We start from the raw sequence: 115,343 nt of genomic DNA on the forward strand, positions 1-115,343 counted from the left end.
GTATTGGAACGTATCAATTTGTCGAAAGACGGACGATTAACAGTTATTCTTCAATAACTTAATCGTCCGCTCTTTCGAAACCAAGGCGCCCTCATCGGGCGCCTTTTTGTTTGGCGTCAGGCGACGCTCAAACGCACGTCGATATTGCCGCGCGTGGCATGCGAATAGGGGCAAACGATGTGAGCAGCCTGCACCAGCTCTTCCGCTTTTGCCTTTTCGACACCCGGAAGCGTCACTTCAAGCGCAACATCAAGGCCGAAACCAGTGCCATCTTCGCGCGGACCGATACCGACAGTGGCCGTGACCGTGCTGTCGGCTGCAATGGCAACCTTTTCCTTCGAAGCCACGAACTTCAACGCGCCAAGGAAGCATGCTGCATAACCAGATGCGAAAAGCTGCTCAGGATTGGTGCCCTCGCCGCCCTGACCGCCGAGCTCCTTCGGCGTATCGAGCACGACACTGAGGCGTCCATCTACGGTCTTGGCGCTGCCGGTGCGTCCGCCGGTTGCTGTCGACTGGGTGGTGTACAGAATAGGCATTCGGTTTCTCCTTCAGTTGAATTCATCTTCAAGCACAAGCTATCGAAAATTGAATTGCGCGCAATCTAATTTTGCGAAACCATTTCTCACAATTATGTGATGCACAATGCAATTGCGCATGACTTATGATAAGAAAGCTAAGCGCGAAAACGGCGTTTGAAGGAATTGGCGTATGACACAGGACTCATTTCTCAAACTCTCAAACATGGTCTGCTTTGCGATCTATTCGACCGCGAACGCCCTGACGCGCGCCTACCAGCCGATCCTGAGCAAACTGGACCTGACCTATCCGCAGTTTCTGGTGATGCTGGTGCTTTGGGAAAAGGACGATCAGACCGTTTCGGAAATTGGCGCGAAGCTCAATCTCGATTCCGGCACCCTGACGCCGCTTCTGAAAAGGCTGGAAACGGCAGGCCGCATCACGCGCCGCCGCGACCCACGGGATGAACGGCAAGTGCGCATCACACTCACCGAGGAAGGCCTCGCGTTGCACAAGGCGGCTGAGGCTGTGCCGGATCAGATCTTCTGTGCACTCGGTCAGCCGGTCGATGACCTGAAGGAGCTGCGCAGCCGCCTGCTCGACATTCGCAGCAATCTGGCCGACAGCGTGGAGCGCTAACACATCACCCTAAAAGAAAAGCGCCGGTATCCCGGCGCTTTCGCATTTCACAAGATAGCAGGGCTATCAGGCAGCAAGTGCCTTCGGCTTGATCAGGTCGCGAGCGACGAGCAGCTCTGCGATCTGGATCGTGTTGAGCGCTGCGCCCTTGCGCAGATTGTCCGAAACAATCCACATGGCCAGACCGTTTTCAACCGTGATGTCTTCACGGATACGGCTGATATAGGTCGCGTCTTCGCCAGCGGATTCATATGGCGTGATGTAGCCGCCGTCTTCGCGCTTATCGATAACCTGGCAACCCGGCGCTTCGCGCAGGATTTCACGGGCTTCTTCCGGCGAAAGCGGGTTTTCGAATTCGATGTTCACAGCTTCAGAATGACCAATGAAGACCGGAACGCGAACTGCGGTTGCCGTCAGCTTGATCTTCGGATCAAGCATCTTCTTGGTTTCGGCCACCATCTTCCATTCTTCCTTGGTGTAGCCGTCTTCCATGAAGACATCGATATGCGGGATCACGTTGAACGCGATACGCTTGGTGAACTTCTTCGCCGTGACAGGATCGGCCACGAAAACAGCGCGCGACTGTTCGAACAGTTCGTCCATGCCTTCCTTGCCCGCGCCAGAAACCGACTGGTAGGTCGAAACGACGACGCGCTTGATCTTGGCAGCGTCATGCAGCGGCTTCAGAGCAACGACGAGCTGCGCGGTCGAGCAGTTCGGGTTGGCAATGATGTTCTTCTTGGTGAAACCCGTGATGGCGTCCGGATTGACTTCCGGCACGATCAGCGGCACGTCCATGTCATAACGCCAGGCCGACGAATTATCGATGACGACGCAGCCCTGCTTGCCGATCTTTGGCGACCATTCCTGCGAAATCGTACCGCCAGCCGACATCAGGCAGATGTCCGTATCGGAGAAATCGTAAGTGTCGAGCGCGCGAACCTTCAGCGTCTTGTCGCCATAGGACACTTCCGTACCCTGACTGCGGCGCGATGCGAGCGCAACAACTTCATCAGCCGGGAAACCGCGTTCTTCGAGAATATTAAGCATTTCGCGCCCGACATTACCGGTGGCGCCGACAACTGCTACCTTGAAACCCATTTTTCGTCTCCTGTCCCTCTCCGCTTCCAGATCCGGAACCCCGCAGGCCACGCGGGTTATCCGTCCCCGGGCCAGACCCGGGGAGAGGGCGAGCAGGCCAAGGGAATCAGACCGTTTTCGTGGTCGTTTTAGTGATGGCCGTGAGTTTTTTGGTAATCGAAGGCATGCGCGCTGCCCCGGCAATGATGCCGGCAGTTCCAGACGAAACTGACGCTACGGTAACGCGATCCACGCGATTTCTCCTTCGTTCGGGATTGCTTTTACGCGCTTTATAAATGGAGTCAATTCTCCACCGCTCCCGCCCTGTATTTTTTTGCGCCGCAAGTAACCGTGACCGGCGTCAAGCTGTCGTTTTTGTCTCATACTAAAGACTACTGCCCGAATCTCCTTTTTAGGTTCATCATAATTTGGTGAGGAGAGCGCCCTCTTGTTGGGAGACAAGTTGGCGCATCAGACTGGTTCCATTTGCACGGCGAATGAAGCGCAGTCTTGCATTACCCATCATGGGCTCTGTTTGGGAGGACAGATTAATGGCAGTCTCGTCAAGTGCCGACGTCGGCACGCAGAAAATGACGGGCGAAGAACGCAAAGTCATCTTTGCATCGTCGCTTGGTACCGTTTTTGAATGGTACGACTTTTATCTTTACGGAACGCTCGCTTCCTTTATCGGCGCAGCCTTTTTCAACGAATATCCAGAAGCAACGCGCAATATCTTCGTTCTGCTGGCTTTTGCAGCGGGCTTTCTGGTGCGCCCGTTCGGTGCGCTTGTCTTCGGTCGCCTTGGCGATCTCGTCGGACGCAAATATACCTTCCTCGTGACCATCGTCATCATGGGCGCATCGACCTTTCTGGTCGGTCTTCTGCCCGGCTCGTCGACACTCGGCATTCTGGCCCCGATCATCCTGATCGCGCTGCGTATGCTTCAGGGTCTCGCGCTTGGCGGCGAATATGGCGGCGCGGCGACGTATGTCGCGGAACACGCGCCGAATAATCGTCGCGGCTTCTTCACCTCGTGGATTCAGACAACTGCAACGCTCGGTCTGTTCCTGTCGCTGCTGGTCATCCTCGGCATTCAGACGGTCATGAGCAAGGAAGCCTTCGCAGCCTGGGGCTGGCGTATTCCTTTCCTCGTCTCGATCCTTCTGCTCGGCATTTCCGTCTGGATCCGCATGCAGATGAGCGAGTCGCCTGCGTTCAAGCGCATGAAGGAAGAAGGCAAGACCTCGAAGGCGCCGCTTTCCGAAGCTTTCGGTCAGTGGAAGAATGCCAAGATCGCGCTTATCGCGCTGTTCGGCCTCACCGCCGGTCAGGCCGTGGTTTGGTATTGCGGCCAATTCTATGCGCTGTTCTTCCTTCAAAACGTATTGAAGGTGGAAAACCAGTCGGCCAATATCATGGTGGCCATCGCCCTTCTGCTCGGCACCGGCGGTTTCGTCTTCTTTGGCTGGCTGTCGGACAAGATCGGTCGCAAGCCGATCATCATGGCCGGTCTGCTTCTGGCTGCCGTGACCTACTTCCCGCTGTTCAAGGCTCTGACCAATGCCGCCAATCCGGCTCTGGCACAGGCTGAACAGACCATCAAGGCAACTGTCACTGCGGCACCTGGCGATTGTAACTTCCAGTTCAACGCCACGGGCACGTCCAAGTTCACCAGCTCCTGCGATGTCGCGACCAGCTTCCTCGCAAAAAGCTCGGTGCCTTATGAGGTCGTGCAGACCGCTGCGGCTGGCACGCCTGCAACCGTCACCATCGGCGATGCAACGATCACGTCCTTCGATGCTAACCAGGCTGGTGCTGGTGCAGCCGCCAAGCAGTCTGAACTGGCCCATGGCGTAAACCTCGCTCTCCAGAAGGCAGGCTTCCCACTGGTGCGCGATCCTGCAAAGGTGCCAGACAGCAAGCTTGACGCCTTCCTGACAGCCAATCCGGAACTCCAGCTCAATGCTGATGCCGTCCGCGCTGGCGACAAGGCAATGGTTCCTGCTGCCGATCTGGTGAAGCAGAAGCTCCTGACCCAGACTGAAGCCGAAGGCCTCGGCGTCAGCGCCGATCAGGCCGTCTACACCATCCCGAATGCAGGCGCATTCAAGATGGTGGCAGACCCCGCCAAGGTGAACTGGATCATGACAATTGCGATCCTGACCATCCTCGTCATCTATGTGACGATGGTCTACGGTCCGATTGCTGCAATCCTGGTGGAAATGTTCCCGACCCGCATCCGCTACACCGGCATGTCGCTGCCTTATCATATCGGCAACGGTTGGTTCGGCGGCCTGCTTCCGGCTGGCGTGTTCGCACTCAGCGCGGCCAAGGGCGACATTTACTATGGCCTCTGGTACCCGATCGTCATCGCTTCCATCACCTTCGTGATTGGCATGATCTTCGTCAAGGAAACCAAGGGCGTCGACCTGCACAAGCTCGACTAGTCCTGCGACAACAGCAATGCGAAACGCCGCCCCGAAAGGGCGGCGTTTTTGCGTCTGCATATAGAATTTCAGCGATATTGCGCTTCGATTTCAATCAGTTTCTGTTTGCGCCAGAGACCACCGCCATAACCGGTCAAAGAGCCATCGGCACCGATCACCCGATGACACGGGATGATAATGGCAATCTGGTTCGCCCCGTTGGCACGCGCAACCGCCCTGACGGCGAGCGGTTTGTCGATAGCCTGTGCAAGCTCGCTATAGCTGCGCGTTTCCCCTGCCCCAATCATCTGAAGTTCGCGCCACACGGCCTGTGTGAAAGCGCTGCCATGTAACACCATCGGCAAATCGAACGTCGGTGACTTGCCTTCAAAGAACGCGTTCAGCTGTCGCTCGACCAGATCATGCGTGCCGAAGCGGCCGATGCCGATATCGCCGCGGCAGGTGGCATAAAGTTTTTTCAACTCGGCGGAGAGCGCCTTACGGTCTGCAAATTCCAGCAGATGCAGATTTTTCGCATCGCAAATGGCGATCATCGTACCGAGCGGCGACTTGATCCAATCGGCGCGCAACAGGCCGTCACCGCGCAATTTTGCCGGTGGAAGACCGAGAATGCGGGCAAAGGCGCTACGAAACGCTTCCGGCGATTCAAAACCAGCATCGATCTGTGCGTCGATGACCCGGCCTCCGTCAGCCAAGGCCTGAAAGCCATGGCGCAGGCGTTCCTGCCGCGCCATTTCCAGAAATGTCATACCAAAGTGCCGTCGGAAGCTGCGCCGCACTGTGGAGAGGTCAAGCCCCATCCGCGCGACATCGTCCTCGCTCCAGCGGCGTTCGGGATCGTCCTCCAAAGCGTCGAGCAGCCTCTTGATGGAAGGCTCCGCTTCAGCTGCGGGTTGCAACGGATGACACCTTTTGCAGGCGCGAAAGCCATCCGCCATGCATTCAGCAACGGAAGCGAAAAAGCGGCAGTTTTCCCGGCGCGGTTTCCGCGCAGGGCAAGTCAGGCGGCAAAAAATGCCGGTCGAGACGACACCAACATAGGCCCTGCCCTCATAAGAGGCATCGCGGGCCAACAACGCATCGTAAAGTTTGTCTTGGTTTGGGAGCGTGAACAACATGACACGCATTCTTATCCGTCTATCCGGAAATTACAGCCTCAAATCGGGCATCTATTTCCGAAAAGAAAAGCCCGCCGGTATTGTCCAGCGGGCTTTCCAATTAGCATCTTATCGGCTGGTGATTAAGCCGAAAGCGCCTTGAACTTGGCGAGGATCGCATCACCCATTTCGGTGGTGCCAACCTTGGTCGTGCCTTCCGACCAGATGTCCGCCGTACGGATGCCATCGTCGAGAACACCGGCAATCGCAGCTTCCAGACGATCAGCTTCGGCCACCAGATTGAACGAATAACGCAGGCACATCGCAAGCGAAGCGATCATGGCGATCGGATTTGCAATGCCCTTGCCAGCGATATCCGGAGCCGAACCGTGGACCGGCTCGTAAAGCGCCTTGCGCTTGCCGGTCTTGGCATCAACTGCGCCGAGCGAAGCCGATGGCAGCATGCCGAGCGAACCGGTCAGCATGGCAGCAACGTCCGAGAGCATGTCGCCGAACAGGTTGTCGGTCACGATGACGTCGAACTGCTTCGGCCAGCGAACGAGCTGCATGCCGCCAGCATCGGCCAGCATATGCTCCAGTTCCACGTCGGAATGCTTTTCCTTGTGACGCGCGGTGACGACCTGATTCCAGAGCACGCCCGACTTCATCACATTGCGCTTTTCCATCGAGGTAACCTTGTTCCGGCGCGTGCGCGCCAGCTCGAAAGCCACATCGGTGATGCGTTCGATTTCGTAGGTATCATAAACCTGCGTGTCGATGCCGCGCTTCTGACCATTGCCAAGATCGATGATTTCCTTCGGCTCGCCAAAGTAAACACCACCGGTTAGTTCGCGCAGAATCAGAATGTCGAGGCCTTCGATCACTTCCGGCTTCAGCGAAGAGGAATGCGCGAGCGCCGGGTAGCAGATAGCCGGACGCAAGTTTGCGTAAAGCTGCATGTCCTTACGCAGGCGCAGAAGACCAGCTTCCGGGCGCACTTCATAAGGCACGCTATCCCACTTCGGGCCGCCAACAGCGCCAAACAGCGTGGCATCAGCAGCCAGCGCCTTCTCCATATCGGCATCCGAAATCGCCTGACCATGCGCGTCAAAAGCGCAGCCGCCAACCAGACCTTCCTCGGTTTCAAAGCCGAGCTTGAGGTCCGAATTGAGGTAAGCGATGATCTTGCGGACTTCCGCCATGGCCTCGGGACCGATGCCATCGCCGGGCAGGAGAAGAAGTTTTCTGGTTGCCATAATGCCAAGCCTCTGTTTTTCAATGCACAATCACGAAAAACCGGGCGTCTTCCGAAATTGTTTTTCAAAGTTCCGGGAGGGTTATAGAGCCCTGTTGCGTGGCAGGCAACAATCAGCAGGCATGAAACTTATGAAAAAGATCAGGGCCTGTGCAGAAATTAAATAACCAACGGGACGGTCAGTCCACCAGTGTCCGTGCTTCCGATGGCAGCATGATCGGAATGCCGCCACGCACCGGATAGGCAAGCTTTGCCTTGCGTGAAATCAGCTCGCTATGCTCTGCGTCATATTCCAGCGGCCCCTTGGTCAGCGGACAGACAAGCAGCTCAAGAAGGCGCACATCAATGCTGCCGGTATCGGTTGTTTCATTCACCATTTCATATCCTCCGGATCATTGCAGGCGCGATCCGTAATCGTCGTCTTTTACTCTCGCCAGCACCATTTCCGTAATGGCGATAAGCGTCGCAGCGCGTGTCTTGAGATCGGGCGCCTCCAGCAGCGCCTGTTTTTCCGCAGGGCCAAAGGGCGACATGATCGACAGCGCATTGACGAGTGTCTCGTTTCCGGCGCGGGCGATACTCTCCCAGTCGGCTTCCAGATTATGCGCTTCGAGATAATCCCGGAAGGCGCGCAGCAACGCTTCGCGATCAATATCCGCCGTATCGCGCACCTCTTCCAGATCGGTCAAAAACGGCATGATGCGGCACTGGCGATAAGGCTGGCGGCAATTGACCTCTTCCTTCACACGGAAACGACAGATGCCCTGCAATGTGATCAGCAATCTTCCATCGCCAGTCTCCGCATAGGTCGTTATGCGACCGAGGCAGCCAATACTGCTCAGAGGCGGGCGCAGGCTTTCATCCAGTTCGTTGACGGTCTCGTCGTCGTCTTCATCATCGATTTGCGGCTGGATCATACCGATGATCCGCTTGCCGGCGAGTGCGCTTTCAATCATCGCCAGATAACGCGGCTCGAATATGTTCAACGGAAGCTGGCCGCCGGGCAAAAGCAGTGCACCTTTCAGCGGAAATACCGGAACCAGATCCGGTATGTCGGAACCCGTTCTGTAACGGGCATTACCCACTTGCATTGCAACCTCCTTTGGAATGCTCCGCGCGATTGTTGCGCGCAGCATGCCGACAGTCCTGTTTCCCGCGGCTCGGCTCGCTTACGAAAACAGCAGCGAAGACAGTTTCCGGCGTGCCGAAAGCGTCGCCGGATCCGTATTGCCCCATGCTTCGAAGAACTGGAGCAGCTGCATGCGCGCACCGTCTTCGTTCCAGCTGCGATCAGCCTTCATGATGGTCAGCAATTCGTTGGCAGCATCTTCGCGACGGCCCTGCGCGTTGCGCACCTGCGCCAGATCAAAACGCGCCTGATAATCCTGAGGATCGGCCTGAAGGCGTTTTTCCAGTGCAACCGGATCACCAATCAGCTTGACCTGATCGGCAAGCGCCAGCTTGGCTTCAAGCGCGCGCACCGATGCCACATTCTGCTTGTCGGCGGGAATGGTTGCGAGAATTTCGCGTGCCTGCTCCGCATCGCCCGATTCCAGAACACAGGATGCCAGACCGACAATCGCATCAACATTGTCGGGTGCAGCCTGAAGGATCGAATTGAAAATGTCGCCGGCCTGCACGTAATCGCCAGATTCAAGCAGTTCCTGCGCGGCAGTAATCGCCTCGGCAATCGCGTTTTCCTGATCGCTCGGGCCGCCGATCTTGGCGATGAATTCCTTCACCTTCGATTCCGGCAATGCCCCCATGAAGCCATCGACCGGCTGGCCGTTGACGAAGGCGATGACCGCCGGAATGGACTGAATGCCGAGCTGGCCCGGAATGGACGGATGATCGTCAATGTTCATCTTGACCAGCTTGACCGCGCCGCCTGCTTCCTTGACGGCTTTTTCGATGACCGGCGTGAGCTGCTTGCAGGGTCCGCACCAAGGGGCCCAGAAATCGACCAGAACCGGCTGCTGGCGCGATTCGGCCAGAACGTCGGTCTGAAATGCGGCTGTCGTCGTATCCTTGATCAGGTCCGATCCGCCTGCTGGCGCGGACGCCGAACCGAAAGAAACATTTGCCGTCATCTGGCCGCCCGCATTGGCGTAAGGATTGTTCTGGCTGGTCATGGAATATTCCTCATATCTTCCGGCTCGTTCATGCACCCCGCATCACAGCCGGTGTCGATCTTTCAGTTCGTGCCAATCAATTTGTATCTGTTCCGGCGGATTTCAAGACGCGTAGTCTATACCGTTGCGTCTGCCTTCGCACCTTCTGATACTGCAAGGATACGCGGTTCGTGGCCGGTCGATTTCAGAAAAGTGATCAGGTCTTCACGGCGGATTGAGGTGGTCGCCTCATTGGTCAGCGGGTGTCCGTTGATGACATCATATTTCATCAGATCTGCATCGATAATAACCTGAACATTGTGATCGCGGTCATTGATTGCGCCAAAGACGGTCACCGATCCCGGAATGACGCCCAGATATTCCAGCAGCTTCTCCGGTTTACCGAACGAAACGCGGCTTGCAGCACCGATTACCTGATGGATCGATTTCAGATCGACCACGGCATCCTCTTCCACGGTCACGAGAAAGAAATTGTCCTTCTTGTCTTTCAGGAACAGGTTTTTCGTGTGTCCGCCGGGAATTTCGCCGCGCAACCCTTGGGAATCTGCAACCGTAAACAAAGGCGGGTGCTCAACGGTCGTCACCTCGATGCCGAGATTTTGCAGATGATCGAGAAGCTCCTTCGGCGACAAGGCCATGATTCCACCCATTTCTATTCAATATTCAAATTGTTCCGTACAGGCTTATAGACCAAGCGCCCGATAGCTGTAACCACCCGAACGGAACTTTGGACAATCTCCGAAAATAGACATTTTATTGTAATTTCCCTGTTGCATTCCGAAAAGCCTTAGTCCATATACCGCCTGCCTGACGGAAACGACTTTCTTCGGAAACGTTTTCAGGTCGAAACTGGCGCGAGCGGGTGTAGCTCAGGGGTAGAGCACAACCTTGCCAAGGTTGGGGTCGAGGGTTCGAATCCCTTCGCCCGCTCCAGTTTCCAGCAGGCATTTTCAAAATCCCGGCATCGTCCGGGATTTTTGCTTTTATGGACCTCTTTTTCAAACCGAGTTCAACAATTCGCCAGCGAAACTGAGCTTGCGCTCAGTTGCCGACAAATTCGAACTTGTCCACGTCGACCAGACCGCGATCCGTGATCTTCAGATGCGGAATCACCGGCAGCGCGACAAAAGCCAGTTGCAGGAACGGTTCTTCGAGAACAGAGCCCAGCTCTTCCGCCGCATGGCGCAGCTTCCGCAGTTCCTCGCGTACCACTTCGTAAGGCTGGTCGCTCATAAGCCCGGCAATCGGCAAAGGCAGCTCGGCCAGCACCTTGCCATCCCGCACGACAACGAAGCCGCCTTCGATTTCGCCAAGACGGTTAGCCGCGACGGCGATATCTTCGTCCGATGTGCCGACGACACAGATATTGTGGCTATCATGGCTGACAGTCGACGCAATGGCCCCTGCTTTCAGCCCGAAACCATGCACGAAACCGGTGGCGATATTGCCGTTCTTGCCGTGACGCTCGACCACCGCGATTTTCACGACATCCTGTTCCAGATCCTGCTCAACGCCCTTCGGCCCGACTTTCAGCTCGAATTCGAGGCTCTCGGTGATGATCTTGCCCGGAATAATACCGATGGCGCGCGTCTTGCCGCTATTTGAATGCGAACGGAAATTGGCGGCACCAACACGCTGCGCCTTCACGCTGTTGCGCCCCACTTCGGAGATTGTCTTGCGCTGGGCAAACAGGTCTTCCGAAACCACGCGTCCAGCCGACAAAACGATCTCGGCATGGCAACCTTCCAGACTGTCCACAACAACGAGATCGGCGCGCTGTCCCGGGGCCACCAGCCCGCGGTCGAACAGGCCAAAAGCACGGGCCGCGGAAACACTGGCCACACGATAGATGGCCAAAGGCGACACGCCATCAGCAATCGCCGTGCGGATCAGATAATCCAGATGACCCTGATCCGCGATATCCAGCGGATTACGGTCGTCGGTGCAAAGTGCCAAAAACTGCGCATGGCGCTCCGTGATAATCGGCATCAGCGCCTTGAGATCTTTGGAGACCGAGCCTTCGCGGACCAGAACATGCATGCCCTTGCGCATTTTCTCCAGCGCTTCTTCCGCGCTTGTAGCCTCGTGCTCGGTTCGAATTCCAACAGAAATGTAGCCGTTCAGATCCTTGCCGCGCAGCAGCGGTGCGTGACCGTCGATGTGTCGTCCCTGAAAAGCCTGCAGCTTGGCCATACATTCCGGGTCCTTGGCCAGAACGCCTGGAAAATTCATGAACTCGGCCAGACCGATCACCTTCGGATGATCCGCGAAGGGCAGAAGATCGCCGATCAGCAGTTCCGCGCCTGCCGTTTCCATATGGGTGGCGGGCACACAGCTCGACAGCTGAACGCGAATGTCCATCACGGTTTCCAGCGCGCTGTCGAGAAAGTATTTGATACCTTCCGCGCCCAGAACATTGGCGATTTCATGCGGGTCGCAGATCACCGTCGTCACGCCTTGCGGCAACACGCAGCGATCGAATTCATGCGGCGTGATATGCGAGGATTCGATATGCAGATGCGTATCGATAAAACCCGGAACAACAATGCGTCCCGTAATGTCGATTTCCTGCTCGCCGGAATAGGTGCCGAACGTGCCGACGATGCGATCGTCACAGATCGCAATATCGCTTTCCACGAGTTCGCCAGTGACCAGATCGAAGAAGCGACCACCTTTCAGCACGGTATCGGCAGGCTCGCGGCCCACGCCCTGATCGATCATCCGTTCCAGCATCGCTAACTCCGTTCACACCTGAATCAATTCAAGTAAGTTATCATAATGCAAGATGCGGCGGTAAGGTCGCCCTTCCGCCGCATCTGCGCCAATCATTGCCTGTGTTAGCGGCGATATTCCATCATACGGCTGCGGCTCAAAACCAGTTCCAGACGATTATCGTCGAGTTGGTGCAGACATATGCGCCGCGTCCACGGGCCATCCTGCAACGTAAAAAGCGCCCGACCATTGCCAATGTCTTCCAGCGGCATCGCGCGACGCGTAGGGCCGATACCCCAAATCACATGCCCGTCCTTGATGTCGAAACTGGCGCCATAGGCTGATGCCTGCCAGTGGCCATCCAGTTCTCTTCCGGCAGGCGTCACCGATGCCGGTTTCAGGCGGCATGGAGCATAGCCGATTTCGCCTTCCAGCGCCTCGCCCGTCCAGCGCAACTTGACCGGCGACGACGCCGAGAGCGACGAGAACCAGCCATCGTCGACATTGTACAACGTGTCTTCCGCATCAAGACAGTTTGCGACGCCATTGCGCATTTCGAGCCATAATGGGCCAGTTTCCGCGACGTAAAGCCCATCGGGAATAGCGCAGCTGGTATCGGGTAGCTGCAAGCCGTACAGAGCAGCCATGCAGTCCCGCGCGATTTTATACGTGTTGGCGTCTTCCCGGTTGGAGACGACAACCATGCCGCTTTTCTCCTGCGGATCGAGCAGAAAATAGCTTTTGTAGCCGGGATGCGAACCGCCATGCCCGACAAATGCCTTGCCGTCCACCCCGTTCCAGCGCAGGCCAAGACCATAGCCTGTCGGACGTCCGCTCGACAGGTTCCGCTCGGCAGATAGACTGGCGAGCAATCCCTTATAGGCGCCCTCACCCTCCAGCAGCGCTTGCGCCCATATGGTCAATGCCATGCCGCTGCCAACCAGAGAGCCAGAAGCGGAGAGGTGTAGACCAGCAGCGCTCAATTGCCATTTATCACCCGACTTCCAGTACCCCGGCGCCAATCCCTTGACGGGATCGTTCCAGAGGTCAGGCGTAGCGATCGACAGGCCGAGCGGCACCGAAACTTCAGACTGTATGAAATCGCGGAAGCGGAAACCCTTGCGCTCCAATGCGGCTTCGACCAGACGATAGCCGGTATTGGAATAGGAAATTTCGCTGCCTGCTTCGAAATTGAGCCGGGTCAGCGATGCGAGAAAATCCAGAAGCTGGTTCGCCTCGGTCTGCGTATAGACGGAAAGGCCAAGCAGCGTCAGGCATTCGCGCGCATCGGGCAGACCGCTGGTCATGTCCAGCGCCCGGCCGACAGTCACATCGGCCAGCGGGCTTTGCAGCTCGGGCAGATGGTCGCCAAGGCGATCATCAACGCTGATGACATCGCTATGGCGCAAAACCATGGCGCAGAATAAATGCTTGGTGATTGAGGCATAGCGCACGACCGTATTGGCCGTAAACGGAACACCCGTTGCGAGGCTTTCCAGCCCGCCCGCATAGGCAAATTTGACCCCGTCCAGATCAAAACCGATAATCACGCCGCCGGGCTCGTCTTTCGCCCAGCTTCTCGAATAGACCTTCGCGGCCTGCGAGGCAGCGTTCCAGTCTGCATGCATTGACATAAGATCTCCGTCAGACAGCTCTTGCATTTCAACGCTCTCTGCGTGCGCATTCCCCCGCCGCCGAGCTGTTCCACGATCCAGGATGCCGGATGTATGCTTTTTCAAGAAACATCGGGGGCGGCATTCCAAGCGATTGTGGCCGGATTGCAGATAAAGCGGATTCTCTTGTCCATGCAAGACCGCCAGACAGCGTCACATGCGACACATGTTGCAGAAAACTCGTTTGCAATTTGCTGTCTGCGGGTCCACTACCCCCATGAACTGAACGATCAGCGTGAAGGAAATCTCCCAAGATGGCGACAGAACAACTGATTCCGGTATTCGATGGGCACAATGACGTTCTGCTGCGTTTATGGTCTTCCAACAAGCCCACCCCCGAAAAGCGGTTCCTTGAAGGTGAGGACGTCGGACATATTGACCTTCCCCGTGCCCGTAAAGGTGGGTTGGGCGGCGGACTATGCGCAGTCTATGTTCCGTCCCCTGCACGTGAGCTGGATGCCGATGGTAATCTGCCGACACCAAGCCAGCCGGACGCCATGAAGGCGACACTGGGCATGGCGGCAATCCTGCAAAATATCGAACGCAAATCGATGGGACAGGTGCGCATCTGCCGGACTGCCGCAGACATTCGCGATGCATTCGCCAAGGGCATCTTCGCTTCCGTCTTTCATATTGAAGGCGTGGAAGCTTTCGATGAAAGCCTCGACGCGCTTTATGTGCTGCATGCGGCGGGCCTGAGAACACTCGGTCCGGTATGGAGCCGCCCCAATATTTTCGCCCATGGCATTCCCTTCCGCTTTCCGTCATCGCCGGATATCGGACCGGGCCTGACCGATCACGGCAAGGCGCTCATCCGCGCCTGCAATGAATTAAAGGTTATGGTCGATCTGTCCCATATGAATGAAAAAGGGTTCTGGGATATCGCAGCGCTGTCCGATGCACCGCTGGTTGCATCGCATTCCAATGCCCATGCGCTTTGCCAGCAGAGCCGCAATCTGACCGACCGGCAGCTCGACGCCATTCGCGATACCGGCGGTCTTGTCGGCCTGAATTTCGGCGTCGGCTTCCTGCGCGAGGATGGCAGGCGCGACCCGAATACCGATCTGAATGAACTGGTGCGTCATGCGGATTATATCGTCAATCGCATCGGCATCGATCACCTTGCGCTGGGTTCGGATTTTGACGGCACAACGATCTCAAATAGCCTGCATAGCGCCGCCGATCTTCAGCGCGTGATCGCGACTTTCCGTGCGCATGGCTACGACGATGCTTCCATCGTCAAGCTCGCCCATGGAAACTGGATTGACGTGCTTGAACGCACCTGGGGCGAATAAGCAGCTGAACCAATCTACACATCTCAATAGGATATCGAGGAGGCCCTCCAAGGCCTCCTTTTTTTCGTTCAAGACAGCGGCTGCAGTCTTCGCTACTGTGCCCTGACTGTCTCGTCTTCGGTGTCGAGCCCCTGAAATAATCCACAGCCGTTCACAATTTTTCGCGGGGCTTTCGATTTTTTTCTTTTTTAGTACTACTATTTTCGAGTTTACTCTGGCATTGGGAAAATCGAAGGTTGATCCTTCACAAAAAATTGCATTCATATAAGCGCTACATAAAAACAGGGTTGCGCAAAGCAGACACGCCGGGATCGGCTAAGCCTGAATGCAGCCACTCAGCATGAGGAGGAAACATGCTTACCCGTCTGATCACGACTTCCGCGCTCACAGGCGTTCTTGCTCTTTCCATCGGTTCGCAGGCATTTGCCCAGACCGAATTGTCCTGGTGGCACGGCATGACCGGCGCCAATAACGAAATGATCAATGAACTCACCAAAGAGTTCAATGAAAGCCAGAGCGATTACAAGATCGTCCCGGTTTACAAGGGCAGCTACCCTGAAACGTTGAACGCAGGCATCGCCGCGTTCCGTTCCAAGCAGCCGCCGGCAATTCTTCAGGTCTTCGACGCTGGCAGCGGCGTGATGATGGGCGCTGAAGGCGCTGTGGTTCCGGCAGCCGAAGTGCTGGAAAAGGGCGGCTTCAAGTTCGACAAGTCGCAATATCTGCCGGGTATCGTCGCTTATTATTCCAAGCCGGACGGCACGATGCTGTCCTTCCCGTATAATTCCTCGTCGCCGATCCTCTATTACAACAAGGATGCCTTCAAGAAGGCTGGTCTGGACGAAAACAACCCGCCAAAGACCTGGCCGGAAGTGTTTGAAGCCGCAAAGAAGATCAAGACGAGCGGTGCCGCCCCTTGCGGCTTCACCTCGACCTGGCTGACCTGGATCCAGACCGAAAACTTCGCAGCCTGGAACAACGTTCCTTACGGCACCAACGAAAACGGCCTTGGCGGCACCGATGTGAAGCTGGAAATCAACTCCCCGCTTTACATCCAGCACTTCCAGTCGATTGCCGATCTCGCCAAGGATGGCGCATTCCGTTACGGCGGACGCACCTCGGAAGCAAAGCAGCTCTTCACGTCCGGTGAATGCGCGATGCTGACGGAATCGTCCGGCGGTCTCGGCGATGTGGTCAAATCCGGCATTAATTACGGTATTGGCCAGTTGCCTTATTATGAAGGTCATGGCCCGCAGAACACCATCCCCGGCGGTGCCGCGCTTTGGGTTTTCGCTGGTCTCAGCGACGATCAGTACAAGGGCATTGCACAGTTCTTCAACTTCCTGTCGCAGACCAAGATTCAGGTCAAGCTGCACGAGAAGTCCGGTTATCTGCCGGTAACGCTGGCCGCTTACGAAGAAACCAAAAAGTCGGATTTCTATGAAAAAAATCCGGGCCGCGAAACGCCGATCCTTCAGATGATGGGCAAGGAGCCGACCGAAAACTCCAAGGGCGTGCGCCTCGTCAACCTGCCGCAGGTGCGTGATATTTTGAACGAAGAGTTCGAAGCCATGCTCGGTGGCAAGCAGGACGCGAAGACCGCGCTCGAAAACGCCGTCAAACGCGGAAACGAAGCGATCGCAGCCGCGCAATAAATTTTAAATCGAGCAATGCCGCCTGCTCATGATCGAGCGGGCGGCTTTGTTTCCTGCAAGGAAATCGCCCGTGCAGAAAGTCACGTTTCCCAACAAGATCTTACCCTATTTCCTGCTGGCGCCGCAGATCGCGTTGACGCTGGTGTTCTTCTTCTGGCCAGCCAGTCAGGCCATTTATCAGTCCTTCATGCGTGAAGACGCATTCGGCCTGAAATCCACTTTCGTGGGACTGGCAAATTTCAGCACGGTTCTTTCGGACCCGAACTATCTGCATTCCTTCAGGGTCACGATTGTCTTCAACGTCCTGACCGCGCTTCTCGCCATGGGCGCAGCCCTGTTGCTGGCGACTGCGGCTGACCGCGTTATACGCGGCAAGACCCTCTATCGCACATTGTTGATCTGGCCCTATGCGGTGGCGCCTGCCGTCGCCGGTATGCTCTGGCTATTCATGTTTAACCCGGCCATGGGCACGCTTGCCTATATCCTGCGTCGCAATGGCGTTGCCTGGGATCCGCTTCTCGACGGCAATCAGGCCATGGGTCTCGTTGTTTTCGCAGCCGCGTGGAAACAGATTTCCTACAATTTTCTGTTTTTTGTCGCAGGCTTGCAGGCAATTCCTAAGTCGTTAATCGAAGCGGCAGCCATTGACGGCGCGCGCGGTGCGCGGCGCTTCTGGACCATCGTGTTTCCGCTGCTGGCCCCCACCTCGTTCTTTCTGCTGGTGGTCAACACGACCTATGCCTTCTTCGACACGTTCGGCATCATCCACGCTGTCACCGGGGGCGGGCCTGCTAAGGCCACGGAAACGCTGGTCTACAAGGTTTACAATGACGGCTTCGTCAATCTAAACCTCGGCTCGTCGTCTGCCCAGTCGGTCATTCTGATGGCCATCGTCATCGCCCTGACTGCCTTCCAGTTCCGCTTCGTTGAGAAGCGCGTGCATTATTCGTGAGCGAGGCGGCCATGATCGAAAAACGCCCCATCTCCAATCTGATCGGTCATCTGATCCTGATCCTCGGGATCATCATCGTCGCCTTTCCGATTTATTACACCTTCGTCGCCTCGACGATGAGTTCTTCGGAAATCATCCGTCCGCCAATATCGCTCCTGCCCGGCAATCACCTTGTCGAGAACTATAACGAAGCCATATTCGGCGGCGTGGAGCGCGTTGTCGGCGTCAGCCTTGAAAGGCTGCTGTGGAACTCGTTCGTCGTGGCGATGGCGATTGCCATCGGCAAGATCATCATCTCGTTCATGTCGGCTTTTGCGATTGTCTTCTTCCGCTTTCCGCTGCGCATGTTCTTTTTCTGGATGATCTTTGTGACGCTGATGCTGCCGGTCGAAGTGCGCATCCTGCCGACCTACAAGGTTATCGTCTATCTTGGTCTGATCGATACCTATGCGGGGCTGACACTGCCGCTGATGGCATCGGCGACCGCGACATTCCTGTTCCGGCAATTCTTCCTCACCATTCCGGGAGAACTGGTCGAAGCCGCACGCATCGATAATGCAGGACCGTTCCGCTTCATGCGCGACATTCTCCTGCCCCTGTCGAAGACGAATATCGCGGCGCTCTTCGTCATTCTCTTCATTTACGGATGGACCCAGTATCTCTGGCCTCTGCTCGTTACCAATGATGCGAAAATGAACACCATCATCATCGGCCTGCGCCGCATGGTCGATTGGGCCGACGCTTCCACCCCGTGGAACTATGTCATGGTAACGGCAATTCTGGCCATCATCCCGCCGATCCTCGTTGTCGTGCTGATGCAGCGCTGGTTCGTCAAAGGTCTCGTGGAAACGGAAAAATAATGAGCAAGATCGTTCTTGATAATGTCCGCAAGAGCTATGGCGGCGGTATTGAAGTCATCAAAGGCGTTTCACTGGATATTCAGGATGGCGAATTCGTCGTTCTCGTCGGCCCATCGGGCTGCGGCAAGTCCACGCTTCTGCGCATGATCGCCGGTCTGGAAGGCATCACCGGCGGCACGATTGCCATTGGCGACCGGGTTGTCAACGATGTCGAGCCAGCCGAGCGCGACATCGCCATGGTGTTCCAGAACTATGCGCTCTATCCGCACATGACAGTTCGCGACAACCTCGCTTATGGTTTGAAAAACCGCAAAACACCGAAAGACGAGATCGAACGCCGTATTGGCAAGGCCGCCAAGGCGCTGGAGATCGAACAGTTCCTCGATCGCAAGCCGCGCCAGCTTTCGGGCGGACAGCGCCAGCGCGTCGCCATGGGTCGCGCTATTGTGCGTGAACCGGCGGCATTCCTCTTCGATGAACCGCTTTCCAATCTCGATGCCAAGCTGCGCGTGCAGATGCGCGTCGAGATCAAGCGTTTGCAGCGTTCGCTCGGCACAACCAGTGTCTATGTGACCCACGACCAGATGGAAGCCATGACCATGGCTGATCGTCTCGTTGTGCTGAATGCCGGGAATATCGAGCAGGTCGGCACGCCTATCGAGCTTTACGAGAAGCCTGCCTCGACCTTCGTTGCGACCTTCATTGGCTCTCCGTCGATGAACCTGCTGGAAGGCGGCGCAAGCACAGTCTGGCAGCCGGGGAGCGCCATCACCGCCCCGTCGGGCAAGTTTACGCTGGGTGTGCGTCCGGAAGACATGCGCATTCATGAAGCCGGGGAACCGGCAGCAGACGGTTTCAATGCCGATGTGCGCATCGACGCGATTGAGCTGGTCGGCGCGGAAAGCTTCATCCATGGCTCTCTGTCCGATGGCAAGCCGCTGGTCTTCCGCGTGGCCGGTCGTTCCAGCCACACGATTGATGAAGTTGTGAAGGTTGGCGCTTCAGCGCAGAACGTGCATCTTTTCGACGCGGATGGCCGCCGTATCGGCGACTGATTGAAACAGCCTTGCGCTCTACAACCGGAGCGCAAGGCACTCTCGCTTTTGCAGCGCGCATCATTCACGGCGCCCGAATAATCAATTTCCGTTTGAAATTTTATGCGTTACACAGAAAAGGAATAATTTTCTCATTTCTGGGAACGCGTACTGAATGACTCATCAACAAATACTATCCTTCGCTGTGATCGTACTTATGATGGGGGCATTTATCTGGGGCAAGTTTCGATACGACATTGTGGCGCTTTGCGCACTTTTGCTCGGCATCGCGGTTGGTGTTGTTCCCTTCGATAAAGCGTTTACTGGCTTTAGCGACGACATTGTCATCATCGTTGGCAGCGCACTGGTGGTCAGTGCGGGCGTTGCGCGCTCCGGCTTGATGCAGTTGGCCGTGCAGCGGTTTCTGCCGGAAATGAACAGCGTTCGATTGCAGCTCGCCGTCCTGGTCGCCATCGTGACGGTCCTTTCCGCCTTCGTGAAAAATGTCGGGGCGCTGGCGATCATGATCCCGGTCGCCTTTCAGTTTGCCCGCCGCTCCAATGTTTCGCCCTCCACATTTCTGATGCCAATGGCCTTCGGCGCGCTGCTCGGCGGATTGATGACGCAGGTTGGCACCTCGCCCAATATCGTTGTATCGCGCATTCGTGGAGAAATGGTCGGCGAACCATTCACCATGTTCGACTTCACACCCGTTGGCGCAGTTCTTGCCGCCGTCGGTCTTGTCTATCTCGTGTGCTTCTACTGGCTGGTACCACAGCGCACCCGTGAAAATGTTTCTCTCGACGAAGCCATCAAGATCAAGAACTACGCTTCGGAAGCGCGCGTTTCAAAATCCTCTCCGCTGGTTGGCAAACAAATATCCGAACTTATCCGCCCTGCCGAAGGCGAGGCCATGGTCACGGCCATTATCCGCAAGGAAGGGCGCATCACGCCCCTGCCCGACACGGTGCTTGCCGAAGATGATATCGTCATGCTGGAAGGCGACCCGAAAGCGCTCGATACAGTTGTCAGCGCCGGAAAGCTGACCCTGTCCGAAAATCGCGACCCGAAAGACACGAGCGGCTCAACCGATATCGAAGTGGTAGAGGCGGTTATCGGCAAGAACTCACATCTTGTCGATCTGTCGGCGCAGCGGCTGGAGCTTTATGCGCGCTATGACGTCAATCTTCTCGCCGTCAGCCGTCCGGGCGAGCGCATTACCGAGCGTTTGAGCGAAGTGCGCCTGCGGTTCGGCGATGTGCTGGTGCTTCAGGGCAGACAAGCCAGCCTATCCACCTTCCTGCCTGAATTCGAGCTTCTGCCTTTGGCACGGCGCAAACTGATGCTCGGCAATGTCCGCAAGAGCCTCATCCCGCTGGCAATTCTGATTGTTGCCATTGGCGCAACTGCCTTGAGCATCGTACCGGTTGCCGTTGCGTTTTTCGCAGCCGCAGTTGCGATGCTGCTTTTCAAGGTCATACCGCTCAACGAAGTTTATGACGAGATTGACGGGCCTATTCTGGTGATGCTGGCGGCACTGATACCGGTCTCGGACGCACTCAGAACCACGGGCGGCACCAATCTGATCGCCGAAGCGCTCGCCACTATAGGCCACCAGCTGCCACCCGCCGGTGCCCTGGCGCTAATCCTCGTGGCTGCAATGATGGTCACGCCGTTTCTCAATAATGCCGCCACAGTTCTGGTCATGGCGCCCATTGCGACCAGCTTTGCCTCCGGCCTTGGTTTCAAGCCGGAAGCTTTTTTGATGGCCGTGGCCATCGGCGCAGGGTGTGATTTCCTCACCCCTATCGGCCACCAGTGCAACACGCTGGTTATGGGACCCGGCGGTTACAAATTCAGTGACTATCCGCGCCTTGGGCTGCCACTTTCCATCATCATCGCCATCGTGACCGTGCCGACACTAATGTTCTTCTGGCCGCTTAACTAGAGTTTCTGAGCGCGGATCCAGCCGAGGCTTTCCGCCACAATCTTCTCAACCGGGTCGGCTACGTCGGCCCGGAAAACAAGCGGCTCACCCACCGGGCTTTCCAGCGTTGCAATCTGGCTTTCAAGCATGGCGACCGGCATGAAATGGCCTGTACGGTGGCCCATATGCTCATGGAGAACTTCGAAAGTACCGTCGAGAAAAATGATCATAACCGGCGCTCCGGCAGCGGCGCGCAAACGGTCACGATAGACTGCTTTCAGCGCCGAACAGGAAACGACGATGCCATCATTTGCTGCGGCAAGGTGCTCGCCAATCTTGTCCAGCCAAGGCCAGCGATCATCGTCCTGAAGCGGGATACCCGCAGACATCTTATCGACATTGGCCTTTGGGTGTAGCGAATCCCCTTCCAGAAAGGGCAACTGCAATTCGGCAGCAATCTTCTCGCCGACAGTGGACTTTCCGGACCCCGAAACGCCCATAACAATCATACGCAGCATCAATATCCTCACAGGCTCGCCGATGCGCTGGCATCGGCATGCGAAGTCAAACAATCTTCGCAAAAACAAAACGGATCACGCAACACGAGCGATGTGCGGCGTAACCCGTCGACCTGTCAAGCTTCCGTGGAAAATAATCCGCCTTGGCGCAAAGGCTCTTAGTTCAGTGGGATCGCGTTCCCATCTTTCTGGGACTGATAGGCACCGGACATCGCATCATATTTGGCGCGAACGGCATCAAGGCGCTTTTCAAGCCGCGACCGATCCGGCTCCGGCAAGGCTGCAACCAACTTGGGCAAAGAATGGCTATGCCAGAAGGCATTGTCGCGATTATAGCCGCCCGGCTCCAGCGTGAAGACTTCTTTCAGAATTTTCAGATCGTGCGGGATGGAAAACGCATCGCGCGAATCTTCGTGGCTGAACAGATAATAGAAATTGTCGAAGCCGCTCCAGGTGATGGCCGAGAGGCACATTGAGCATGGCTCATGGGTTGAAAAGAACACCATATCCCTGGTGTTCGGTCTGCCCTTTTCCGGCATTTCATAAAAGCGCTTCAGCGTGTGTACTTCACCATGCCAAAGCGGGTTTTCCGTCTCATTGTTGGTTTCCGCCAGAACGAGCGAAAGATCGGACTTTTGCAGCAGGGCTGCACCGAAAATCTTGTTGCCAGCGGCAACGCCTTTTTCCGTCAGCGGGATGATATTGTTCTCAAGGACTTCAATCAGTCGTTCCAGAAGCTTCAGATCATTCGACTGCAAAGGCTCTCTCCTCATCTACCAGCGAGAAATGCGCCGGGCGCGAACGCCCGGCGTTACAAGACTATTCTGCGAAGAACGCGAAGCGGATCACAAACAGGGCAGCGACCAGCCAGGTTGCAAGATGAACCTCGCGTGCCTTGCCGGTGAAGGCCTTGAGCACGACGTAGCTGATGAAGCCGAAGGCAAGACCGTTAGCAATCGAATAGGTCAGCGGAATAGCCAGTGCGGTCAGCGCAGCAGGCGTTGCTTCCGTAATGTCCTGCCAATCGATTTCGGTCAGTTCGCGCATCATGAGGCAAGCCACATAGATCAGCGCAGGTGCGGTTGCGTAAGCAGGGACCGAACCGGCGAGCGGCGAAATGAACAGGGCAGCCAGGAACAGCAGCGCTACGACCAGAGCCGTAAGACCGGTGCGACCGCCTGCCTGAACGCCAGAAGCGCTTTCGACATAAGCCGTCGTGGACGAGGTGCCCAGCAGCGAGCCGCCGAGAATGGCCGTGCTGTCGGCAAAGAGCGCGCGACCGAGACGGTTCGGCTTGCCCGGTTCAATCAGGCCACCACGCTTGGCAACGCCGATCAGCGTCCCCGTGGCGTCGAACACTTCCACCAGCACGAAGACCAGGATCACGTGCAGAATGCCGGTATGGAGCGCGCCCATAACATCAAGCTGCAGGAAGGTTGGCGCAAGGCTTGGCGGTGCGGAGAACACGCCATTGAACTGGCTGATGCCGAGCGCAATCGACGCAATCGTAATCACCAGAATGCCGATCAGGATCGAACCGCGAACCTTGAGCGCATCCAGAACAGCGATGATGAAGAAACCGGCGATAGCAAGCAGCGTACCGGCTTTGGTCAGATCGCCAAGACCAACAAGCGTTGCTTCATTGCCGACCACGACGCCTGCGGTTTTCAAGCCGATGAGCGCCAGGAACATACCGATACCGGCTGCAATCGCACTTCGAAGCGAATGCGGAATGCCTTCCACCAGCCAGCGGCGGATACCCGTTACCGTCAGAAGGAGGAAGATGACGCCGGAAATGAAAACCGCACCGAGCGCCTGCTGCCAGCTGAAGCCCATGGCTCCAACGACCGTGAACGCGAAGAACGCGTTGAGGCCCATGCCGGGCGCCATGCCGATCGGCCAGTTGGCGACAAGCGCCATGATGATCGAACCGAGCGCGGCGGCGAGACAGGTCGCCACGAAGACCGCGCTTTTATCCATGCCCGTGGTGGACAGGATATCCGGGTTGACGAAGATGATGTAGGACATCGTCAGGAAGGTCGTCACGCCGGCGATGATTTCCGTCCGCGCGTTGGTGCCGTGTTCCTGTAACTTGAACAGCTTTTCGAGCATCGTTCCTCCGAGGCAAGTAGGCCCGTTTCTCGGGTGCCCACGCCAACTCCGCCACGGACAGATTTGCTGCGCCGCCACGGAATACAGAATGGAGCAAACCCTGTGGGATTGCCAAAATGTTAGACGCCGCCGCATTTTGCACGGACGGACTGGTTCCCCTTACACCTCATTGCAGACAAAGCACAGTTCCCTACCGCGATCCGTACACAATTCTGCCTTGAGAATGCCTATTTATTGACTTGATGGAGTGTGGACTGACTTGCGCGCCGACGCCAGTTCCCCATTTGCCGGGAAATATTTGAAAGTGCTTCAAAAAAAGCGCCCACCTCGGCGGCGGACGCAGTTTTCAACCCATTGATTAGAAAACGCTTTTCAGCAATAGCGCGGTCACATACAGACCAAGCGCAAAGAATGTGTGCGCAACAAGGTTCATAATACGGACATGCTGCGCATTCGGCAGACGGGATGCTGCCCACCCGATTCCAAGTCCCGGCTGCAACAAGAACCAACCGGCCGCGACGGTGAGTATGCCAAAGATCCAGGCCGGAAGAAAGACAGGGTTCTCGAACCACGCCGCCCCGCCATAAAATGCAAAAATCACGCCATAGAGAATGCCGACGACATAATGGCCGATCCAGCCAAGCGCGACTTCGTGCCGGTAGGGTGTGGCCTTGCCGATGTCATCATGGAAAATCTGACCTTCGCGCAGATGCCAGAACCAACGACCAACCCGTCCCCAGTTCGGAAGCGACTGTCCCGGCATGGCAGCCAGTACGATTGCCCAAATATCCATCACGACTGTTGCGCCGATCCCGATCAGGATACCACGCCAAAAAAGGTCCATCATCTTGCGAGCCCCATCGTCTTGCGAGCTTTAATGTCATCGGGCGATCAGTTAGCAATCTGATCGCCCGATGCGCAAGGATGCCAGTCTCAGTATAGTTATTTTCACACAATATTACGGCAAAGCCGCTGTAATAATCGCTTGAATAGTCATTGGTGGGAAAAGAATGTGATGATGAAGAACACCCGAGATCGGAACATCTCGATCGTGGTGCGCCCTTCATCATCAGCCCCCGCGAGATTGAGTATATGAGGGGCCGCATAATAAACAATTCGAAGTTGTCTCATATCGAGATCATAAATGTCCCATATGCGATTTTACCCCTAATAAAAGGGGTGAAAGAAGACCAGACGACAATCCGCGCGCTCGACATGTCTGTCGCTCGTCCAAGAATATTTATTTCGATCGGTGTTGGAAAACTTTGCCAGCGAGAAAGCGCTGAACGTACCAGAAAAATCTAAAATACTGTTTTCGGTATAGCTAAAAAGCAAAAGCGCCGGGACTGGAGACCGACGCTTTGTCACTTTATTTCGATTGTACTTGACGGGCGACCCTTGGAAAGACGCTCCATACGCACTTATCGACCGAATACGGCGCTCTGGATCTGCGAACGCGAAACGCCGATGTCGGCAAGAAGATGGTCGTCCATTGCACCGAGTTCACGAACTGCACGGCGACGGGATACATACTGTTGGAATTTCTGACGAATGTTCATTTGCTCTCTCCTCGTTTGGATGATGCTCAAATAGGCGTTTGTCTAAATTTCCACCACGGATATGATTGCAAATGAGGCATGCGTTTTCGCGAGGGCTCGAAGCCTTGAAAAAGGCGAAATCGCACGTCTCAATTTATACTGGCGAGAGGTCGATTTTTACTAAAATGTCTTTTGCCAAAGCGCCTCCAATCGATTAGATCGGGAAAGAGCCTCCTCTCCCTCTTTCGGCTTCCACGCTTTCGGACCCGTTTTTACGGACATTGCCATGCTTTACGGAATTTTCCTCGCGTTTGCTTCCTACGCCGCATTCGCCGTCAGCGATGCCTGCGTCAAGTTCATTGACGGCTCGCTGTCTCCTTATGAAACTGCCTTTTTCGGCGCTGTACTTGGCCTGCTTGCCGTCCCCTTCACCAAAAAAGCCGGCGACAACTGGCTCGATATGTTTCGAACCACAAATGTGAAGATGTGGCTTCTGCGCACGGTTACGGCAACCATGGGTGTCGTCGGCAGCGTTACGGCATTCACGCATCTTTCCATGGCCGAAGCCTTCGCGCTGATTTTCCTGCTTCCGGCCTTCGTCACCATATTGTCGGTCGTTTTCCTCAAGGAGCAGGTCGGCTGGCGACGTTGGCTGGCAGTTGCCATCGGCTTTGCTGGTGTTCTGGTGGTATTGCGCCCCGGTTTCCGTGAATTGTCCATCGGCCACCTCGGTGCCCTCGCCGGCGGCATGGGCGGTGCAGTCGGCATCATCATTTTCCGCGTGATGGGAAAAAGCGAAAAGCGCATCTCGCTTTATACAAGCGGCCTTGTCGGCCCCATTGTCATTTGCGGCGCGCTGATGCTGCCCACCTATCAGGCTCCCGACACAATGCAGTGGGTTTATCTTGCCGGATATGGCCTTCTCGCAGCACTCGCCAATATTTTGCTAATGCTGGCAGCCAATCATGCTCCCGCCAGTGCAATCGCCTCGCCGCAATATAGCCAGATGATCTGGGCGATCCTGTTTGGCTATTTCGTCTTCCATGATCATATCGACATGGCGATGCTGATCGGTATCGTGCTGATCGTCATCTCCGGCTTGTTCACCTTCATTCGTGAACGTCAGCGTGGGGTGGAAGGTCCACCCGCCTTGGCGACCTCCGATCCGACCGCAGCTCTGGTGGAAGAAAACCCTACGCAGTAGCGATTTAGCCGCCGACGCTGTTTGGTCCCATCATGGCAAGTTTGAATATCGGCTTGCCATGATGTAAAAACATGATAGTTATCCTCATATTAAATGGGGATATACCTGCCTGTTCCTACCTGCGGGATACCCTTTTGATCTTCCCGAAAGGACGGTTCCGAGGTTGAGCTTCTGGCATTCCATGACCTGGCACGCAGAAGGCATTCGGGTGGTCGCACCAGTCAAATGGCGCGTGTTCGACGGTCTGGTCAGCGCGTTTTGGGAAGCGGAAAGCCAAACCGGCGCGACCGGCTATTTTCTGTCAGACGATCCGCGCATCATGATCTTTTTCAATGATGTGTCGTCGAACATCAGCATATCCAACACGCAAAGCACGCTGAAACAGCATTTTCGTCCGATGATGCGTGCGATTTATCTGCCCGCAGGGTTACCGCTTTGGACGAAGACAGTTTCGATGCATCGCTTCTCGCATCTGAACCTGCATTTTCACAAAGACCGGCTGCTCAAATTCCTGACACCGGCGGTCGGCACATCGGCTGCAATGGCGGCGTTGCGAAGTCCTGCAGAAATTCAGGATATCGGGGCCGTCGAAACACTGGCCAGATTGCTGGTGGATGAGACCTCCAACCCTTCGAAACATGCGCTTTTCGCGGAAAGCCTTGTTGGCAGCATTCTGGCCAGTCTCCTCGATATTTCGGGAGACGACAACAGCCAGGGTTATGGCCGTTTGACCCAAGCGCAGATGAACAAACTTCATGCCCGTTTCAACGCATGCAGCGACGGACGGCTCAGCGTTGCCGAAATGGCCGCGACTGTGGGCCTCTCCGAAAGCTGGTTTTCCAACGTCTTCAAGCAGACGACCGGAAAGACCCCGCTGCAATGGCAGCTCGGCAAACGCATTGATCTGGCGCGGGATCTGTTGATCAGCAACGGCGACGTGACAGTCGCAGGCGTTGCCGCCCAACTTGGCTTTACCGATCAGGCGCATCTCACCAAGGCGTTCCGGCAGATTGTTGGCGAAACACCTGCCGCATGGCGTCGTTTGCAGCAGCGCCAGTCTGACTGAAACCATATCAGCGCTGTGAAAAGCCCCACCCGAGTATCACCGGATGGGGCCTGATTTTTTACCAGGTCTGACGCAGCGTTGCCGTGATCTCGCGGCCCGGATTGTAGAAATAGGCACCGGAGCCGCCATTGGCGACATGCTTCTCATCGAACAGGTTGCTCGCATTCACCTGAAGCGTGGTGTTTTCCTTGATATTATAGCTGAACGACGCATCGACCACGACGCTGGACTCGCCCATGCCGATTTTTGGTGTCGGGTTGTTCGCATTGCCCAGATAATACGAGCTGATGTAACGCGCGCCCACACCGAAGGTCATGTCGCCTCGCGCACCTTCGCCTTCCAGCGTATAGGTGCCCCAGATGGACGCCATGTGTTTTGGAACCATGGCGAGGCGATTGCCGTCGTAAACACCGCCCGGCTCTTCGATCTTGGAGTCAATATAGCTATAGGCTGCGATCACGTTGATGTTGCGCGCAACTTCCGCCTTCGCTTCAAGATCGACACCGCGATGCCGCACTTTCTCGACACTGGAAGGCAGATAGGTCACGCTGTCATAGACGGTGAAGTTTTCCTTCGTCAGATCGTAGATTGCAGCGCTGAACAATGCCGGGAAAGCGTCCGGCTGATATTTGACACCGATTTCATACTGCTTGCCGGTCGTGGGTTCGACACCGACATCGGCAGGGGCGACGGATTCCGCATAGCTCGCATAGGTCGCGACTTCGTCAGTTATGCGATATGTCAGACCGAAGCGCTTGCTGAAATCGCTGTGATCACCTTTGTCGGTAACGCTCGTGAGCCGGTTTTCTTCAGTCAGGTCCAGCCAGTCATTGCGCAGTCCAACAGAGAAGATCAGCTTGTCGTACAGGACAACATCCTGCTGGAGATAAAGGCCTGTGGTCTTCTGCTTGTTTCGCTTGCTCGTATAGGGCGCGGTGGAAAGCGGACCACCGGTATAAACGGGGTTTGTCCAGTCTATGCCGGGTGCCGCGCCCCACGACGTGGCGTTGGTCGACTTGTAATTATTGTACTCAAGACCAACCAAGGTGCGGGTTTCGACATTGTCGAAATTGGCCTCATAGAGAAAATGCGAGTCGATGATGAATTGCTCGTTGGAGCTTTCATTGCCGAAGAAATAGCGATCCGCGATTGTCGAGCCATTTGTCGGCGTTCCACCGATATAGGCATAGCCGAAATCGCTGTCCGTCTTGCTGTAGCGTGCATTGGAGCTGAAGCTCAGACCGTTACCGAAGTCATGATCGAACATGGCGCTGAGCGCATTCCGCTTCGTGCCACGGAAATTATAATCCGGCTCGCCAAAAAAGCGGCTTCGGCTGAAATCCGTGCCAATGGGGTGACCGCCGCTCCCAGGCGTACCGTTCTTGTAGAGATGATCGTAAACTACGGTCAGGCTGGTTGCTGCATCGGGCCGCCAGGTCAGTCCGCCCATGACGAATTTATCGTCATTGCGCGAATAGTCATATTCGGCATTGGCATCCTGAAACTTGCCAGTGAAGCGATAGGAAAGCGTGTCGTCCTTGGTGATGTTGTCGCCAAAATCGACGCCGACTTCCTTATGCTCGTAGGAACCGCCCGTGATATAGGCTTCCCCGAAGCGTTCGCTTTTGGGGCGCTTGGTGACATAGTTCACCGCACCGCCGGGCTGTGCAACGCCGAAGCCTGACGAGTTCGAACCTTTCAGAACTTCCACACGCTCATAGGCGAATGGTTCTTCGCGGATGCCGCCGAAAGGTGAGCCGACCACCAGTCCATCGCGGTAAGTGTAAGCGTCGAAACCACGAATCTTGAAATAGTCGAAGCGGTCGTCAGAACCGTAAAAGTCCGTGTTGACGCCAGATGTATATTGCAACACCTGCTCGACAGTCTGCGCGTTGCGGTCCTGAATCTCCTTCGCTGTGATCACCGAAACCGAGGCTGGTGTATCGAGGATTTCAGCCGGAATCTTCCCGCCGATTGTCGTTTTGCGTGCAACGATGGATTTGGAGTCGTCGTCGCTTCCGGCCGTGCCGTCCACGGTAATGGTCTGGAGAACAGTCGTAGAACCAGACGTCTCCGCCGCATCCTGAGCGGAAGCAACGCCCGGCATGATGAGCGCCAGCGCCGTGCAGCCCAACAAGGCGGCATTGCGGTAACGGATTCTGGTTTGCCTGCTGTTATCAAGTGTCTTTGCGATGTTCATGCTCACGTTCCAGAATCCGGTTATGCGATGATTGTCGACAGCCAAAGCCGACAGCGATGCTTAGATTTTGGGATGTTGTCAGAATCTCTGTTGGCTGAACCGTTAAAGCGTCCCCGTTCAACCAACCTGGAATCTGCACCTCAATACCCTCGAAACCGCATTAACTTGAGAGCAGTTGTCCAGTATTGTAGAAATCTGCTTTTTTGTAAAAAGCCACGGATATTTCATACAGCTCAGGCCAAGCCCCCGGCATCGCACTTGACTGCGTATATTTAACCTGAAAGTGAAAGGCCACTTTTAAAGCACCTAAAAGCAAGGAGAATGCGCCCTATGTCGTGGTTCATTCGTTCGCCGCTGATGTTCGTCGCATCGATGCTGTTTGCAATGGGCGTGGCATTAGCCGCAACAGGCTCAGCTGCCGCCGACGAAAGCCAGACCTATCCCATTGTGATCAAACATGCTTTTGGCACGACGACCATTCAGGAAAAGCCGAAGCGGATAGCGACGGTCGCTTGGGCGAGCCATGAAGTGCCGCTGGCTTTAGGCGTGGTGCCGGTTGGTTTTGCCGCCGCAAATTTTGGCGATGACAATGGCGACGGTCTATTGCCATGGGTTGACGAACGGCTGAAAGAACTGGGCGCGGAAAAGCCAGTCCTGTTCGACGAGGGCGATAGCATCGACTTTGAAGCCGTGGCGGAAACCAAGCCTGATGTCATCCTCGCTTCCTATTCCGGCCTGAGCCAGTCAGATTACGATACGCTGAGCCAGATCGCGCCCGTCGTGGCCTATCCGGAAGCGCCGTGGTCCACGGACTGGCGCGACATGATCCGTCTCAACAGTGCAGGCATGGGCATGGCTGCCGAGGGTGAAGCGCTGATCAAGAAAATCGACGGTGAAATTGCCGATGCTGTGGCTGCCTATCCGCATCTGAAGGGCAAGTCGGCAATGTTCGTCACCCATCTCGACGCAACGAACCTCAGCACGATCAACTTCTATACGACGAACGATACGCGGGTGCGGTTCTTCAACGATCTCGGGTTGAAATCCCCCAAAAGCGTTGTCGATGCATCCAAGCCCGGCCAGTTTTCCGGCTCCATCAGCGCCGAACATATCGATGCGTTCGACGATGTGGACATCGTCGTCACTTATGGCAGCCAGGAACTGTACAACGCCATGAAGAGCAATCCGCTGATGGCAAAGATGCCAGTGGTTACCCATAACGCCATCGTCATGCTGGGCAGAAACCCGCTCGGCACGGCTGCGAACCCGACGCCACTCTCCATCTCATGGGTGCTGAAGGATTATGTCGCCTTGCTTGCGCAGGCGGCTGACAAGACGAAATGACAGCCCACAGCGGCCAGACCGCCCCTTACATATCGCAATTCGGCAAGACGCATCGCACGAGAGCAATGTGGCTGGCGGTCGTGATCGCCTGCCTTGCGCTTCTCTGTTTCCTGTCGGTTTCGCTTGGCACCCGCGACGTGAGCTGGGCTGACATTCTTGCGGCACTTGGCGGTCAGGTTGATTCAATCGGTCAGGCGGCGGTGTCGCTTCGAATTCCGCGTACCTTTCTTGCACTCGTGGCTGGTGCGGCGCTTGGACTTGCCGGAGCCGTCATGCAGGGCGTAACACGCAATCCGCTGGCTGATCCGGGCATATTGGGCGTCAATATGGGGGCTTCCCTTGCCGTGGTCATTGGCGTTGCATGGTTTAACATCGCCTCGTCGCAGGCCTTCATCTGGGCGGCCATTCTCGGTGCAGGCTGCGCAGCCGCCTTCGTTTATACGATCGGCTCGCTCGGTCGGGGTGGCGCAACACCGCTCAAGCTTGCGCTCGCAGGGGCTGCCACATCCGTCGCGTTCTCGTCGATGGTAATTGCCGTCGTGCTCCCCCGCAACGACATAGCAGGCGGTATACGGTCCTGGCAGATCGGCGGGGTTGGCGGAGCAACATTCGACCGAATTTCGCACGTGCTGCCCTTTCTCGCTGTCGGCTTTCTCATCAGCCTTCTATCGGCGCGCAAGCTGAATTCACTGGCGCTCGGTGACGAACTTGCTGCTGGCCTTGGCGAAAATGTTGCCGTCGCGCGCGCCATGGCGGCGCTCGGCGCTATCCTTCTATGCGGCGCGACAACCGCCATTTGCGGCCCCATCGGCTTTGTCGGCCTGATTGTTCCGCATCTCTGCCGTCTGCTCGTCGGTGTCGATCACCGCTGGCTCTTGCCCTTTTCCGCCCTGATCGGCGCGTGCCTGCTGGTTGGCGCAGATGTGGTTGGTCGCCTTATCGCCCGACCGGCGGAACTCGATGTTGGCATTGTCACGGCTTTTATCGGCGCGCCGTTCTTCATCTGGATCGTGCGGCGTCAGCGGGTGCGGGAGCTGTGACCATGTTATCGCCTACCGCAGCCACCATTGCGCAGAACCGCCGACTTCGCGCACGCAAACGCACAGCCATCCTTGCACTATTGCTGGTGCTGCTGACCGTTTTTTTCGCCCTGACGCTGATGCTCGGCCAGTCCTTCACGCCGCCATCCGACGTGATGCGCGTACTCCTCGGCGAGCATGTTCAGGGTGCAAGCTTCACAGTCGGTCAGCTACGCCTGCCGCGCGCAGTGCTGGCGGTTCTGGCTGGATTGAGCTTCGGGCTGGGGGGCGTCGCCTTTCAGATCATGCTGCGCAATCCGCTGGCGAGCCCCGACATTATCGGGATCAGTTCGGGCGCGAGTGCAGCTGCCGTTTTCGCCATCGTCGTGCTTTCCATGAGCGGCCCGGCTGTTTCCATCTTCGCCGTTGTCGCTGGATTGGGTGTCGCCTTGCTGGTCTATGGCCTATCGTTTCGAAACGGTGTTGCCGGAACACGGCTGATCCTTGTCGGCATCGGCGTTTCGGCGATGCTGGAAAGCTTCATCGCCTATATCCTCTCCAGCGCTCCAGCGTGGAACCTTCAGGAAGCCATGCGCTGGCTGACCGGCAGCGTCAACGGTGCCCGTCTGGACCAGACACTGCCGCTGCTTCTGGCCCTTTGCGTTTTCGGTGGCCTGTTGTTGAGCCGCAGCCGCGATCTGGAGGCGCTCCGGCTTGGCGACTATACTGCCGCAGCACTTGGCACACGCGTCGCCACAACCCGCATCATCGTCATCATCTCAGCCGTTGGTATGATTTCCTTCGCAACGGCGGTAACAGGACCGATTTCATTCGTCGCTTTTTTGTCCGGACCAATTGCTGCGCGCATCATCGGCAATAAAGGCTCGCTGCTGATCCCCTCCGCACTCGTTGGGGCCACGCTTGTGCTGGTCGGTGACTATTGCGGGCAATTCCTGCTACCGAGCCGATATCCGGTGGGTGTTGTCACCGGCGCGCTCGGCGCCCCTTATCTGATCTTCCTCATCATACGCGTTAACCGGACCGGAGGTTCGCTATGACCACCCATACACTCACCGTCAGCCAGCTTTCGTCGGGCTATGACGACACACTCATTCTCGACGGTCTCGATCTCGACGTTCCATCCGGCAAGATCACGGTGATCGTCGGCGCCAATGCCTGTGGTAAGTCCACTCTGTTGCGCACCATGTCTCGGCTGCTTGCGCCGCGAAAGGGACAGGTGCTTCTCGACGGAAAATCCATTCACAAAGTCCCTTCCCGCGAACTGGCACGAACTCTGGGTCTGCTCCCGCAATCGCCCATCGCGCCAGAGGGCATTACGGTTGCCGACCTTGTTAGCCGTGGCCGCAATCCGCATCAGAAGATGTTTGCGCGCTGGACGTGTGAAGACGATGAGGCCGTCGCCGCGGCGCTGAACGCGACCCAGACTGCATCGCTTGCAGAAAGACCTGTCGATGAACTTTCCGGCGGTCAGCGCCAGCGCGTCTGGATCGCCATGGCATTGGCACAGCAGACGGAAGTACTGCTCCTCGACGAGCCGACAACCTTTCTCGATATCGCCCATCAGGTCGAGGTTCTCGATCTTCTGACCGACCTTAACCGGGAACGCGGCACCACCATTGTCATGGTGCTGCACGATCTCAACCTTGCTGCCCGCTATGCCGATTTTCTGGTTGCGATGAATGGCGGTCGCCTGCATGTCTCCGGCGCGCCGCAAGATGTGCTCACCGAAAAGACGGTTTCAGATGTTTTCGGTCTGGAAAGCCGCATCATCACTGACCCCACTTCCGGGCGACCGATGATGCTGCCGATTGGCCGCAATCGCATGAAAGCCGATATCGGACAGGAAAAAGCCATCGCCTGATTGCTGTGGCTGTCACATGCGCTTGTTGCATGGCAGACATGCAAGGAATTCTATTCAAAACCGGCCTTTCCATCGCCATTTAACAATCACGGACGAAGAAACTGTCCGTAATGGAGATGAAAATGTTTGCCCGTTTTAACAATCGTTTCGGTCGTGCATTCGCGCAATTCGGCAGCGCAGTCCGCGCTTCTGCTGCAATGCGGGTTGGTCATCAGCCTGCTGCGAAAGACCTTGAGACGCTTGGCATTGATGCAAAGCAGTTCCGTGAAATTCACGGATAATTTTCGCGTAAAGAGTAGTTTGTATCCGCGTTATGGACAGCCCCGGCAAAACCGGGGCTGTTTTGTTTATATCAGTCCTCGTCGGTTGCCATCTGCGCCAGGAGAGCACCCTTGCCGCGCTGGCGCATGATCATCGGCACCACGACAGCGGCGATTGCGAGCGCGATCAGCACAATCGACACCCACGAATGGACGAGCGCCATCGGGTTTCCCTGGCTGATCTGCAACGCCTGACGCAGGCTCTTTTCTGCCATAGGCCCGAGGATCAGGCCAACGACCACCGGCGCGATCGGATAGGAAAAGCGCCGCAGCACATAGCCGAGAAGACCGAATGCCAAGAGCAGGCCCAGTTCGAACGAGACCGGCAGCCCGAACAACATCGACGTTGAAGCATTCGCGCCAATAGTGCCGAGCGTCGCGAACACCAGAATACCCGCATAAAGCCAATGGCGCGGGATGGTGAGCATCTTCACCCACAGGCCGATCAGCGGCAGGTTCAAGATGAGCAGCATCAGATTGGCAACGAGCAAGCTTGCCACCAGTCCCCAAACCAATGAGGCATTGGTCACGAAGAGAAGCGGCCCCGGCTGCAAGCCGAACTGCTGGAAACCAGCCAGCATGATCGCCGCTGTCGCCGTGGTCGGAAGACCGAGCGTCAGAAGCGGCACAAGCGTGCCGGCAGCCGATGCGTTGTTGGCGGCCTCCGGCCCGGCAACGCCTTCGATTGCGCCCTTGCCGAATTCTTCCGGATGCTTGGAGAACTGGCGCTCCGCCGAATAGGACAGGAAGCTCGACACATCAGCGCCGCCCGCAGGCATGGCGCCAATCGGGAAGCCGATGGCGGTGCCGCGCAACCACGGCATCCATGAGTGTTTCCAGTCGTTCTTGGTCATCCAGACCGAACCCTTGACCGCGATGACTTCATCATCGGGACCAAGCTTTTTGGACACGACTGCCAGCGTTTCACCGATAGCGAACAGCGCCACGGCCAGCGTCGTGACATTGATGCCGTCGAGCAGGTTCGGCGTGCCCATGACAAGCCGCGCCTGTCCGGTCAGCTGATCGATACCGATCAGGCCGAGCGCAAGGCCGATGAACAGCGATGTGAGGCCGCGAAGAGTTGAATCGCCGAAGGCTGCCGAGACGGTCATGAAGACGAGCAGCATCAGCGCGAAATATTCGGATGGGCCGAAGGACAGCGCGAATTTCACCACCCATGGCGCCACGAAGGCGAGCGCAAGCGTGGCAATGAGACCGGCAACAAAGGAGCCGATGGCCGCTGTGGCCAAAGCGGGACCGCCGCGCCCGGCCCTTGCCATTTTGTTGCCTTCGAGCGCCGTGACGATGGAGGCGCTTTCACCGGGCGTATTGAGAAGAATGGACGTGGTCGATCCGCCATACATGCCGCCGTAATAAATACCGGCAAACATGATGAGCGAGCCCGAAGGGTCCAGCTTGTAGGTCACCGGCAAGAGAAGCGCGACGGTGAGCGCCGGTCCAATACCCGGCAAAACACCGACCGCTGTGCCAAGCGTCACGCCGATCAGCGCATAAAGAAGGTTCGATGGTTCCAGCGCCACCAGCAAACCGTTGGCGAGAAGTGCTACAGTATCCATGATATGCCCTGGCCGTTACAGCACATCCCGAAAAGTGTGAAAGGGTTTTCGGATAGGATGTGCGTTAAAACAAATAGTTAGAGCGCCGATCTGATCCAATCAGATCCAAACGCGCTCTAGACGAAACGTTCAAGCCAGCCAGACGGCAGCGACAGCTGAAGACCACGCGCGAAAATGAACCAGATCACGAAGGCAAAGACGATGCCTGCGGGAACGCTGATCCAGAACTTGCGATAGCCAAAGCCGCGCGCGGTTGCTGCAAACAGCAATCCCGTGGCGAGCGAAAACCCGGCCGTCTTCATCGTCAACATCTGGATAGCCAGACCACCGATGATCCATGCCATGGGGGCAATTTCCTGGTGCTCTCTTTTGGGAAAATCACCGCGTAGCGCTTCAATAACTGTCCAGATCGCGAGGCCGAACAATCCGGCTGCCACGACGTAGGGAACAGTCTTCGGGCCGACCGGCGAGTAACTCATCACATCGTTGCCGTAGGCTGTGGACCACGCGATGGCAATGGCGACGGCGCCGAGAATGAAAGCGATGACAAGAGCGGCGAAATCCGGCGTCGCCCCTTCAGGGCGACGCTCGTCCTGCTGTTGAGATCCTGTCATTTGACGAGGCCGATTTCCTTGAGGATGGTTTCAGTCGCCGCGACATCCTTGGCGAGTTGCTCCTTGAAGGCCGGACCGGCAAGATAGGTATCCGCCCAGCCCTTGTCCTTCAGCGCCCTTTGCCAGGATTCGGATTTCACCAGCTTCTCGACATCGGCATTGATTGCTGCTTCCTGCTCGGCGGTAATGTCCGGAGCGGCAGCAACCATACGCCAGTTCTGGATGGCCACGTCCACGCCGCCTTCCTTGAAGGTCGGGGCATCGATGCCGTCAATACGGTGGTCACTCGAAATGCCGATGATGCGCAGCGTGCCGGCCTTGATCTGCGAGTCGAACTCACCGTATCCGGAAATGCCGACCGTTACCTGATTGCCGAGAATGGCGGCCAGCGCTTCACCGCCGCCCGAAAATGCGATGTAGTTCACCTTGGTCGGATCGACACCAGCAGCCTTTGCGAAGAGGCCTGCCGTGATGTGATCAGTGCCGCCTGCCGAGCCGCCACCCCAGGATACGGAACCCGGATCAGCCTTCAGCTTGGCAACGAGATCGCCGAGATTCTGGATATCGGATGCGGCGGGAACAACGATGGCTTCATATTCGCCGGTGAGACGCGCAATCGGCGTCACCTGTTCCAGCGTTACCGGCGACTTGTTGGTCAGGATTGCGCCGACCATCACATAGCCGCCGACGATCAGCTGACTGGCGTCGCCCTTGTTCTGATTGACGAACTGCGCAAGACCGATGGTGCCGCCTGCACCCGGTACGTTGATAACCTGTACGCTGCTGGAAATCTTTTCGTCTTGCAGCACGCTCTGCATGGTGCGTGCTGTCTGGTCCCAACCGCCGCCCGGCGCAGCAGGCGCTAGCAGCTTATAATCTTCCGCCGAAGCCGAGCCAGCAGCGAGCGCCAACGCAGCGACCGACGTAACGGCCAGAATAAACCTACGCATATGTCCTCCCAAATAGACACAAAGCCGCCTTGCGACGGACCTCCCCAATTGCCCGCTTCCTCTAGCGAGCTTAAACTACATGGATATCGCAAAAAACAATTTCAATAGACCATAGCGCAGCAATATTTGCTTTTGTGCGTGACAGGTCGAGACTCGCTCATCCCAATGGCAATCTGTACATTTGCTTCGGAACATCCGATTCTTCTTGTAATCTTTGCTCTCCCCAACATTTTCGCCACGCTTGATGCTGGCAACCGGCAAGGAAATAGCCAATGGCCGCCGCTGAAACTGCAACACATGCCGCCGAGGCTGCCCATCACGGCGGCTTTGATCTTGTTCCCATTGTCGTGCTTCTAGGCGCAGCCGTTATTGCAGTTCCCCTGTTCAAACGGCTCGGCCTCGGCTCGGTTCTCGGTTATCTTGCAGCCGGACTGGTCATCGGTCCGTTCGGGCTTGGGTTGTTTTCCGATCCGCAGGCCATTCTGCACGTCGCCGAACTCGGCGTCGTCATGTTCCTGTTCATCATCGGTCTGGAGATGCAGCCATCGCGCCTGTGGTCGATGCGGGGCGAAATCTTCGGGCTTGGTCTGGCGCAGGTTGCCCTTTGCATCGGCCTTCTCACCTTCGTCGGCCTCGCGCTTGGCTATCCGGTCGCGCAGAGCTTTGTTGCAGGTACAGGCTTCGTGCTGACGTCTACCGCCATTGTCATGCAGATGCTGGAGGAACGGCGCGCCATGGGCCTGCCAAAGGGACGCCGCATCGTGGCGATCCTGCTGCTCGAAGACCTTGCCATCGTGCCCCTTCTGGCGCTCGTCGCGTTTCTGGCGCCGGGCGGCGAAGAAACAACCCTGGCCGACCGACTGACCGGCGTTGCCATTGGCCTCGCATCCATCGCCGGTCTGGTTCTGGCCGGTCGCTATCTGCTCGATCCGCTGTTCCGCATTCTCGGCAAGGCAAAAGCTCGCGAGGTCATGACAGCTGCAGCGCTTTTTGTCGTGCTGGGCGCAGCGCTGGCCATGCAGCTTGGCGGATTGTCAATGGCAATGGGCGCATTCCTCGCCGGTGTGCTTCTGTCGGAATCCTCATTCCGCCATCAGCTTGAAGCGGATGTGGAGCCATTTCGTGGCGTGCTTCTCGGTCTCTTCTTTCTCGGCGTCGGCATGTCGCTCGACCTTGCAGTGATAGCTGCCAGCTGGCAGCTCATCATTGTGGCCGTCATTGCCTATATGCTGTTGAAAATGATTGGCATTTACGCCGTTGCCCGCCTGTTTCGCGCCAGCAATCGCGAAGCTGTCGAGCGCGCCGTGCTGATGGCGCAAGGCGGTGAATTTGCCTTTGTCCTTTATGCTGCTGCGACCTCGGTCAACATCATCGATGCAGAGGCCAATGCCATCCTGACCGCGACGATCATCGTCTCCATGGCTCTCACACCGATCATGATCATCCTGCATGACCGACTGATGCCAAAACCTGCGCCTTCGATGGAGGGCGTCGAGGCAGCGGACAATTTGTCGGCCAGTGTTTTGCTGATCGGCTTTGGACGTTTCGGGCAGATTGTCAGCCAGCCGCTCCTCGGGAACAGCTGTTCGATTTCCATCATCGAAACCAGCACCGACGCCATCCGCAATGCGCGGGATTTCGGCTTCAAGATCTATTTTGGCGACGGCTCCCGCCTCGATATTCTGCATGCCGCAGGCGCAAATCGCGCAAGACTGATCATCATCGGCGTCGATGACCGCGAAGCGAGCCTGAAAATCGCCGAACTGGTAAAAGCGGAGTTTCCGCTGGTTCCCGTATTGGCGCGCTCGTTCGACCGCGAACATGCCATCGAGCTGATCCATGCCGGCGTGGAATATCAAATCCGCGAAACCTTTGAATCGGCGCTTGCTCTCGGCGAAAAAGCACTGGAAATGCTCGACGTCGATGAAGAGGAGCGTGAGCGCGTCATGGAAGATGTTCGCCGTCGCGACGGCGACCGCCTTACCATCGAAGTCACCGGCGGCCTTTATGCCGGGCGAGAACTCATTCACGGCAACGCGCCCATCAAGGACAAGAAGGGCGGGCCGGACAGCGCCGTATGATAACCCGCAAAAAAGCGGCCCGCTTGGTCTGGTAAAGGCTGTGGCTCTTCCTAGTTTATAGGTGGTAGAATGTTATCATTCGTCCAACCAAGGAGAAGCCTTATGACAAAGCCTCTGAAAAAGCCTGTGTCGTGGCATGCACCAAAGTTCATCGAAGTTAGCTGCGGCATGGAAATCAATCGCTATGCACCAGCAGACGGTGACGAACCGATCCTGTTCTGACACGCCTCCCAAGACGCGTGAACAGTTTCATGACGGAGTTCCGCGCAATTGTGATCGGGGCCGCCGCTGGCGGCGGTCTCCCTCAATGGAATTGCGGCTGCGAAAACTGCCGTCTGGCCCGATCGGGTTTGCCGGACGGGGTTGCGCCGCAGACCCAATCCTCGCTGGCCGTCACATCGGATAGTGAAAACTGGGCGTTGCTCAATGCATCACCCGATATACGCCAGCAGCTGATCAACACAGCCGCGCTGCATCCGCGCGCGCTACGCGACAATCCGATCAAGACCGTTCTTCTGACCAATGGCGATATCGACCACATTGCCGGTCTTTTGACGCTGCGGGAAAAGCAGGCGTTCCGGCTGGTGATGACCGCCGCTATTCGCGATATCCTCGCTGCAAACCCGATTTTCACCGCGCTTGATCCCGCATTCGTCACACAGGAAATCGTGGCGCTGAATGAACCCTTCATGCTGGTTCCGGGGATTGAAGCACGCCTGTTTTCCGTTCCGGGAAAAGTGCCGCTTTTCATGGAAGGCGAAACCCCGAACACCGCCCTTGAAGGCGAACAGACCGTTGGCGTCGAACTCGTCACTGCCAGACACCGCGTCTATTACATTCCGGGCTGTGCCGTGGTGCGCGACGACCTCAAGGCACGGATCAGCGGCGCCGATATTCTCTATTTCGACGGCACGCTTTTCAGCGATGACGAGATGATCCAATCGGGTACCGGCATAAAGACCGGTCGGCGCATGGGACATATTTCGATGTCTGGCGACGATGGCAGCCTGAAAGCGCTCGCCGATGTTGCAGTGGATCGCAAAATATACGTCCATATCAATAATACGAACCCAGTCTGGCGTGATGGTCCCGAACGGAATCTGGTCGAGGAAAGCGGGTTTGAAATCGCCTTTGACGGCAAGGAGATTGCTCTATGAAAGACGCTGCCGACAAGGAGACATTCCACGCCCGCCTTCTGGCCATCGGCCACGAGCGCTATCACGACAAGCATCCGTTCCATATCCGGCTGCATGGCGGCGAATGCACTATCGCGCAAGTGCGCGCCTGGGTGATCAATCGCTATTGCTATCAGAGCAGCATTCCCATGAAGGATGCGGCGTTTCTGTCGCGCTGTGAGGATGTGGACATGCGCCGCGCCTGGCGTTCGCGCATTGAAGACCACGACGGGGGCATCCATGAAGGCGGCGGCATCCGGCGCTGGCTCAAGCTGGCCGAAGCCGTTGGCCTTGATCCCGACTATGTGGCGTCCGGCAAGGGCATTCTGGCGGGAACACGTTTTGCGGTCGGTGCTTATGTGCACTATGTCCGTGACAAGCCGCTTCTGGACGCAGTTGCGTCGTCGCTTACCGAACTTTTCGCACCCAAAATCCATAAGGACCGGATCGCGGGCCTGCTGAAGCATTATGCCTTCGCCGACGAACAGGCGCTGTCCTATTTCCGCCAAAGGCTCAATGAAGCGCCGGTTGATGTCGAATATGGTCTTGCCTATGTGCTGGAACACGCCGACACTCTGGAAAAGCAGGATGCCGTCGCCGCTGCCCTGACCTTCAAAACCGATGTGCTGTGGGCGCAGCTTGATGCGCTTTATGCGGCCTATGTGGACCCCGGCATGATCCCGCCCGGCGCGTGGGACGGCAAGCAAGGCGTCCTTACTGGATGGGACAAGGCTCTGGCAGAAAAGAAGGTTTCCGCATGAGCGAGACAGACAGCGTTACCATCAAACCGGCGGATATCGTCACGCTTGCACGCGGCGTGAGGCTGCGTGTTGATGAGGTGCGCGGGCAAACCGTGCTTCTCGCACCAGAGCGCGCCATGGCGCTGGACGATATTGCGATCCTGATCGTCAATGCGCTCGATGGTGTTCGCAGTGTCGATGCAATCTGCGATGCTTTTGCATTGGAATTCAATGCGCCACGCGAACAGGTCGGAAGCGATGTGCTGGCCTTTGTTCAGGAACTCGCCAACCGCCGCATGATCGAGGTTCTGGGATGAATCTGGCAATTCAGGAAGCAAAGCTGAAGCGGCTGGCACCGCCGCCGATGGCTTTGCTTGCCGAGTTGACGCACCGCTGCCCGCTTGCCTGTCCTTATTGCTCCAATCCGCTGGAACTGATTGGCGCAAAACAGGAGCTTTCCACGGACGAATGGATAGAGGTCTTTCGGCAGGCCGCAAAAATGGGTGTCCTGCACCTGCATCTATCTGGTGGAGAACCGGCGGCACGGCGGGACCTTCTTGAACTGACAAAAGCCGCCGTCGAGCTTGGCCTTTACACCAATCTGATCACATCGGGCGTCGGCCTCACGCAGGCGCGCGTGGAGGCGCTTGGGCAGGCTGGCCTTGACCATGTGCAGCTTTCCATACAGGGCACCGATGCCGCATCGGCTGATCGGATCGGCGGATATAAAGGCGGGTTCGAGCGCAAGATGGCCGTGGCCAATTGGGTCACGACAGCTGGCATTCCGCTGACCGTCAATGCTGTCTGCCACAAGCAGAATATGGACCAGCTCGACGAGATGCTGGAGCTTGCCCTGACGCTTGGCGCGCGCCGCATCGAAATCGCAACCGTGCAGTTTCATGGCTGGGCGGAGAAGAACAAGGCCGCGCTGCTGCCGACGCGCGAACAGGTTGTCAAAGCCAACCAGACAGTCGCCGCAGCGCGCAAGCGCCTCGAAGGCAGGCTGGTGATCGACTATGTTCCTGCCGATTATTATTCGTCTTATCCGAAAGCCTGCATGGGCGGCTGGGGTCGTGTCGGCCTGAATGTCACGCCGGACGGGCGTGTGCTGCCCTGCCATGCCGCAGAAACAATCCCGTCGCTTCATTTCGACAATGTCCGCGACAAGGGGCTGGCCGATATCTGGTATGATGGCGAGGCCTTCAATGCCTATCGCGGCGATGACTGGATGCCCGATCTCTGCCGCAGTTGCGAGCGCAAGGACATCGACTTTGGCGGCTGCCGCTGTCAGGCGATGGCGCTGGCCGGAGATGCGAGTGCGACCGATCCGGTCTGCATGCGCTCACCGCTCCGCGATATTGTCACAGCCATGGCGCAGGAAAACGCGTCCGCCCCAATTCCGGATAGTTTCGTCTATCGCAAATTCTAAATATCATGACGACATTTTGCTTCAAGCACATGATGAGAACCAATTGATCTCAACGGCTTTTGGGATAACATTCCGCCATCCCTTTCCTTTGATGAATCGTTTCCCATGACCGACATAGCTGCCCCCGTTTCCGTCACCGTTCGCCCCTTTCAACAGGACGATCTGGAAGGCGTATTTTCCGTCATTCTGCCGATCCAGCAGGAAGAATATGGCATCGCCATCACGGCGCAGGACCAGCCTGACCTGAATGCCATTGACAGTTTCTATCGACCCGGCGCTGGAGAATTCTGGATCGCGGAGCATGACAGTCAGGTCGTAGGCACAATCGCGCTCAAGGATATCGGCAACAATGAAGCCGCCTTGCGGAAGATGTTCGTCGCCGCTCCCTATCGGGGTTCGGGTATCGGTACGGCAAGCAAACTGCTGTCAGCCTTGCTCGCCCATGCCGGAGAAAACGGCATTCACCGCATCTATCTTGGAACCACCGACAAATTTCTCGGCGCGCACCGCTTCTATGAGAAGAACGGCTTTACCGAAGTGGGGCGCAGCACCCTGCCCGAAAGTTTTTCCGTCATGGCCGTGGACTCGAAGTTCTACGTGATCGCGCTGTCCTAAACAGGTTTCCCACAGTCAGTCGCGATTGCGCCTTTGCTGTATCACGACCCACCAGCTGTTGCGGAACATGATCGCGCAGATGATAAGCGCGACCACACCAAGCACGATTGTGCCATAGGCAACACCTTGATCGCCGAACTGTTCATAAAGCCAGCCGGACTTTTCAACGGCCTGTGCCGGTGTTCCCAATCGAAGGATGCCGTTCACCAGTGCCGTAATCCCGACGATCAACATCCCGATGCTGCGAACCATGCTTACTTTCCAATTCACGTCTAAAGCCAAGGCTTAATCTCTGCACGCGGGTGATAACGGGATCGCTGTCCAATTGCAAAGATCAACTACCCATCGCAGCGCCATCGGCTCTGCTTGCAAGAGACTGAATTTATACAGAAAAAGCGCTCATAAGGTATTTCCAGCAAAAAACTGCAATGGTCCTGCGCGAGATAATGCGTAACAACTCATAGATGGAGTGACCTCACAAACGCCAATCAATGGGGACCATTAAACACACCGCTTTGAGATGACGACACTACGAAGAAGGAAAAACAGCCATGGTCAACGATCCGAAGACCAATCGTGCTGAAGCGCAAAATGCCCAGCCTCGCACAATAGCGAAGGCGCCCAGAACACGCGGTCCCAGCCCCGAAAAAACCGCGCGAACCCGTAAGCTGATCATCCGGTCTGCAATGCGGGAGTTCCTCGACAAGGGCTACGCCAATGCGACCATGGCTGGTATCGCCGAGCGTGCCAGCCTCGCCAAAGGCACAGCCTATCGCTATTTCGATACGAAAGAAGACCTCTTTGCCGGTATTGTCCGTGATATCGTGACCAACCCGCTTGGCGAGATTGAAAACTTCCCCATCCGGCCGGACGAGCGGGTTTCCGACTATTGCAAGCGAACGATGATCCCGGTGATGCGGAGCATTGAGAACAAGGGACGCGCCACGGTGGCACGGCTTGTGCTGGCTGAAGGCCATGCCTTTCCCTATCTCACAGAGGTCTATCGCACCGAAGTCTACGAACCTTTTCTGGAACGGATACGCTGGCTGATCGACGTGGCCGCCGAACGCGGCGAGCTGAAAGGCACGATCCTGAAAACCTATCCGCACCTGCTCACTGCGCCCGTATGGATGGGCATTGTCCATAACGGCCTGCTCGGACAGGACAATCTGATCGACACCGCAACCATGTTCGAGGCGCAGGTCGATCTTATGTTCGCCTGACGGCTGTCAGAAAATCATTACGAAAAATTTATTTCGATATATCTTGTTTTTCGATATATCGAGATTTATCTTGTGGTCATGACAAACACAAGAAATGGCGATCCGGATCGCCGTCCAGAACATCCGGAACAAGAAGAAGCCCAACACCGTCACGGTCGTCAGGGCGACCATCGGGGTGAACACAGAGGCGGGCGTTGGGGTGGTCCCTTCGCTGGACCTGGCCGTCATCGCGGCGAACATCCCCATGCTGAACATCCTTTCGGGGAGCGTGGCGAAGGTCGAGGCGAACGGCGTGGTGGCCGAGGCGGTCACCGTCGCGAGCGCATCTTCGATTATGGCGATTTGCGCCTGCTCGTCCTCTCGATGATCGCCGAACGGCCCCGTCACGGTTATGAGCTGATCAAGGATATTTCAGAACAGTTGCAAGGCGTCTACACGCCAAGCCCCGGCGTGATTTATCCGACGCTCTCATGGCTTGAGGATATGGGCTACACCGTCACGGAACCCGGTGATTCAGGCAAGAAGCTCAATCGCATAACGGCTGAAGGCGAGGCCTTTCTGGTCGCAAACCGCGCCGCCGCCGATGCTCTTGTGAGCAGGATAAACAGCTTTGCCGAGCACAATGGCGACATGCCGCATGAGGTCATCCATGCGCTGAAAAGTCTGAAGGCGACCGTTCGTCAAAGACTGCATCGCGGACCGATGGACGCCGCGAGCGCCGAAGCAATCGTGGCTGCCCTCAAGGAAGCCACGCGAATTGTGGAGGAAAGCTGATGAATGCTCCTGTCTCAACCAATGCTGCCGCGGAATCCGCGGCGGCTATCGAGACCGCCCATGCCAGCCGTTATTTGCAGCAGCTGGCCAAGCATTTTGCGCATAAGCTGCCGGTCACCTTCGATCCAGAAGCAGGGCAGATCAGCTTTTCCATCGGCGAATGCCGGTTGCGTGCCGACGACCAGTTTCTGCACCTTGCCCTCACCTCGCCAGACCAGCCTGCGCTGGCGCAATTGCAGGATGTCGTCGAACGGCATCTGGTGCGCTTTGCCTTTCGCGAAGAGCTTGCCATCCATTGGCGCAAGCTGACCGTCGGCGAGCATATGCTGGACAAAAAGGTGCAGGCTGTCCTTGATGAATATCATGCGCGGCAGCGTGAGGAACGCGATGCGCCGCGCATCGAAGCGCCGGGCGGACGCGATGGCGGGCAGGATATGCGTATGCGCGCTATCGGTCCCGACACGGGACGGTTTCTCAACACGCTGGCGCGAAGCCTGCACAAGCCGACCATCCTCGAAATCGGCACCTCGTTCGGCTATTCCGGCATCTGGCTCGGTGACGCGGCGCGCGCCACCGGCGGCAAGCTGATCACCATGGAACTCCATGGCTACAAGTCCGACTTTGCAAAGGAAATGGCGACAAAGGCCGGTCTGGCCGACCAGATCGACTTCAGGATCGGCGATGCCGTCGCGATGATCGAAGCGCTGCCGGAAAAGGTCGACCTTGTTTTCCTCGATCTCTGGAAAGACCTGTACGTGCCTTGCCTTGAAGCCTTCTATCCGAAGCTCAATGACGGCGCGATTGTCGTGGCGGATAATATGATCCGACCCGGCGGTGAAAACCTTCAGCGCTATAGTGAAGCCATCCGCGCCAAGCCGGGTATAGGCAGTGTGCTCCTGCCAATCGGCACGGGACTGGAAGTCAGTCGCTTCGAAGCCTGATACGAGACTGATGTTTTGCCCGCCTAACCGGCGGGCATGACATTTTTAATGCCAACCCCGATCCCAATCGGGCTCGCCGCGAAAACTCTCGGCCAGATAGTCGACGAGGGTGCGCACCTTGATCGCCAGATGGCGCGCAGGCGGGTATACCGCATGGATGCCAAGCGGCTTGCTTTCAAAATCCCCCAAAACGCGTTCAACGCGCCCTTCACGGATGGATGGACCGGCAATGAATGTCGGTACATGCGCAATGCCCAATCCCGCCAGAGCCGCATTGAGACAAGCCTCGCCATTGGAAAAATGCAAACGGCCCGTGACATTGACCGCCTCGGCATCGCCCCCGCTCTGCGGCGCGAAACGCCAGACATAGGGATCACGGAAATTCGTATCGATAATGCAGCTATGCTGCGTCAGTTCTTGCGGATGAACCGGCGCTCCGTGCTCGGCGAGATAGGATGGCGCGGCCACAAGAACCACCCGCGCATCGCAGAGCCTGCGGGCAATCAGGCTGCTATCGAGCGGCTGTCCGATCCGCACGCCGATATCGAAGCCTTCATCGACCAGACTGACAACGCGGTCGGAAAAGCTCACATCGATCTGAATATCGGGAAAAGACTGCGCAAATTTCAGCAATACCGGCGTCAGCCGCAAAGTGCCGAATGACATCGGCGCCGTCAGCCTTATGCGCCCGGTCGGAGCACCCGATGCATTGCGCACCGACGCTTTCAAGGCGTCGAAGTCCTGCAACAGCCCCTTCATGCGCTCGTAATAGGCGTATCCGACCTCTGTCGGTGACAAGGCGCGCGTGGTGCGCTTGATGAGCTGGACGCCAAGATCGGTTTCCAGCCTTGATACGAGTTTGGATGCCTGACCGCTGCTTGTCCCAAGCCGTTGCGCCGCCGCTGAAAAACTGCCCGTATCCAGCACCGCAACGAACATGCGTTCGCAGTCAAGCCGATCCATTGATTGCTTCCATTCTAGCTATTTTCCGTCTCACAAGGCAGGAAAATAGCTTAATCTGGAAATTATCCAAGCTTCAAAACCGACCGCAAGAATGCGGCAGCCATGACCGCGCCTTCAGACGATACCGTATGCCCGACGCCGCGCAGAATATGGCAGGTGGCGTTCACACCGATTCCGGTCAGGCGCGCATTTGCGCTTTCGGATTCGCTTGCCGGAATGACCGGATCGGCGCTGCCATGCACCAGCAGGGCCTGTGTCGCAAGTGTCGGTGTAAAAGGTTCCGGCGAAGCCAGTCTGCCGGAAAAGGCAACCACGGCGGCAACCGGCCAGCGACCCGAAACAAGCGCATCAAGCGACATGATCGCGCCTTGGGAAAAACCAACGAGCACTACACGGTCGAGCTTATCGGCAAAGCCGTGCTCGGCAATGATCCGCGTCAGTGTTTCATCAAAAGCCGCACGCGCCTCGACAATTCGCTGCGGGCGATTGGCGGGCGTAACACCGCTGACGCTGAACCATTGACGCCCGTTACCGCCCTGATCGAAGGGAAAGGGCGCATCTGGTGCTGCGAATGCCGCGCCGGGCAAGGCATCGGCCCAAAACTCGCCAAGCGAAGCGAGATCCGCCCCGCGACTGCCGACACCGTGGAGAAAGATAATCAAAGAATGCATCTGTCTGTCATTCACTTTCAAATGTGAACCGGAGCCAACCCCGGCAAATCAGGCCCAAGTGGCACGATGCCGGTGGGGTTCAGCGCCTTGATGGAATAGTAGCCGCGCTTGATGTGATCGATATTGACCGTTTCGCGAATGCCGGGAATATCCAGAATGCGCATCAGCCAGGCGCTGAGCGCGGAGTAGTCAACCAGCCGCCGCAGATTGCATTTGAACAGGCCGTGATAGGCCGCATCGAAGCGCACCAGAGTCACGAAAAGCCGGATATCCGTTTCGGTGAAGCGATCCCCGAACAGAAATGGTCCACTGCCTGAAAGGCGGGTTTCCAGCTCGTCCAGCGTGCGGAACACATCGCGGAAAGCTTCATCATAGGCGATCTGGGTGGTGGCAAAACCGGCCCGATAGACGCCATTGTTCAGGCTTGGATAGATATGCTCGTTCAGCGCATCGATTTCCGAGCGCAGCGGCTCCGGGTAAAGGTCGATATCGTTATTGGCGAGATCGCCAAAGCCAGTATTGAACATGCGGACAATATCGGCAGATTCATTATTGACGATGGTTTTCGTCTTCTTGTCCCACAATACCGGCACGGTGGCGCGTCCCGTATAGTGGGGGTCAGCCTTCGTATAAAGCTCATGCATATAGGTCGCGCCGTTGAGGCTATCACGGTTGGAACCCGGATAGTCACCAAAACGCCAGCCCTGATCCGTTAACGCTGGCTCCACGACGGAGATCGAAATGAGCTTATCCAGCCCTTTCAGCTTGCGCGCGATCAGCGTGCGCGACGCCCACGGACAGATATAGGCGACGTAGAGATGATAGCGGTCGGCCTCGGCTTTGAAACCCGCCTCACCGGTCGGACCCGCGCTGCCGTCCGGGGTGACCCAGCTGCGGAAGCCGGAAATCTGGCGCACGAAGCCGCCTTTTTCATCCTTGGCCTGGACCGGTTGCCAGTCTTCAGTCCATTTTCCGTCTACGAGCATGGCATCTATCCTTGATGATCGGGAAAAGTGCGGAGAGGAGCATAGGCCACCTCCCCGCATTGCGGAACAGTGCGTTTTGGCGTCAGCTCGCGGATGCGCCCGGCTTCAACGCAAAAGCGCCGTTGCCTGCAAGCGCCACCACGGCAAGACCGACAATCCAGAATGCCGGGAATTCCCAACCGCCATTGGCATTGGTGAAGAAGAAGCCGGCTGCGCCATGGACCGTGAAGATTGCACCGAGCAGGATCGGGATCAGGGCAGCCGCCGCAACACGCGGAAAGACGCCGATGATCAGCGCGACGGCACCAATTATTTCCCAGAGGATAGTGACATAGGCGAACCAGCCCGGCAGGCCGAGCGATCCGAAGAAGGCAGCCGTTCCGGCAGGGGTGAAGACGAAGAGTTTAAGACCCGCATGGGCAAGGAACAGAATGCCGAGTGCGAGACGCAGAATGAAGATCGCATAAGGGGCGGTACGATTGTCGATCACGATGAACCTCGTTTCAAAACAGTGATTGTTGAAACGGACAATCTCAAAAAAAGCGCTCGCTGATTAGTCGGGTAGAATGAAGCTAACTCCTTCCAATTTGGAAGGAATGAATAGCAATTGGCGGGAAATCCCTCCGTAATAAGGCGCAAAGGCACGCTTTTGGCGCGCCCTAAAGCCCTTCCAGAGACATGTGAAATCGATCAGGCGACGATCTGCAACTCGGTACAAATCCGGTTACGGCCCAGATCCTTGGCGCGATAAAGCGCGGCGTCGGCACGACGGAAAACAGTTTCAAATCCGGAATCCGCGGCCGTGAGGAAGGCGATACCCGCACTCGTGGTCGTGCTGAATGGATCGCGCGTCGTATCGAACGAGGCGGACGCGAAAGCCTTGCGAATTTTATCAGCGGTCGCGAGAACATTCACATTGGAGGTCTGCCGCAGGATAAGCACGAATTCCTCGCCGCCGATGCGCGCAATAATCGCCCCCTGACCGGCATGGGCACGGATGATGCTTGCGAATTCCAGCAACACACGGTCCCCGACCGTATGACCGTGACTGTCGTTGATCGACTTGAACGCATCCAGATCGAACACAATCACGGAGTCGCCCGCGCGCATCTCATCAACAGCCAGACTGTCGTAAAGCGCTCGCCGGTTGAGCAGGCCCGTCAGACTGTCGGTGCGCGCCTCATTGGCATGACGCCGCGCAATACGTGATTGCGTGAAGGTCAGCGACAAGGCCCCGATCCCCGTAATACCGATAAGCGCCATCATGGCATTGAAATCTTCCGCCAGATTGCTTGGCAGGCTGGTCATCACCCACTGCTGTTCATAGACGATGACGCAACCGCACAGGAAAAACGAAACGGCTGTCAGCAAATAGAGCGTCATCATGCCGACAACTGGAATAGGCGCCTCATGATAAACTGAGCCATATTCCTTGGCCGTGATGTAGAGCAAAAATGCCGCCACAAAATTGAAGATCGCGATGCCTACGCCCACAAAACCCAACAGGATGGGTGCCAGAATAACGCCAATCGCAACGATGGAAAGCACAAAGAGATTGCCTGTGGGCACCCGTCTGGCCGAAATCTGCTTTGAACCGACGAACAGGAAAACGAAGCCGACGGTCATCAGGCTGAAAGCGATCACCGACGAGGGAACGAGAGCCAGAAGACCCGAATAGCTGAGCACCGCGCCCGCGCCGAGCAGGATCATACCCAGGCAGCCCCAGAGCAGGAACTTGTCCATGCGGTTCTGATACCAGACGCTCAAAATGGTTAGCGCCACCGCAAGCGAACATAAGCCCGCTGCGAAAAATAGCGTGTTTTGGTCTAGCTCCAAGATTTAGCTCCGCACCCCTTAAAACGCGTTCGGTTCTGACCATGTCAGACCGGCGGCTCCAGCCACTTTTTCTCGCGCACGTTCTGTCCGACGCCTGCGTGTGGCAGTTTTCGGTGCGTGCTCTCGCCCATACTGAACAGGGAGTTTAGCGGTAGAACGCCAAAGAATCGATACTTACTTATTTAAGTTAAGTTCAAATTCTTACTTTCCTTGCGGGACTGGTTAAAAGTTTTTACTTCCTTGCGCGGGCACAGCCAGTACCAGTCGAGCGTTCTTAAGCATCTTAACTTCAATCTTTTCAATGGGTTCAGTCATTTCCTGATGCACAACCGTTGCAGCAAAGACCTCCAGAAGCTCAGGGCTGCGCTGATCTGGATTAACGCCAGCCCCCGCCTGCGCTGTTCGACTGCCATGGGTGCCTGAGAGGCTACGCGCAGGATCGTAATAATTCCTATTGAAAATTATTACAGAAATTGCGTAAAAATTAGAAAAAATTACCATGAATGCAATCAGCGGTCCCGATAGAACGGAACCAAATAGTACGCCTGCTACACAGGCCCCGTTACATAGAATGCGAGTACCCGCCATGTCGGATCACAACCCGAACTCTCTTTCCCCAAATCGTCGTCAGTTTTTGCTTGGAGCGGGCAGCGCACTGGCGCTTGGCGCGACCGGCAGCTTCTGGATGCCGGGTCAGGCACGCGCGCAGGACGCCACGCCGCGCAAGGGCGGCCATCTGATCATGGGTCTCGACACGGCGTCGAGTTCGGACCGTCTCGATCCAGCCTTTTATCCCGAAGCCTATATGTATTCGGTGGGTTTCCAGCTTTTCAACACCCTGCTTGAGCCGACGCCGGATGGCCGTCTTTATGGCGCGCTCGTCGAAAGCTGGGAAGCAACCAAGCCAGATGCATCGCAGTGGGTATTCCGTCTCAAGAAGGGCATCCAGTTCCACAATGGCAAGGAACTGAAGGCCGAAGATGTCATTTACTCGCTGAACCATCATCGCGGCGAAAACAGTAATTCCGGCGGTAAGGGCTTCCTGCTCGCTGTGACCGAACTGAAGGCGACCGATCCTTACGAAGTAACGATCACGCTCGACAAGGGCAATGCCGACTTCCCGGCCGCTCTGACTGACGTGCATCTTGGCATTACGCCGCTCGATGCGGATTTCGATAAGGGCATCGGCACCGGCGCGTTCATTCTGGAAGATTTCCAGCCGGGTGTTCGCGCACTGACCCGCCGCAACCCGAATTACTGGGCGCCGGATCGCGCCAATGTGGAATCCGTCGAAACCATCGCCATGAGCGACGCGACGGCCCGCATGGCCGCGCTGCTCAGCGGACAGGTGCATGTCGTCAACCGCGTCGACGCTCGCTCCGTTGGTCTCGTTTCATCGCGCCCCGGCGTGCAAATTTTGAAGACGCCTGAAAACACCATGTACTGCCTGCCAATGCGGGTCGATACGGCGCCTTTCGACAATAATGATGTGCGTCTGGCGCTGAAATACGCCATCGACCGCGAAGAATTGCAAAAGAGCATTCTCGGCGGCACCGGTTCTATTGGCAACGACAACCCGATTTCGTCGTCGAACCCGTATTACTCCAAGGACATTCCGCAGCGCGCCTATGACCCGGAAAAGGCGGCGTTCCACTTCAAGAAGTCCGGCTATAGCGGCAATATCCCGCTGGTCGTTTCGGAAAACGGCTTCCCCGGCGCGGTCGATGCGGCGCAGGTTTATCAGGCCGCCGCTGCCAAGGCCGGCATCACCATTGATGTGGAACGCGTTCCATCCGATGGTTATTGGGATGAAATCTGGCTGAAGCGTCCGTTCGTCGCCTCCAACTGGGCCGTTCGCCCGACCGCCGATGCGATGCTTTCGATGATCCTGCAGTCGGACGCACCGTGGAACGAAACCGCCTGGAAGAACGAAGCTTTCGACAAGCTGCTTGCCGAAGCCCGTGTTGAACTGGACGAGGAAAAGCGCAAGAAAATCTACCACGACATTCAGGTCATCATGGTGGATGAAGGCGGCGAAATCATCCCGCTCTTCGCCGACAATCTTGCCGCCGCAACCGACAAGATCAAGGGCTTCACCCCGACGCCATCCGGCGGCGACATGAGCGGCTATCGTCTGGCCGAAAAGATCTGGTTCGAAGAATAATCGGGCCTCATTTAAAAGCTTCAATGCTTTCCTGAACAAAGGCCTCTTTGCTGATTGTACAGCAAGGAGGCCTTTTCCCTTTTCAGCAGACCGCTTCCGTACGGCAGCAAACGGCTTGCCCATCGGGCGTGTGTTTGCTTCTGCTAATAGAGGTGCGGACCTCGATTCGGCGCCGGGGATGACAATGAGGGGCTTTGCGTGAAAATATGTCTTGCAACGGTGATGGTGGTATTGGCACCACTACCCGCTATAGCGAATTGTATTCCGCCTTGGCAGACGCAATTTGCCTGCAATATTCCGGATCGCAACGCCCGCGCCGAGTTTTGCCGCATTGACGACACCAAGGCCAATCCGGGCAAGAAAGAAGCCTATTACAGCTATGCGACCGGCTCTGGCCCGACCGAACTTTATTTCGAGGCTGACAATACTCTGTTCTCGACCAAGGACACCGATATCAACCATCCGACTGACATGACGATGGCGATCGGCTATGCGCGCGGCGACTATGTCTATGCTTTCGTCGTGACGGAAGACAACCGCATTCCGGACCGCGTAAGGGATGCGGAAGTGCGCGTTTATAAAACCATCGACGCCTTTTCAAACGACAAGAAAGACACGGAGATCATGCGGCTTTATTGCGATTCCGCCTCCATTCTTGCCGACCGTGACAGCATTCGACCCTGACAGGGTCTTATCTGCCCCGCATCTGTTCGCCAGCGTTCTTGGCAAAACGCAGGTTCCAGAAAGTCGCTGTCAGTGAAATACCGGTCACGACGAGAAACGCCGTCGAGAAATCCGACATGACGGGCACGTCGTGGGCCTGCAAATTCATGGATGCATGAAGAACCAGCGCCGCCACGCAAACACCGACTGACAGCATGAGCTGCTGGAACGTCGAATAAAAGCTGTTGGCCGAGCTCATCCGCTTTGCGTCCACCCTGTCATAGGCCACCGTGTTGTAAGCGGTGAACTGGAACGACATTGAAAAGCCCGACATGGCAAGCACGATGAAGATCAGCCAATGCGGCCAATCCGGTGTGAAGAAAGCGCAGATCGCATAACTGCAAGCGGAGAATATGCCATTCACCACCAGCGATTGCCGGAAGCCAAACCGCCGGATGATCCGCGGCGCAAAGGCCTTCATCGCCAGCGCGCCAAGCGCGGTCGCAAGCACCATATTGCCTGCCGCCACAGCCGACAGACCAAAGCCGATCTGAAGCATCAGCGGCAGCAGAAACGGGTGCGCGCCCTGCGTGATACGGGTGATCGACCCCGCAATCATCGATGTTCCGAAGCTTTCAATGCGCAACAGCGAAAAATCGAGCATCGGCGCGGGATGGCGGCGCGAATGGACGATTGTGGCAACGCCGAAAACAACACCGACGACAAAGAGCTTCAGCGCGAGGTTCCCTTCCCCCGGATTGCTCGCCGTTTCCAGACTGAACAGCAAAGCGCCAAGCGCTATCCCCGACAGGATCAGACCCACGAAATCGAATGGCTCGCGCGTTTCGCTTTTATATTCACCGATATAAAGCGACACGAACACCATACCCAGAATACCGATGGGCACATTGATGTAGAAAATCCAGCGCCAGTCCAGAAATGTCACGAACAGACCGCCAAGCGGCGGCCCGAGAATAGGGCCCATAAGCGCGGGCACCAGCATCCACGACATGGCAGCGATGAGGTCCTTGCGTTCCACCGAACGGATCAACACCAGACGGCCAACCGGCAGCATCATCGCGCCGCCTGCGCCCTGCAATAGTCGGGCTGCGACCAGACATGGCAGGTTTGGCGCCTGTGCGCAGAGTACGGAACCCAGAATGAAGATTGCAATTGCGAAGCGAAAAACCGTGCGCGTGCCGAAGCGGTCGGCGATCTTGCCGCTGGCCGGAATGAAAATTGCAAGACTGAGCAGATAGGAGGTCAGCGCAACGCTCATGGAAGGCGCGCCGACAGCAAAATCGCGCGCCATGGTCGGAAGCGCGGTGGCCAGAATGGTCGCGTCCAGCTGCTCCATCAACATGGCACTGGCAACAATCAGCGCAATGATGCGAAAATTGCTCTTGCCCTCCGAAGCTGACGCTTCGGTGGTTGAACTCTGGCTCTCGATGCTGACACTCATGGCTATTCCAGCTCAGCGGGCAAAAAACGGGCGACCGCCATCACATGCTGATGACGGAGACTTCACGAACCTGGCTTATCTATCCGGGAAAGGTGATGCGCGCCTTTTGGAGATATCCATGCCGCAAACGACAGTCGGCTCAAAAGAAACTGCGAGCAATAAACAATCTTGCTGACCGTTGACGGCATATATCACAGATCGCGGTAAAACAAAGCCGCTCAAGAGAATTTGACTTCGGATTCATTTATGGTTCAGGGGGTTGTCGAGCTTGTGGTGCGTTTGAGCGACAGGCTGCGCTCCCGGAACATGGAAAAGAGGCCGGCGCTGACAACGATAAAGGCACCAGCGATGATATTCCATGTCAGGGTTTCATGGAAAACCAGCGTCGCGATAAATGCGCCGATGACCAATTGGAGATAGGTCAGCGGCTGCACTTCGCCTGCTTCCAGAATGTCATAAGCCCGGATGAGGCAATAATGGCTGGAAATGCCGCAAACGCAGAGCGCCGCCATCCAGAACCAGTCGTGCGGCGCGATGGGCACGAGATAAAAGACACCCACAGCCGTGAGCACCACCACACCGCCGATCCCGGTATAGAAGAAGCTGGTCATGGCATCGTCATCGCGGCTAACCGCACGCGTCGCGACAGCATAGATCGCGAACATGAAGGTCGCCGCGACGGAGAACAGAATATTGGCGTCGAAATGGGCGTTGACCGGATTGATGATCAAAAGCACACCGCACAGGCCAACAATGATCGCCGTCCAGCGACGCCAGCCAACCTTTTCGCCGAGAAATGGCACAGATAGCATGGTGACCAGCAAAGGCGCGCCCTGAAAGACAGACTGCGCCATGGCCATTCCGGCGCGGCTGAGGCCGAAGATGAAGGTGACGATTTCCGCAGCCAGAATCACGCCGCGGGTGATCTGTAGAAACGGGCGCTTCGTGGACGCCGCCTTGGCGATACCGCCGGAGCGTATGGCCAGCAGAATGACGAATGCGGCAAAAACCCAGTAGCGGATCATCGTGATGAAGATCGGCGAGTAATGCGTGCCAAGATATTTCGAAATGCCATCCTGCACTGCAAAGATGGTCACCGCGAGGATCGTGAAGAAGTAGCCTTGGCTCTTGGAGGTCATGCGCCATACTCGAAGCCGCCCGAAACGGGTGACTGTCTGTCTTGAGGGGAATGAGTGTGAGTAATCCGAACTGCGACGGATTACTACAACAAAGCCCACTATTTTTCGCAAACGACGATAAAGAAATGCGATTTCGCTCACTTTTTCCGTTGAGGAAGCGTCACACGCTTATCCCGCTCGAATAGCTCGCCTTTTGCATCGCCTGCTCCGCCAGGGGCGGGACGAATGTTGCAGCCTGTCGCATGATGTGCGCGCCAGATGCGGAACCGACCGTGCGCGCACCGGTTAACTCACCGCTGCGGGGCAAGCTAGAAAGTGAGACTACGACATGAAAAAGGCTCTTATTCTTACAACGGCAGCGTTTCTTGCGACCACCGGCCTCGCCGCCGCGCAAGATGCCGTCATCATCGAAGTGCCCCAGTCTGCACGTGATTATGTTATCGCCCATCCCGTTGACCCGGTCGTCATTCAAGACGATGTCGGTGAAGGTTATGTCGTGCCGGAGGCTGTTGTCGTGCGCCCTATCCCCGACAATCCGGACTTCGGCTATATCTATGTGAACGGTGAACCGGTCATCGTTTCGATGCAGAACCGACAGGTGGTCTATTATGACGAAGCGCCCAATGCAGGCCCGCCCGTCCCTGTCGTACCCGACGATGTGGTTACCTTCGTGGAAAACAACCCGACGCAACCCATTGCCATTGATGGCGATGTGACCGAGGGCATGGTGATCCCGGAAGATGTGCCGCTTGCGGTAGTTCCTGATCAGCCGAAATATTCCTATGTCTATATCGATCAGCGTCCAGCGCTCGTGGAACCGCAAACGCGCCGCGTTATCTGGGTGAAGTAACTCCCCTTTGATCCCCGCGCTGCAATGCGCGGGGATTTTCAGTTTCGGCCTGTTTAGGCTGTTCGCAGACCAGCCCCCAAGTCCTCTTTCCCTTACATCGAAATTTTGGGCCACCTGCCTCGGAAGCGTCTCATGGGCAGGGATCACGGCTTCCCACGAACCGTCCTATCTCCGCTAAATTCCCATAGCTGCTTTCACCTACAATCATTAGCGACTTGCGCGATTGCGCTCGCATAAAATATAGATAATTTAATAATCATATCTATTAAAAATAGGATGGGTAGCTAGATGATTGAGATTAATGAGATAATTAGCGATAAACGGGACGCTGATTCAAGCGAGCAACAAAATGAGTCGCTCAATCTTGCGAAAATTATCTATAATTTACCATTCATTCAGCTCGTCTTCCGCGCGCAGGAAATTCACCGGCAGCATTTCGACCCCGATGCCATTCAAATGAGCAGGTTGCTTTCGATCAAAACCGGTGGCTGCGCCGAAGATTGCGGCTATTGCAGCCAGTCGGCGCATTATCCAACCGGGCTGAAGGCGTCCAAACTGATGGAAGTCGAGCGCGTACTGTCCGAAGCGCGCAAGGCGCAGGAGGGCGGGGCAACGCGCTATTGCATGGGGGCCGCCTGGCGCAGCCCCAAGGACCGCGACATGGACATGCTTGTCGCGATGGTTGAGGGCGTCAAGGCAATGGGCATGGAAACCTGCATGACGCTTGGCATGCTGTCGCCCGAACAATCGTCACGCCTTTCCGATGCCGGGCTTGATTATTACAACCATAACATCGACACGTCGGAGCGGTTTTATCCCGAGATCATCACCACTCGAACTTTCGAAGACCGGCTCGAAACACTGGCGAATGTCCGCGATGCAGGAATCAAGGTCTGTGCAGGTGGCATTCTCGGCATGGGCGAAACCGTAGACGATCGCATTTCGATGCTTGTCACGCTGGCCAATTTGCCGACACCGCCCGAAAGCGTGCCGATCAATATGCTGATCCCTATTCCCGGTTCGCGCCTTGCCAATGCCGAGCCTATCGACCCGTTCGATTTTATACGCACCATCGCGCTGGCCCGGATTCTCATGCCGACATCCTATGTGCGGCTCTCCGCCGGTCGCACCGATATGAGCGATGAAATGCAGGCGCTTTGCTTCTTTGCCGGAGCCAATTCGATCTTTGTCGGCGACACGCTGCTGACTGCCGACAATCCCGGCGAAGATCACGACAGCGCGCTTTTCCGGCGGCTCGGCCTCAAGCCGATGACCCTGGAGCAGTTGCGTTGAGCAACCCGCCCCTTGCCCGTTATCAGGCGACACTGGACGGTCTTGAGCGGAAGTCTCGTTTACGCGCCCTCTCCCCGCAGAGAGGCATCGACTTCACGTCAAACGACTATCTGGGTCTCGCCAATTCACCGCGCCTCAAGACAGCTATCGTTGCCGCGCTCGACCGCGGCGTTCCGGTTGGCGCAGGCGGATCGCGGCTGTTGCGTGGCAACCATACCGAGCATGAAGCACTTGAAGCCGAAGCTGCGGCCTTCTTCGACGCAGAGAAAGTGCTGTATTTCGGCAGTGGTTTCGCGGCCAATACGGCGCTGTTTGCGACCATGCCGCAGCGCGGAGACCTGATCGTCTGTGACGCGCTGATCCATGCCAGCGTTCACGCGGGCATTGCATCCAGCAAGGCAGATACCGTCTTTGCAAAGCACAATGATGTCGGCGCTTTCGACGCCGCCATCAGCGAATGGCGGCGCAAGGGTGGCAAAGGGTATCCGTGGATCGCCATCGAAAGTCTCTATTCCATGGATGGTGATACCGCCCCCATCGCGGAACTGGCCGAACTGGCAAACCGCAACGGCGGGTTTCTGGTGATCGATGAAGCCCATGCCACCGGCATTTATGGCCCGCAAGGACGTGGACTGGCGGCCAATATCGAAAATCGCGACAATGTGCTGGTGCTGCACACATGCGGCAAGGCGATGGGCTTGTCCGGCGCGCTGCTGCAATTACCCGCCATACTTGGCGACTATCTCATCAACCGCGCCCGCAACTTCATCTATTCGACTGCACCGTCGCCCTTGATAGCGGCGGGTGTGCGTGAGGCATTGCGCATGATTGCTGACGAGCCAGAGCGTCGCCAGCGATTGCAATATCTGACCGGCCTTGCCGGATCACTCGCGGCTTCGCTTCTGGGCCTCAGGCCGAGCGGCTCGCATATTATGCCGATCCTGATCGGTGACAATTTTCACGCCATGCGTATTGCCGAAGCGATGCGCGCAGAGGGGTTCGATATCCGGGCGATCCGCCCTCCGACTGTGCCGGAAGGAACCGCACGGCTCAGACTATCCATCACGCTTAATGTCAGTGAAAGCCAGATCCGTCAGATGTTTGACCGGCTTTCCATTGCAATGGGAAAAGACAGACCATGACAACGCGCTTCGTCGTCTCTGGCACGGATACCGGCATCGGCAAGACGGTCTTTTCAGCCGCCCTCACCGCTGCCCTCGACGGTTACTATTGGAAGCCGGTGCAATCCGGTCTGGACGAGGAAACCGATAGTCAGGCGGTCGCACGGCTTGTCGGCCTGCCTCCAAGTCGTATCTTGCCGGAAGTCTACAAGCTTTCTGCACCGCTTTCGCCGCATCAGTCGGCAGCGCTGGACGGCAAGGCGATTTCCGACGATGCATTCGCCGTGCCCGCAACGGACGGCCCGCTGGTGATCGAAGGCGCAGGCGGGTTGCTGGTGCCGCTCTCGGACGATCTGGTTTTTGCCGATATATTCGCCCGGTGGCAAATTCCGGTCATTCTGTGCGCCCGCACCAATCTCGGCACGATCAATCACACGCTGCTGTCCGTCGAAGCGCTGAAGCATCGGCGCACGCCCCTATGCGGCATCGCCTTCATCGGTGACGAGAATATAGAAACCCAGCGCATCATCGCGAAAATGAGCGGAGTGCGCGTTCTTGGTCGCCTGCCGTTCCTACCCGACCCAGCAGGAAGCGCGTTGCGACAAGCCTTTGAGGACAGCTTTGATCTAAGCAGTTTCGCGGAGGTGTGGGCATGAAGCGACAAACTGTCTGGCACCCCTTTACCCAGCATGCGCTGGAACCGGAGATGCAACGCATCGTATCGACTGAGGGCGCTTATCTGGTCGACGAAAGCGGCAAGCGTATCCTCGATGCAATCTCCTCCTGGTGGGTCATCACCCATGGCCATCGGCACCCGGAAATCATGCAGGTGATCCGCAGCGCGACGGAAAATTTCGACCAGATCATCTTTGCCGAATATTCCCACGCGCCTGCCGAACAACTAGCCGAAGGGCTGATCGAAATCGCGCCGCCCGGCCTGCATCACGTCTTCTATTCGGACAGCGGTTCGACCGCAGTGGAAGTCGCGCTGAAAATGGCACTCGGCTATTTTCACAATACGGGCCAAGCGCGGGACCGTATCGTCGTGATGGAGCACGGCTATCACGGTGACACCATCGGCACCATGTCCACCGGAGAGCGCGGCGTTTTCAATGCCGCCTACGAACCGCTGCTGTTTGGCGTGGATCGGCTACCCTTTCCGGAAAAGGGCAACGAACAGCGCATGCTCGACATGTTCGAGGACCATTGCAGGTCAGGCCGCGTGGCGGCATTGCTGATCGAACCGCTCATTCTCGGCGCGGGCGGCATGAAAACCTATCGCCCGGCCCTGCTCACAGCACTCAAAGAAATCGCCGAGCGGTTTGGCTGCCTGCTGATCGCCGATGAAGTGATGACCGGCTGGGGGCGAACCGGAACACTCTTTGCCTGCGAACAGGCACGTATCACACCGGATATTATGTGCGTCTCCAAGGGACTGACCGGCGGAGCGCTGCCGTTGGCCGCAACGCTTTGCACCTCGGCGATCTTCGATGCGCATCTTTCAACCGACCGCCGCAAGACCTTCTTTCACTCAAGCTCCTACACGGCCAACCCGATTGCCTGCGCCGCCGCCGTCGCCAATCTGGAAGTCTGGCGACAAGAACCAGTGCTCAGCCGCATTCGGTCCATCGAGGAGTTTCACGAACACAATCTGACACGATTTGCAGGCGACCGGCGCTTCACGAATATCCGGCAGGCGGGAACGATTGCAGCGCTTGACGTTGTCGTGCCCTCCGGCGGCTATCTCGCAGAAATCGGCCAGCACATGCGCAAACTGTTTCGTGAGCGCAACTTGCTGATCCGCCCGCTTGGCAATGTGCTTTATCTGATGCCACCCTATTGTGTGACCAGCGCCGAACTGGCCCATATTTACGACGCGATTGACGAAGTGGCATCCATCGTGACGGGGCAACCGCAATGAGCCTATGCCGCTCCTCCCGCATGGTCGGTTTCGGTCATGCGGTGCCTAAACGCTGCGTCGAGAACCGTGAGATCGAACAACAGCTCGGTCTGGAACCGGGCTGGATCGAACGACGCACGGGCATTCGCTCACGCTATTGGGCAGGTGAAGGCGAAACTTTGAGTGGGCTTGCAGCCGTGGCCGGAGATATGGCGCTCGATAATGCCGCCATTGCCCGCGAAGACGTCGCACTGACTTTGCTTGCAACATCGACGCCGGATCATCTGCTGCCGCCGTCAGCTCCGTTGCTGGCGCATAAGCTCGGACTTGCCCGGTCTGGCGCTATAGACATGGCGGGCGCTTGCGCGGGCTTTCTCTATGCGCTTACCCTCGCAGACAGCTTTGTCCGCACACATAACCGCCCTGTGCTTGTGGTTGCGGCCAACATTCTGAGCCGCCGCATCAACCCGGCTGAGCGCGCAAGCACCGTCCTCTTTGCCGATGCAGCAGGAGCAGTCGTGCTCGCACCAGATACGAACCCACAGCGAGGGGTTCTATCTGCCGATCTGTCTTCAGACGGAAGCGGCTATGACCTGATTTCAATCCCATCCGGCGGCGGCAACCGGCCATTCTCGCCCGACATGGCACCGGAGCAATTCCTGATGTCGATGCAGAATGGTCGCGAGGTGTTTTCCCGTGCGGTCGATTTGATGACGGTCACCTCCAGAAATGCGCTGGAAAAGGCAGACGTTGAGGCCACTCGCATTGACCGTTTTGTACCCCACCAGGCCAATGCGCGCATGTTCGATGCCGTTGCGCATAATTTCGATATCAATCCGGCTAAAACGGTGCGGACAATAGCGACCTACGGCAATTCCTCCGCCGCAACAATTCCGCTATCGCTCTCGGTCGCCAATCAGACACGACCTTATGCAGAAGGCGAGACGCTTCTGCTGACCGCTGCGGGCGCCGGTATGATGGGCGGCGCAGCGGTCTATATTGCCTGAGTTCCAGCTTAGGATTGCACCGTCTTCGCTGGAACGGCCTTATGTTCCTCCTGCGGAGCGGCGGCCTTGCGCGCCACAAGACTGTAGACGACCGGCACCACAAAGAGCGTCAACAAGGTGCCGAAGGACATGCCGCCGACAATCACCCAGCCGATGGCCTGACGGCTTTGTGCGCCAGCGCCGGTTGCAACGGCAAGCGGAATGGCGCCAAGCACCATAGCCCCTGTCGTCATGAGGATCGGACGCAGACGCATCACCGCAGCCTCCATCACCGCATCGGCGATGTCACGCCCCTGATCACGCATATGATTGGCAAATTCGACAATCAGAATGCCGTGCTTGGTGATAAGCCCGACCAGCGTGACCAGACCAATCTGGCTGTAGACATTCATGCTCGCCCCCGCGAACCAGAGCGCGAGCAAGGCCCCGGCTATCGAGAGCGGAACTGTGAGCAGAATGATGAACGGGCTGACAAAGCTTTCAAACTGCGCCGCCAGAACCAGATAGATGAACAGAATGGCCAGACCGAACACGAACAAAATGCTCGAATTGGAACTGGTGAAATCGCGAGATTCCCCTTCCAGATCATACTGGGCATAGGTCGGGAACATCTCATTGGCCGTGCTTTGCAGATAAGTCAGCGCCTCGCCCAGTGAAGAATCGGGAGACAGACCTGCACTGATCGTCGCCGAGCGTAACCGGTTGAAACGATAGAGATTGGCTGGTTCGACACTTTCCTTGACGGTTACGAGATTGGACAGTGGGATAAGCTGGCCGGACGAGCCCCGCACATTGACGATGTTGATGGAATCCGGCGTGGCGCGGTCGCTGGCATCGAGCTGGACAAGGACATCCGATTGTTCGCCATCCCGGTCGATGCGCGTAACCTGACGGCTGCCGAACATCGTTTCCAGCGTATGGCCAACATCCGAAACCTGCAGACCCGCTTCGCGGATCTTCTCGCGGTTCATGTTGATTTCCATGCGTGGCTTGTTGAGATCAAGGTTCGATTCAACATTCACCAGACCGGGGTTTTCCTTGATTTTCTCGACAAATGCGGTCGCGAGCTTGTTGAGGTCGTCGTAGCTGGACGAAGACTGGATAACAAACTGAACCGGATTATTGGCCCCGGCTCCACTGCCGCGCGTCGTCGTCAGGGATGGCATATTGAACCCGAAGGCGCGCATACCCGGAATGGCGCTCATCTCCGGACTAATGGAGCGAATGATTTCCTGCTGGCTGCGGTCTCGCTCATCCCAGTCTTTCAGCAGACCGAACGCACCAAAACCGGTAACCTGCTGTGCGCCATAAACCGAGAAATACGTGCTGACCTCCGGAATGCTGGCCATGATTTCTTCAGCGGTCTTGCCGTAGCGTTCCGTAAATTGAAGCGTTGAACCTTCCGGAGACGTGCCTGCCATGCGAATGACCCCACGGTCCTCAACCGGAGCAAGTTCACTTGGCAGATTGACATAAAGGAACCCCGCCAGAACCGCAGTTGCCGCAGCGCCAGCCAACACAATCAGCTTGTTGCGCATGGCAAGCCCCAGCACGCGCCGGTAATGCTCGTTGAGACGATCAAGAAATCCTTCCAGAGCGCGTGATATCCGGCCCTGATTTTCATTGTGACGCAACAGCTTGCCACACATCATGGGCGTCAAAGTCAGCGCCACGAAGCCGGAAACCAGCACCGCCCCGGCGAGCGTCAGGGCAAACTCGATGAACAATTGCCCAGTTCGGCCTTCGGTGAATGCAATCGGCACATAGACAGCCGCCAGCGTAAGCGTCATCGCGATGACGGCAAAGGCGATTTCTCCCGTTCCGGCAATGGCTGCCTGCACCGGGGTTTCGCCCTCCTCAATGCGCCTGTGCACATTTTCCAGCACGACGATAGCATCGTCCACCACCAGACCAATGGCCAGCACCATGGCGAGCAGCGTCAGTGTGTTGATACTGAAGCCGAAAGCAAACATGATTGCCAGCGTTGTGATCAGCGAAACCGGTATCGTCACGATGGGAATAAGGCTTGCGCGCACCGAACGCAGGAAGAAGAAGATCACCATGATCACGAGAACAATCGCCTCGCCAATCGTGTGGAAGACAGCCTCAATCGAGCGATCGATGAAGATCGACGTGTCATAGGTGACATCCGCCTTCATTCCGGTTGGCAAACTTTCCTGAATGGTCGGCAGCACGGCGCGCACGGCATTGGCAACCTCAAGCGGATTGGCGGTCGCCTGTTTCACCACACCAATCGAGACGGCTGTTTCGCCTTCCTTGAAGGTAGCCTGCCGCTCGTCGGCTGCACCCAGTTCGGTTCGCCCTATATCACGCAAACGTACCGGATAACCGTTCACGACATTGATGATGATGTCGGCAAATTCTTCGGGCGTCGTGAGCGCCGTATTGGCGAGAAGGGTAAACTCCCGATCCTTGCTTTCGATACGCCCTGCAGGTACTTCGACATTCTGGCTTTCAAGTGCCGTTTCAACATCCTGAACCGTCAGGCCGTAACCCGCCAGCTTGCGCGCATCGATCCAGACACGCATTGCATATTCACGCGCGCCGAGAATGCGGGCTTCCGAGACACCGGGCAAATTCTGGATACGGTCAACAACCGTTCGATTGAGAACGTCAGTGATTTCAAGGCCGGAATGACGGTCGCTTGTAAAAGCCACATACATGATGGGCTGCGCATCCGCTTCCACTTTGGCGACAATCGGCTCGTCAATCTCATCGGGGAGATTGCGTCTTGCGCGGGACACACGGTCGCGCACTTCGGCAGCGGCCACTTCGGGATCGGTGCCGAGTGTAAAGCGCACCGTGATGGCGCTGGTTTCCGCTCGGCTTGTCGATGACACCACATCAATACCGGCAATACCCGAGAGCTGTGTTTCAAGAACCTGCGTCACCTGACTTTCCACAATTTCGGCATTAGCGCCGGAATAGGTGGTCGAAACGGAAACTGTCGGTTCTTCCACATCGGGATATTCGCGGGTGCTCAGCCGCTCATAGGACACGATGCCGAGCAGAACGAGCACCAGACTAAGGACCGTAGCGAAGACCGGTCGGCGGACACACATTTCCCATATGGACATCAGACCGATCCCTCCGCAGTTGCGTCCTGAACACGGATTTTGGTTCCTGTTTGCAACTTCTGCTGACCGGCCGTCACGACACGGGCATCCTTATCGAGGCCCGTGACAATCTCGACCATCCCTTCAAGCCGTTGCCCCAGCGTGACCGTGACCACCTCGACCGTATCGTCCGCATTGATGCGATAGACGGTCTGGGTTTCGCCGCTTGGCACAATGGCGCTTTCCGGCACCAGCAGGGCATCTGCCTTGGTGCCTGTCGTGACATTGACGCGCACGAAAAGCCCCGGCCTCAATTTCAGATCGGGATTGGCGATCAAGGCGCGCATGCGAATAGAGCGGCCTGTTTCATCGACGGAAGGCTCGATGGCATAGACCTGCCCCTGAAACGGCTGGTCTGGCAGTGCATCTGCTATCACCGAAACCCGCTGCTCGGGCGAAATATTCGCCAGCGCGACTTCCGGCAAGGAAAACTCCGCCACCAATGGATCGATCTGATCGAGCTTGGCAAGATTGGTCGTACCCGCAGTTACATAAGCGCCCACACTGACCGAACGCAGACCGACAACACCGTGAAACGGCGCCTTGATAGAAGTCTGTGCGAGTTGTGCTTCGGCAAGCGCCAGAGCCGCTTCCGTATTGCGCAGGTTCGCTTCCGCTTCTTCCAAAGCCTGTGTCGCGCTGATCCCGCGCTTCGACAGGGCTTCGGTGCGTTCGAAAGTCGACCTGGCAAGAACATTGGCCGCACGGGCCGATTGAACGGAAGCATCCAGAATGGAGGTATCCAGCTGAAACAGAACACTGCCTGCCTCAACGCGCTGGCCTTCCTGAAACAAAATCTTGTCCACCCGACCGCTGATTTCCGAGGCCAGCGTGACCGATTCCTTCGCGCGCAAACTGCCAACTGCCGAGATGATGCTGTCCAGATCGCGCGTTTGCACCGTAGCCGCTTCCACGACTGCGGCATTGGCCTGAACGGGAGCAATCGACGCCGTCGTCTCAGCAGATGTTTTTTGCGTGCCACGCCATGCAAAAAAAGCTGCAATCAGCACCAGCCCCAATACAAGAACTAGTATACCTCGTTTCCTAAGTTTCATATGCTAGCCTTTCATCGGGTCGGGCCATGAGTTTCCGCAGCGGGACACGCGAACGGATCAAACAGGGCGAGAGTCAAATATTAGCTTTCAAAATATTTTACTTTACAGTAAAGTAAAATTAATCTTCTGTAATGTCAGACTCTTGGCTAACAGAGGGCATTGGGGAGGGACTGAAAAGCGTGGACAAGAAAATGAATGTGAGCACTGAAACGGTGCTTGATGCGACAAGAAAAATGCTGTCGGAGCACGGCTCTGCGGTCAGTTTGGAGCTGATCGCTGCCGAAGCTGGCCTGACGCGCCAGACGCTTTATAATCGCTTTGGCAGCAAGCAGGTTTTGCTGAAAACCGCTTTTGACGACATCCGCAATAAAATCCACGCCCGTCTCGATAATGCTCCTTGGGGAGCGAAACCTGAAATCCTCCTGCCTGTGATCGGACGGATCGTGGCGGATAATTTTCTCGACCTGGAAATGGCGAAACTGTTGCGCGCCATGCTTCAGGCGGTGGAAGAAATTCCCGAAATCGGCACCAGCCTGAGATCGGACAGGACCGGTCAGGTCCTGAGCAGTCTAACCGCTTATATTGAAGCGAAGACGAAAACCGGTGAATTCCAGGTCGCGAACCCTGAAGTGCAGGCGATGCTGTTTCTAGGCAGCATCAGCGGATTTCTCTTTCCCCGCCTGCTTCTTGGAACTGCCGCGCCGGACGAAGAGCGTAATCAGGAACTGGTCAATGAGGCGGTCAAAAGCTTCATCAGTCTCTGGCGCAAAAGTGAACTGCCCCCTCCCAACAAATGAACGAGGCTTTCTGTGTTGAAACACTCCATGCATGCCGCTTTCATCGCCACTCTTATCGGCGCGGTTTCCGTGTCGGTACCGTCGCTTGCGCAAGAAACACGCGACATCGCCAAGGAAGAAGCCAACCGCAAAATCGTGCTGGAATTTTACGATGGTGTCTTCAACAAGCATGAAGTGGAAAAATACTCCGAAGTGCTGGCCGAGAACTACATCCAGCACAATCCGGGCGTACCGGACGGCAAAGCGCCTTTCGTGAAGTTCTTCACCCAACGCTTCAAGGACAACCCGACGGCGACCGCACGCATTGTGCGTAGTGCCACGGATGGTGATCTGGTCTTCATTCATCTTCAATCGAAAATGAATGAAGCAGACCGCGGCCGCGCCATCGTCGATATTTTCCGTGTTGATAACGGCAAGATCGTCGAGCACTGGGATGTCATCCAGGCTGTTCCCGAAACGTCCAAGAACAACAACACGATGTTCTAAACCTTTCGGCCAAAACCGCATTAGAAGCCAGCCATTTCGGCTGGCTTTTCAATTTCACGGCATTCACTCGACAAAAACTGTTCTTGTCGTCGCTTCTGGCTTGTTTCCTTCAAAAAGCAATCCTACGATATCACAATTCACCGGCCTACTGCGCCCTTCCCCGACAGATCAGCAGCAGTCACAGCGTATCCACGCTCGCCGGTGCCATGGATTACAGTCGAAAGACACACGAATTAAGGACGTGGAAAATGACCGACAAGCACGCCTCGAAGGCAATGTGGACCTATTACAAGGGCGAGTGGCGCGAAGGCGACGTGCGCATTCTGGGCGCGGCCTCGCATGCAACCTGGCTCGGTTCAGCAGTGTTCGACGGCGCGCGCCTGTTCGAAGGCGTCACGCCGGACCTCGACCGTCATTCGGCCCGCGCCAATGATTCCGCCCGTGCGCTCGGCCTTGAGCCGACGCTTTCGGCCGATGACATTGAGGCACTCGCGCTGGAAGGGCTGAAGAAATTCGCCCCCGGCACCGATGTCTATATCCGTCCCATGTACTGGGCCGAAGAAGGCGACAGCAGCACGGTCGCGCCGCTTGCTTCCTCAACCGATTTCGCCTTGTGCCTCGAAGCCATTCCGATGGTCGAGCCTAAAGGCTTCACCATCACCACGACCTCGTTCCGTCGTCCCTTTCTGGAAGTGATGCCGGTCAATGCCAAGGCAGCCTGCCTCTATCCGAACAATGGGCGCATGCTGCTCGAAGCCAAGGCCAAGGGCTTTCACAATGCAATCGTGACTGATGTGCTGGGCAATGTTGCAGAAACGGCGACCTCCAACATCTTCATGGTTCGCGGCCGCGAAGTCCTCACGCCGGTACCAAATGGCACCTTCCTCAACGGCATCACGCGCCAGCGCGTCATCATGTTGTTACGTGCTGCTGGCGTGACGGTGCATGAGACGACGCTCAAGATCGAGGATTTCCGTCAGGCCGACGAGATCTTCTCCACCGGCAATATGAGCAAGGTTGTGCCGATCATCGGCTTTGATGATCGCAAGTTGGAATACGGAGCCGTTACCAGGCACGCCCGCAGTCTCTATTGGGAATGGGCGCACGCCTAATTTCCAGCCAAAAACGTCTACTTCCATAATGCTCCGGGTCGTTCTGCCCCGGAGCCAATCCCTGACAGCGGCTGACGCATGATCGAACATACCCCCCTGTATCTGGCAGTCGCTATCACGGCGGCATTTCTGGTTGGCATGTCGAAAGGCGGCCTGCCATCGGTCGGCACGCTCGCCGTTCCGCTGATGGCGCTCGTCATCTCGCCGGTCACAGCCGCCGCCTTGCTGCTGCCGATCTATGTCATCAGCGACATGTTCGGGCTTTACCTCTACCGCCACCATTATTCAGCGCGCAATCTCGCCATTCTCACGCCCGCAGCCATTGTCGGCGTCGGTATTGGCTGGCTGTTCAGCTCGCATCTCTCCAGCACCTTCATCGGCATGCTGGTGGGGTTGGTCGGCATCCTGTTCTGCCTGAACGCCTGGATCGGCGCACGCTATCGCCGAAAAGCCCGCAAGGCTGATGTTCCGGGCGGTGTCTTCTGGGGGATTCTCACCGGCCTTACCAGCTTCGTGTCGCATTCCGGTGCGCCGCCGTTTCAGATGTATGTCCTGCCGCAGCATCTGGAAAAGCTGGTCTTCGCCGGCACATCGACCATCCTTTTTGCCATCGTCAATGCCGTGAAGCTGGTGCCATACTGGCAGTTGCAGCAGTTTTCCAATCTCGATCTGTCGATGGGACTCTGGCTGATTCCTTCCGCAGTGATCGGCACTTTTGCAGGTGCGAAACTGACGCGGCTCCTTCCAGACGGCCCTTTCTTCCTGCTCGTACAACTCACCCTGTTCGGGCTTTCCATCAAGCTGATAGCCGATTGGGTCATGCCGTATTTCTTTGGTTGAGACGCTTTCAGAGTTCTTGCCAGACGGCTTCGCTTCCGCCACCATGCGCGCAAAAATGAGGGGAGATTGTGCGAATGGCGGACGCGGATGCGATCATCATCGGCGCGGGGTTGGCTGGCTTGGCCGCAGCGAACGAACTGACCAGCGCGGGCAAAACAGTCATCCTTCTGGAACAGGAAGGCGAAAACTCCATCGGCGGTCAGGCGTTCTGGTCGCTGGGCGGACTGTTCATGATCGACACGCCCGAGCAACGCCGTCTTGGCATCAAGGACAGTTTCGATCTCGCCGCGCAAGACTGGTTTGGCTCAGCACAATTTGACCGCCCGGAAGACCTCTGGCCCCGGAAATGGGCCGAAGCCTATCTGCAATTTGCAACCGGTGAAATGCGCCCATGGCTGCGCAGTCTTGGCATGCGCTGGTTTCCCGTTGTCGGCTGGGCCGAACGTGGCGGCGCACTCGCCCATGGGCATGGCAACTCGGTGCCGCGTTTCCACGTCACATGGGGCCCGGGCCCGGGCGTCGTGGCCCCGTTTGAACAGCGGCTGCGGGATGCAATGACAAAAGGCCTTGTCACCCTGAAGTGCCGTCATCGTGTCAGTCAGATCACCAGCGCCAACGGACGCATCACCGGCGTTTTCGGTGAAGTGCTGGCCCCCTCCACGGCGGAACGCGGGCAGCCAACTTCCCGAGAGGTTATCGGCGAATTCGCATTTGGCGCTGACAACGTTATCGTAACGTCCGGCGGCATTGGCGGCGATCCTGAACGCGTGCGCCGGGCATGGCCGCGCGAAAGGCTCGGCAATCCGCCGAGGGAAATGGTGCTGGGCGTACCAGCCTATGTGGACGGGCGCGGCATCGATATGGCGGTGAACGCAGGCGGACACGTCATCAATGCCGATCGCATGTGGCACTACACCGAAGGTTTGCGCAACTGGAACCCGATCTGGCCCAATCATGGCATCCGCATTCTGCCCGGCCCTTCCTCCATGTGGTTCGATGCGCGCGGCAACCGTCTACCGGCTCCCTATCTGCCCGGTTTCGACACGCTCGGCACACTCAAGCACATTCTCTCTACCGGCTATGATTATTCCTGGTTCATTCTGACCGAGAAGATCATCCGCAAGGAGTTTTCACTGTCCGGCTCGGAGCAAAATCCGGACCTGACCGGCAAAAGCTGGAAGCTGCTGCTGAAAAGTCGTCTCGGCAAAGCTCCACCACCGCCCGTCAAAGCCTTCATCGACAACGGTGCCGATTTTATCACTGCCAAGACGATTGAAGAGCTGGTTGCGGGCATGAACAATTTGAGCGGTGAGAAACTGCTCGATGTGCGACGCATTCGCGACCAGATCGAAGCGCGGGACCATGAAGTGGTCAATCGTTACACGAAGGACGCACAGATCATGGCGATCCATAATGCGCGCGCCTATATCGGTGACCGGCTGACGCGCGCCGTACCGCTTCATGCGCTGCTGGATCCGGCCAACGGCCCGCTGATTGCCGTCAAGCTGCATATTCTGACCCGCAAGACGCTGGGCGGTCTGCACACCAATCTCCAATCGGCAGTTCTGGGCGAGGACGGCGAGCCGGTGCCCGGCCTTTATGCGGCAGGCGAAGCTGCCGGTTTCGGCGGCGGCGGGTATCACGGCTATAATGCTCTGGAAGGCACATTTCTTGGCGGCTGTATATTCTCCGGGCGGGCGGCAGGCCGGGCGGTGGCTTCAATCTGAATTGCCAGACGCCTTCTGAAAACACCAGCAACCAACTGATTTAATAAAATTTTCAACCGAATTTCAGCCAGCGAACCCGTGGCGCGCTGTCCCGTTTTCTATATGAGATTTTTATATCGCGGCTGGTTTCCCTGTCTCGAAACCCTATGCCGTAAGGTCACATAATCCCTGCATGGCAAAAAGCCTTCACAACAGGGAGCCCCGCAAGGGGACGACATTATGGACATCGCCGTCCTGGCAATCGGCATCGGCTTCTTCGCTCTGCTCTTTGGCTATTTGCGCGTCTGCGAAAAGCTTTGAGGACGTAACATGCTGATCGAATACATCGCTGGCGCTTTGGTCGCCATCTTCATCGCGATCTATCTTCTTTATGCGCTCATTCGACCGGAGCGGTTCTGACCGGCCCGCGAATAGCGGCCCTGTAGGGGCTTGGGAAAAACCATGACAATCAATGGATGGATACAGATCCTCGTCTTTTGCGGGATCATCATTCTGCTCGTAAAGCCGCTTGGCGGCTATATAACGCGTGTCTTCAACGGCGACCGGACATTTCTTTCGCCGGTTTTTGTGCCTGTCGAACGCGGGCTATACCGTCTTGCGGGCACTGGCGAGCGCGAGGAACAGCACTGGACGAGCTACACTGCTGCCATGCTGCTGTTCAATCTGGCCGGGTTTCTTCTGCTTTATGCGATGCAGCGGTTTCAGGGCGCACTGCCCTTCAACCCTATGGGCATGAGCAATGTGCCCGCCGACCTCGCCTTCAACACCGCCACCAGTTTCGTGACCAACACCAATTGGCAGAACTACGGCGGCGAAAGCACCATGTCCTATCTGACCCAGATGGCCGGACTGACGGTGCAGAACTTCGTCTCGGCTGCGACGGGCGTGGCAATCGCGATGGCGCTTATTAGAGCTTTCTCGCGCAAATCAATGAAAACACTCGGTAATTTCTGGGTCGACCTCACGCGCTGCACGCTCTATATCCTGCTGCCGATCTGCATCGTGATGACGCTTGCCTTCGTCGCACTCGGTGTGCCGCAAACGCTCGGCGCTTATGCGCAAGCCACGACGCTGGAAGGCGCGCGGCAAGTCATTGCGCTTGGGCCGGTTGCATCGCAGCTGGCAATCAAGATGCTCGGCACCAATGGCGGCGGCTTCTTCAACGCCAATTCCGCGCATCCGTTTGAAAACCCCGACGCCATCTCCAACATGATCCAGATGGTTGCGATATTCGCTATCGGCGCATCGCTGACCAATGTCTTTGGCCGTATGGTTGGTAATGAGAAACAAGGCTGGGCGATCTTTGCGGCCATGGGCGTGCTGTTCGTTGCAGGCGTAGCCATCTGCTATTGGGCAGAAGCTGCGGGCAATCCGCTGATCCACGCGCTCGGCATCGACGGCGCGAATATGGAAGGCAAGGAAGCCCGTTTCGGCATCGCCATGTCTGCCCTTTTCGCCGTGGTCACGACTGCTGCATCCTGTGGCGCGGTGATTGCCATGCATGACAGCATGATGGCGCTCGGCGGTATGATCCCGATGATCAATATGATGCTCGGTGAAATCATCATCGGCGGTGTCGGCGCAGGTTTTTACGGTATCATCCTGTTCGTCATCGTGGCGATTTTCGTTGCTGGCCTGATGGTTGGTCGCACGCCTGAATATCTGGGCAAGAAGATTGAGGCCAAGGAAGTCAAGATGGCGATGCTGGCCGTGCTGTGCTTGCCGCTGTCGATCCTCGGCTTCACGGCAATCGCCTCCGTCATCCCGGCAGGCTTAAGTTCCATTGCCAATCAGGGGCCGCACGGCTTTTCGGAAATCCTCTACGCCTATACGTCGGGCACCGCCAATAACGGCTCGGCATTCGCCGGGCTCTCCGGCAACACGCCCTGGTACAACATCACCATCGGCCTTGCCATGCTGATGGGGCGCTTCCTCGTCATCGTTCCCGCCATGGCCATTGCCGGGTCGCTGGTCGCCAAGAAGATCGCACCGCAATCGGCAGGCACCTTCCCGACCCATGGTCCTTTGTTCGTGGGCTTGCTGATCGGCGTCATTCTGGTTGTCGGCGGGCTGATCTTCTTCCCCGCGCTGGCGCTGGGACCGATCGCCGAACACCTCGCCTTGATCCAGGGAAAGACCTTCTGATGCTGAAACCGTCGAGTTGCATTCTGTCGATCCTTGCCGTGATGCTCATCCTGTTTCTCGCCATCCGGCTGATCTGAGCGTCCGCTTCGCAAAACATCTACTGGAGCCTCGTTATGAGCCAGTCCAAATCCGCGAGCATTCTCGATGCCCGCATCCTTATCCCGGCGGTTGGCGATGCCTTCCGCAAACTGAACCCGAAAAGCCTCGCCCGAAACCCGGTCATGTTCGTTGTGGCCGTCGTTTCGGCCCTCACCACGGTGCTGCTTGCTAAAGACATCGCGACCGGCGGGGCCAATGTCGGCTTTTCATTCCAGATCGTGCTGTGGCTCTGGTTCACGGTGCTGTTCGCCAATTTTGCCGAAGCGGTCGCCGAAGGGCGCGGCAAGGCCCAAGCAGAATCCCTGCGCCGCACGCGCACCGAAACACAGGCCAAGCTTCTGAACGGCGACAGCAAGACCGATTACAAAACCGTCGCTGGAACAAGCCTCAAGGTCGGCGATATCGTTCTCGTCGAAGCGGGCGACATCATCCCGTCCGATGGCGAGGTGATCGAGGGTGTGGCTTCGGTCAATGAAGCCGCCATCACCGGCGAATCCGCACCTGTCATCCGCGAATCCGGCGGCGACCGTTCGGCTGTCACCGGCGGCACGCAAGTACTGTCGGACTGGATCAGGGTGCGTATCACGGCGGCTCAGGGCTCGACTTTCATCGACAAGATGATCAGCCTTGTGGAAGGCGCCGAGCGTCAGAAAACCCCGAATGAGATCGCGCTCAACATCCTGCTTGCAGGCATGACGCTGATTTTCGTTCTGGCCGTGGTGACGATTCCAAGCTTCGCGACCTATGCGGGCGGCTACATCCCGGTCATCGTGCTTGTCGCCTTGTTCGTAACGCTGATCCCGACCACCATCGGCGCTCTGCTGTCAGCCATCGGCATTGCAGGCATGGACCGTCTGGTGCGCTTCAATGTGCTGGCAATGTCGGGCCGCGCGGTGGAAGCAGCAGGCGATGTCGACACATTGCTCCTCGACAAGACCGGCACGATCACGCTCGGCAATCGTCAGGCAACCGCCTTCATGCCGTTAACCGGCATCAGCGAACAGGAATTGGCCGACGCCGCGCAGCTGGCCTCGCTTGCCGATGAAACGCCAGAAGGTCGGTCCATCGTGGTTCTGGCCAAGGAGAAATATGCCATTCGCGGTCGCGACATGCAGAACCTGCATGCGACTTTCGTGCCCTTTACCGCGCAGAGCCGCATGAGCGGTGTCGATATCGATGGTTCGTCCATCCGCAAGGGCGCTGTGGATGCCGTGCTGAAACATGTGGGCCAGAACCGTGCGACCGAAGAAAAAGTCACCCACGAACTGCAAGCCATTGCCGATACGATTGCAAAATCCGGCGGCACGCCGCTGGCCGTGGTCAAGGATGGCAGGCTGCTTGGCGTCATCCATCTCAAGGATATCGTCAAGGGCGGCATTCGCGAGCGTTTCTCCGAACTGCGGCGCATGGGCATCCGCACGGTGATGATCACCGGCGACAACCCAATGACCGCAGCGGCAATTGCGGCTGAAGCAGGCGTCGATGATTTTCTGGCGCAGGCGACCCCGGAGAACAAGCTGGCGCTGATCCGCGAAGAACAGGCCAAGGGCAAACTCGTCGCCATGTGCGGCGACGGCACCAATGACGCGCCTGCCCTCGCACAGGCCGATGTGGGTGTCGCCATGAATACCGGCACCGTGGCGGCCCGCGAGGCAGGCAATATGGTCGATCTCGACAGCGATCCGACAAAGCTCATCGAGATCGTTGAAATCGGCAAGCAGCTTCTGATGACACGCGGCGCGCTGACGACCTTCTCCATCGCCAACGATATCGCGAAATATTTCGCGATCATTCCGGCCATGTTTCTGGCGTTCTACCCGCAGCTCGGCGCGCTCAACATCATGAACCTTGCCACGCCGCAAAGCGCCATTCTCTCGGCCATCATCTTCAACGCGCTCATCATCGTGGCGCTGATCCCGCTTTCGTTGAAGGGCGTGAAATACAAGGCTGTCGGCGCAGGCGCCCTGCTCGCGCGTAACCTGCTCATCTACGGCCTCGGCGGCGTCATCGTTCCGTTCATCGGCATCAAGGCCATCGATATGGCCATCGTTGCCCTTGGCCTCGCATAAGGATTTTCACCCATGTTGAAGCAACTTCGTCCCGCATTGGTCATGATCGTCGCGCTTACCGTCATCACCGGGTTCATCTATCCGCTCGGTATGACCGGCATTGCCCAGGCAGTCTTTCCGCAACAGGCCAATGGCAGCCTGATCGAGAAGGACGGAACGGTCATCGGTTCTGAACTGATCGGCCAGAATTTTGCCGCTGACCGCTATTTCCAAGGTCGCCCATCCGCCGCAGGCAAGGATGGCTACGATGCATCCAGCTCCGGCGGCTCCAATCTCGGCCCCACCAACCCCGCTTTGATCGAGCGGATCAAGGCCGAGGCGGAAACTTTGAAACAGACAACGCCTGACACAGCGATCCCTATCGACCTCGTGACCACCTCGGCCAGCGGTCTCGACCCGCATATTTCGCCGGAAGCAGCCCTTTATCAGATACCCCGTGTAGCCAAGGCGCGGGGCATTAACGAAGCCGCACTGCGCGGCATTGTCGAGCAGCAGGTGGAAGACCGCGAGCTTGGCTTTCTCGGTGAACCTGTGGTCAACGTCCTGAAACTCAATCTTGTTCTGGACAGAACCGCAGCTAAATAAAGTAGAATACGGGCGGCGCAAACGATGCCGCCCGCTTCGCAGGAGCACTATCATTGATGTCGGACGACATACGCGCTGACAACACACGGCCCTCTCCCGATGCCCTGCTCGAACAGGCGGAGCGCGAAACGCGTGGCCGCCTCAAGATATTTCTGGGCGCGGCGCCCGGTGTCGGCAAGACCTATGAAATGCTGATGTCCGGCAGAGCACGCAAAGCCGATGGCGTCGACATGGTGATCGGCGTGGTCGAAACCCACGGCCGTCGCGACACTGAAGCCTTGGTCGACGGGCTGGAAGTCATCCCCCGCGCCCTTGTTGCCTATCATGGCCATGAACTGGAAGAGATGGACATCGACGCTGTGCTGGCGCGCCGTCCGCAGCTGGTTCTGGTGGACGAACTTGCCCATAGCAATGCGCCGGGCAGCCGTCACCCCAAGCGCTATCAGGATGTGGAGGAAATCCTCGCGCAGGGGATAGACGTCTACACCACGCTGAATATCCAGCATGTCGAAAGCCTGAATGATGTGGTTGCGCAGATCACGCGCATTCGCGTTCGCGAGACCGTGCCAGACAGCATTATCGACCGCGCCGACGATATCGAGCTGATCGACCTCACGCCAGGCGATCTCATCAAGCGGCTCAACGACGGCAAGGTCTATCTTCCCAAGACGGCTAAGCGCGCAATCCGCAACTATTTCTCGCCAGGCAATCTGACGGCGCTCCGCGAACTGGCGCTGCGGCGCACTGCGCAGCGGGTGGACGAACAGCTTCTCACCCATATGCGCGCCCATGCCATCGAAGGTCCGTGGGCAGCGGGCGACCGTATTCTCGTTGCCGTTGATGAACGGCCACGTAGCGCATCGCTGGTGCGCTATGCGCGCCGTCTGGCCGATCGGCTGCGCGCGCCCTGGGCGGTCATTCACATCGAAACGCCGCGCTCTGCCAATATGTCGGAGGATGAAAAAGACCGGCTGTCGGCAACCATGCGTCTTGCCGAACAGCTTGGCGGCGAGCCGATCATCATTCCCGGCCAGTCGGTGGCGGAAGACATTATCCGCTATGCCAGCACGCATAATTTCACGCAGGTGGTTGTCGGCAAATCAGCCAAGCCGCGCTGGCGCGAAATTGTCGAAGGTTCGGTCGGGCACGAACTGATCCGCCGGGCGGGCGCTATAGATGTGCACATCACGGCAGGCATCGACCAGGAGGCGGCCAGCAACGCTCGTAAGGTCAAGACCGCCGCCCCATCGGCAAGCCTGCAAATTCTGCCTTATGCAATCGGCACAGCAGTCGTCGCAGCCGCGAATGGCGTCGGGTTGCTGCTCGACCAGTTTCTCGATGTTCGCAGCATAGCGCTGGTCTTCGTCGTCGGCGTGCTTGGCGTTGCGGTTACGCTTGGTCTGTGGCCTGCGCTGTTCGTTTCCATCATCAGCGCCTTCGCCTATAATTTTTTCTTTCTGCCGCCGCTTTACACACTGTCCATTGCGGACCCGGAAAGCGTGGTGGCCCTCGTCTTCTTCCTCCTCGTCAGCTTTGTAGCCAGCAATCTGGCAAGCCGCGTGCAGCGTCAGGCAGCATCGGCACGGCAGCGCGCGCGCATGACCGAGGATCTTTATCTTTTCAGCAAGAAGCTCGCGGGCACCGGCTCGCTGGACGATGTGCTTTGGGCAACGGCCTTCCAGATTGCTTCCATGCTGAAGGTGCGTGCGGTCATCCTGCTGCCGGAGCGTGAGAGCATCGCGGTGCGCGCCGGATATCCACCGGATGACACACTCGACGATGCCGATATCGCCGCTGCCCATTGGGCTTGGGAGCACAATCTGCCCGCTGGACGCGGTGCCGATACGCTGCCTGGCGCACGCCGTCTTTACCTGCCGCTGCGCACGGCGCGAACTTCGGTCGGTGTCATCGGTCTCGACAATGACCGTCAGGGACCGATACTCACGCCCGAACAGCAACGACTGTTCGAAGCGCTGGCCGATCAGGCCGCCATCGCCATCGAGCGCGTGCAGCTGGTGGAAGACGTCGAGCGCGCAAGGCTTGCCGCCGAAACCGACAAGTTGCGCTCCGCACTTCTCACCTCGATCTCGCACGACCTGAAAACCCCGCTGGCGGCCATCATGGGTGCCGCCACCACATTGCGCGAATATCACGGTTCCTTGCCCTCTGAAGATCAGGCTGATCTTTATCAGACCATCGTGGATCAGTCGGAACGCCTCAACCGCTTCATTGCCAATCTTCTCGACATGACCCGTATTGAAGCGGGTGCAATGGAGCCGAACCTCTCTCCGCATTATATCGGTGATATCGTCGGCGCCGCCTTGCACCGGGCCGCAAAAATTCTTGCGCGTCATGCGGTTCGCGTATCAGTGCCCGCCGATCTGCCGATGCTGCGGCTGGATGCAGTTCTGTTTGAACAGGTTCTGTTCAATCTTCTCGACAATGCCGCGAAGTACGCGCCGGAAGCCTCTGAAATTGCTATCGAAGCCCATATCAGTGGAACGCGGCTTATTCTGGAAATTGCCGATCAGGGGCCGGGCATTCCCGCCGATGACCGGGAACGGATTTTCGACAGCTTCTATCGCGTTCGCAAGGGCGATCACGTTCAAGCAGGCACGGGCCTTGGCCTGTCCATCGCGCGCGGTTTTGTCGAAGCAATGGGCGGCACTATCGCCGCTCGCAATCGCAGCGACCATGACCACAATTGGTCTGGCGCAGTCTTCGTCATCTCACTGCCGCTTCCATCCGGCGACGCTGAAACGGAAACAACGCAATGAATATGCAAAGCGTCAAAGTGCTGATCGTCGATGACGAACCGCCGATCCGTAAACTCCTTCGGGTTGGGCTGACCACCGAAGGTTACACGACCGTTGAGGCCGCCAATGCCACTGAGGCGATGGAGAAGATCGAGGCTGAAAGCCCCGACCTTGTGCTTCTCGACCTTGGTTTGCCGGACATGGACGGCCATCGCCTCCTGCTGCAATGGCGGCAGGAAGGGCGCAACCTGCCCATCCTCATTCTTTCAAGCCGCACCGACGAGGTCGGCATCGTCAAGGCGCTGGAACTCGGCGCTGATGATTATGTGACCAAGCCTTTCGGCATGCGCGAACTGGCAGCGCGCATCCGTGTTGCGCTCCGTCACAAGCTGCAACAGCAAGGCGAAAAGCCAATTTTCCAGAGCGGCGGTCTTTCGGTTGATCTGGTGCGGCGCATCGTCAAGGTCGAGGGCAACGACATCAAGCTGTCACCCAAGGAATATGACATTCTCCGCCTTCTGGTGCAGCATGCGGGCAAGGTTCTGACTCATCAATATATTCTCAATCAGGTCTGGGGCCCGGCGGCAGATGTGCAATATCTGCGCATCTATGTGCGCCAGCTTCGCCAGAAGATCGAAGCCCTGCCCGACCAGCCGCAATATATTCTCACCGAAACCGGAGTTGGCTATCGCCTGCGCGAAGCAGACGCCCTATAATCAGAAAGACGCTGAGAAAACCGGTAACGGAGGTATTCGATGGTCGAGCTGACGAACAACCTGGACAATCTGGAATTCATCATTGCGAAGGCGCGCGAATACGATGTGCAGGTGCCTGCGGTGGACGAAGACTCCGGTTCCAATCCCGGCGATGACAGAGACGTCGATATTCTCGATGCTTCGCTCGACAACCCGACCCGGAAGGAGCTTTTCGCCGCCATACGCTCCCTGAATGAAGACCAACGCATCGAATTGCTCGCCTTGATGTGGGTTGGACGCGGCGATTTTTCGCCGGAGGAATGGGACGAGGCCCTGTCGACAGCAAGCGACCGCCATAATGGGCGCGAGGCAAAATACCTGATCGGAACGCCGCTTCTGGGCGATTATATCGAGGAAGGCCTTGTGTCGCTCGGCATTGATGTCGAAGCCTACGATAATGAATAAGAAAAATTGATGATTCCATCCGTCCTTCTGTTTTGACGCTGCCATATCCGGGCATTAAGGTTGCCCGCAAATGCATGCTGGTTCGATTTGGATCGGCTTGCAGAACAACATATGGGAATTCAAAACCGACGGAGGAATGCGCCATGCTTCAGAAGAACCTGGTTCAGAAAACGGATTTTTACATCGACGGCGCCTGGCGCGCTCCAATCGATGCCAAGAGCATCGAAGTCGTCAATCCGGCCAATGAAAAGCCCTATGCGGTGATCTCCGGCGGCTCGGCTGCCGATATCGATCTCGCGGTTGCGGCTGCGCGCAAGGCATTCCCCGCTTGGGCCGAAACGCCAGCGAAAGAGCGCATCGCCTATATCCGCCGTATCGCGGAAATCTACGATTCCCGTATGGATGAAATGGCCAAGGCCATTTCGCACGAAATGGGTGCGCCGATTACGCTTGCACGTGAATCGCAGGCTGCTGTTGGCGTGTCGCACATCAAGGCTTTTGTCGCTGCCTTCGAGAATTTCGAGTTTGAAGAAATTCTTTCTCCGAAATTTCCAAACCAGACCATCGTGCATGAACCTATCGGCGTTTGCGGGCTGATCACCCCGTGGAACTGGCCGATGAACCAGATCGCGCTGAAGGTCATTCCCGCGATTGCGGTTGGCTGCACGGTCGTGCTCAAGCCGTCCGAAATCGCGCCGATGTCGGCCATGCTGTTCGCCGAATTTGTCGATGCAGCCGGTCTGCCGAAGGGTGTGTTCAACCTCGTCAATGGCGAAGGCCCGGTGGTCGGCGAAGCCCTGTCGCAGCACCCGGATGTGGACATGATGTCCTTCACCGGTTCGACGCGTGCAGGCACGGCGGTTTCCCGCGCTGCCGCGGCAACCGTCAAGCGCGTTTCGCTGGAACTCGGCGGCAAGTCGCCGAACATCGTCTTTGCCGATAGCGATCTGGAAAAGACCATCGAACGCAGCCTTGCCCATTGCTTCGAGAACACCGGTCAGTCCTGCAATGCGCCGACACGCATGCTGGTCGAACGCTCGGTCTATGACAAGGCCGTCGAATTCGCGAAAAAGGTAACCGAAGGCACCAAGGTCGGTGATCCTGCGGAAGAAGGCGATCATATCGGACCGCTTTCCTCGTCGATCCAGTTCGAAAAGGTCCAGAAGCTCATCCAGAAGGGCATCGACGAAGGCGCACGCCTTGTTGCTGGCGGTACGGGCCGTCCGGATGGCTTCACGGAAGGCGATTTCGTCAAGCCGACTGTCTTCGCCGACGTAAACAACGACATGACCATCGCTCGCGAAGAAATCTTCGGACCGGTGCTGGCCATGATCCCGTTTGAAACGGAAGAAGAAGCGATCGCCATCGCCAATGACACGCCTTACGGTCTTGCCGCCTATATCCAGACGGGTAGCCCGGAACGCGCCAAGCGCGTTGCGCGCAAGCTCCGCGCTGGCATGATCCAGATCAACGGCACGTCCCGCGCTCCGGGCAGCCCGTTCGGCGGATACAAGCAGTCGGGCAATGGTCGCGAAGGCGGCAAGTGGGGTCTTGAAGACTTCATGGAAGTGAAGCTCATCAGCGGCTGATCTTAACCAGCAGATGTGAAAAATGAAAAAGCGCCGCTAAACGGCGCTTTTTCTTTATAAAACTTGCTCTTCGAACCGGGAAGTCAAACAACCGGCGTAGATGGCAACAAGGTCTGCAAGGCATCGTAGCATGCCAGCACCGTTTCCATTTGCGCGGTGTGACCTTTAACGAAAGCGCTGCCATAGATCGTCTCATCCGGATATTCCGTGATCAGCGTCAGCGGCACCGTATGGCGGTCATCGACACCGACAAGGCACGGGAAACCGTTGATAATGCGGAAGCCCGTTTCGCCTGCATGCTGCTCGAAAAGCTTGATCTGGGCGTTGTTATAGGCAACCAGACCATCAATCGCGGCCAGATGTTTCGTCACGCGGTCGATCAGTTCTTCCGCTTCCTTTTCCCAGGAGGCATGGTGGCGGATGATCAGGAAAAAGCCCTTCGGCAGCGTCCACATAGCAAAGGAACGCGGCACATAGCCGGAGAGCGGGCGCGTCCATTCATGCGACGGATAGCCGTGCAGGTTGACGTGCAGTTTCGCATCCGTCCGCTTTTCCGCCTCGACGCGAATGGCTTTTTCGTAAAGCCCCTCGCCGCTGCGATATTCCAGATCGTCACCGAGCGCCGTATAGCGCGCCGCGTGATGCATGTGATGCGGCTGAAGTGCACAGAGCCGCTTGTGTATCTCGTATCCGTCCGGGTTTTCCTGCGGGGAGATCGTGAAATGCGCGCCTTCACGCGCCGCAAGCCGGTTGGCTGCGCGCAATGCCCCGACAACACCCGTCGTCTCATTGGCATGCTGACCGGCGCTGATCATCATCGCGGCATCGCTGCCCTTGCGATACGTCGCACGCACCGTTCTGCCAGAGCGAGTTCTGGCGTCGAATGGCTCACCGCCAAGTCTGGCAATTTCGCGGCGGATCTGATCGGCGGAAAGCGGCGCTTGCGCCGTCTCCAGAACTTGCTCTGCCGTCAATGCATCATCGGTGGAAAGCGGTCGCGTTTCCACTTTGACGGACGGTTCGGCATCGCGGAAGCGGACTTCCGGCACGATCTGGCCCGGTTGCAAGCCACGGTCACCGACCGGGCGGCCGGACTTTTTCTGAAAAACTTCCAGCAGCGAGAAATAGATATCCTCGTGCATGGCTTCGGTGAGGCTGAGCGTCTCCTCATCATAAGGCAGACGGCGATCGGTGATCGGCAGACTGACAGCGATGTTCAGCTCATCGAAATAAGGTTCGCCGCGCTCCCAGTCATGGGCCGCAATGGTCGAAACCGTGTCATGAAACAGCTTTTCATAGGATGTCTCATAGCGCGCGTTTTCGGTCTTGCGGTCCTGCGTGACGATCAGCCAGCCGGTTGGCGACACCAGCGTTTCGCCGATAAAATCCACATGCACGCGGTTCGGCGCGAAAACCCGATGGCTCTCGCTATGGCCATTGGCAAAGACCAGATCGACGTCATAATGAAAGTCGTCTTTGCCCGAAGCTGCGAAAGTCACCTCCACCTTCGGCAGCAAAGCAGACAAGGGATAGGTTTCAAGCAAGAAACGGTTCTGTACGCAAGCCTCATGACGCGGATAACGGATCACCGCCGACTTCAGCGCCGCGCCATCCACTTCCTCCAGAAAGAAATGCAGAAGCGGCTTGTAAGCCGAATGCAGCCGCGCCTCGACGCCTGCTTCACGCAGCTTCGTTTCGGCAGCAAAGCGGCTCGGCTGATCATCGAACAGCCATGCTTCCACCTTCGCGCCGTTCATTTCCGGTTTCAGAAAGTGCTCGACAAGCGCATGAACGGTACGCGGATAGGTTTTCTCAAAAAGCACGCTCATCGGGAAGTCCTGCCAGTTGGGTCGAGGCTGTCACGCAGCCAGTCGCCAAGAAGATTGAGGCCAAGCACGGTGAAGAGAATGGCGAGGCCCGGGAAAATGCTCACCCACCACGCGGTCTGGAGATAGGTGCGCCCGTCGGCCAGCATGCCGCCCCAGCTTGGAATGGTCGGATCAACACCGAGACCGAGGAAGGTCAGGCTCGATTCCAGCAGAATATTGTTGGCCACATTGAGCGTCATCAGCACGATGACCGGACCAAGCAGGTTCGGCAGCAGGTGCTGGAAGATGATGCGCCAGTCCTTCACGCCGATAGCGCGGGCGGACAGGATGAACTCGCGCTCGCGTAGCGACAGCACCGAACCGCGCACCAGTCGCGCATATTGCACACATTGCGAGACGATCAGCAGGATGATGGTGTTGAACAATCCGCCGCCCAGAATGGCCATCACAGTGATGGCAAGCAGGATGAACGGCATCGCCAATTGCACATCGACAAAGCGCATCAGCGCCATGTCCCAGAAGCCGCGATAATAACCGGCAACAAGGCCCATGATGGTGCCGATAACCACGGAGCCAATCACCGAAACGAAACCGACAAACAGCGAAATCTTACCACCCGTGATAACCCGCGCCAGCACGTCGCGGCCCAGCGGATCGGTGCCGAAAACATGGGCCGGATTGACGAATGGCGGCGTCAGGCGCGCCAGAAGATCAATCTTGTTAGCGCCGCCCGGAAACAGATAGCCGGAGAAAATCACGGCCAGACAAATACAGCCGGTCAGCACGACACCGACGATGAATTCGAGGCTCGCAAAACGCGAAAACAGAACGGATGAGGTTTTGGTTGCCATGGGTCCTACTCCGTGCGGATACGCGGATCGACAAGGCCATAGGCGATGTCCACGAGAAGATTGACGCCGATGATCAGCATGGAAAGGATCGCGATGGTGGCCTGCAAGACAGGATAATCGCGCCCCGCCACAGCGTCGAAGGCAAGCGTGCCCATGCCCGGCCAGTTGAACACACGTTCCACCACGACGATACCGCCGAGCAGACCGCCAAACTGAAGGCCGAGATAGGTGATCAGCGGAATGGCGCAATTGCGCAGCGCATGCTTGTAGAGAACCTTGTTTTCACTCAGCCCCTTGGCGCGCGCCACCATGATATATTGCGATTGCAGCGTTTCCAGCATGGCCGTGCGCACAAGGCGGACATTGGTCGCCGTCAGAATGATGCCCATGGTGAGCGCCGGCATGATGAAGCTTGCAATGCCGCTCATGCCGCTTGGCGGCAGCCATTGCAGTGTGATGCCGAACAGCAGCACCAGCATGGTTGCCAGCCAGAAATTCGGGAAGGACAGCCCCACCAGCGAGCAGATGCGGATGAGCTGATCGGCCCATTTTCCACGCGACACCGCAGCCTTGATGCCAAGTGGAACGGAAATCACGATGGAAACGAACAGCGAGGCAAAGGCCAGCATCAGTGTGGCGGGCAGAGCGCCAGCGACGAGCGTGGAAACCGGCGTACCGCCAAGGAAACTGCGGCCCAAATCCATGGTGAACAGTCCTTTGAGGAACTGCCAATATTGAACGAAGAACGGCTGGTTGAGACCGAGACCTTCGCGGATGCGTGCGAGATCGGCTTCGGTGATGCTGCCAGCACCTTGCGTCAGCATCAATGCCGGATCGCCTGTCAGGCGGACCGCGAAAGCGACAAGCAGCGTCATCGCGACAAGCACGAACAACGCCTGCAAAATTCGTTTGATCAGAAATCCGGCCACCAGTGCGCCTCCGAAATGCTGCGGCAAGCCGGTCATATCCGGCTTGCCGTATTGTCATTCTTGCTTATTCGACAGTGACGTCCGTCAGACGCAGACGGCTGTCAGGCACCGGCACGAAGTTCTTCACGCGCTTGTTGACGCCGAAGATTGCCTTGAGGTTGTAGAGCGGCATTTCCAGTGCGCGGTCGGCTGCGTAATGCGCGATTTCCTGCAGCAGCTTCTCACGTTCACCGCGATCAATAACCGAGCGCTGCGCTTCCAGCATCTTGTCGAGCTTTTCGTCCTTGTCGTACGGGTTCCACTTTTCGCCCGAATGGTACATGGAATAGGCGGTGTTATCGTAGTCGAAGGTCCAGCCGCCCCAGGCCTGCTGGAACATCGCGCCGGTCTTGCCCTGCGGGATGATATCGTTCAGCAGAACATTGGTGTCGTAAGGCTTTATGGTTGCATTGACGCCGACCATCTGCAGGAAGCTCGCGATGGCCTGCGCCACTTCATTGAAGCTTGCATCCTGACCGCGCACGTCGATCTGCACGTTTGCGCCGGGCTGAACGCCCGCTTCTTCCAGCAGCTTCTTCGCGCCTTCCGGATCGTAAGGCAGCGGCTTCATGTTCGGGTCGAAGCCGAAGGACAGCGAACCCTGGAAACTTGCAATCGGCTCGGCCTGACCTGCCAGAATGGACTGGATGATCGCGTCGCGATCAACTGCCATTGTCAGCGCCTTGCGCACGCGCTCATCCTTGGTGATGCCGTCAGCCGTGTTGAAACGCAGGGCATAGACTGTCGGGCCAGCCGTCGTGACGAGTTCCAGCTTCGGATCACTCTGAATGGTCGGGATCATGCCAATCGGAATGGTCGGCGGGATGACCAGATCAACGCGACCAGCCTGAAGTTCGGCAACAGCGGTCGAAGGCTCGGTGATGAAGCGGTATTCGAGTTCGGAGAGCTTTGGCGCGCCGCCCCAATGATCGGCAAAAGCCTCAAGCTTGATATTGACCTTCGGCTCATAGGAAACGAATTTGAACGGTCCGGTGCCGACCGGATGGGTGTTGAAATAGTCGTCGCCCTTTTCCTGAATATATTTCGGCGGAACGATCATGCCGCCATAACCGGCCAGCTTGGTGATGAGGACCGGGTCCGGTGCCTTCAGATGAAAATCGACGGTCTTGTCGTCGATGACTTCCACCTTTTCGATGGCGATATAATTCGAACGCTGCGGGCCTTTCGCGCCCTCGTCACCAAGCAGGCGATCAAAGGTGAACTTGACGGCTTCGGCATTGAACGGCTCGCCGTCATGGAACTTGACGTTCTCACGCAGATGGAAGCGGATACGCTTGCCGTCATCCAGCTCATCCCACGAGGTTGCCAGTGCCGGAACAATCTTGAGGTCTGGTCCGCGATAGACGAGACCATCGAAAATATTGGTGGCGATAGAAGCCCAGTTGACAAGGAAAGTGTCGATCGGATCCCAGCTACCCGGGTCCTGCGGCGACGAAACGGTCAGCTTTCCGGCAGCGAAAGCCGGAGCAGATGCAAACACTGCCGCCGAGAGAGCGGAAGCCATGAGAACGGCTTTAAGTGTTTTCCTTATCATTGTTTTTCCCCTTTGGGTTTCTGTTGAACTTTGTGCGTCAGGCTGTTTCGGCCACGAAATGCCCGGTTGCGACCTCGCGATGGCGATAGATCGGCGGCTTGTCATCGATCCGGCGCGTCGTGCTTGGAATTTCACCTTCCAGCGCAGGCCGGTTGGTGCGCGCCGACGGATCGGCAATCGGCACCGCCGAGAGAAGCCGCTTGGTGTAGTCATGCGACGGTGTTTCGAAAACCTGCTGCCGTGAGCCCAGTTCCATGATCTGGCCGAGATAAAGAACAGCGACGCGGTGGCTCATCTTTTCGACCACCGCCATGTCATGGCTGATGAAGAGATAAGCCAAGCCCTGCTCTTTCTGCAGGTCCATGAACAGGTTGATGACCTGCGCCTGAATGGAAACATCGAGCGCCGACAGGGCTTCATCGGCGATGATGAGCTTCGGCTTGGAGGCTAGTGCACGCGCTATGCAGACGCGCTGGCGCTGACCGCCGGAAAACTCGTGCGGATAGCGCTTGGCGTGTTCCGGACCGAGGCCAACCCGCTCCAGCAATTCCGCCACGCGTGCATTGATTGCCTTGTCGTTGTCGAGAAGGCCATGCGTGCGGATGGGTTCTGCAATGGAAAAGCCGACCGTCTTGCGTGGATCGAGCGATGCGAACGGGTCCTGGAAAATATACTGCACTTCACGGCGCATGGCATAACGCTCGGCAGCGCTCATGGCCGAATAGGCCTTGCCGTTGAAGCGAATATCGCCGGAAAGCGGCGTCTGCAATTGCTGGATGGTGCGCCCAATGGTCGATTTTCCCGAACCGGATTCACCGACCAGCGCCAGCGTTTCGCCCGGAAAAATATCGAATGCGACCTTCGACACCGCATTGCAGACATGGGTGACCTTGCCGAACAGGTTCTTCTTGATCGGAAATCGTACGTAGAGATCGTCCACGGAAAGCAACGGCTTGTCGCCATAGCGGGCCGTGTCCTGAATGCGCTCCTCACCGGTCAGAACAGGCACACCGTCGCGCATGGTCATGACCGGCATCCGCTTGGGGAATGCTTCGCCCGTCATACTGCCAAGCTTCGGCACTGCCGACAGCAGCGTTTTGGTATAGGCATGTTGCGGCTTCGAGAAAATCTGCCCGACCGGGCCTTCCACATGACGACCACATCGTCAGCCATTTCCGCCACCACGCCCATATCGTGCGTGATGAAAATCACCGCCATTTCAAGCTCTTGCTGCAAATCCCTGATAATGTGCAGTATCTGGGCCTGAATGGTCACATCGAGCGCGGTCGTCGGCTCATCGGCAATCAACAGTTTTGGGCGGCAGGCAAGCGCCATGGCGATCATGACGCGCTGGCGCATGCCACCGGAAAGCTGATGCGGATAGCGCTTCTGCAGCCCTTCCGCATCCGGCAGTCGAACCATTTCCAGAAGTCGCTTCCCCTCGGCAAGCGCCGCCTGCTGGGTCATGCCTTCATGCAACATCAGCACTTCGGATAGCTGATTACCGATGGTGAAAACCGGATTGAGTGACGTCATCGGCTCCTGGAAGATCATGGCGATCTCCTTGCCGCGAATGCCCCGCATTGTCTTCTGATCGGCTTTGAGCAAATCGCGTTCGCCGAACAGAATGCGGCCGGACGGGAATTTCGCGCCGCTCATATCGGCAAGCCGCATGATGGAAAGCGACGTAATGGACTTGCCCGAACCGGATTCTCCCACCACAGCCAGCGTGCGACCGGGATGGACCGAGAAGCTCAGATCGTCAACGACACGGCTCGCGCCAAATTCGACACTGAGGCCATCGACGGTCAGGAGAGGTTTTGAAACTGGTTCGCTCAACTCGGTTCCGCTCAAACTTTCAACCCTCTTAAAGTGTGATGGCAGACCGCGTGGCCTGATTGAATGCACCGGACATAAAGCGCAAAAGGGCAGCCACTTCGGAAAGCGTTTCTTCCGATGGGCGCGCATTGGCCGTGGAATCGACCAGAAGACGCTCGCGAATCTGCGCATAGCGCGCGCAGGCATCGGCGCCCTTGGCGGTGATCTTCACCGTCTTTTCCTTTGCCGCCTTGCCGGTCGTCAGCAAGCCAGCATTTTCAAGCTTGCGAATGGCATAGGTGGCAATATGCGTGTCTTCGATGTCGAGAACGAGGCAGATATCAGCAAGCTTCTTCTCGCGATCACGATGGCGGATCGAATGGAGAATCAACACTTCGATGGGGGAAAGCCCCGGCAATCCCGCCGCGGCCATGCAGCGAACCATCCAGCGTGAAAAGGCGTGCGATGCGAGAATGAGGCCATATTCAACCTCGGACATGCCGGGCGAACCGCCTTCAGCCAGATGCGCGGACGAAACAATGGGGCCTATCGAGGCGACCGGGCGCAAATGCTTGGGCAGCGTGACTTCATCGAAGCCAGCCTCCTGCATTTCGTCTCCGCTTTTAGGCTCTTCCTCAAAAGCCTTATCTTTACCCATTTTGACGCTCCCGCTTTTATGTGAATTTTATGTCATCATCTTATCGACATTTTGTCAATAAAATGTGACTATCAATTTCAGAAGTGTTTTCAGAATACACAACTCAATGCATCTGGAATTTTGTGTGAGGGAGCCAGCGATGAGCGGAACGGGACGCGGAGTATGGGACTTCTGGATCGACCGCGGCGGTACGTTTACGGACGTCATCGGGCGGGATCCGCAGGGCCAGCTCCATGCACGCAAGGTTCTCTCCGAAAACCCGTCTGCCTATAAGGATGCCGCCGTTCACGGCATTCGCCTGCATCTTGGCCTCGAGACCGGCGAAGCTGTTCCCGCCGGGATCATCGGCGAAGTTCGCATGGGCACGACGGTCGCGACCAATGCGCTTCTGGAGCGCAAGGGCGAGCGGCTGGCTCTTGTCACCACCAAGGGTTTTCGCGATGCGCTGCGCATTGGCTATCAGGAGCGCAAGAACATCTTTGCGACTGAAATCATCAAGCCGGAAGCGCTTTATGAAAAGGTCGTGGAGCTGAACGAACGCGTTCAGGCAGACGGCACAGTTGAAACGGCGCTCGATCTCTCCGAGGCCGAAGCAGCATTGGTTGCGCTGAAGGAACAGGGCTACAAATCAGTCGCTATCGCCCTCATGCATGCTTATAAGTTTCCTGCGCATGAGGCTGAAATTGCTCGCATTGCGCGTGGTCTCGACTTTGAGCAGGTCTCCGTCAGCCACGAGGTTTCCCCACTGATCAAGCTGGTCGGGCGTGGCGATACCACGGTTGTCGATGCCTATCTGTCGCCCGTTCTCCGCCGCTATGTTGCGCAAGTATCCAACGAACTGGATGTCGAGCGCACCGGCGCGCGCGTCATGTTCATGATGTCATCGGGTGGTCTCACGGCAGCCGATCTGTTTCAGGGCAAGGATGCGATCCTGTCCGGCCCGGCAGGCGGCGTTGTCGGCCTCGCCCGTACCGGCGAAACGGCTGGCTTCCCGAAAGTCATCGGCTTCGACATGGGCGGCACCTCCACAGACGTCGCGCATTTCGATGGTGAATATGAACGCGCTTTCGAAACGGAAGTTGCCGGGGTGCGCGTTCGCGCGCCCATGATGCTGATCCACACTGTTGCCGCAGGTGGTGGCTCGATCCTGCATTATGACGCCGGACGTTTTCGCGTCGGCCCGGATTCGGCAGGTGCCAATCCCGGCCCGGCCTGCTACCGCAATGGCGGACCGCTCGCCGTCACCGACGCCAATGTCATGCTGGGCAAGCTGTTGCCGGAATTTTTCCCGGCGATCTTCGGTCCCGAACAGAACCAGCCGCTTGATGTGGAACGGGTGCGGGAACTCTTCACCGCACTTGCAGCCGAGATTGGCGATGGCCGTTCGCCGGAAGCAGTTGCCGATGGCTTCATCCGCATTGCAGTTGCCAATATGGTCGAGGCGATCAAGAAAATTTCCGTCCAGCGCGGCTATGACGTGACGCGCTATGCGCTCAACTGTTTCGGTGGCGCTGGCGGTCAGCACGCCTGCCTCGTCGCCGATGCACTTGGCATGAAGAATATTCTTCTCCATCCGATGTCTGGTCTGCTTTCCGCCTATGGCATGGGTCTGGCCGATATTCGCGCTACCCGTCAAAAGGCGCTTGGCGTCGCGCTCGATCCAGCAGCGCCCGTAGCGCTGAGAAAACTAGGTGAAGAACTGGCGCAGGAATGCGTTGCCGAACTTCTGGCCCAGGGCATCGAGGCCGCAGCCGTGCAGCGTCATCTGCGCGCGCATATCCGCTATGCGGGCACCGACACGGTGCTCTCCATTGAGGCCACGTTCCCGGCAGAGGACAATGCCAACCGTCTTCGCGCCGAATTCGAGGCTGCCCATAAGCGCCGGTTCGGCTTCATTGCGGAAGACAAGGCTCTTGTTATCGATGCCGTGGAAGTTGAAGCCGTGGGCGGTGGCGCAGGCGAGACCGAAAGCGCCCAATCGCTCGATAGCGATCTGGAAGCTGCAACGGCCAAGCGGACACGCTTCTTCTCGCAAGGCGAGTTGCACGATGCGGGCGTCGTCTTGCGCGAACAGATGCAGCGCGGCCAGACTGTCACTGGCCCGGCGATCATCATTGAGAAGAACCAGACCATCGTTATCGAAGATGGCTGGCAGGCTCGCCTGACCGCGCATGACCACGTGGTGCTGACTCGCATCAAGGCGCTGCCCGTGCGCACGGCCATCGGCACCGAAGCCGATCCGGTCATGCTGGAGATTTTCAACAATCTCTTCATGTCCATTGCCGAGCAGATGGGTGTGACGCTTCAGAACACCGCCTATTCAGTGAACATAAAGGAACGTCTCGACTTTTCCTGTGCGGTTTTCGACGCAGCAGGCAATCTTGTCGCCAATGCGCCGCATATGCCGGTGCATCTCGGTTCCATGGACGCATCGGTCGCCACCGCCATCCGCGAAAACAGCGACATCAAGCCGGGCGATGTGTTCCTCATCAACGCGCCTTATAATGGCGGCACCCATCTACCCGACCTCACCGTCTGCACGCCGGTTTTTGATGACCACAATCGCGAAATCCGCTTCTGGGTCGCAAGCCGTGGCCACCATGCGGATATTGGCGGCATTGCGCCGGGTTCCATGTCGCCGCTTGCGGTCAATATCGAGCAGGAAGGTGTCTATATCGACAATTTCAAGCTGGTGGATCGCGGCACCTTCCGTGAAGAGGCGCTCGCCGCTCTGCTGACCGGCGCCACCTACCCTGTCCGCAACCTGACGCAGAACGTCAATGATCTGAAGGCGCAGATCGCCGCCAACGAAAAGGGCGTTGCCGAACTGAAAAAGATGATCGGTCTTTTCGGCGAGGATGTCGTGAAAGCCTATATGGGCCACGTTCAGGACAATGCCGCCGAAAGCGTGCGCCGCGTGCTCGACAAGCTGCCGGACGGTCATTTCACCTATGAGATGGACCAGGGCTGCCAGATCGAGGTGCGCGTCACCATCGATAAGGAAAAGCGCGAAGCGACGGTCGATTTCACCGGCACGTCGGAGCAGCGTTCCGACAACTTCAACGCGCCGGAACCCGTCACCCGCGCGGCTGTGCTCTATGTCTTCCGCGTGCTGGTCGAAGGCGACATTCCGATGAATGCGGGCTGCCTGCGACCGATCAGGATCGTTGTGCCGGAAGGCTCGATGCTCTCGCCGCAATATCCGGCGGCAGTCGTGGCAGGCAATGTTGAAGTCAGTCAGGCTGTCACCAACTGCCTGTTCGGCGCGACCAAGGCGATGGCCGCAGCACAAGGCACCATGAACAATCTGACCTTCGGCAATGACGAATATCAGTATTACGAAACCATCTGTTCCGGTGCACCCGCCGGTCCCGGTTTCAACGGTGCCGATGCCGTGCACACCCACATGACCAATTCGCGCCTGACCGACCCGGAAATTCTGGAAACCCGTTTCCCAGTCTTGCTGGAAGACTTCCATATTCGCGAAGGTTCTGGCGGCAAGGGAAAATGGCATGCGGGCGATGGCACCAAGCGCACGATCCGCGCACTGAAGACGCTCGAATTCGCCATTCTCTCCGGCCATCGCCGCGTAGCGCCTTTCGGTCTGGACGGTGGCGAAGCCGGTCAGACTGGTCGCAACGAAGTGCGCCGCAAGGACGGTTCTGTCGATGTGCTCGGCAATTGCGACCAGACTGTTCTGGAAGCAGGCGAAGCCTTCACCGTCATCACGCCGAGCGGCGGTGGTTTCGGCAAGCCTGAGTAAATCGTTCCCCTAACCTTCCAATCCATGGATAAACGAACCGCCGCCAGCTAAAATTCTGGCGGCGTTTTGCATTCAAACGAGGCAAAATCGGCCGATGGATAAGAGGAAAGCGAATGCTTTTTCCACCCTTCCGATCTTCACCGGAAAATGTTAGAATTATTCACCCAAATTCGTCTTATAATTAGGAACACATCCTAATAATTGTGCCTTAATGGTCGTTTTGGACGCATCTTTAGAATTAAATTTCTGCGATCAATAGAACATCAACCAGTTCACGGATACCGAAAATGAAATTCGCTCAGATCATCGCTACCGCAGGCATCATTCAGGCAGCTCTCTTCACCGGCGCAATGGCCGGAGAAAATCTCGACGCCATCAAGTCGGCGGGCGTTCTGAAGATCGGCACCGAAGGCACCTATGCGCCTTTCACCTATCACGACAAGGACAACAAGCTCGTCGGCTTCGACGTGGAAATCGGCGAAGCCGTGGCTGCCAAGCTCGGCGTCAAGCCGGAATTCGTCGAAGGCAAGTGGGACGGCCTCATCGCCGGTCTCGACGTCAACCGTTATGATGCCGTCATCAATCAGGTCGGCATCACCGAAGAGCGCAAGAAGAAGTTCAACTTCTCCAATCCTTACATTGTTTCCAAGGTTGTTCTGATCGTCAACGACAAGAACGACACGATCAAGGATTTTGCCGATCTGAAGGGCAAGAAGTCGGCACAGTCGCTCACCAGCAACTACGGCAAAATCGCCAAGGAAGCCGGCGCGGAACTCGTGGCCACCGACGGTTTCGACCAGTCGATCCAGCTCGTGCTGACCGGTCGCGCCGATGCGACGCTCAATGACAGCCTGTCCTTCCTCGACTTCAAGAAGCATCAGCCCAAGGCTCCGGTCAAGATCGTCGCCGAAAAGGAAAACGCTGACGCTTCGGGCATCATCGTTCGCAAGGGCGACGACGATCTCGTTGCAGCCATCAACAAGGCGCTGGACGACATCAAGGCCGACGGCACCTACGACAAGATCGCACAGAAGTATTTCGGTCAGGACGTTTCCAAGTAAGCTCCTGATCGCCGGAAATAGAGAAGCCGGAACAGGATTCCGGCTTCTTTTTTGTGTATGTAGAAATTTATTCCCAATAAATTTTCAAGTTCGCTTTCCGTAAACTGTATAAGATGAATGAACGTACCTTTCCGGTGCCTGATCATCTCGGTTTAAACCGACACTGCTTTTCGTTCCAAGGAGCCGAACCCGGTGCCTGACTGGCTACAACTCATGATCGAGTCGCTTCCGACCCTTCTCTGGGCGGGGCTGATCTTCACCATTCCACTGACCTTGCTGTCCTTCATCTTCGGTCTGGCGCTGGCGCTGTTGACGGCTCTCGTCCGGCTATTCGCTCCGGTCTGGCTCTCGTCGATTGCGCGCTTCTATGTCTGGATTTTCCGTGGCACGCCGCTGCTGGTGCAGCTTTTCGTGATCTTCTACGGCCTGCCGAGCATGGGCATCTTTCTCGATGCGTTCCCGGCTGCCCTCATCGGCTTCACGTTGAATGTCGGCGCCTATAGTTCGGAAATCATCCGTGCGGTCATCTCGTCCGTGCCCAAGGGCCAGTGGGAAGCCGCCTATTCCATCGGCATGAGCTGGAGTCAGGCGCTGATCCGCACCGTGTTGCCGCAGGCGACCAGAATCGCCGTGCCGCCGCTTTCCAATACGTTCATTTCACTTGTGAAAGATACGTCGCTCGCCGCCGCAATCACCGTGCCGGAGCTTTTCCAGTCGGCACAGCGCATCGTCGCCACGACCTACGAACCGCTGATCCTCTATATCGAAGCCGCGCTGATCTATCTGGCGCTGAGTTCGATTCTGTCTGCCCTTCAGGTACGGCTTGAGCGACGCTTCGGGCGTTATGGCGGCACGCTGGAGACAAACGCATGATCGAGCTGAAACATATCGTAAAGCGTTTTGACGACGCTGTGATCCTGAACGACATCAATGTCACCATCTCCGAAGGCTCGGTGACTGCTCTCGTTGGCCCGTCAGGTGGCGGCAAGAGCACGCTCCTGCGCTGCATCAACCTGCTTGAAGTGCCCACATCCGGCAGTCTGTCGCTAGGCGGACAGACGCTGACGTTCGAGCCGGGACGCAAGCCAAGCTGGCAGGCCATCCAGTCCATCCGCCGCCAGACCGGCATGGTGTTCCAGAATTTCCAGCTGTTCCCACATCAGACGGCGATCCAGAATGTCATGGAAAGCCTTGTCACCGTGTTGAAATGGCCAAAAGCCAAGGCCCGCGAACGCGCCATGGAACTGTTGCAGAAAGTTGGCATGGCGCATAAGGCCGACGCCTGGCCGTCGACCCTGTCCGGCGGACAGCAGCAACGCATCGCGATTGCCCGCGCTCTGGCGCCTTCGCCCCGCGTGTTGTTGTGCGACGAACCCACCTCGGCGCTCGATCCGGAACTTGCCTCGGAAGTGGTGGATGTGCTGAGCAAGCTTGCCAAGGAAGGCACTACGATGGTGATCGCCACCCACGATCTGCGCCTTGCCTCCAAGATTTCCCAGAATGTGGTGTTTCTGGAATCAGGCAATATTGTCGAAACCGGCTCGGCACACGATGTTTTCACGCGCCCGTCCCGCGAGCGTACCAAGCAGTTCGTCGCGACCATCAACGCCGCGCATAGTTACGACATCTGACCGACCATTTTGTCTTTCAGGAAAGGGCTTTCGCATTTGCGAAGGCCCTTTCGTTTTTGGCCTTATCGCAATTCATACGATCTTTTCGAAATTTTCCGCCGAGTCTCACCGGCCTGCCCCTTGGTAAAAGAGAAAACCGCTGTTACATTAAGGGCAACGTAATAAATCAAGCGTCCTGCTTGCGTCCTTTTGGTTCGCGCGGCGCTTATAAGGATCAGTACCTTGAAAAACCCCGAGGAGCGCCCCGTAGAAAAGGCGCAACAAGGGGCGTCCGGCGGACAATCGGGAAATGCTCAAGCCCGGAATCCGTCGACTAACGGCAAGCGCAAACCGCGCAAGGAAGCCGTTGCAGAAGCCGGGAATGCGCGTAGCGCACCCGATTCAGGACGCCCAAAGCCGCAAAGTGAAGCGGATGACAAGGGTTCCGGCAGCCAGCGGAAGCGTGCGCGCCGCCGTCACCGTGGCAAAGCGGCACGGCGACCGGAAGCGGCTGTCGCGCAGAAAGCTGCTGAAGATACCACTCTTCAGGAAGCCAAGTCCCCCGGCAAAATTTCGAATCGCCGCAGGCGCGCTCGCAAGAAAAAGCAGGCGCAGCAGCAGAACAATGCCGCGCCGCGGACAGCCGAACACGCGCCCAAGAGCACGCATGAAACACCGCGTCGTGACAATCACGCGCAGGCTTCGTCGCATGCCAAGCGGAAGAACGGCGCGGCACAGCCGCCACGGCACGCCCACGCCGAGGCTCCGCTTTATGCAGCGCTTGACCTTGGCACAAACAACTGCCGCTTGCTGGTCGCATCACCGACCCGACCAGGGCAGTTTCGCGTTGTGGATGCTTTTTCGCGGATCGTGCGGCTTGGCGAAGGGCTGAGCGCAACCGGCAAATTGAGCGACAACGCCATGCAGCGCGCTATCGAAGCGCTCAAGATCTGCCGTGACAAGCTGGCCGGCAAGAAAATCCGCCGTTCGCGCCTGATCGCGACCGAGGCTTGCCGTGCGGCTTCGAACGGCGAAGAGTTTCTGGAGCGCGTACGCGAGGAAACCGGGCTTGAACTGGAAATCGTTGATCGCCAGACGGAAGCACGTCTTGCCGTTTCCGGCTGTGGAACACTGGTAGCACGCGAAACGGAAGCCGTTGTTTTGTTCGATATCGGCGGCGGTTCCTCGGAAATCGCGCTGATCGATGTTTCGCAGCGCCGGTCTCCGCGCCTTGCCGAACATATCATGGCATGGACCTCCCTGCCCGTGGGCGTCGTCACGCTCGCCGAGCGTTTCGGTGGACGCAATGTCACGCAGGAAAGTTTCGAGGCGATGGTCGGTCATGTGACCGAACTTCTGTCGAGCTTTGCCGAACGGCACTGCCTTGGCCAACTGGCTTCAAGCCCGCGTTTCCATTTGCTCGGCACATCCGGTACGGTTACCACGCTGGCGGGTATTCATCTGGGTCTGGAGCGCTATGACCGTCGCCGCGTCGATGGCATGTGGATGGGCTCGGAGGACGTGACGCAGATGACGAGCCGCCTCCTGTCCTGGGATTTCGACGCGCGCGTGGCGAATCCATGCATCGGTGCAGACAGGGCCGATCTGGTGCTTGCGGGCTGCGCCATTCTCGATGCCATCCGCAAGGTATGGCCGAGCGAAAAACTTCTGGTGGCGGATCGCGGCTTGCGTGAAGGCATCCTGACCGAACTGATGTCGCGCGACGGCGCATGGCGGCACAATCGCGCGCAATTGCGCCAATAAATGCGCTGTTGGCGCTAGAACAGGCAACTGAAAATGAGCAAAGCAGGCGGAAACAAGGGCGGCACGAAGTCGGGCGCCAAAACGGGCGGACGTGGTGGTGCAGGCACCAGCAATCTGCACGTGCGCGTGAAGAAAAAGGCAGGCACGATCAAGGAATCGTCGCGTCGCTGGCTGCTGCGTCACCTGAATGACCCCTATGTGCACAAGTCCAAGCAGGACGGCTATCGCTCGCGCGCGGCCTACAAGCTGATCGAAATCAATGATCGCTATGATCTGCTCAAGAAGGGCCAGAAGATCATCGATCTTGGTGCGGCACCCGGCGGCTGGTCGCAGATAGCGGCCAAGATTGTCGGCTCCACCGACGAAGATCCGCATGTTGTCGGCATCGACTATCTGCATGTCGATCCGCTGCCGGGCGTCATCCTGCTGGAAATGGACTTTCTTGACGATGAAGCGCCACAGAAACTGATGGAAGCGCTTGGCGACAAGCCCGATCTCGTTATTTCCGATATGGCTGCGCCAACGACTGGCCACCGCCGCACCGACCACCTACGCACGGTGCATCTATGCGAAGTGGCGGCTGATTTTGCGGTTTCGGTACTCAAGCCCGGTGGCCACTTCCTGACCAAGACTTTTCAGGGCGGCACGGAAAACGAGCTTCTCGCCATGCTGAAGCAGAAATTCCGTTCTGTGCATCACGTCAAACCGCCCGCATCACGCGCGGAATCGGTCGAGCTTTATCTGCTCGCACGTGATTTCAAAGGCTAACGATGCACGATAGGAGCCGATTGGCTCCTATTTTATTCTCCGGCCGCGGAATTGACCGGCTTCACCACAACTGTAGCCTTGCTCTTCTGGCGAGGTGCTGAAGGTTCGGATAGTTCGCGACCAGCTTCAGGCGAAAGCCGTGCAAACCAGAAGAATGCGACAGCGGACACCAAAGCCACAACGATAAAGCCGACATGAAAGTCGACCAGGGCCAGCGGTGCGCCGCGCACGCCGCTGCTGAATTCCAGCACGCCACCCGCAAGGGCAACGCCAATCGCCAGCGAAACCTGTTGTGCGACGGCGGTGATCGGCGTCGCCTGACTGGTCTTTTCATCCGGAATTTCGGCATAGGCCAGCGCGTTGACGCCGGTAAAGAACAGCGACCGCGCAAAACCGCCGACCAGCAGGAAGCTGAGAATGATCCAGATCGGCGTCATGGGTGTGAACAGGCTGTTGACCGCGATGAAACCTGCCGAAATGATCGAACCCGACATCAAGGCGCGCCGGAAGCCGATCTTGGCGAAAATCCGCTTCGCACCGAACTTCATGCTGATCGCGCCGATGGCTGAAACGAAGGTTATCATGCCCGACTGAAACGGTGTGAAGCCGAAGCCGAGCTGGAACATCAGCGGCAGCAGAAACGGAATGGCGCCAATGCCGAAGCGGAAAATACTGCCCCCCAACACGGCCGACCGGAACACCTGATTGTCGAACAGCCGAAGATCGAGCAGCGGATCAGCACTGCGGCGGGCATGGATGATATAAAGCACCGAACAGACCAGACCGATCGCCACCGTTATGAAGCCGACAGCGGGCGGCAGCGCAGGCAGGCTGACCACAGACAGGCCGAAGACCACACCGGACATGGCAATGCCGGACAAAAAGAAGCCGGGCCAATCGAGGCGCTTGACGATACGCTCGTCATTATCCGGCAGAAAGCGCGTGGCAAACCAGATGCCGACAGCGCCGATGGGCACATTGATCAGGAATATCCAGTGCCATGTGAGAAAGGTCGTAATGAAACCACCAACCGGTGGCCCGACCAACGGGCCAACCATGGCGGGGATCGTCAGCCACGCCATGGCGGATACGAGTTCGCTGCGCGGTGTCGAGCGCACCAACACAAGACGTCCCACCGGCGTCATCATGGCACCGCCCATGCCCTGCAAGAAGCGCGAAACGACAAAGGCAGTCAGTGAGTTGGCGGCTGCACAGGCAATCGAACCAACGACGAAGACGGCTATTGCAGCGCGGAAAACATTTTTGGCACCGAACCGGTCGGCCATCCAACCGCTGATCGGAATGAAAACCGCCAGCGCGACCAGATAGGCCGTCAGAGCGAGCTTGAGAGCAATCGGACTGGTGCCGATATCGGCGGCAATCGCGGGCAATGATGTCGAAATGACATTCGAATCCATCTGCTCCATGAAAAGAGCAATTGCCAGCACAAGTGGAATGATGCGGTTCACGGTGAATTTCCGAATAGGCCGTGCTTTTACAAAAAGCTTACCAAAAGCTATGTCGTGCTTATAGGTAGATTGCTAGCCGATTTTTTCTCACATTGTGGTGACTTCGGCCCAATTTCAGCGATTCTTCGGCTCAAAAGCCCTTCATTCAGCGCCCGACTGGGCAAAAGGCACCAATTTCTCACGACAGATTTCAATCGTTCACAATTGTGTAAAGCGGGGTTGCGCATGCCGTAACGGACTGTTACATTCGGTAACAGTTTCACGAAGCTTCGAGTCTGGAATGGGTGGTCCCGGCTCAAGGAGGTAGGAAATGAACGATATTACGAGAACTGCACTAGTTTATGGCATGATGATCATTTCGCTGAACACGGCGCTTGCGATCGGTCTACTGGGACTGGATTTCCTGCACTAGGTGCGCCGCCCGATGAGGCTTGGCCAGTGTTTATGATGATCGCCTATCGAGTTTGATTTTGCCCTCCAGGCAAATTATGAAAAAGAGCGCTTCCGATTTATCGGAAGCGCTCTTTTCAATTTCACAGGCATTCGCGTTTTTGAAAATCAATCACGTGTCTTTGTCATAGACAAATTTCAACCCCTCCCCCAGCTTGCACTTGAAGATTGTGGTTTCTCCAATCTGGTCATGGGTTTTTGCAGAAAACCGCCAAATGATGATTGTCGCTGTTTCATCCGGCAAAACCCGGTAACGGACAAACTGTTGAACCGGAGTGTCATCACTTACCGTTTCATGATTGTACGCGTAGACAATTGCTCCGTCCGGAGCGGGTCTGCTCAAAAAGGCGCAGATAACTAGACCGCCGGTAAAGCCTTCCGGTTTCTGTTTTATGCCTGATGTCTGCTCGCACCTGTCCAGTTCGAGCAGCGACGTCGTCCGCTGCCCGGCAAATAAGTGTTGTTTCAGCGTGCCAAAATGATCGATGGCCTCTGCGGCATGAGCGGGGCCAATTCCGCTCATGCCGATGACCATCAGCAGCGTGCCAATCTTCCTGCGCATCGTGTGACCTTTCCTTCGATCATGATGCGCTCAAGGCTAAGCCTCTTGTAAACAAACACTATTCCAAGAATTAGCTTACTAATTTTCCGCCGATCAGAGAATGCGTCCCTGACTGGTCGGATCGAAGAACACCGCCTTGTCGAGATTAAAGGCCAGCCGTGAAGCTTGGCCTGCCACGATGCGCGCATCGGCGCGCAGGCGGGCGACCACATGCTTGCCGCCAAGGCGGGTCACCGCAAACGTGTCCGACCCGGCCGGTTCGACCACATCGATCAGGCAATCGCCTTCCACAACCGCGCCCGCATTGCGATCCGCGCCGTCTGGATCGGTCAAAGCTTCCGGGCGAATGCCAAAGACAACCTGCTTGCCCACATAGTCGCCAAGGGCTTGCGGTGCATTTTTCAACGGAAGCGTCAATGCCTGTCCGTCACCACGATCAAGCGAAATCGCATAATCCGAGCCATTCTTCTCAACAGCGACCGTCAGCAGGTTCATCGCCGGCGACCCCATGAAGTCCGCCACGAACATGTTGGACGGGTTGTTGTAGATCTCCGCAGGCGTACCGAACTGCTGCAAGACACCATCTTTCAGCACAGCGATCTTGGTCGCCAGCGTCATGGCTTCGATCTGATCGTGCGTCACATAGACGATAGTTGTCTTCATGCGGCTGTGCAGGCGCTTGATTTCGGTGCGCATATCCACACGCAGCTTCGCGTCGAGGTTCGACAGCGGCTCATCGAACAGGAAGACCTGCGGATTGCGCACAAGTGCGCGTCCCATGGCAACGCGCTGGCGCTGGCCACCGGAAAGCTGGCTCGGCTTGCGGTCGAGCAGATGGCCGATCTGCAGCATATCGGCCACTTCTTGAATGGCCTTGTCCCGTTCCGGCTTGGGTACTTTACGGATTTCCATGCCGAAAGCGATGTTTCCGGCAACCGTCATGTTGGGATAAAGCGCATAGGACTGGAAGACCATGGCGATATCGCGCTGGGACGGATGCAGTCCGGAAACTGACTTGCCCTTGATCGCAATGTCGCCGGATGTGATCGGCTCGAGACCGGCAATCGTGTTGAGCAACGTGGACTTGCCGCAACCCGACGGGCCGACGAGAACCAGGAAGCCGCCTTCCTCAATCTCGATATTGATGTTCTTCAGGATCGAGACAGTGCCGTAGGACTTGTAGAGATCGGTAATTTTCAGAAACGACATAGTGAACTTATCCCTTGACGGCGCCGGACATCAGACCGCGCACAAAGTAGCGGCCGGACACGATATAGACGATCAGCGTCGGCAGAGCGGCCAGAATGGCGGCTGCGAAATGAACGTTATATTCCTTGACGCCTGTGGAAGAGGAAACGAGGTTGTTGAGCGCCACCGTCATCGGCGTGGAATTCGCGCCGGAGAAGGATGCGCCGAACAGGAAGTCGTTCCAGATATTGGTGAACTGCCAGATCACGGACACGACGATGATCGGCCCGGATGACGGCAGCAGAATGCGCCAGAAAATCTGGAAGAAACTTGCCCCGTCAATCTGCGCAGCGCGCACCAGCTCGGTCGGAAACGCTTCGTAATAGTTGCGGAAATAGAGCGTCGTGAAGCCAAGACCGTAAATGACGTGCACCATGATGAGGCCCCAGATCGTTCCGGCAATGCCGAAAAGTCCGAGCATCCGCGCCATGGGGATCAGCACGATCTGGAACGGGATAAAACATGACAGCAACAGCAGGCCGAAGAAGATATTCGAGCCACGGAAACGCCATTTGGTCAGCACATAGCCATTCAGCGCACCGATAATGGTGGAGATCGCCACGGCGGGCACAACCATCAGAATGGAATTGATGAAGAACGGCTTCAAGCCGGTGGGCTGCACGCCGATCTGCGCCGTCGACCATGCCGAAAGCCAAGGCTCGATGGTCCATTGCTGCGGCAGGTTCAACATGCCGCCCTGGCGAATTTCTTCCAGCGGTTTGAACGAGTTGACCAGCATCACATAGAGCGGCAACAGATAGTAGATGGCGAAGAGCAGCAGCGCGGTATAGATCAGCGCACGCGTCAGCTTACCGCTGTTGATGGCGTTATCTTGCGACTGGGCGCTCATGACCGCGACCCTCCGCGAATTTCCGAATAGAGATAGGGAATGATGATCGAGAAGATCATCGCCAGCATGATAATCGCCGACGACGCGCCGATACCCATCTGGTTACGGGTGAACGTATAGGAATACATGAATGTCGCCGGGAGTTCGGTCGCCTGTCCCGGTCCGCCGCCGGTCAGTGCGATGACAAGATCGTAGGCCTTGATCGCCAGATGCGCCAGCACCACGAAGGCCGACAGAAAAACCGGGCGCATCAAGGGAATGATGATGCGGCGATAGATCGTGCCGGTTGAAGCCCCGTCGATCTGGGCCGCTTTGATGATTTCATTGTCGACGCCGCGCAGGCCCGCAAGGAACATGGCCATCACGAAACCCGACGATTGCCAGACGGCGGCGATCACCAGACAGTAGATCGCCATGGTGTTGCTCTTGATCCAGCCGAAGGTAAAGCTTTCCCAGCCCCACAGATGCATGGTGTTTTCAAGCCCGATGCCCGGATCGAGAAACCACTTCCATGCCGTGCCGGTCACAATGAAGGACAGGGCCATCGGATAAAGATAGATCGGACGCAAAAAGCCTTCGCCGCGGATCTTCTGGTCGAGCAGAATGGCCAGAAACAGACCGATCACCGAGCAGATGATGATGTAGAGCGACGCGAAGATCGCCAGATTGGTGATCGCCCGCCACCAATGTGGCAGCGCCCAGAGTTTCTCATAATTGGATAATCCCACGAAGCCGTAGGATGGCAGCATGCGGCTGTTGGTCAGCGAAAGCACGCCGGTATAGATGATAAACCCGTAGACAAAGACGAGGACGATCAGGAAGCTTGGAGCCAAGACCAGCTTGGGGATGAATTCCTGCAATCGGCTGTTACGCTGCATATTTGCGCCACCCAGTTTGCGCCGCTCGTGATGCCCTTTGAACGGGCATTCGAGACGATCGTTTCAGCGGCATTTATGCATGACCGGAGAACGACCCGGCTGCAAAATGCGTTGGTCCAACGATGCCTTCACCGGTTCCGATGGAACCATGCAAGACAACATCATGCAATGCTTGTTCTGAATTCCGAAATGCTGTTCCGGCTGGCTGTAAGGCGTTCTTTTCGCACCTCGGGCCGGATAAAAAACGTCCGGGAGGTTTAAACTCCCGGACGCCTGTTCAGCGCATTACTTCGCAGCAGCGACAGCCGAGACGAGTTCCTTGACAGCATCTTCAGAAGAAAGCTGTCCATTGAACTCGCGGGTCACCACGTCGTAGATCGCGTTCTTGACCGCTGCAGGATTGGCATAGCCGTGCGCCATGGAACCCAGCATCGTGCCCTTGCCATCAGCTTCCTTCAGGTCAGCGATGGCCTTCTTGCCGCAAGCGTCGAAAGCAGTATCCGGCACGTCGGTGCGTGCAGGAGCCGAGCCTTTGACCACGTTGAAGGCGGACTGGAAGGTCGGGCTTTCAACAGCCGAAGCCATTTCCATCTGAGCCGGGATCTTGTCGTCAGCAACCTTGAACATCGCGAACATGTCCGAGTTGAAGGTCACGGCACCCTGCGTGCCCGGATAGCGCATGCAGACGAAATCTTCGCCCGTCTTCTTGCCGGCCTTCACGAATTCGCCCTTGGCCCAGTCGCCCATGAACTGCAGACCGGCCTTGCCTTCGATGACCATGGCCGAAGCCAGGTTCCAGTCGCGACCGGAGAAGTTGTCATCGACATAGCTGCGCAACTTGGTCATGCGGTCGAAAGCTTGCTTCATCGTATCGCTGCCCAGGGTTTCCGGGTCGAGATCGACGAAAGCCTTCTTGTAGAAGTCTGTGCCAAACGAAAGCACGACGGCGTCAAAGATCGTCGCATCCTGCCAAGGCTGGCCACCATGCGCGATTGGCGTGATGCCCTGTTCCTTGAACTTGTCGAGAAGCGAGATCAGCTCATCCCAGTTTGCCGGTTCCTTGCCGCCTGCCTTGTCGAGCGCGGCCTTGTTGATCCACATCCAGTTGGTGGTGTGGACGTTCACAGGTGCGGCAATCCAGTGATCTTCATACTTGGCGAATGCCTGCAACGGAGCGGGAATGACCTTGTCCCAGCCTTCCTTGTTGGCAACTTCGTCGAGATTGCCAAGAGCGCCCTGCTCGGCCCAGTCGCGAATGTCGAAGCCGAGCATCTGCACGGCAGTCGGCGCGTTGCCAGCGGTAACGCGAGCGCGCAGAACGGTCATGGCTTCCGTGCCGCCGCCGCCTGCAACCGGCATGTCGGTCCAGCTGATGCCCTTCTTTTCAAGGTCCTTCTTCAGAACATCGAGCGCGGCAGCTTCACCGCCAGCGGTCCACCAGTGCAGAACTTCTACGTTCTGCTTGGCATCAGCAGCGTTTGCGACAGGCGCCATTCCGGCGAGCAAAGCGCAGGCAGCCGTACCCATAGCGGCGAGTTTCAGAAGTTTATGCATGTCTACCTCCCGTAGAAACAAACGAAACTTGTTACACCGGACGCTGTGCCGGGAATCCCGTCCCAACCGCGCAGCTATCCGTTTTGAATTTCCTTCGTCCTGTCCGCGCCTTGAGGCGCGAACTGAAACCGGTCGCTCCATACAACCGGCTCCTCCTCATTCACTGCCGCAACCCGATGCAGAGAGATGATCTCCGCCGGATACCCCGGCCAACTGACGCGACGTCCTCCGATGTCCTCCAAACCATCTTTACGCCGCCTCACCCCAATTGACAACGTTGTCTTTTAAGAATGAACCGCATCCACCAGACAAGATGTATTGCCTAGGATAGGCTGAAACCCGGGATAGGTGTCAATATCCCCGATATGATAAATAGCGAGAAATTTAATCGATTAAAATTTTAAGTAGTATTCCACGGCCAATTTCTTATGAGAAATGAGGCGTTTAGGCCTATTTTCGAGGTTTAGCAGCCATCATCTAAACCCTTGAATGAGCGTAAACCAAAAATGCCGATACCCGCTCTTTAATGGGATAAAAATCCTGTGAAATGGCTGGACAAGATCGCGGCGCCCACTTAATTTGACGGGGCTTACGCAATAGTGCGTGGGCTTGTTCTCGGGGCGGGGTGAGATTCCCCACCGGCGGTATGGAAAGCGATTTCCGAGCCCGCGAGCGCCTGAAAGATGAAGCTGATTCGCTTCTTCGGTCAGGGTCAGCAGATCCGGTGAGATGCCGGAGCCGACGGTATAGTCCGGATGAAAGAGAGCAAAAGAGCGTGACGAATTGCGTCTTCCGACGCGAGTAATGCGTTCCTTTGTGCGCCCTGATTCTAGTTTCTTGAGGAACCTATGAACCAGAGCTATCCGAACAAGACTTCCTTCAAAGTAGCATTCATTCAGGCTCGCTGGCACGCCGACATCGTCGACGAAGCCCGCAAGAGCTTTATCGCTGAACTGGCTGCCAAGACGGGCACCAATGTCGAAGTGGAAGTCTTCGACGTTCCCGGCGCTTACGAAATTCCACTTCATGCCAAGACGCTCGCCAAGACCGGCCAGTATGCCGCCATTGTCGGCTCGGCTTTCGTCATCGACGGCGGCATTTACCGTCACGACTTCGTGGCGACTGCCGTGATCAACGGCATGATGCAAGTGCAGCTGGAAACCGAAGTGCCAGTGCTGAGCGTCGTTCTGACCCCGCACCATTTCCATGACAGCAAGGAGCATCACGACTTCTTCTTCAACCATTTCAAGGTGAAGGGCGTCGAAGCCGCTCATGCGGTCTTGCAGATTGTCGGCGAACGCAGCCGTATCGCCGCGTTGGTCTGATCATTCACGGGGACGGCCCTGCCCTGCGGGGCCGTCACTCAATCGGTCACAATTCGCTCGCCATGCGTATAGACGTCGAATTCCTCGCCGCGCACGATGGCGACAAGAGTGAGATTGGCCTCTTCCGCTGTCCTGATGGCAAGAGCCGTCGGCGCTGAAATAGCCGCCAGCACAGGCGCGCCGAGTTTCACTGCCTTTTGCACCATTTCAACGGATACCCGGCTCGTGATCACGGTTATGCCGTGCTCCGTTTCAGCACCATCGCGCGCCAGAGCGCCAACGAGCTTATCCAGCGCATTGTGCCGACCGACATCCTCACGCGCGGCAATCAAGCCCTGCTGTGGCCTGTAAAAGCCTGCAGCGTGAACAGAATGGGTCATCGCATTCAATTGCTGTTCGCGCCCCAACGCGGCCATCGCCACAGCAATGGTGTTCGCCGAAATGCGGTGATTATCCGCCTTGAGCGGCATGACCGGGCGTAGAGCCTGCTCGATGGAATCGATGCCGCATAGGCCACAGCCAACCGGGCCCGCCATGAAGCGGCGACGCGCGGCCAGCCGCTGTTCCGGCAATTCGGCAAGGCGCATCTGTACATCAACCCCTTGCGCGAAAGCGACAAGCTCGATGCTTTCGATCTGACTGGCATCGTCGATAACGCCTTCGGTGAGACTGAACCCGACAGCGAAATCCTCCAGGTCGGAGGGCGTCGCCATCATCACAGCCTGTGTGGAGCCATTATAGCTCATCGCGACGGGCACCTCCTCCGGAACGGCGCGGTGCCCTTCCTGGAAGCCCGAAACGCGATGTGCAAGACGCACTACATCCTGACTGATCTTGGGTATCGTCATGCCTCTCGCCTGCTGTTTTTGCATCCCGACATATTGCTACAGTTTGATGTGGCATCATATCGGGTTTTATGTAAGGTGCCAGCGAACAGGCATGCAGCACAAAGCAATTCGGCCACGGTCGAATACAATTTTGTGTATGATCAGCAGCGCCGATAGCGAGGATAAAATGGATATTCGCCAGATCGACGACAATTACTCTGTCTCGGGCCAGATTTCACCCGACGACGTGCGCGACATTGCGGCAGAAGGTTTTCAGACCATCATCTGTAACCGTCCGGACGGCGAAGGCGGCCCGGAGCAGCCGGATTTTGCAGAAATTGCGCGCGTAGCAGAGAAAGCTGGCCTCGCCACCTATTACATTCCGGTGGTTGGCGGCCAGCTGACGCAGGATGATGTCGATGCCATGGCGGCAGCGCTCGACGAAGCGGAAGGTCCATTCTTCGCCTATTGCCGCTCAGGCGCCCGTTCTACGAATATTTACGGGATCGTGCAGAGCCAAAAGCGCGGATAAAGAACGAGCGCAGGCTATAAGGGCGGTGAGTGCGCAAGGGCATTGTTTCAGTTCTTGCAAACATAAGGCTCACCGTCCCGAAAGTCGCGTACGACGACCGAAGACGCCCTGCTGGTTATGTGCGCAGTACTGGCGATAATAGGACAGACCGGCGCGAACCACAGTCGCGACGACGCCGCCGGCGACGAGCATCCAGCCAAGCGCCTGCACCCAGTTGAACGTATCCAGTCCACCGCTCAGTGCGACGACTACAACGCCAGCCCACAAAAGGGCAGCGGTGCGACGCCAGAAAACCGGGTTGAGTTCATCGAAAACCGCCTTCCACAACGAGTGGACAAGGCAGGCGAAGAAAAGAGCCGCGGCCAGCCCGATGTTGAGCAATTCGACCGGGAGCCATTGCTGCGAAGTAAGCATAATATCCATCATCCAACTTAAGCCGCGATACGTCGGGTTAAAGCCGCCACTTGGCTTTTCCTTCCGAACCGAAGGTATTGTTTAGGTTCATATCCAGGCATCGTGCTTTCCAACAAAAACCGATTTTGTTTCTTGCCCGATGCTTCAGCCCCATTGAGCTGTCAATTTGTGGCTTCAACGTGTTAGAAGCACGGAAAGCTCCTTGTAATAAATTCACTTATTATTGCGATCACGCGAAATATCGTGTTGAAAACATTATACTATCCCGGCTACCCTCCGATAGGTTAGCCGCTGCAATCCCCTTGATAGTCTTGGATAATTCGCCTTCACGCAATGCGAGCGCAGGCAGGTGTAACGCGCTCAGAAAGCGCGTTACACTACTGTCATGTAACAGCGTTGTAACAATTTGGCAGAGTATTCAGCCACGGAACACGGGCCAGAACTTGGGTTTATTCACAGCGCCAAGCAAGTAGGCTCGCTCTCACTCGTCCACCAGCTTCTTATAGGGAACGTTATCCGATGGATCGGCAGCCCCCGGTGTATGGGCGGGACGCCCGAACAGGAAGCCCTGCACCTGCGCACAGCCCTCTTCGATCACCATGCGGTGCTGATGAAAGTTCTCGATACCTTCAGCGACAACAGGCAGATCAAGGCTGCGCCCAAGTCCCACGATCGCCCGCACAATGGCGTGGGAGCTGACATCCGTTTCCATCGTATTGATAAAGCTGCGGTCGATCTTGATCTTGTCGAATGGGAAGCTCTGGAGGTTGTTCAGCGAAGAATAGCCGGTGCCGAAGTCGTCCATCACAATGCGCACGCCCAGCTTCTTGATACGGCGCAGCAATTCCAGCGTCGTTGGCCTGTCCTTGATAAGCGCTGCTTCCGTGACTTCCAGTTCCAGCCGGTAAGGCTCAAGTCCGGCTTCGTCCAGAACGGAAGCAACCGTTTCAGGCAGATTGGTCAAGCGGAACTGGACCGGAGACACATTGACGGCAATCGTCAGATGACGGTCCCATGTCGCCGCCGTGCGGCAGGCTTCACGCAGCACCCACTCGCCAAGGGCGATAATCACGCCGGTTTCTTCGGCAATCGGAATGAATACTTCCGGAGGAATCGACCCCCGTTCGGGATGCGTCCAGCGCAGCAGCGCTTCATAGCCCTTGCAGGAGCCATCGGCAGTTCCGATCAGCGGCTGATAAGCGATGGTGATCTGACCGCGCGACATGGCCTGACGCAGATCGGCTTCGAGCTGCCGCCGTTCGGTAATTTCGCGATCCATTTCCGGCGAATAGAAAGCCACCATGCCCTTGCCGCTGGTCTTGGCACGATAAAGCGCGACGTCTGCCGCATGGCGCAGCGTTTCAGCATCGCGGCCATCGGTCGGGTAGATTGCAACACCGATACTGACGCCGACCGCTGTCTGGTCGGCAATCATATTCATCTCCGACTTGAATTCTTCCAATATCTGCTCGGCGAGCTTGCGCGCACCGGATGGCTGCGGCACGCCGACCTGCAGGATGACGAACTCATCGCCGCCAATGCGGGCCGCCGTATCGACGCCACTGATCGTGCGCCGCAAAATATTAGCAACAGTTTTCAGCACCCGGTCGCCTTGCGCATGACCGAAAATATCGTTCACCGCTTTGAACCGGTCGAGGTCCAGCGCGAAAACGGCGCAGCGCTGCTGCGAGCGTCCACCGACAGCATTGCTCAACCGCTGCTCGAAAAAGGCACGATTGGGCAGATCGGTCAGCGCATCATGGTTCGCCATATGCTCGATCTGGCGTTGCGCGGCGCGCTTTTCGGTCAGATCGCGCACAGCAAGAACCTCACAAGACTTGCCCTGATATTCAATCGTGTGGACCGCGAGTTCGAAAATCCGCTCGTCGTTTTCCTGCCGTGGCTTCGCCTCGACAGCCGCCTGACGCGGCGCGGCAGCAGGCAGACCATCCGCCGTGAGCAACAGATCTTCCGGCGAACGTCCGACCAGCGCCTTTTCATTGCTGTTCATCAGTCGGGAGAAACGCGCATTCACTTCGACAATCCGGTCATCGCGGATAACGGCAAGGCCATCCAGCGTCGCATTCGCAAAGCCCTTCAAATCCGTCATGTAACGGTCGATGAACACGGCGGCGACAGTCATGAAGGCAATGAAGCAGGATACCGTCGCAACGGCGCCGACAATCCACATGCGGCCCGTGCCAAGCGGATCAGCCGCTGGCAGGCTTGGGTCGGGGATCAGCGTGGTTGACGACATGGTGGTGAAATGCAGAACGCAGATCGAGCCGACGCCGAGAACGGTCGCCAGGGAAAGACGCATCCAGCGCCCGGACAGGCGCATCACCTCGAATGCGCCAGCGAGCAACAGCGTGGAAACGACAGCACCAACGATAATCGGTATCGGGTCGAATTGCACGGTAGCAGCGGCATTGATGGCGGACATGCCGGTGAAGTGCATCGCGGCGATAACAAGCGCGCCGCAAAGCCCGGCCAGCAGATTTGTTTTCAAGCTGCTGAAGTCGAACAGGCGCAGCATGACCCAGAATCCGGCAATCGCTATCACCGCAGAAAGCGTCGTAATGATGAGATCGAACTCAATCGCCACGGTGCCCTGATAGGCCAGCATCGCCACAAAATGTGTGGCCCAGACACTCAACCCACCGGCAAAAGCGGCAGTCGCAAGCCAGCTGTCACGGCGATTGTCGGCACATTCTCCTGCTCGCGCGAGCAGCAGGAAAAAGGCAAAAACACCAATCAGGGAAATGACCGCGGCCAGAACGACGATGGGTCTGTCATGTTGGACGGATATGCATTCTATAACTTTGAACATGACACGCCCCCGCTTTCATTTGTGCAAGGCCGCCGTCGGCCCTCACCGAAGCATTTTTGTGTTTTTGTTATACAACGCATAATTGTTTAGCCTAGACTACTTAAGCAATTCTAAATCCGATGCAAAAGTGCATCAGATACCAAAGTGTAAGGTCTATACTGAATTCTCTTACTATATTAGATATTAGTAATATTATCGAGCTTATTTGCCAACCCTGCGACCCACCCGGGCAAGCAGGATAACCGGAACAATGCCGATCACCACAATGGCGAGCGCGGCAATCGACGCTTCTTCATATGTACCGCGCGCCGCTTCGCCGTAAAGATGTGTTGCGAAAGTTTCCATATTGAGCGGGCGCAGCAGCAATGTTGCTGGCAATTCTTTCACGCAATCCACAAACACCAGCAATCCGGCAGCAACAATGGCCGTTTTGGAGAGCGGCAGGTGAATAGAGCGAAATGTCGCCGTCACGCTCCGTCCAAGGGTGCGCGATGCATGATCGAGCGACAGCGGAATTCGTTCCAGCCCGGCATCGATGCCACCAGCGGCAATGGCCATAAACCGAACGCCATAGGCATAGACCACCGCAGCGCCCGAACCGATCAGGATCAGACCAGCAGGCACGCCGAAGAAATACCCCGCCAGCAGGTTGAAGACATGATCGAAACTGCCGGAAACAACCAGAATACCGATGGCAATCACCGTACCCGGCGCGGCATAGCCCATGGTGGACAGGCGGTAGAACCAGCGGGAGGCCGCTCCCGGAAACAGGCGCACCGCATAAGCCACCATCATGCCGCAGACCAGCACAATCGCTGTCGCAATCGACGCCAGCAATATGGTGTTGAACGCCTCCCCGGCGAGACGCGGGGATATGCCCGCAAAGCGCGCGCGCTTGACCGCCTCGACGAGCAGATAGAGGGCTGGACCAATGAAGCCGATAATGACCGGCAGAGCGCCGAGAGCAAACAGCCACAATCCTCTGGCGGTGGAAACCTTTGACGGCTCAAAACCGCGTGAATGGCGGATATTGGAAGCAAAGCGCTGTTTGCGCCGTGCCCAGCGCTCTAGCGAAACCAGCGCCACCACGATCAGCAGCAAGGCCAGCGCGAGTTGCGCCGCGCCCGGCAGATCGGACCGCGTGATCCATGTCGTATAGATGGATACGGTCAGCGTGCGAACGCCAAGGAATTCCGCAGCGCCAACGTCATTCAGCGTTTCCATCAAGGCGAGACTAACACCAACGGCAACAGCCGGGCGCGCCAGCGGAAGCGCCACCCGCCAGAAAATGCCGCGACGGCTGACGCCGAGCGTCCGCGCCGCATCCATGAGACTGGCCGACTGGGTAAGAAACATCGCCCGGGTCGGGATATAGACATAAGGATAGAGCACGAAGCCCAGCAGCAGAATGCAGCCGGTCATCGAACGGATATCCGGCAGGCGAAACTGACGCGGACTGTCAAAGCCCAGCACATAGCGGATAGCGCCTTGCACCGGCCCTATCGGATGAAGAATATCCAGATAGGCATAGGCGACAATGTAGGTTGGCACCGCAAGCGGCAACAGCAGCGCCCATTCCAGAATGCCGCGCCCGCGAAAATCGTAGGCTGTCACCAGCCAAGCCATCGACGTCCCAACAAGTGCGACAATACAGCCGACGCCGACCAGCAGAATGACTGTATCGGCAAAGGCTGTCGGCAATAATGTGGAGAGCAAATGCTGCCACAGACCTGCCGAACCCTGCAAAGCTTCGCGGGCAAGCGCCAGAACCGGCAGGAAAACAAGAAGCGCGATCACCGCCGCGGCCCAAAGCCAGACACGCCCCGCCCTTGATGGCCGGAAAAGCGAATGTCGTGCTATGGCGGGCATATTTGTCATCGTGCTCGTGATAATCAAACGCCGGCGCATGAAGCACCGGCGCTTTGTTCATACTGTCATTCTGGTTTTAGTTGTCGAAACCAACCTTATCAACCAGTTCGCTGGCTTCCTTGCGATGGCTGACGATTTCAGTCAGCGGAACCTTGTCGATCTTCAATTCGCCGAACGACTTCACAATCGCATCGACCGGAGCGCCTGGCTTCACCGGATATTCGTAATTGGCCTCGGCATAAATCTTCTGTGCTTCGTCGGAGACGAGATATTCGAGAAGCTTGATAGCTTCTTCCTTATGTGGGGCATTCTTGGCCACGGCTGCGCCGCTGATATTGACCTGCGTGCCACCGTCCTTGAAGGTCGGGAGAATAACCTTGATGCCCTCGCCCCAGCCCTTCTGCTCATCGCCGCCCTTGCCCGAACGCATCAGTCCGACATAATAGGAATTGGCAACAGCGATATCGCAAATGCCGCCGACAATATCCTTGGCGCCGTCGCGGTCGCCACCGGCAGCCTTGCGGGCCAGATTGGCCTTCAGGCCGGTCAGCCAGGCTTCGGTCTTTTCAGCACCGTAATGGGCGATGTAATCGGCAAAAAGCGCAGTATTGTAAGGATGCTGACCAGCGCGGATGCAGATCTTGCCTTTCCACTTCGGGTCAGACAGGTCTTCGTAATTGATGGCGTCGAGTTCCAGATCCTTTGCGGCATATACAACACGGGCGCGCAGCGACAGGGCATACCAGTTGCCCTTGGCGTCACGGAGCTGTTCCGGCACGGCTTCGCTCAGCGCCTTGGATTCGACCGGCTGCGTCAGTCCCTTTTCCGCGAGATCGACAAGGTTGCCCGCATCGACGGTCATCAGAATGTCGGCAGGAGAGCTCGCGCCTTCCGACGCGACGCGCTCGGCCAGACCATCCTTCAGAAACACCGTATTGACCGTAATGCCCGTCGACGCCTTGAATGCGTCAAGCAGAGGCTGGATCAAGCCCGGTTCGCGCGTTGTGTAAATGTTCACCTCATTGGCGGAAGCAGTTCCGGATAGAAATGTCGCTGCAACGAGAGCAAGGCTGGCACGCGCGAAAATGGGCATTTTACCTCCGTTTGGAATAATTCCAAATTAAATGATGAGTGATGCAATCAACTTATATTAGCTGTTTCTGGTTCGGTCAATCGCCGCGCCAGGCAAAAGCAAACCAATCGAAATCAGCTGTGGAAGATCAAGGCCTTATCGCGGTCGAAACGAACAAACACATAATTGACGGTGCTTGGCACATGGATGGGCGTGCGAAGACGCAAGCGCAATGGTGCAGCGTCGGCATGGAGCACCAGTTCCTCTGTTTCGCCAAGGAAGGTGCGCATCTCGATCAGGCAACGCAAATCGCCAGAAACAGCATCGTCATCTCCAACGATATGCAGATCGCCGGGGCGCAGATAGACGGAGACGTCCTTCGCCGATTGCAGCGCTTTCGGCGCTTTGAACGAGCCGAAAGCAGTATCCACCACGCCGCTTTGCAAGGCACCGGGAATAACATTGAAATCGCAGAAGAAGTCTGCCGCATAACGGCTTTCGGGACGATCATGGAGATCGCGCGCGGTGCCGCTTTGGACGATCTCGCCTGAACGCATCAGCACGACGCGGTCGCCGGTCGACAGCGCCTCCTCTGCCTCATGCGTCA

General features: G+C 57.1%; 101 protein-coding genes, 1 tRNA gene, 2 pseudogenes and 1 riboswitch (1 of these 105 running past the window's edge). Of the genes and pseudogenes, 56 read left to right on the forward strand and 48 right to left on the reverse strand.

What is annotated here, in order from left to right:
- Positions 1-116 precede the first annotated feature (116 nt).
- The gene (locus ACTJKP_RS11025) at positions 117-539 is read right to left on the reverse strand and encodes an organic hydroperoxide resistance protein (protein ID WP_440630677.1); all 423 of its coding nucleotides are present in this window, start codon (positions 537-539) and stop codon (positions 117-119) included.
- A gap of 172 nt (positions 540-711) precedes the next feature.
- On the opposite strand from ACTJKP_RS11025, the gene ACTJKP_RS11030 reads away from it, so the two are divergent.
- Positions 712-1,158, forward strand: a complete 447-nt coding sequence (locus ACTJKP_RS11030) for a MarR family winged helix-turn-helix transcriptional regulator (protein WP_440630678.1) — start codon at positions 712-714, stop codon at positions 1,156-1,158.
- Between the two features lie 66 nt (positions 1,159-1,224).
- On the opposite strand, the gene ACTJKP_RS11035 is transcribed toward ACTJKP_RS11030, so the two are convergent.
- On the reverse strand, positions 1,225-2,259 hold the full coding sequence (locus ACTJKP_RS11035; RefSeq protein WP_078336898.1) for an aspartate-semialdehyde dehydrogenase: 1,035 nt from the start codon (positions 2,257-2,259) through the stop codon (positions 1,225-1,227).
- Between the two features lie 530 nt (positions 2,260-2,789).
- Between ACTJKP_RS11035 and ACTJKP_RS11040 the strand changes: the two genes are divergently transcribed.
- Positions 2,790-4,685, forward strand: a complete 1,896-nt coding sequence (locus ACTJKP_RS11040; RefSeq protein WP_440630679.1) for an MFS transporter — start codon at positions 2,790-2,792, stop codon at positions 4,683-4,685.
- Positions 4,686-4,753: 68 nt separating this feature from the next.
- Here the strand turns inward: ACTJKP_RS11040 and ACTJKP_RS11045 are convergent, their stop codons facing one another.
- From ACTJKP_RS11045 to ACTJKP_RS11070, 6 genes are all read right to left on the reverse strand, one after another.
- A complete protein-coding gene (locus ACTJKP_RS11045; RefSeq protein ID WP_440630680.1) occupies positions 4,754-5,803 on the reverse strand; it encodes a bifunctional transcriptional activator/DNA repair enzyme AdaA in 1,050 nt (349 codons plus the stop codon).
- Between the two features lie 122 nt (positions 5,804-5,925).
- Positions 5,926-7,038 carry a 3-isopropylmalate dehydrogenase gene (leuB, locus tag ACTJKP_RS11050; protein ID WP_440630681.1) on the reverse strand — a complete coding sequence of 371 codons (1,113 nt, stop codon included), beginning with the start codon at positions 7,036-7,038 and terminating at the stop codon, positions 5,926-5,928.
- A 178-nt stretch (positions 7,039-7,216) separates the two neighbouring features.
- Positions 7,217-7,414, reverse strand: a complete 198-nt coding sequence (locus tag ACTJKP_RS11055; protein ID WP_210276438.1) for a Trm112 family protein — start codon at positions 7,412-7,414, stop codon at positions 7,217-7,219.
- A 15-nt stretch (positions 7,415-7,429) separates the two neighbouring features.
- A complete protein-coding gene (locus ACTJKP_RS11060) occupies positions 7,430-8,128 on the reverse strand; it encodes an LON peptidase substrate-binding domain-containing protein (RefSeq protein WP_440630682.1) in 699 nt (232 codons plus the stop codon).
- 78 nt (positions 8,129-8,206) lie between these two features.
- The gene (gene trxA / locus ACTJKP_RS11065) at positions 8,207-9,169 is read right to left on the reverse strand and encodes a thioredoxin (protein ID WP_440630683.1); all 963 of its coding nucleotides are present in this window, start codon (positions 9,167-9,169) and stop codon (positions 8,207-8,209) included.
- A gap of 116 nt (positions 9,170-9,285) precedes the next feature.
- Positions 9,286-9,807, reverse strand: a complete 522-nt coding sequence (locus ACTJKP_RS11070) for a prolyl-tRNA synthetase associated domain-containing protein (protein WP_440630829.1) — start codon at positions 9,805-9,807, stop codon at positions 9,286-9,288.
- A gap of 220 nt (positions 9,808-10,027) precedes the next feature.
- On the opposite strand from ACTJKP_RS11070, the gene ACTJKP_RS11075 reads away from it, so the two are divergent.
- Positions 10,028-10,102 (forward strand) — tRNA-Gly (locus tag ACTJKP_RS11075).
- Positions 10,103-10,210: 108 nt separating this feature from the next.
- Here ACTJKP_RS11075 and ade read toward each other — a convergent pair.
- Positions 10,211-11,902, reverse strand: a complete 1,692-nt coding sequence (gene ade / locus ACTJKP_RS11080) for an adenine deaminase (RefSeq protein WP_440630684.1) — start codon at positions 11,900-11,902, stop codon at positions 10,211-10,213.
- Between the two features lie 104 nt (positions 11,903-12,006).
- Entirely contained in the window at positions 12,007-13,515 is a 1,509-nt protein-coding gene (locus ACTJKP_RS11085) for a serine hydrolase domain-containing protein (RefSeq protein WP_440630685.1), read from the reverse strand.
- Positions 13,516-13,808: 293 nt separating this feature from the next.
- Here ACTJKP_RS11085 and ACTJKP_RS11090 point away from each other — a divergent pair, with 293 nt between their 5' ends.
- The 6 genes from ACTJKP_RS11090 to ACTJKP_RS11115 all read left to right on the forward strand — a co-directional run bounded on the left by ACTJKP_RS11090 (position 13,809) and on the right by ACTJKP_RS11115 (position 21,298).
- Complete coding sequence (locus ACTJKP_RS11090) at positions 13,809-14,849, forward strand: dipeptidase (protein WP_440630686.1); 1,041 nt, start codon at positions 13,809-13,811, stop codon at positions 14,847-14,849.
- A 353-nt stretch (positions 14,850-15,202) separates the two neighbouring features.
- The gene (ugpB, locus tag ACTJKP_RS11095) at positions 15,203-16,504 is read left to right on the forward strand and encodes a sn-glycerol-3-phosphate ABC transporter substrate-binding protein UgpB (RefSeq protein ID WP_078336891.1); all 1,302 of its coding nucleotides are present in this window, start codon (positions 15,203-15,205) and stop codon (positions 16,502-16,504) included.
- A 70-nt stretch (positions 16,505-16,574) separates the two neighbouring features.
- Positions 16,575-17,456: a sn-glycerol-3-phosphate ABC transporter permease UgpA gene (ugpA, locus tag ACTJKP_RS11100; protein ID WP_078336890.1), complete on the forward strand. Its 882-nt coding sequence runs from the start codon at positions 16,575-16,577 to the stop codon at positions 17,454-17,456.
- Positions 17,457-17,467: 11 nt separating this feature from the next.
- Positions 17,468-18,316 carry a sn-glycerol-3-phosphate ABC transporter permease UgpE gene (ugpE, locus tag ACTJKP_RS11105; protein ID WP_440630687.1) on the forward strand — a complete coding sequence of 283 codons (849 nt, stop codon included), beginning with the start codon at positions 17,468-17,470 and terminating at the stop codon, positions 18,314-18,316.
- On the forward strand, positions 18,316-19,371 hold the full coding sequence (locus ACTJKP_RS11110) for a sn-glycerol-3-phosphate import ATP-binding protein UgpC (RefSeq protein ID WP_440630688.1): 1,056 nt from the start codon (positions 18,316-18,318) through the stop codon (positions 19,369-19,371). Before ugpE ends, ACTJKP_RS11110 begins: the two co-directional genes overlap by 1 nt.
- Positions 19,372-19,525: 154 nt before the next feature.
- Positions 19,526-21,298 carry an SLC13 family permease gene (locus tag ACTJKP_RS11115; RefSeq protein WP_440630689.1) on the forward strand — a complete coding sequence of 591 codons (1,773 nt, stop codon included), beginning with the start codon at positions 19,526-19,528 and terminating at the stop codon, positions 21,296-21,298.
- Here the strand turns inward: ACTJKP_RS11115 and ACTJKP_RS11120 are convergent.
- From ACTJKP_RS11120 to ACTJKP_RS11140, 5 genes are all read right to left on the reverse strand, one after another.
- On the reverse strand, positions 21,295-21,795 hold the full coding sequence (locus ACTJKP_RS11120; RefSeq protein WP_440630690.1) for a gluconokinase: 501 nt from the start codon (positions 21,793-21,795) through the stop codon (positions 21,295-21,297). The two genes, ACTJKP_RS11115 and ACTJKP_RS11120, sit on opposite strands and share 4 nt — an antisense overlap.
- A 158-nt stretch (positions 21,796-21,953) precedes the next feature.
- Positions 21,954-22,553, reverse strand: coding sequence for a deaminase (locus ACTJKP_RS11125; protein WP_440630691.1), 600 nt, complete (start codon positions 22,551-22,553; stop codon positions 21,954-21,956).
- 61 nt (positions 22,554-22,614) lie between these two features.
- On the reverse strand, positions 22,615-23,907 hold the full coding sequence (locus tag ACTJKP_RS11130; protein ID WP_078336885.1) for an NCS2 family permease: 1,293 nt from the start codon (positions 23,905-23,907) through the stop codon (positions 22,615-22,617).
- A 358-nt stretch (positions 23,908-24,265) separates the two neighbouring features.
- Positions 24,266-24,754, reverse strand: coding sequence for a DUF2938 domain-containing protein (locus tag ACTJKP_RS11135; RefSeq protein ID WP_440630692.1), 489 nt, complete (start codon positions 24,752-24,754; stop codon positions 24,266-24,268).
- Between the two features lie 574 nt (positions 24,755-25,328).
- On the reverse strand, positions 25,329-25,466 hold the full coding sequence (locus ACTJKP_RS11140; protein WP_078336882.1) for a DUF1127 domain-containing protein: 138 nt from the start codon (positions 25,464-25,466) through the stop codon (positions 25,329-25,331).
- A gap of 265 nt (positions 25,467-25,731) precedes the next feature.
- On the opposite strand from ACTJKP_RS11140, the gene ACTJKP_RS11145 reads away from it, so the two are divergent.
- Complete coding sequence (locus ACTJKP_RS11145; protein ID WP_078336881.1) at positions 25,732-26,649, forward strand: DMT family transporter; 918 nt, start codon at positions 25,732-25,734, stop codon at positions 26,647-26,649.
- Positions 26,650-26,812: 163 nt separating this feature from the next.
- Complete coding sequence (locus ACTJKP_RS11150; protein WP_440630693.1) at positions 26,813-27,715, forward strand: helix-turn-helix domain-containing protein; 903 nt, start codon at positions 26,813-26,815, stop codon at positions 27,713-27,715.
- Between the two features lie 58 nt (positions 27,716-27,773).
- Here ACTJKP_RS11150 and ACTJKP_RS11155 read toward each other — a convergent pair whose 3' ends face one another.
- Positions 27,774-29,915, reverse strand: coding sequence for a TonB-dependent siderophore receptor (locus ACTJKP_RS11155; protein WP_440630694.1), 2,142 nt, complete (start codon positions 29,913-29,915; stop codon positions 27,774-27,776).
- 372 nt (positions 29,916-30,287) lie between these two features.
- Here ACTJKP_RS11155 and ACTJKP_RS11160 point away from each other — a divergent pair, with 372 nt between their 5' ends.
- From ACTJKP_RS11160 to ACTJKP_RS11180, 5 genes are all read left to right on the forward strand, one after another.
- Complete coding sequence (locus tag ACTJKP_RS11160) at positions 30,288-31,259, forward strand: iron-siderophore ABC transporter substrate-binding protein (RefSeq protein WP_440630830.1); 972 nt, start codon at positions 30,288-30,290, stop codon at positions 31,257-31,259.
- On the forward strand, positions 31,256-32,299 hold the full coding sequence (locus tag ACTJKP_RS11165; RefSeq protein WP_440630695.1) for a FecCD family ABC transporter permease: 1,044 nt from the start codon (positions 31,256-31,258) through the stop codon (positions 32,297-32,299). Before ACTJKP_RS11160 ends, ACTJKP_RS11165 begins: the two co-directional genes overlap by 4 nt.
- 2 nt (positions 32,300-32,301) lie before the next feature.
- Positions 32,302-33,336 (forward strand): FecCD family ABC transporter permease, encoded by a 1,035-nt coding sequence (locus tag ACTJKP_RS11170; protein ID WP_440630696.1) that lies wholly within the window; start codon positions 32,302-32,304, stop codon positions 33,334-33,336.
- Positions 33,333-34,160: an ABC transporter ATP-binding protein gene (locus tag ACTJKP_RS11175; protein WP_440630697.1), complete on the forward strand. Its 828-nt coding sequence runs from the start codon at positions 33,333-33,335 to the stop codon at positions 34,158-34,160. The genes ACTJKP_RS11170 and ACTJKP_RS11175 overlap by 4 nt, the downstream gene beginning before the upstream one ends.
- Before the next feature lie 122 nt (positions 34,161-34,282).
- On the forward strand, positions 34,283-34,441 hold the full coding sequence (locus ACTJKP_RS11180) for a hypothetical protein (protein ID WP_162762585.1): 159 nt from the start codon (positions 34,283-34,285) through the stop codon (positions 34,439-34,441).
- A gap of 71 nt (positions 34,442-34,512) precedes the next feature.
- Here ACTJKP_RS11180 and ACTJKP_RS11185 read toward each other — a convergent pair whose 3' ends face one another.
- From ACTJKP_RS11185 to ACTJKP_RS11195, 3 genes are all read right to left on the reverse strand, one after another.
- A complete protein-coding gene (locus ACTJKP_RS11185) occupies positions 34,513-36,057 on the reverse strand; it encodes a tripartite tricarboxylate transporter permease (RefSeq protein ID WP_440630698.1) in 1,545 nt (514 codons plus the stop codon).
- Between the two features lie 116 nt (positions 36,058-36,173).
- Complete coding sequence (locus tag ACTJKP_RS11190) at positions 36,174-36,671, reverse strand: tripartite tricarboxylate transporter TctB family protein (protein ID WP_440630699.1); 498 nt, start codon at positions 36,669-36,671, stop codon at positions 36,174-36,176.
- On the reverse strand, positions 36,668-37,621 hold the full coding sequence (locus tag ACTJKP_RS11195) for a Bug family tripartite tricarboxylate transporter substrate binding protein (protein WP_440630700.1): 954 nt from the start codon (positions 37,619-37,621) through the stop codon (positions 36,668-36,670). The genes ACTJKP_RS11190 and ACTJKP_RS11195 overlap by 4 nt, the downstream gene beginning before the upstream one ends.
- Before the next feature lie 272 nt (positions 37,622-37,893).
- Between ACTJKP_RS11195 and ACTJKP_RS11200 the strand changes: the two genes are divergently transcribed.
- From ACTJKP_RS11200 to ACTJKP_RS11230, 7 genes are all read left to right on the forward strand, one after another.
- A complete protein-coding gene (locus tag ACTJKP_RS11200) occupies positions 37,894-39,702 on the forward strand; it encodes a monovalent cation:proton antiporter-2 (CPA2) family protein (protein WP_078336871.1) in 1,809 nt (602 codons plus the stop codon).
- 126 nt (positions 39,703-39,828) lie between these two features.
- A complete protein-coding gene (pqqA, locus tag ACTJKP_RS11205) occupies positions 39,829-39,924 on the forward strand; it encodes a pyrroloquinoline quinone precursor peptide PqqA (RefSeq protein ID WP_078337071.1) in 96 nt (31 codons plus the stop codon).
- A gap of 29 nt (positions 39,925-39,953) precedes the next feature.
- Positions 39,954-40,859 (forward strand): pyrroloquinoline quinone biosynthesis protein PqqB, encoded by a 906-nt coding sequence (gene pqqB, locus ACTJKP_RS11210; RefSeq protein ID WP_440630701.1) that lies wholly within the window; start codon positions 39,954-39,956, stop codon positions 40,857-40,859.
- On the forward strand, positions 40,856-41,638 hold the full coding sequence (gene pqqC / locus ACTJKP_RS11215; RefSeq protein WP_440630702.1) for a pyrroloquinoline-quinone synthase PqqC: 783 nt from the start codon (positions 40,856-40,858) through the stop codon (positions 41,636-41,638). The genes pqqB and pqqC overlap by 4 nt, the downstream gene beginning before the upstream one ends.
- The gene (gene pqqD, locus ACTJKP_RS11220; protein WP_440630703.1) at positions 41,635-41,934 is read left to right on the forward strand and encodes a pyrroloquinoline quinone biosynthesis peptide chaperone PqqD; all 300 of its coding nucleotides are present in this window, start codon (positions 41,635-41,637) and stop codon (positions 41,932-41,934) included. Before pqqC ends, pqqD begins: the two co-directional genes overlap by 4 nt.
- Complete coding sequence (gene pqqE / locus ACTJKP_RS11225; protein ID WP_440630704.1) at positions 41,931-43,046, forward strand: pyrroloquinoline quinone biosynthesis protein PqqE; 1,116 nt, start codon at positions 41,931-41,933, stop codon at positions 43,044-43,046. The genes pqqD and pqqE overlap by 4 nt, the downstream gene beginning before the upstream one ends.
- Positions 43,047-43,151: 105 nt before the next feature.
- Positions 43,152-43,661 carry a GNAT family N-acetyltransferase gene (locus ACTJKP_RS11230; RefSeq protein ID WP_440630705.1) on the forward strand — a complete coding sequence of 170 codons (510 nt, stop codon included), beginning with the start codon at positions 43,152-43,154 and terminating at the stop codon, positions 43,659-43,661.
- A gap of 15 nt (positions 43,662-43,676) precedes the next feature.
- Here ACTJKP_RS11230 and ACTJKP_RS11235 read toward each other — a convergent pair whose 3' ends face one another.
- Positions 43,677-43,913 carry a hypothetical protein gene (locus ACTJKP_RS11235; RefSeq protein WP_440630706.1) on the reverse strand — a complete coding sequence of 79 codons (237 nt, stop codon included), beginning with the start codon at positions 43,911-43,913 and terminating at the stop codon, positions 43,677-43,679.
- Positions 43,914-44,212: 299 nt separating this feature from the next.
- Here ACTJKP_RS11235 and ACTJKP_RS11240 point away from each other — a divergent pair, with 299 nt between their 5' ends.
- The 4 genes and pseudogenes from ACTJKP_RS11240 (at position 44,213) to ACTJKP_RS11255 (ending at position 46,599) form a co-directional block, all read left to right on the forward strand.
- A complete protein-coding gene (locus tag ACTJKP_RS11240; RefSeq protein WP_078336866.1) occupies positions 44,213-44,884 on the forward strand; it encodes a TetR/AcrR family transcriptional regulator in 672 nt (223 codons plus the stop codon).
- A 78-nt stretch (positions 44,885-44,962) separates the two neighbouring features.
- A complete protein-coding gene (locus ACTJKP_RS11245; RefSeq protein WP_440630707.1) occupies positions 44,963-45,658 on the forward strand; it encodes a PadR family transcriptional regulator in 696 nt (231 codons plus the stop codon).
- A pseudogene (locus ACTJKP_RS11250) lies at positions 45,658-45,948 on the forward strand (DUF2218 domain-containing protein); the annotation flags it as partial. The gene ACTJKP_RS11245 and the pseudogene ACTJKP_RS11250, both read left to right, overlap by 1 nt.
- 36 nt (positions 45,949-45,984) lie before the next feature.
- Positions 45,985-46,599 carry an O-methyltransferase gene (locus ACTJKP_RS11255; RefSeq protein WP_440630831.1) on the forward strand — a complete coding sequence of 205 codons (615 nt, stop codon included), beginning with the start codon at positions 45,985-45,987 and terminating at the stop codon, positions 46,597-46,599.
- 45 nt (positions 46,600-46,644) lie between these two features.
- Here the strand turns inward: ACTJKP_RS11255 and ACTJKP_RS11260 are convergent, their stop codons facing one another.
- The 6 genes from ACTJKP_RS11260 to ACTJKP_RS11285 form a co-directional block, all read right to left on the reverse strand.
- A complete protein-coding gene (locus ACTJKP_RS11260) occupies positions 46,645-47,562 on the reverse strand; it encodes a LysR family transcriptional regulator (RefSeq protein WP_440630708.1) in 918 nt (305 codons plus the stop codon).
- Positions 47,563-47,624: 62 nt separating this feature from the next.
- Complete coding sequence (locus tag ACTJKP_RS11265; protein WP_440630709.1) at positions 47,625-48,233, reverse strand: alpha/beta hydrolase; 609 nt, start codon at positions 48,231-48,233, stop codon at positions 47,625-47,627.
- Positions 48,234-48,250: 17 nt separating this feature from the next.
- On the reverse strand, positions 48,251-49,219 hold the full coding sequence (locus tag ACTJKP_RS11270) for a glutathione S-transferase family protein (RefSeq protein WP_440630710.1): 969 nt from the start codon (positions 49,217-49,219) through the stop codon (positions 48,251-48,253).
- Positions 49,220-49,301: 82 nt separating this feature from the next.
- Positions 49,302-49,709 carry a DoxX family protein gene (locus tag ACTJKP_RS11275; protein ID WP_440630711.1) on the reverse strand — a complete coding sequence of 136 codons (408 nt, stop codon included), beginning with the start codon at positions 49,707-49,709 and terminating at the stop codon, positions 49,302-49,304.
- Between the two features lie 200 nt (positions 49,710-49,909).
- Positions 49,910-51,055: a diguanylate cyclase gene (locus tag ACTJKP_RS11280; RefSeq protein ID WP_440630712.1), complete on the reverse strand. Its 1,146-nt coding sequence runs from the start codon at positions 51,053-51,055 to the stop codon at positions 49,910-49,912.
- Between the two features lie 222 nt (positions 51,056-51,277).
- Entirely contained in the window at positions 51,278-51,643 is a 366-nt protein-coding gene (locus tag ACTJKP_RS11285) for a hypothetical protein (RefSeq protein ID WP_440630713.1), read from the reverse strand.
- Here ACTJKP_RS11285 and ACTJKP_RS11290 point away from each other — a divergent pair.
- Both ACTJKP_RS11290 and ACTJKP_RS11295 read left to right on the forward strand, forming a co-directional pair.
- Positions 51,642-53,219, forward strand: coding sequence for an ABC transporter substrate-binding protein (locus tag ACTJKP_RS11290; RefSeq protein ID WP_113533425.1), 1,578 nt, complete (start codon positions 51,642-51,644; stop codon positions 53,217-53,219). The two genes, ACTJKP_RS11285 and ACTJKP_RS11290, sit on opposite strands and share 2 nt — an antisense overlap.
- Before the next feature lie 198 nt (positions 53,220-53,417).
- The gene (locus ACTJKP_RS11295) at positions 53,418-53,903 is read left to right on the forward strand and encodes a hypothetical protein (protein ID WP_440630714.1); all 486 of its coding nucleotides are present in this window, start codon (positions 53,418-53,420) and stop codon (positions 53,901-53,903) included.
- Positions 53,904-53,910: 7 nt separating this feature from the next.
- Here ACTJKP_RS11295 and ACTJKP_RS11300 read toward each other — a convergent pair whose 3' ends face one another.
- Together ACTJKP_RS11300 and ACTJKP_RS11305 are read right to left on the reverse strand one after the other, a co-directional pair.
- Positions 53,911-55,344, reverse strand: coding sequence for a DHA2 family efflux MFS transporter permease subunit (locus ACTJKP_RS11300; protein WP_440630715.1), 1,434 nt, complete (start codon positions 55,342-55,344; stop codon positions 53,911-53,913).
- 251 nt (positions 55,345-55,595) lie between these two features.
- Complete coding sequence (locus ACTJKP_RS11305) at positions 55,596-56,483, reverse strand: DMT family transporter (RefSeq protein WP_440630716.1); 888 nt, start codon at positions 56,481-56,483, stop codon at positions 55,596-55,598.
- A gap of 328 nt (positions 56,484-56,811) precedes the next feature.
- Between ACTJKP_RS11305 and ACTJKP_RS11310 the strand changes: the two genes are divergently transcribed.
- The 6 genes from ACTJKP_RS11310 (at position 56,812) to ACTJKP_RS11335 (ending at position 62,654) form a co-directional block, all read left to right on the forward strand.
- The gene (locus ACTJKP_RS11310; RefSeq protein WP_078336854.1) at positions 56,812-57,333 is read left to right on the forward strand and encodes a DUF1236 domain-containing protein; all 522 of its coding nucleotides are present in this window, start codon (positions 56,812-56,814) and stop codon (positions 57,331-57,333) included.
- A 288-nt stretch (positions 57,334-57,621) separates the two neighbouring features.
- Complete coding sequence (gene bioB / locus ACTJKP_RS11315) at positions 57,622-58,626, forward strand: biotin synthase BioB (RefSeq protein WP_440630717.1); 1,005 nt, start codon at positions 57,622-57,624, stop codon at positions 58,624-58,626.
- Entirely contained in the window at positions 58,623-59,768 is a 1,146-nt protein-coding gene (locus ACTJKP_RS11320) for an 8-amino-7-oxononanoate synthase (RefSeq protein WP_440630718.1), read from the forward strand. The genes bioB and ACTJKP_RS11320 overlap by 4 nt, the downstream gene beginning before the upstream one ends.
- Positions 59,765-60,403, forward strand: a complete 639-nt coding sequence (gene bioD / locus ACTJKP_RS11325; RefSeq protein ID WP_440630719.1) for a dethiobiotin synthase — start codon at positions 59,765-59,767, stop codon at positions 60,401-60,403. Before ACTJKP_RS11320 ends, bioD begins: the two co-directional genes overlap by 4 nt.
- A complete protein-coding gene (locus ACTJKP_RS11330) occupies positions 60,400-61,668 on the forward strand; it encodes an adenosylmethionine--8-amino-7-oxononanoate transaminase (RefSeq protein WP_440630720.1) in 1,269 nt (422 codons plus the stop codon). The genes bioD and ACTJKP_RS11330 overlap by 4 nt, the downstream gene beginning before the upstream one ends.
- Positions 61,665-62,654 (forward strand): beta-ketoacyl-ACP synthase III, encoded by a 990-nt coding sequence (locus tag ACTJKP_RS11335; protein ID WP_440630721.1) that lies wholly within the window; start codon positions 61,665-61,667, stop codon positions 62,652-62,654. Before ACTJKP_RS11330 ends, ACTJKP_RS11335 begins: the two co-directional genes overlap by 4 nt.
- Positions 62,655-62,662: 8 nt before the next feature.
- Here ACTJKP_RS11335 and ACTJKP_RS11340 read toward each other — a convergent pair whose 3' ends face one another.
- On the reverse strand, positions 62,663-65,752 hold the full coding sequence (locus ACTJKP_RS11340) for an efflux RND transporter permease subunit (protein ID WP_440630722.1): 3,090 nt from the start codon (positions 65,750-65,752) through the stop codon (positions 62,663-62,665).
- On the reverse strand, positions 65,752-66,846 hold the full coding sequence (locus ACTJKP_RS11345; RefSeq protein ID WP_440630723.1) for an efflux RND transporter periplasmic adaptor subunit: 1,095 nt from the start codon (positions 66,844-66,846) through the stop codon (positions 65,752-65,754). Before ACTJKP_RS11345 ends, ACTJKP_RS11340 begins: the two co-directional genes overlap by 1 nt.
- A gap of 179 nt (positions 66,847-67,025) precedes the next feature.
- On the opposite strand from ACTJKP_RS11345, the gene ACTJKP_RS11350 reads away from it, so the two are divergent.
- The 13 genes from ACTJKP_RS11350 to ACTJKP_RS11410 all read left to right on the forward strand — a co-directional run bounded on the left by ACTJKP_RS11350 (position 67,026) and on the right by ACTJKP_RS11410 (position 82,211).
- Positions 67,026-67,643, forward strand: a complete 618-nt coding sequence (locus ACTJKP_RS11350) for a TetR/AcrR family transcriptional regulator (protein WP_440630724.1) — start codon at positions 67,026-67,028, stop codon at positions 67,641-67,643.
- 27 nt (positions 67,644-67,670) lie between these two features.
- Positions 67,671-68,129: a nuclear transport factor 2 family protein gene (locus tag ACTJKP_RS11355; protein ID WP_440630725.1), complete on the forward strand. Its 459-nt coding sequence runs from the start codon at positions 67,671-67,673 to the stop codon at positions 68,127-68,129.
- A 248-nt stretch (positions 68,130-68,377) separates the two neighbouring features.
- Positions 68,378-69,241, forward strand: coding sequence for a branched-chain amino acid aminotransferase (locus ACTJKP_RS11360; RefSeq protein WP_440630726.1), 864 nt, complete (start codon positions 68,378-68,380; stop codon positions 69,239-69,241).
- Between the two features lie 78 nt (positions 69,242-69,319).
- Positions 69,320-70,081: a sulfite exporter TauE/SafE family protein gene (locus ACTJKP_RS11365; RefSeq protein WP_440630727.1), complete on the forward strand. Its 762-nt coding sequence runs from the start codon at positions 69,320-69,322 to the stop codon at positions 70,079-70,081.
- Between the two features lie 74 nt (positions 70,082-70,155).
- Positions 70,156-71,808: an FAD-binding dehydrogenase gene (locus ACTJKP_RS11370; protein ID WP_440630728.1), complete on the forward strand. Its 1,653-nt coding sequence runs from the start codon at positions 70,156-70,158 to the stop codon at positions 71,806-71,808.
- A gap of 309 nt (positions 71,809-72,117) precedes the next feature.
- Positions 72,118-72,207, forward strand: coding sequence for a K(+)-transporting ATPase subunit F (gene kdpF / locus ACTJKP_RS11375; protein ID WP_078336841.1), 90 nt, complete (start codon positions 72,118-72,120; stop codon positions 72,205-72,207).
- A gap of 42 nt (positions 72,208-72,249) precedes the next feature.
- A complete protein-coding gene (gene kdpA / locus ACTJKP_RS11380; RefSeq protein WP_440630729.1) occupies positions 72,250-73,953 on the forward strand; it encodes a potassium-transporting ATPase subunit KdpA in 1,704 nt (567 codons plus the stop codon).
- Positions 73,954-74,066: 113 nt separating this feature from the next.
- Positions 74,067-76,121 carry a potassium-transporting ATPase subunit KdpB gene (gene kdpB, locus ACTJKP_RS11385; protein WP_440630730.1) on the forward strand — a complete coding sequence of 685 codons (2,055 nt, stop codon included), beginning with the start codon at positions 74,067-74,069 and terminating at the stop codon, positions 76,119-76,121.
- Positions 76,122-76,133: 12 nt separating this feature from the next.
- Entirely contained in the window at positions 76,134-76,706 is a 573-nt protein-coding gene (kdpC, locus tag ACTJKP_RS11390) for a potassium-transporting ATPase subunit KdpC (protein ID WP_440630731.1), read from the forward strand.
- A 56-nt stretch (positions 76,707-76,762) separates the two neighbouring features.
- Positions 76,763-79,483, forward strand: a complete 2,721-nt coding sequence (locus ACTJKP_RS11395) for a DUF4118 domain-containing protein (protein WP_440630732.1) — start codon at positions 76,763-76,765, stop codon at positions 79,481-79,483.
- Complete coding sequence (locus tag ACTJKP_RS11400; RefSeq protein WP_440630733.1) at positions 79,480-80,178, forward strand: response regulator transcription factor; 699 nt, start codon at positions 79,480-79,482, stop codon at positions 80,176-80,178. The genes ACTJKP_RS11395 and ACTJKP_RS11400 overlap by 4 nt, the downstream gene beginning before the upstream one ends.
- 39 nt (positions 80,179-80,217) lie before the next feature.
- Positions 80,218-80,622 (forward strand): DUF3775 domain-containing protein, encoded by a 405-nt coding sequence (locus ACTJKP_RS11405; RefSeq protein WP_078336835.1) that lies wholly within the window; start codon positions 80,218-80,220, stop codon positions 80,620-80,622.
- A 143-nt stretch (positions 80,623-80,765) separates the two neighbouring features.
- Entirely contained in the window at positions 80,766-82,211 is a 1,446-nt protein-coding gene (locus tag ACTJKP_RS11410; RefSeq protein ID WP_078336834.1) for an aldehyde dehydrogenase family protein, read from the forward strand.
- A gap of 83 nt (positions 82,212-82,294) precedes the next feature.
- Here the strand turns inward: ACTJKP_RS11410 and ACTJKP_RS11415 are convergent, their stop codons facing one another.
- From ACTJKP_RS11415 to ACTJKP_RS11440, 6 genes and pseudogenes are all read right to left on the reverse strand, one after another.
- Positions 82,295-84,040 (reverse strand): peptidase M14, encoded by a 1,746-nt coding sequence (locus tag ACTJKP_RS11415; RefSeq protein WP_440630734.1) that lies wholly within the window; start codon positions 84,038-84,040, stop codon positions 82,295-82,297.
- On the reverse strand, positions 84,037-84,891 hold the full coding sequence (locus tag ACTJKP_RS11420; RefSeq protein WP_138784797.1) for an ABC transporter permease: 855 nt from the start codon (positions 84,889-84,891) through the stop codon (positions 84,037-84,039). Before ACTJKP_RS11420 ends, ACTJKP_RS11415 begins: the two co-directional genes overlap by 4 nt.
- 5 nt (positions 84,892-84,896) lie before the next feature.
- Positions 84,897-85,820, reverse strand: coding sequence for an ABC transporter permease (locus ACTJKP_RS11425; RefSeq protein WP_113533509.1), 924 nt, complete (start codon positions 85,818-85,820; stop codon positions 84,897-84,899).
- 64 nt (positions 85,821-85,884) lie between these two features.
- Positions 85,885-87,414 (reverse strand): ABC transporter substrate-binding protein, encoded by a 1,530-nt coding sequence (locus ACTJKP_RS11430; RefSeq protein WP_440630735.1) that lies wholly within the window; start codon positions 87,412-87,414, stop codon positions 85,885-85,887.
- Between the two features lie 37 nt (positions 87,415-87,451).
- Positions 87,452-89,268 (reverse strand): annotated as a pseudogene (locus tag ACTJKP_RS11435) (ABC transporter ATP-binding protein).
- A 13-nt stretch (positions 89,269-89,281) separates the two neighbouring features.
- Positions 89,282-89,890 (reverse strand): winged helix DNA-binding protein, encoded by a 609-nt coding sequence (locus ACTJKP_RS11440; RefSeq protein ID WP_440630736.1) that lies wholly within the window; start codon positions 89,888-89,890, stop codon positions 89,282-89,284.
- 139 nt (positions 89,891-90,029) lie between these two features.
- Here ACTJKP_RS11440 and ACTJKP_RS11445 point away from each other — a divergent pair, with 139 nt between their 5' ends.
- The 6 genes from ACTJKP_RS11445 to ACTJKP_RS11470 all read left to right on the forward strand — a co-directional run bounded on the left by ACTJKP_RS11445 (position 90,030) and on the right by ACTJKP_RS11470 (position 98,856).
- Positions 90,030-93,653 (forward strand): hydantoinase B/oxoprolinase family protein, encoded by a 3,624-nt coding sequence (locus ACTJKP_RS11445; protein ID WP_440630737.1) that lies wholly within the window; start codon positions 90,030-90,032, stop codon positions 93,651-93,653.
- A 287-nt stretch (positions 93,654-93,940) separates the two neighbouring features.
- On the forward strand, positions 93,941-94,714 hold the full coding sequence (locus ACTJKP_RS11450) for an amino acid ABC transporter substrate-binding protein (protein ID WP_078336827.1): 774 nt from the start codon (positions 93,941-93,943) through the stop codon (positions 94,712-94,714).
- A gap of 192 nt (positions 94,715-94,906) precedes the next feature.
- Entirely contained in the window at positions 94,907-95,587 is a 681-nt protein-coding gene (locus tag ACTJKP_RS11455) for an amino acid ABC transporter permease (protein ID WP_440630738.1), read from the forward strand.
- Positions 95,584-96,345: an amino acid ABC transporter ATP-binding protein gene (locus ACTJKP_RS11460; RefSeq protein WP_078336825.1), complete on the forward strand. Its 762-nt coding sequence runs from the start codon at positions 95,584-95,586 to the stop codon at positions 96,343-96,345. Before ACTJKP_RS11455 ends, ACTJKP_RS11460 begins: the two co-directional genes overlap by 4 nt.
- 222 nt (positions 96,346-96,567) lie before the next feature.
- Positions 96,568-98,088 carry a Ppx/GppA phosphatase family protein gene (locus tag ACTJKP_RS11465; RefSeq protein ID WP_113533419.1) on the forward strand — a complete coding sequence of 507 codons (1,521 nt, stop codon included), beginning with the start codon at positions 96,568-96,570 and terminating at the stop codon, positions 98,086-98,088.
- A 33-nt stretch (positions 98,089-98,121) separates the two neighbouring features.
- Positions 98,122-98,856 carry an RlmE family RNA methyltransferase gene (locus ACTJKP_RS11470; protein WP_078336824.1) on the forward strand — a complete coding sequence of 245 codons (735 nt, stop codon included), beginning with the start codon at positions 98,122-98,124 and terminating at the stop codon, positions 98,854-98,856.
- A 32-nt stretch (positions 98,857-98,888) separates the two neighbouring features.
- Here ACTJKP_RS11470 and ACTJKP_RS11475 read toward each other — a convergent pair whose 3' ends face one another.
- From ACTJKP_RS11475 to ACTJKP_RS11500, 6 genes are all read right to left on the reverse strand, one after another.
- Positions 98,889-100,325 carry a DHA2 family efflux MFS transporter permease subunit gene (locus ACTJKP_RS11475; protein ID WP_440630739.1) on the reverse strand — a complete coding sequence of 479 codons (1,437 nt, stop codon included), beginning with the start codon at positions 100,323-100,325 and terminating at the stop codon, positions 98,889-98,891.
- A gap of 562 nt (positions 100,326-100,887) precedes the next feature.
- Entirely contained in the window at positions 100,888-101,337 is a 450-nt protein-coding gene (locus tag ACTJKP_RS11480) for a VirK family protein (RefSeq protein ID WP_440630740.1), read from the reverse strand.
- A gap of 93 nt (positions 101,338-101,430) precedes the next feature.
- Positions 101,431-102,546 (reverse strand): ABC transporter ATP-binding protein, encoded by a 1,116-nt coding sequence (locus ACTJKP_RS11485; protein ID WP_440630741.1) that lies wholly within the window; start codon positions 102,544-102,546, stop codon positions 101,431-101,433.
- Between the two features lie 7 nt (positions 102,547-102,553).
- The gene (locus ACTJKP_RS11490) at positions 102,554-103,435 is read right to left on the reverse strand and encodes a carbohydrate ABC transporter permease (protein ID WP_078336820.1); all 882 of its coding nucleotides are present in this window, start codon (positions 103,433-103,435) and stop codon (positions 102,554-102,556) included.
- Positions 103,432-104,313 (reverse strand): carbohydrate ABC transporter permease, encoded by an 882-nt coding sequence (locus ACTJKP_RS11495; protein ID WP_078336819.1) that lies wholly within the window; start codon positions 104,311-104,313, stop codon positions 103,432-103,434. Before ACTJKP_RS11495 ends, ACTJKP_RS11490 begins: the two co-directional genes overlap by 4 nt.
- Positions 104,314-104,598: 285 nt before the next feature.
- Entirely contained in the window at positions 104,599-105,867 is a 1,269-nt protein-coding gene (locus tag ACTJKP_RS11500) for an ABC transporter substrate-binding protein (protein WP_440630742.1), read from the reverse strand.
- Positions 105,868-106,474: 607 nt separating this feature from the next.
- Positions 106,475-106,638, forward strand: a riboswitch (FMN riboswitch).
- A 77-nt stretch (positions 106,639-106,715) separates the two neighbouring features.
- Between ACTJKP_RS11500 and ACTJKP_RS11505 the strand changes: the two genes are divergently transcribed.
- Positions 106,716-107,192 carry a 6,7-dimethyl-8-ribityllumazine synthase gene (locus ACTJKP_RS11505; RefSeq protein WP_440630743.1) on the forward strand — a complete coding sequence of 159 codons (477 nt, stop codon included), beginning with the start codon at positions 106,716-106,718 and terminating at the stop codon, positions 107,190-107,192.
- Between the two features lie 38 nt (positions 107,193-107,230).
- Here ACTJKP_RS11505 and fdhD read toward each other — a convergent pair whose 3' ends face one another.
- Complete coding sequence (gene fdhD / locus ACTJKP_RS11510; RefSeq protein ID WP_440630744.1) at positions 107,231-108,040, reverse strand: formate dehydrogenase accessory sulfurtransferase FdhD; 810 nt, start codon at positions 108,038-108,040, stop codon at positions 107,231-107,233.
- A 166-nt stretch (positions 108,041-108,206) separates the two neighbouring features.
- Here fdhD and ACTJKP_RS11515 point away from each other — a divergent pair, with 166 nt between their 5' ends.
- Positions 108,207-108,551: a TIGR01244 family sulfur transferase gene (locus tag ACTJKP_RS11515; RefSeq protein ID WP_078337067.1), complete on the forward strand. Its 345-nt coding sequence runs from the start codon at positions 108,207-108,209 to the stop codon at positions 108,549-108,551.
- Between the two features lie 69 nt (positions 108,552-108,620).
- Here the strand turns inward: ACTJKP_RS11515 and ACTJKP_RS11520 are convergent, their stop codons facing one another.
- The 5 genes from ACTJKP_RS11520 to ACTJKP_RS11540 all read right to left on the reverse strand — a co-directional run.
- Positions 108,621-108,974 (reverse strand): hypothetical protein, encoded by a 354-nt coding sequence (locus tag ACTJKP_RS11520; protein ID WP_440630832.1) that lies wholly within the window; start codon positions 108,972-108,974, stop codon positions 108,621-108,623.
- A 472-nt stretch (positions 108,975-109,446) separates the two neighbouring features.
- Positions 109,447-111,795 carry a bifunctional diguanylate cyclase/phosphodiesterase gene (locus tag ACTJKP_RS11525; RefSeq protein ID WP_440630745.1) on the reverse strand — a complete coding sequence of 783 codons (2,349 nt, stop codon included), beginning with the start codon at positions 111,793-111,795 and terminating at the stop codon, positions 109,447-109,449.
- Between the two features lie 201 nt (positions 111,796-111,996).
- Positions 111,997-113,673 carry an ABC transporter permease gene (locus ACTJKP_RS11530; protein ID WP_440630746.1) on the reverse strand — a complete coding sequence of 559 codons (1,677 nt, stop codon included), beginning with the start codon at positions 113,671-113,673 and terminating at the stop codon, positions 111,997-111,999.
- Positions 113,674-113,740: 67 nt separating this feature from the next.
- Positions 113,741-114,757, reverse strand: a complete 1,017-nt coding sequence (locus ACTJKP_RS11535) for a Fe(3+) ABC transporter substrate-binding protein (RefSeq protein ID WP_440630747.1) — start codon at positions 114,755-114,757, stop codon at positions 113,741-113,743.
- Between the two features lie 113 nt (positions 114,758-114,870).
- Positions 114,871-115,343: the 3' end of an ABC transporter ATP-binding protein gene (locus ACTJKP_RS11540; RefSeq protein WP_440630748.1), read on the reverse strand. It continues 625 nt past the right edge of the window; the window shows 473 of its 1,098 coding nt (coding positions 626-1,098); its start codon lies off the right edge, out of view — the gene reads right to left on this strand; the stop codon is at positions 114,871-114,873.

Origin of the sequence: Brucella sp. 22210, from assembly GCF_052045675.1 — a bacterium.
GTDB lineage: Bacteria > Pseudomonadota > Alphaproteobacteria > Rhizobiales > Rhizobiaceae > Brucella.

Coding starts and splice junctions, on each gene's coding strand:
- ACTJKP_RS11365 (WP_440630727.1), top strand. CDS start 69,320: ATGATCGAACATACCCCCCTGTATCTGGCAGTCGCTATCACGGCGGCA.
- ACTJKP_RS11405 (WP_078336835.1), top strand. CDS start 80,218: ATGGTCGAGCTGACGAACAACCTGGACAATCTGGAATTCATCATTGCG.
- ACTJKP_RS11240 (WP_078336866.1), top strand. CDS start 44,213: ATGGTCAACGATCCGAAGACCAATCGTGCTGAAGCGCAAAATGCCCAG.
- ugpB (WP_078336891.1), top strand. CDS start 15,203: ATGCTTACCCGTCTGATCACGACTTCCGCGCTCACAGGCGTTCTTGCT.
- ACTJKP_RS11045 (WP_440630680.1), bottom strand. CDS start 5,803: ATGTTGTTCACGCTCCCAAACCAAGACAAACTTTACGATGCGTTGTTG.
- ugpE (WP_440630687.1), top strand. CDS start 17,468: ATGATCGAAAAACGCCCCATCTCCAATCTGATCGGTCATCTGATCCTG.
- ACTJKP_RS11055 (WP_210276438.1), bottom strand. CDS start 7,414: ATGGTGAATGAAACAACCGATACCGGCAGCATTGATGTGCGCCTTCTT.
- ACTJKP_RS11310 (WP_078336854.1), top strand. CDS start 56,812: ATGAAAAAGGCTCTTATTCTTACAACGGCAGCGTTTCTTGCGACCACC.
- ACTJKP_RS11345 (WP_440630723.1), bottom strand. CDS start 66,846: ATGAAACTTAGGAAACGAGGTATACTAGTTCTTGTATTGGGGCTGGTG.
- kdpF (WP_078336841.1), top strand. CDS start 72,118: ATGCTGATCGAATACATCGCTGGCGCTTTGGTCGCCATCTTCATCGCG.
- ACTJKP_RS11085 (WP_440630685.1), bottom strand. CDS start 13,515: ATGTCAATGCATGCAGACTGGAACGCTGCCTCGCAGGCCGCGAAGGTC.
- ACTJKP_RS11135 (WP_440630692.1), bottom strand. CDS start 24,754: ATGATGGACCTTTTTTGGCGTGGTATCCTGATCGGGATCGGCGCAACA.
- ACTJKP_RS11525 (WP_440630745.1), bottom strand. CDS start 111,795: ATGTTCAAAGTTATAGAATGCATATCCGTCCAACATGACAGACCCATC.
- ACTJKP_RS11260 (WP_440630708.1), bottom strand. CDS start 47,562: ATGGATCGGCTTGACTGCGAACGCATGTTCGTTGCGGTGCTGGATACG.
- ACTJKP_RS11480 (WP_440630740.1), bottom strand. CDS start 101,337: ATGCGCAGGAAGATTGGCACGCTGCTGATGGTCATCGGCATGAGCGGA.
- ade (WP_440630684.1), bottom strand. CDS start 11,902: ATGCTGGAACGGATGATCGATCAGGGCGTGGGCCGCGAGCCTGCCGAT.
- ACTJKP_RS11195 (WP_440630700.1), bottom strand. CDS start 37,621: ATGCGTAGGTTTATTCTGGCCGTTACGTCGGTCGCTGCGTTGGCGCTC.
- ACTJKP_RS11235 (WP_440630706.1), bottom strand. CDS start 43,913: ATGGTTCGCAGCATCGGGATGTTGATCGTCGGGATTACGGCACTGGTG.
- ACTJKP_RS11305 (WP_440630716.1), bottom strand. CDS start 56,483: ATGACCTCCAAGAGCCAAGGCTACTTCTTCACGATCCTCGCGGTGACC.
- ACTJKP_RS11120 (WP_440630690.1), bottom strand. CDS start 21,795: ATGCTGCGTATGATTGTTATGGGCGTTTCGGGGTCCGGAAAGTCCACT.
- ACTJKP_RS11145 (WP_078336881.1), top strand. CDS start 25,732: ATGCTTTACGGAATTTTCCTCGCGTTTGCTTCCTACGCCGCATTCGCC.
- ACTJKP_RS11410 (WP_078336834.1), top strand. CDS start 80,766: ATGCTTCAGAAGAACCTGGTTCAGAAAACGGATTTTTACATCGACGGC.
- ACTJKP_RS11520 (WP_440630832.1), bottom strand. CDS start 108,974: ATGGATATTATGCTTACTTCGCAGCAATGGCTCCCGGTCGAATTGCTC.
- ACTJKP_RS11485 (WP_440630741.1), bottom strand. CDS start 102,546: ATGTCGTTTCTGAAAATTACCGATCTCTACAAGTCCTACGGCACTGTC.
- ACTJKP_RS11160 (WP_440630830.1), top strand. CDS start 30,288: ATGCTGTTTGCAATGGGCGTGGCATTAGCCGCAACAGGCTCAGCTGCC.
- ACTJKP_RS11440 (WP_440630736.1), bottom strand. CDS start 89,890: ATGGGTAAAGATAAGGCTTTTGAGGAAGAGCCTAAAAGCGGAGACGAA.
- ACTJKP_RS11445 (WP_440630737.1), top strand. CDS start 90,030: ATGAGCGGAACGGGACGCGGAGTATGGGACTTCTGGATCGACCGCGGC.
- ACTJKP_RS11420 (WP_138784797.1), bottom strand. CDS start 84,891: ATGGCAACCAAAACCTCATCCGTTCTGTTTTCGCGTTTTGCGAGCCTC.
- bioD (WP_440630719.1), top strand. CDS start 59,765: ATGACAACGCGCTTCGTCGTCTCTGGCACGGATACCGGCATCGGCAAG.
- ACTJKP_RS11400 (WP_440630733.1), top strand. CDS start 79,480: ATGAATATGCAAAGCGTCAAAGTGCTGATCGTCGATGACGAACCGCCG.
- ACTJKP_RS11500 (WP_440630742.1), bottom strand. CDS start 105,867: ATGCATAAACTTCTGAAACTCGCCGCTATGGGTACGGCTGCCTGCGCT.
- pqqE (WP_440630704.1), top strand. CDS start 41,931: ATGAATCTGGCAATTCAGGAAGCAAAGCTGAAGCGGCTGGCACCGCCG.
- kdpC (WP_440630731.1), top strand. CDS start 76,134: ATGTTGAAGCAACTTCGTCCCGCATTGGTCATGATCGTCGCGCTTACC.
- ACTJKP_RS11340 (WP_440630722.1), bottom strand. CDS start 65,752: ATGTCCATATGGGAAATGTGTGTCCGCCGACCGGTCTTCGCTACGGTC.
- bioB (WP_440630717.1), top strand. CDS start 57,622: ATGATTGAGATTAATGAGATAATTAGCGATAAACGGGACGCTGATTCA.
- pqqB (WP_440630701.1), top strand. CDS start 39,954: ATGACGGAGTTCCGCGCAATTGTGATCGGGGCCGCCGCTGGCGGCGGT.
- fdhD (WP_440630744.1), bottom strand. CDS start 108,040: ATGACGATACCCAAGATCAGTCAGGATGTAGTGCGTCTTGCACATCGC.
- ACTJKP_RS11130 (WP_078336885.1), bottom strand. CDS start 23,907: ATGCTCGAAAAGCTGTTCAAGTTACAGGAACACGGCACCAACGCGCGG.
- ACTJKP_RS11025 (WP_440630677.1), bottom strand. CDS start 539: ATGCCTATTCTGTACACCACCCAGTCGACAGCAACCGGCGGACGCACC.
- kdpB (WP_440630730.1), top strand. CDS start 74,067: ATGAGCCAGTCCAAATCCGCGAGCATTCTCGATGCCCGCATCCTTATC.
- ACTJKP_RS11290 (WP_113533425.1), top strand. CDS start 51,642: ATGTCGGATCACAACCCGAACTCTCTTTCCCCAAATCGTCGTCAGTTT.
- ACTJKP_RS11030 (WP_440630678.1), top strand. CDS start 712: ATGACACAGGACTCATTTCTCAAACTCTCAAACATGGTCTGCTTTGCG.
- ACTJKP_RS11470 (WP_078336824.1), top strand. CDS start 98,122: ATGAGCAAAGCAGGCGGAAACAAGGGCGGCACGAAGTCGGGCGCCAAA.
- ACTJKP_RS11180 (WP_162762585.1), top strand. CDS start 34,283: ATGTTTGCCCGTTTTAACAATCGTTTCGGTCGTGCATTCGCGCAATTC.
- pqqC (WP_440630702.1), top strand. CDS start 40,856: ATGAAAGACGCTGCCGACAAGGAGACATTCCACGCCCGCCTTCTGGCC.
- ACTJKP_RS11495 (WP_078336819.1), bottom strand. CDS start 104,313: ATGCAGCGTAACAGCCGATTGCAGGAATTCATCCCCAAGCTGGTCTTG.
- ACTJKP_RS11515 (WP_078337067.1), top strand. CDS start 108,207: ATGGATATTCGCCAGATCGACGACAATTACTCTGTCTCGGGCCAGATT.
- ACTJKP_RS11335 (WP_440630721.1), top strand. CDS start 61,665: ATGAGCCTATGCCGCTCCTCCCGCATGGTCGGTTTCGGTCATGCGGTG.
- ACTJKP_RS11360 (WP_440630726.1), top strand. CDS start 68,378: ATGACCGACAAGCACGCCTCGAAGGCAATGTGGACCTATTACAAGGGC.
- ACTJKP_RS11430 (WP_440630735.1), bottom strand. CDS start 87,414: ATGATAAGGAAAACACTTAAAGCCGTTCTCATGGCTTCCGCTCTCTCG.
- ACTJKP_RS11175 (WP_440630697.1), top strand. CDS start 33,333: ATGACCACCCATACACTCACCGTCAGCCAGCTTTCGTCGGGCTATGAC.
- ACTJKP_RS11270 (WP_440630710.1), bottom strand. CDS start 49,219: ATGCTCGTAGACGGAAAATGGACTGAAGACTGGCAACCGGTCCAGGCC.
- ACTJKP_RS11185 (WP_440630698.1), bottom strand. CDS start 36,057: ATGGATACTGTAGCACTTCTCGCCAACGGTTTGCTGGTGGCGCTGGAA.
- ACTJKP_RS11090 (WP_440630686.1), top strand. CDS start 13,809: ATGGCGACAGAACAACTGATTCCGGTATTCGATGGGCACAATGACGTT.
- ACTJKP_RS11415 (WP_440630734.1), bottom strand. CDS start 84,040: ATGAGCGTGCTTTTTGAGAAAACCTATCCGCGTACCGTTCATGCGCTT.
- ACTJKP_RS11370 (WP_440630728.1), top strand. CDS start 70,156: ATGGCGGACGCGGATGCGATCATCATCGGCGCGGGGTTGGCTGGCTTG.
- ACTJKP_RS11230 (WP_440630705.1), top strand. CDS start 43,152: ATGACCGACATAGCTGCCCCCGTTTCCGTCACCGTTCGCCCCTTTCAA.
- ACTJKP_RS11355 (WP_440630725.1), top strand. CDS start 67,671: ATGCATGCCGCTTTCATCGCCACTCTTATCGGCGCGGTTTCCGTGTCG.
- ACTJKP_RS11110 (WP_440630688.1), top strand. CDS start 18,316: ATGAGCAAGATCGTTCTTGATAATGTCCGCAAGAGCTATGGCGGCGGT.
- ACTJKP_RS11505 (WP_440630743.1), top strand. CDS start 106,716: ATGAACCAGAGCTATCCGAACAAGACTTCCTTCAAAGTAGCATTCATT.
- ACTJKP_RS11460 (WP_078336825.1), top strand. CDS start 95,584: ATGATCGAGCTGAAACATATCGTAAAGCGTTTTGACGACGCTGTGATC.
- ACTJKP_RS11330 (WP_440630720.1), top strand. CDS start 60,400: ATGAAGCGACAAACTGTCTGGCACCCCTTTACCCAGCATGCGCTGGAA.
- leuB (WP_440630681.1), bottom strand. CDS start 7,038: ATGGCAACCAGAAAACTTCTTCTCCTGCCCGGCGATGGCATCGGTCCC.
- ACTJKP_RS11060 (WP_440630682.1), bottom strand. CDS start 8,128: ATGCAAGTGGGTAATGCCCGTTACAGAACGGGTTCCGACATACCGGAT.
- ACTJKP_RS11190 (WP_440630699.1), bottom strand. CDS start 36,671: ATGACAGGATCTCAACAGCAGGACGAGCGTCGCCCTGAAGGGGCGACG.
- kdpA (WP_440630729.1), top strand. CDS start 72,250: ATGACAATCAATGGATGGATACAGATCCTCGTCTTTTGCGGGATCATC.
- ACTJKP_RS11265 (WP_440630709.1), bottom strand. CDS start 48,233: ATGCATTCTTTGATTATCTTTCTCCACGGTGTCGGCAGTCGCGGGGCG.
- ACTJKP_RS11300 (WP_440630715.1), bottom strand. CDS start 55,344: ATGAGTGTCAGCATCGAGAGCCAGAGTTCAACCACCGAAGCGTCAGCT.
- ACTJKP_RS11530 (WP_440630746.1), bottom strand. CDS start 113,673: ATGACAAATATGCCCGCCATAGCACGACATTCGCTTTTCCGGCCATCA.
- ACTJKP_RS11035 (WP_078336898.1), bottom strand. CDS start 2,259: ATGGGTTTCAAGGTAGCAGTTGTCGGCGCCACCGGTAATGTCGGGCGC.
- ACTJKP_RS11155 (WP_440630694.1), bottom strand. CDS start 29,915: ATGAACATCGCAAAGACACTTGATAACAGCAGGCAAACCAGAATCCGT.
- ACTJKP_RS11490 (WP_078336820.1), bottom strand. CDS start 103,435: ATGAGCGCCCAGTCGCAAGATAACGCCATCAACAGCGGTAAGCTGACG.
- ACTJKP_RS11535 (WP_440630747.1), bottom strand. CDS start 114,757: ATGCCCATTTTCGCGCGTGCCAGCCTTGCTCTCGTTGCAGCGACATTT.
- ACTJKP_RS11165 (WP_440630695.1), top strand. CDS start 31,256: ATGACAGCCCACAGCGGCCAGACCGCCCCTTACATATCGCAATTCGGC.
- ACTJKP_RS11395 (WP_440630732.1), top strand. CDS start 76,763: ATGTCGGACGACATACGCGCTGACAACACACGGCCCTCTCCCGATGCC.
- ACTJKP_RS11070 (WP_440630829.1), bottom strand. CDS start 9,807: ATGGCCTTGTCGCCGAAGGAGCTTCTCGATCATCTGCAAAATCTCGGC.
- ACTJKP_RS11170 (WP_440630696.1), top strand. CDS start 32,302: ATGTTATCGCCTACCGCAGCCACCATTGCGCAGAACCGCCGACTTCGC.
- ACTJKP_RS11450 (WP_078336827.1), top strand. CDS start 93,941: ATGAAATTCGCTCAGATCATCGCTACCGCAGGCATCATTCAGGCAGCT.
- ACTJKP_RS11040 (WP_440630679.1), top strand. CDS start 2,790: ATGGCAGTCTCGTCAAGTGCCGACGTCGGCACGCAGAAAATGACGGGC.
- ACTJKP_RS11140 (WP_078336882.1), bottom strand. CDS start 25,466: ATGAACATTCGTCAGAAATTCCAACAGTATGTATCCCGTCGCCGTGCA.
- ACTJKP_RS11285 (WP_440630713.1), bottom strand. CDS start 51,643: ATGGCGGGTACTCGCATTCTATGTAACGGGGCCTGTGTAGCAGGCGTA.
- ACTJKP_RS11115 (WP_440630689.1), top strand. CDS start 19,526: ATGACTCATCAACAAATACTATCCTTCGCTGTGATCGTACTTATGATG.
- trxA (WP_440630683.1), bottom strand. CDS start 9,169: ATGACCAGCCAGAACAATCCTTACGCCAATGCGGGCGGCCAGATGACG.
- pqqD (WP_440630703.1), top strand. CDS start 41,635: ATGAGCGAGACAGACAGCGTTACCATCAAACCGGCGGATATCGTCACG.
- ACTJKP_RS11200 (WP_078336871.1), top strand. CDS start 37,894: ATGGCCGCCGCTGAAACTGCAACACATGCCGCCGAGGCTGCCCATCAC.
- ACTJKP_RS11245 (WP_440630707.1), top strand. CDS start 44,963: ATGACAAACACAAGAAATGGCGATCCGGATCGCCGTCCAGAACATCCG.